The organism is Neorhizobium sp. R1-B (genome assembly GCF_004368875.1).
GTDB classification, from domain to species: Bacteria; Pseudomonadota; Alphaproteobacteria; order Rhizobiales; family Rhizobiaceae; genus Neorhizobium; species Neorhizobium huautlense.
In genome coordinates, this window is record NZ_SOEM01000003.1 from 1 (window position 1) to 111430 (window position 111430).

Sequence of the window (111430 nt, forward strand, 5' to 3'; positions counted from 1 at the left end):
GTCACCCTCACGCAGTTGCGCTTCTCTTCGCTTGCTGTGACCAGCTCACGGTGGGACTTGCACCCACAAGAATGCGCCCATGCTGGGCGCACAACAAAAAAGGCGCTGCCATTCTGAAATGGCAGCGCCTCCGATTCATGAATTGAGACAGGTTATTCGGCAGCAGCGACCTTGGCGCTCTCGCCGCGCTTTGGGAGCTTCCAGTTCGGACGCGGGAAATGGCAGGTATAGCCATTCGGATAGCGCTCCAGATAGTCCTGATGCTCCGGTTCAGCCTGCCAGAAATCACCGACCGGCTCCACTTCCGTCACCACCTTGCCCGGCCACAAGCCCGATGCGTTGACATCGGCGATCGTGTCTTCGGCGACACGCTTCTGTTCGTCGTTTTCGTAGTAGATGGCTGAGCGATAGCTCATGCCGATATCGTTGCCCTGGCGGTTCTTCGTCGACGGATCATGGATCTGGAAGAAGAATTCCAGGATATCGCGGTAGCTGGTCTTGGCCGGATCGAAGATGATCTCGATCGCTTCGGCATGGGTGCCGTGATTGCGGTAGGTCGCGTTCGGCACGTCGCCGCCGCTATAGCCGACACGAGTGGAGATTACCCCCGGCAGACGCCGGATGAGATCCTGCATGCCCCAGAAGCAACCGCCTGCCAGGACGGCCCGTTCGGTAGTCGTCGCCATGCTTTCCTCCTTCGGTTTGGATTTGCACCTAAAATGGCGATGCGGCCGAGAAATTCAATGATGCGTTGCCGCACATGGCCAACGGATCGATCATTCGGCTACGGCTTGCAATTATCATACTAATTCCAGATCACCCCTCGACAGGACGCCGGGCGGCGGGCTATCGAAAAGGCCGAAAATCCATCCGGAGGAACGACATAACCATGCCCCAACCGACCTCGATCATCCTGGACTGGGGCACGAGTTCGCTGCGTGCCATGCTTGTCTCGGAAGCCGGCGAGACCCTTGATATCCGTGAAAGTTCCGAAGGCGGAATTCAGTTCGTCAAGGACGGTGCCTTCGAAGCGGCTCTCATGCGCACCGTCGGTGAATGGTTTTCCGCCCATGGACCTCTCCCGGTCCTTGCGACCGGCATGATCACCAGCCGCAACGGCTGGATCGAAGTGCCATATGTCGATACGCCGGCCGGCATCGCAGAACTCGCGGCCGGAACTCGCAAGAAGGTGCTCGAAAACGGCGCCGTCATTACCTTCCTGCCAGGCATGCGCAACCCGGCCGCACAGCCTTTCCCGGATGTCATGCGCGGTGAAGAAACCCAGATTGTCGGGTTCGGCCTGGAGAAGGACAGGACGCTGGTCCTGCCAGGCACCCATAGCAAATGGGCGCGCATCGCGTCCGGCCGGATCGCCAGCTTTCAGACCTATGCAACGGGCGAGATCTTTGCGCTTCTCACGAAACATTCGTTCATCGCCAAGGCCCTTGAGCCGCAGCCCGGCAGCGACACCAATTGGAGCGCCTTCGACAAAGGCGCCGAATTTGCCGCAAGTGCCGCGGCCGGTGCCGACGCATTCCTCTCGGTAATCTTCAGCGCCCGCACCGGCATACTCGACGGAAAGCTGAAGCCGGAGGATATTCTCGACTACGTTTCCGGCCTCGTCATCGGCTCCGAGTTCCGCCAGGCCCGGGCCACCGGATGGTTTCGAACCGGCGATACAATCGGCATCGTTGGCAACAATATCCTGAACAACCGTTATGGCCGTGTCGCACCGCTCTTTGATCTGACTGTCGAGCCCGGCCCGGAAAACGCGGCCAAACGCGGCATTCTCTTGATTGCTGCCGAAGCGGCAAAGCACCAAAGCATTTAAGGAGTTTCGACATGAAATTTGAAGAAGCACTCAAGGCCTGCAACCTCGTCGCCATCCTGCGCGGCATCACGCCTGCGGAAGTCGAGGCGGTGGGCGAAACGTTGATCGCCGCAGGCTGGCGTATCATCGAAGTGCCGCTCAACTCGCCGGAACCGTTGAAAAGCATAGAGAAACTGGTGAAACGTTTCGGAGATCAGGCAATCATCGGCGCAGGCACGGTGCTGACGCCTTCCCAGGTCGCCGATGTGGCCGCTACCGGATCCAGGGTCATTATCTCGCCGAATGCCAATCCAGAAGTCATCAGGGCGACGCGCGCAGCGGACATGGTGAGCCTGCCGGGTGTTGCCACTCCGACCGAAGCCTTCGCAGCGATCGAGGCGGGTGCAACGGGTGTCAAAGCCTTTCCCGCCGAAGCGATACCACCCTTTGTCATCAAGGCCTGGAAGGCTGTCCTCCCCAAGGAAATTCCTGTCCTTGCCGTCGGGGGCGTGACGCGTGAAAACATGACGGCTTACAGCCAGGCCGGTGCGGCTGGCTTCGGCATCGGCTCCTCTCTTTACAAGCCCGGAATGGATCTCGCGACCATCGGCGAAAGAGCGAGGAAGTTTGTCGAAGCCATGCGCGCAGCGTGAGCGTCGCGCCGTCGTAAAACAGCGATCTGCGGGAACTATCATCCCCATCGAGAGTTCACGGAACGTGACGAGCTATCGACGGGGGCGCTCTTGCCAGAGATTCAGAACAATGTGGAGCACCAGCGAAAGGTCTATGAACGCTGGGCTCCGGTTTACGATCGCGTCTATCGCGGGCTCCTGCGCGACAGCCATCGGACGGTTGCGAAACTGGCAGCCGAAGCGGGGCGCGATATTCTGGAAGTCGGCGTCGGCACCGGCCTCATGTTGCCCTACTACCCCAAGCAGTGTCGGGTGACAGGCGTTGATCTTTCCGAACACATGATTGCCAAAGCCCGAGAGAAAGTCGCTCACGATCGGCTGGAGCATGTGATCGCACTGCATGTGATGGATGCCCATCGGCTCGACTTCGCCGATCGCTCCTTCGACGCCGTCTGCCTCCCCTTCGTCGTCACCCTTATTCCAGATCCCGAGCGGGCGATGGATGAGTGCGCTCGCGTGTTGAGGCCAGGCGGTGAGATCATCATTGCCAGCAAGCTGGGCGATGGGCGCGGCATCCAGGGCGCAATAGAGGAGGCCGTAGCGCCGCTCGTTCACAAGGTCGGCTGGAGTTCGGCTTTCCGGATTTCGCGGATCTCCGAATGGGCCGAACGGCGAGGCAATTTCGAGGTCGCGGATATCCGCCGCACCTTTCCGAACGGTTTCTTCAAGGTCATGCGGCTGAAGCACCGCGTGAACGACTGACTGAACGAAGATTTCTACCTAGCCTTCAAGACCGAAACGGCGGTCTCGCTGTTGTGGACATAATCGTTGGCATCCGGCTGGCGCTGCATGAGGAGAATGAAAAGAAGGTCCGTCAGCATCAGCTGGGCATCGCGGGCCGTGATGGACGACGAACGCACTCTCTCCTCGTCGGCGACGGTGTAAAGCCGGATATTGGCGACCTGCGTTAGCGGCCCGCCGTTAAGGCCGGTGACCGCAATGACGGTGGCGCCCCGCTCGCGCGCCAGTTCGGCAATCCTCAGTGTCTCAATGCTCGCACCGGAATAAGAAAGCGCGAAAAGGACGTCAGCGGTGTTCAGCGTGGAGGCATTCGCCATCTGCACGTGGCTGTCGCTGTCATGCAACACGTTGCGGCCGAGCTTCATCAGCTTATAGGAGAAGTCGCGGGCAACCAGCGACGAGGCTCCAACGCCAGCCATGTGAATACGGCGCGCGTCGTTTAAAGCCGTCAAAGCCCTCTCGATCTCCTGCTCACCATTGACCGCGAGCGTCTGCTGCATGGCGAGCATCTTGCTGCTGATCAGCTTCTGCAGGATCGTGAGATAGCCGTCTCCAACCTCGATCGAACCGTGAATCATGCCGGGAGGTGCATGCCACTCTTGGGCCTTCGCCTTGCTGACGGCAAGTTTCAGCTCCTGATAGCCCGCAAAACCAAGTTTCTGGCTGAATTTGACGACGCTGGATTGGCTGCGGCCCGTTTCCGCTGCCAGCGCCGCCGATGACAGCTTCAGCATCTGGTCCGGGTTATCCAGAATGAATTGTCCGATCTGGCGATCCGCTGGCGCCATATCCTCGAGCTGTGCGTTGATCTTTCGTAGGACTGACATTGGCCTTTCCGTCGCGTCTCTGTGCCCGCATATCACACTACCAGAGAAAAGTCGGAATAAAAAATTCCAGAGCGTTGACTCGGAGGACAGGGCGTTTACTTTTATTGGAGGGAAGAGTCCCTAGCACTCCTTCGGCAGTTTCATCATGGACAGATTGCGAATTATCGGCGGCCATAAGCTTCAGGGCGCCGTCACCATTGCCGGTGCCAAGAATGCCGCACTTCCCCAGATCGCAGCAGCACTGTTGAGCCACCACCCGGTCGAGCTCACCAATCTGCCTCAGGTCAGCGACGTGGAGAATATGCTGGGCGTCATCGGTTTGCATGGCGCCGAGGTGACGCGATCGTCTCATTCCACAGTGATCGATGCCAAGTCCATCGTCTCGAAAGAAACCTCCTACGATACCGTTCGCAGGATGCGGGCTACTGTTCTCGTGCTGGCGCCGCTCCTTGCCCGCTTCGGCCATGCGCGCGTGTCACTGCCCGGTGGCTGCGCCATCGGCGCTCGCCCCGTCGATATGCATATCAAGGTTCTGGCCGCACTCGGCGCCGAGATCCGCATCGAAGGTGGGCTTATCGTCGCCTCCGCTCCCAATGGCCTCAAAGGCGGGCGCGTCGTTTTGCCTTCACCGTCCGTCGGCGCGACCGAGACGGCGATGATGGCCGCAACATCGGCAAAGGGCGAGACGGAGATCCTCAATGCCGCTCGCGAGCCCGAGGTTGCCGATCTTGCCGCCTGCCTCGGCGCGATGGGCGCACGCATCGAAGGGGCAGGCACCCATCGGGTGCTCATCGAAGGGCCGACGACTTGGCTGCCGGCGAAACATCACGGCATTCCAGATCGCATCGAGGCGGGAACTTATGCGGTGGCAGCAGCCATTACCGGCGGTTCGCTGGAACTGATCAATGCAAGGCTGGAAAACATGGCTTCGGTCGTTCAGGTACTGGAGGCCATGGGCGTCAGTGTCTGGCCGAGCGACCGTGGCCTTGTCGTGTCGCGCGACGGACCGCTGGAAGCCGCTGACATCACCACGGAGCCCTATCCCGGTTTCCCGACCGACCTGCAGGCCCAATTCATGGCGCTTGCCGCCTGCGCCGACGGCGCGTCCCTGATCCGCGAAACGGTTTTTGAAAGCCGGTTCATGCACGTTCCGGAACTGATGCGGCTCGGAGCCAATATTTCGCTTCAGGGCACCACGGCACTGGTACGGGGCGGCGCCCCCTTAAAGGGCGCCCAAGTAATGGCGACCGATCTTCGCGCATCGGTTTCGCTCGTCTTGGCAGGACTTGTGTCGGCGGGCGAAACCATCGTCAACCGGGTCTACCATCTCGATCGCGGTTATGAGCAGCTCGACCGGAAACTGCGCCTTTGCGGCGCGGATATCGAACGGTTCAGCGAATGACGGCATCTGGCGAACACTATTTCCTGGGCGTCGACGGCGGCGGCACGGGTTGCCGGGCGCGCATCGAGGACGGATCCGGCGCGGTGCTGGGACAGGGGCTTTCAGGCCCCGCCACCACCCGCCTCGGCATCGAGGAGGCGTGGGCCTCCATATCGCGCGCCTTCAATGCTGCGTTCGACGAGGCCGGACTTGGTCCGGATGAAGTCGCCCGCACCCATGTCGGCATCGGCCTTGCCGGCATAGGCCGCAAGGGCGCGCTGGAGGCCCTGAAGGCAATCCCGCATCCGTTTGCAAGCCTGGAATTTACCAGCGACGGCATGGGCGCCTGCCTCGGCGCACATTCCGGCCGCGACGGCGCAATCGTCATTGCCGGCACCGGCTCGATCGGGTTGGGTGTCGTGGAGGGAAGGAACCTTCGCGTCGGCGGCTACGGCTTTCCCATCTCCGATGAGGGCAGCGGTGCCGACCTCGGGCTGAAGGCGATCCAGCTCGCATTGCGCGCCCATGACGGGCGGCTTGAGAAAACTGCCCTGCTCGGGGAAGTCATGCAGCGCTTCAAGGGCGACCCCATGGAGGCGGTCGCCTGGATGGATCGTGCAACCGCCACCGACTATGCCGCACTGGCGCCAATGGTCATGCGCCATGCCGATCAGGGCGATTCAGCCGGCCGCCGAATAGTCCAGGCGGCGGCAGAGCAGATCGACACGCTGGTCCGCACCCTTTTCGAACTCGGCGCGCCGCGCGTCACGCTGCTTGGTGGCCTGTCGAGCCCGCTTGAGGCGTGGCTTGCCCCGGACGTCCGCCGTCGGCTGAAGCCGGCAGATGGCGATGCCGTGTCGGGCGCAATCATTCTCTCGCGCAGGGCCGCCCACAGCGGTTGAACAAGGGCCGGCGGGAGAGGCAGATTGGGATCAAATTAGGAATATTATATTCCATTTTTGATTGACAGAGAGAATGAACAATCCTACTCCTTAACCAAGGTTAACGGTGGACAGAGACAAGTCATCCGCCGATGTCGAAGGCAGCAACATGACGGACGCTGAGCTGATATCCGAGTTGGAAGGGCTGGTCTCGGAAGACCGCAATCCCCGCTCCATGGAGATCGATCTGTTCCCGACCGTGGAGGTTCTCCGGTCCATCAACGAGGAGGACAAGGGTGTTCCCTCGGCTGTCGAAAAGGTCATCCCGCAAATCGCCGAGGCGGTGGACGACATCGTCAGGGCTTTCCGAAAGGGCGCCCGCCTTGTCTATATCGGCGCCGGCACCAGCGGCCGATTGGGCGTACTTGACGCATCCGAATGCCCGCCGACCTTCAGCGTGCCGGATGGCATGGTGGTGGGACTGATAGCCGGCGGTACCGAGGCGCTGATGCATGCGATCGAGGGGGCCGAGGATGATCCGGACCAAGGCCGCCAGGCTCTCGCGGATATCGGGCTGACGGCAGATGATGTGGTCGTCGGCATCGCCGTCAGCGGCCGCACGCCTTATGTGATCGGCGCGCTGACCTATGCGAAGACGCTTGGAGCCAGGACCGTCGCCCTATCCTGCAATCCCAATTCGGCAATTGCGGCCATTGCCGATATCGCCATTTCGCCGGTCGTCGGCCCTGAAATCCTGACCGGCTCGACGAGGCTGAAATCAGGCACGGCGCAAAAACTGATCCTCAACATGCTGACCACCGCCAGCATGATCCGGATCGGCAAGACCTATCAGAACCTTATGGTCGATCTGCACGCCAGCAACCAGAAGCTCGTGGCGCGCGCCGCCCGCATCGTCATGCAGGCGACGGGCTGTTCGCCGGACGAGGCAAGAGAGGTGCTCGACCTGACGGAGAACGACGTGAAGCTCGCAATCCTCATCCAGCTCACGGGAATGGATGTCGGTAGCGCACGGGCGGCGCTTGAGGGTGCCGGAGGCTTCCTTCGCAAGGCTATAAGTGGAAAGACAGCGTGAAGCTGCGGAAGAACGGTTTTGCCGCTTGCTACGGTCGGGCCGGCAAGGCAAACCAAATCTCAGAGGGAGAATGAAATGGGAAGACATTTTTCAATGCGGTTGATATCCGGTCTCGCAATCGCTGCAACGCTCGGTGTCGCCTCGCCCGCGTCGTCCGCGACGCTCCGGATGGCATGGTCCCAGGACGCGACCGGCCTCGATCCCCACAAACAGACCGCCTTTTCGTCGATCCGGCTGCTCGAACTGATCTACGAACCGCTTGTGCGCCTGGACAAGGACCTGAAGATCGTTCCGGCAATCGCGTCCTCCTGGGAATTCTCCGACGGCGGCAAGCAACTGACATTCAAGCTCAATCCGAACGCCAAGTTCCAGGACGGCAAGCCCGTCACACCGGCGGATGTGAAGGCTTCCTTCGAGCGCGTCCTGGACGAAAAGACCGCCGCCGCGGCGCGGGCCAATTTCCGTTCCATCGCGTCGATCGAAACCCCGGACCAGACGACCGTCGTCTTTAAATTGTCGCAACCCGACGTGCCTCTTTTGACGGCGATGGCAAGCATCAACGCTGCGATCGTTCCGGCAAGCGAGATCGCCGCTGGATCGGTCGGTACGAAGGCGCTCGGTTCCGGGCCATTCAAATTGGAGAAATGGGATCCTAACTCGAAGGAGGTGCTGAGCGCCAACAAGGATTGGGCGGGCGGCAGGGTCGGCGTCGACGTGATCGACATCAGCGTGCTTCCCGACGAAACGGCGATCCTCGCATCGCTGCGGACGAAGCAGATCGACTTCGCGCTCCTGAACGACCCGCTGGTGGCAACGCTGGTTCCGAAGGAAACCAACCTGACGCTCAACCGCACGCCGGTGCTGGCCTACCACGTTCTGCAATTGAACGCCTCACGCAAGCCGATGAACGAACTCGGCGTTCGTCAGGCCATCTCCTGCGCGATAGACCGGCAGGACGTCCTCGATACCGCTTCGGTCGGCGAAGGCAAGGTGACGGGTCCGCTCACCATGCCCGGCTATACCAGCGATGCCAGCCAGCTCTTCTGCTATAAGCGCGATGTGGAAAAGGCCAAGAAACTGATGGCCGACGCCGGCTATCCTGACGGCTTTTCCGCAACCGTGATCGCCGCCAACGGCGAACCGGCCACAGCTGCCTCCGAAGCGCAGGTGATCCAGTCGCAACTCGCCGAAATCGGCGTCAAGCTCGACATCAAGATGATGGAGCTGAACGTCTATGTCGATGCCTGGCTCAAGGGCGACTTCGACATGGCCGTTGCACTGAATGGCGGGCGCGCCGATCCTTACTCCATGTACAACAGGTATTGGACGAAAGCGGGCAACCTGCAGAAGGTCGCGAACTACATCGACGACACCCTGGACGGTCAGATGCAGAAGGGGCGCGAAGAAACCGACCCCGCCAAACGCAAGGCGATTTTTGCCGATTTCGAAAAACATCTGGTCGAAATGTCGCCGTGGGTCTGGCTCTATACGTCTTACAGCTACACCGCCCAGCAGAAGAACGTTCAAGGGTTTATTCCGACGCCGGAGGGTTCCCTGTTCGGCCTGAGCAAGGTCACGGTTCAGCAATGACGCTGAACTGAACGGACGGAGGCTGGCTAGCTCATGAGTTACCTGACGCGACGGCTATCGACCTTCCCGCTCGTTATGCTCGGGGTTTCCGTTCTCGTCTTCGTGGCGATCCGCATGGTGCCGGGTGATGCGATCACCGCAATGCTCGGCACCGAAGCGGGCCTTCTGACGCCGGCCCAGAGAGAGGCGCTGGCAAACTATTTCGGTATCGACCAGCCGATTGCCGTGCAGTACTGGCACTGGCTGCTCGGCGTTTTCCGCGGCGATCTCGGCATCTCGGTTACCTATGGAAAGCCGGTGCTCGGCGTCATTCTGGAACGTTTTCCGCTCACCCTGCAACTCGCCCTAATGTCGATGTGCGTGGCACTTCTCGTCGGCTTGCCGGCCGGCGTTTTTGCAGCCACGCGCAACGAACGGATGTCCGATCTCGGGGTGCGTATCTTTGCGATGATCGGGCAGTCAACGCCCAATTTCGTCGTCGGATTGCTGATCATCTACACCTTGTCGGCCGGCTTCGGCATTCTGCCGACCATGGGCGAATTCACGCCGCTGCTGGCCGATCCCTTGCGTAATCTCGGACAGATGATCCTGCCGGCGCTGACGCTCGGCTTTGCCTTTGCGGCCTCCGTCACCCGTATCTCGCGCTCTGCCATGCTGGACGTGCTCTCCGACGACTATGTCCGCACCGCCCGCAGCAAGGGTGTTCCGAAACGCAGCGTCATCTGGCGGCATGCGCTGCCGAACGCCTTGATCCCGGTCGTCACGCTGAGCGGTGTCGAATTCGGTTACCTGCTCGGCGGCGCCGTGCTGGTGGAGCAGATCTACGCCCTCCCCGGCCTCGGCCGGCTGGTGCTCGATGCGATCCTGCAGCGCGACTATGCGCTGGTGCAGGGTTGCGTGCTCTTCATTGCCTTCAACTTCATGGTGGTCAACCTGATCGTCGATCTCGTTTATGTCGCGCTCGACCCACGCATCCGTCTTGGAGAAGGCGGCTGATGTTGCGTGCAATCTTTTCCCATCCGAGCGGCAGGATCGGCGGCACGATCGTCGTGATCTATGTCGTCGTCGCGTTGCTCGGCATGTTAGACATCACCCCGCACAATCCGCTGCAGCAGTACCGCATCGACCGGCTGCATGCCCCGAATACGATCTACTGGATGGGCACCGATCTGTTCGGGCGCGATGTCGCGAGCCGCCTGATGAAGGGGGTGGGCCAATCCTTCTTCGTCGGGTTCTGTTCGGTGACGCTCGCGACGTTCGCCGGCACGGTTCTTGGTTTGACTGCCGCCTGGTTCGGCAAGGCCTGGGACGGCCTCGTCATGCGGATCATGGATGTGCTGCTCGCCTTCCCGGCTATCCTGCTTGCGCTGCTCATTATCGCGATTGCCGGTCCGGGCACCTGGACAAGCATTGCGGCAATCGCGATCGTCTATACGCCAATTTTTACTCGCGTGGTCCGCGGCCCGGCGCTTTCCATCAAGGGCCGAGAATTCGTGGACGCCGCCCGTACCTTCGGCAGCAGCCGCAGCTATATCCTGACCCGCCACCTGCTGCTTAATCTCATCGCGCCGCTGACGGTGCAGGTCACCCTGGCGCTCGCATGGTCGCTGCTGACGGAAGCGGGCCTGTCCTTTCTCGGCCTCGGAACCCAGCCGCCCGCCTCGTCGCTCGGCCTCATGCTTGCTGACAGCCGCAATCTGATGGAAACTGCGCCATGGCTGCTGATCTTCCCAGCGCTGGCGATCATGATCAGCATCCTGGGCTTCAACCTGCTCGGCGATGCGTTGCGCGACATTCTCGATCCCAGGACACGCAGGTCCGCCGCATGACACCCCTTCTTTCCGTCTCGAACTTACGCGTCGGCTTTGGCCGGAACCCTCTGGAAAACGAGGTCGTGCGGGGCGTGAGCTTCGACCTTCAGGCCGGAGAGACCCTGGCGGTCGTGGGCGAAAGCGGATCCGGAAAGTCGGTCACTGCGCTCTCCATCAATCGCCTGGTCGATTTCGGCGGCGGCAAGATCATCAGCGGCGCCGTCAATCTTACCCGAACCGACGACAGCGTCCTCGACCTCGCCGAGGCGGCCGAACCCGTACTCGAGAAAATCCGAGGGTCGGAAATCGGCATGATTTTTCAGGAGCCGATGACCTCGCTCAATCCGGTGCTCACGATCGGCCGCCAAATCGAGGAATCCTTCCGGCTCCATCGCGGCCTGACCGGCAGGCAGGCAACTGCAGCGGCAAAAGACGCGCTCGACCGCGTGCGCATTCCCGATGCCGCACGGCGGCTCAAATATACGCCGAACCAGCTCTCCGGCGGCATGCTTCAGCGGGTGATGATCGCGACGGCGCTTGCCTGCAATCCGCGTCTGCTGATCGCCGATGAGCCGACCACCGCACTCGACGTGACCGTTCAGGCGCAGATCATGGCGCTGCTTGGAGAGTTGAAACGCGAAACCGGGACGGCGATGATCTTCATCACCCACGATATCGGGCTCGTTGCAGGTATCGCGGACAAGGTTATGGTGATGCAGGCCGGAGAAGCGGTCGAACAGGGTGTGCTGGGCGATGTCCTCGACCGGCCGCAGCATCCTTATACCCGGCACCTGCTCAGCGCGGTGCCGCATTTTGAATCCGGCAGGGCTGCACGCTCGGATTATGTTCGAGGCCAGATCGAAGAAGCAAAGCCCGCCCTCAAGGTCGATGGCTTGACTGTACGTTTCAAGGTGGCCGGCAGCGTGTTCCGGCGCTCTCCCGGCGCCGTCCACGCCGTGGAAAATGTCGATTTCGATCTGATGCCCCGCGAAACGCTGGCGATCGTCGGCGAAAGCGGTTCGGGCAAGTCCACCACGGCACGCGCCATCCTCGGCCTCGTCCGCCCGACCCACGGCGGCTTCTCGACACATTCCGGCAGGATTGCCGACGCGACCGATCCGAGCGTGCAGATGGTATTCCAGAACCCCTACGCCTCGCTCAATCCCCGGCTTCGCATCGACAGCATCCTCGCCGAACCGGTCATCGCCGCCGGTGAACGGGTAACCGGGGAGACACGCGCCCGGATGGCCGCGTTGCTGAAGCGCGTCGGCCTGCCGGAAAACTGTCTTGAACGCTATCCGCACCAGTTCTCGGGCGGCCAGCGGCAGCGCCTCTGCATTGCGCGCGCACTCATGCTCAATCCATCGATCGTCGTTCTTGACGAGGCGGTCTCCGCGCTCGATGTTTCCGTGCAGGCAAAGGTACTGGAACTGCTCGTGGATTTGCAGCGGGAATACGGGCTAGCCTATCTCTTCGTGTCGCACGACATGGCGGTGGTCGAGCGGATCGCCCATCGCATTGCGGTGCTCTATGCCGGGGAGATCGTCGAGATCGGTGATGCCGCTTCCGTGCTTTCCAATCCGCAGCACTCCTATACAAAGCGACTCATCTCCGCTGTGCCGAGCATCGATCGCCGCAACCAGCATTTCGAACTCGACACACGGCAGGTGCCGTCGCTTGTCCGGCCGCCTGGTTTCGAGCCACCGGCGACGCAATGGCGGAGCTTCGGGCCGGATCACCGGGCACGGGCGGAAGCTTGAGGTGGAACAATGGACGACCAAATAGGCGCCGATGCCGAACTGCGGGACACCTTCGATCGTGCCTTCGTGCCGCTCGAAAATGCCGTTGCGGATGGTCGCATTCCGGGTGGCGTACTCGGCATCGTCGACCTAAAGCGTGGCCGGGCGACACGTGCCATAGGTTCGGCGCAGATCGTTCCTGCAGCCCGCCCCATGGATCCCGAAACCTGGTTCGATCTGGCATCCCTGACCAAGGTCATATTCACCACGCCCCGCATTCTTGAGCTTGCCGAGCAAGGCATGATCAATCTCGACGCGCCGCTGGCCACGGCCCTTCCGGACCTGCGCCAGTACAATGTCGACGCCTGGGAGCGGAAGGTGACGTTCCGTCAATGCCTAGGGCACCAGACACCCTTCCCGGCGGTGGAACCGATCTATACCTATGGCAGCGATCCGGAGCTCTTGCGCGCCTTCGTCCTGCAGCGCGAATGGCGCCACGGCCCGCCCGTCTATTCCGACGTCAACTTCATTCTGCTTGGCTTTGCACTGGAGCGGCTGACCGGCAAACGCATCCGCGATCTCGACCCAGGTCAGGGTTTTGCGTTTTCTGCCAAGCCCGACATATCGGCGGCGACGGAAAACTGCACCTGGCGGCAGCGTGTACTCTCCGGCGAAGTGCATGACGAAAATTGCGCCGCTCTCCAGGGCTCCGCCCACGCGGGCCTGTTCGGCACGGTCAATTCCGTTCTCGATTTCGCCGAGGGTTTGCTTGATGGCACCGGCGCCTCGAAGCACTCGATCGCGTTGATGCGGACGCCGCTCTCGGACAAGCGGACCCACGGCTGGGAACATCCCTATCAAAACTGGTCGGGCGGCCACGCTTGCAGCCCCGGCACTATCGGGCATACGGGGTTCACCGGTACCGGGCTCTGGATCGATTTCCACCGGGGCCGCGCCTGGACATTGCTTACCAATCGCGTCCATCCGACCCGCCACGCCGACAGCGGCATCGTTCAGCTGCGGCAGACGGTGGGCGACCTTATCAACCAACCCTGAGGATCTCGATCATGGAGCCTATCTGGGCCGTCGGCCTGATGACCGGAACCGTTCTGGACGGCAATATCGACGTGGCGCTCCTAAAGACGGACGGCGAAACGATCGACACCTTCGGTGCCTACACGCTCGCCCCCTACCCTCCGGAAATCCGCGCTCTGCTCGAAGATACCCTCCGTCAGGCGCGCGCCTGGAACTTCGAGGGGCCGGAGCCGGCAATTTTCCGCGAGGCGGAGGAAGCCCTGACGCGAGCCCAGTCGAAAGCCGTGAAAGACCTCGTCGAGAGCGAAGGCCTCGGCATGGCGGATATTGGCATCATCGGCTTTCACGGACAGACGGTGCTGCATCGCGCGCCGACCAGCACGCGGCTGGGCGATACACGTCAGCTCGGCGATGGAGAGCTCATGGCTTCCATGCTCGGCACCCGGGTCGCTTACGACTTCCGCTCTGCCGACGTCCGCGCCGGCGGCCAGGGCGCGCCTCTTGCCGCCGCGTATCATGCCGCCTTGCTGCGCAGCGTAGACACGAGCGGGGATACGGCCGTACTCAATCTTGGCGGGGTCGCAAACGTCACATGGTGGGATGGCGGCGACACGGTCATCGCCTTCGACACCGGCCCGGCAAACGCCCCGCTCAACGATTTCATCAAGGGGCAGGGCTTGGGTGAAATGGATCGCGACGGTGCGCTGGGTGCATCCGGCAAGGTCGACGAAGAGCGGCTTGCCCGTCTCCTGCAACATCCCTACCTGACAGCCCCCTATCCGAAGTCTCTCGATCGGTTCGACTTTACCGCGGCCATGGCCGATGGCCTCGATCCGGCCGATGGCGCTGCAACCCTGTCCGCGTTTACGGCGTCCGCGGTGGGCAAGGCTCTCGATCTTTTGCCCCGCCGGCCGAAAAGGCTGATCGTGAGCGGCGGCGGCCGCCACAATCCGACGATCATGAGCATGATTGAGAACAGAGCTGGCGTCATTGCAGCATCCGCAGATCAGTTCGGCTGGCGTGGCGATGCGGTCGAGGCCGAATGCTTTGCATTTCTCGCCGTCCGCGTTTTGCGCGGCCTTCCGATCAGCTTTCCGACCACGACAGGCGCCCCCCGCCCCTTGCAGGGCGGCAGGCTGGCCGGGTAAGCCAAGCATAGAATACAATCCTGAGTCGGGAGCACTCGAACAACATGCAGAAAAGAGTGTCTTCGGCCCTTGCCGGCAATGCGGTGCTTCTCGGCGTCCTGCTCATGCTGCTCGGCGATTTCATGTTCTCGCTGAACGATGCCATGGGCAAATGGCTGGTTGCGAGTTTTTCCGTCGGCCAGGTTCTGGTCATCCGCTCGCTCGGCGCCTTCTTCGTCCTCGGCCCGATGATCGCCCGCCAGCCGATTTCAGCACTCTACAAGGTCGAGCGGCCGGCGCTGCAGATCATGCGCGTCCTTTTCGCCACCGGAGACCTCGCCCTTTTCTACGCAGCCGTCATCTACCTGCCGCTCGCCGACGTGATGACCTTTTATATGGCCGGTCCGATATACGTTGCTGCACTTTCTCATTTTCTGCTGGGAGAGCGGATCGGATGGCGGCGCTGGCTTGCGGTCCTGATCGGTTTTGCCGGCGTGGTGATCGCGCTGCGGCCTTCGTCCGAAATGCTGGCATGGCCATCCATCTTCGGGTTGATCGGTAGCTTCTCGTTCGCCCTGACGCTGGTGCTGAACCGCAGGCTGCGTGCCACCTCCGATGCTACACTGGTGACCTGGCAAACGCTGGCGGGCCTCATCGCCGGGATTTTTCTCAGCGTCGGCAACTGGAGCCCGTTCAACCTGGCCGAACTGCTGGCGCTGCTCCTGCTGGGCATCGTGGCCTGCATCGCGCACCTGCTCATCACCCGCTCGCTGAAGCTTGCCCCGGCGTCCGTCCTTGCGCCGCTGCAATATACGCTCCTGCTATGGGCGGTCATTCTCGGCTGGGTCTTCTTCGGCGACCTGCCGGACACCCAGACCTGGATAGGTGCCGGCATCATCGTTTTTGCGGGCCTGTTCATCTTTCACCGCGGCAACGTCAAACAGGACACCGAAGCGGTCGTTCCGACGGATTCTAGCCATGGCTAGGTTTTACAGATAACCGCATCTCGACATCATCGAACACCGGCCCGGCGCGCCAGCACGGCTTCCACGGCCGACAAACCGTCATAAATCAGGACGGCCAAAGCTCCGACGATCAGGCCCCCCTGCAATATGAACGCCAGGTTATTGGACTGCAGTCCGGCGATGATGACCTCGCCGAGTGTTTTTGCCGCGACCGTCGAGCCGATCGTCGCGGTCGACAGGCTGATGACGACCGAGAGGCGGATGCCGCCGACAATCACCGGCAAGGACAGCGGCAATTCGATCTGCAGCAGCCGCTGGAAACCCGTCATGCCGGAGCCGCGTGCCGCCTCCATTACCGACCGGGGCAGATTGGTGAGCGCCGTAAGCGTGTTCTCGAAAATCGGCAGGAGACCATACAGAAAAAGTGCGATCAGGGTCGGCTTTTCCCCGAAACCCACCGCCGGCACGGCCAGCGCCAGCACCGCAACCGGCGGAAACGTCTGACCGATATTCACGAGGCTTCGGGACAAAGGCAGAAACTCGCTTCCGAAAGGCCGGGTAACAAGGATCGCCAAAAGCACGGCGATGATCGTGGCAATCAGCGTGGCGAAAAATACGATCTCCAGGTGCAAGAGCGTCAGGTTGAGCAGGCTGCCCTGGTTGTAAATGGCCGGCGCATTCGGCTGCACCAGAGACTTGAACAATGGCTCGAAGCTTTCCGGGAAGAGCAGAAAGGCGATCAGCAGGAGAAGCAGCATTGCCCGCAATGCGGTCGGCAGCCAAGCCTTCATAGCGGCCTCGCTGCCCGCTTGAGAAGCGCGTCCAGGGTCACCCGTCCCATCGGCATGCCGGTGACAGAAACCACCGGCAACGCCGTTCTTCCGCTCCAGAGAAGGTCGGCCAGCGCCTCCTGCTGTGTCCTGTCTTCCCGAATTGGCTCGCCAGCCGCCTCACCCGGCTCTACGGCCATTCCGGCCCTTGATATCGAAAGCAGACGGAATGGCCGCTCCGTCTCGCCGATCAGGGTTTCCACGAAAGATGTCGCCGGTGTCTGCACAAGCTCGGCCGGCGGTCCGTATTGAACGACCTTTCCCTGATCCATCACGGCGATCTTGTCGGCGAGGTGGAAGGCCTCGTTCATGTCATGGGTCACGAGCACGATAGTCGTGCCAAAATGCTTCTGGATCGCCAGCAGATCCTCCTGCGCCTTGGCGCGGATGATCGGATCGAGGGCGCCGAATGGTTCGTCCATCAGGAGCACATTGGGTTCTGCCGCCAAGGCCCGCGCCACTCCCACCCGCTGCTGTTGGCCGCCGGAAAGTTCATGCGGGTAACGCGGCCCATAGATTTCCGGTTCAAGCTGAAAGAGGGTGAGCAGTTCCGCGACCTTCAGATCGATCCGCCGCCTTTCCCAACCCAGCAGAATTGGCACAGTCGCAATGTTCTGCGCTACGGTGCGATGGGGAAACAGCCCATGCCCCTGGATGGCGTAGCCGATCCGCCTGCGAAGTTCGTAACCGGCGATGGACCGGTTGTCTTCGCCATCCAGCCTGATCGCTCCCGAACTCGGCTCCACCAGCCGATTGATCATGCGCAGCAGCGTCGTTTTTCCCGAACCGGACGTACCGACGACGACCGTGATCGTGCGCGGTTCGATCACCATGGAAACGTCGTCGACAACGGCAACGCCGTCATATTGTTTGGTGATGGCGTCGATTTCGATCATGCCGACCTCGCTCCGTTTACGGCCCGCGAATTGAGCTCGATAAGTGCATCCAGTATTACGGCGGCTGCAAAGGAGAGCGCCACGGTCGGCACGGCACCGAGCAACACGAGATCCATCGCCGTCTGACCGATGCCCTGAAAGACGAAAACGCCAAAACCCCCGCCGCCGATCAAGGCCGCGATCGTTGCAAGACCGATATTCTGGACGAGCACGATGCGGATCCCGGTGAGAATCACCGGCAGCGCAAGCGGAAACTCGATCTTGAAGAGCCGTTGCCGGTTCGTCATCCCAATCCCGCGCGCCGCATCGACCGCGTCTTTCGGAACGCCTGAAAGTCCGATGACCGTGTTGGCGACAACCGGTAACAACGAATAGAGGAAGAGCGCAACGAATGCGGGCGCTGCCCCGATGCCCCGGATGCCGAGCGCCGCAGCACCCGGAACCGTCGCGGCGACCCATCCAAGCGGCGCGATGAGAATGCCGAAAAGCGCAATGGATGGGATTGTCTGTATGATATTCAACGCGTTCAGAACGCTTGACCGCAGCGGCTCGACCCGGTGACAGAGGATGCCCAGCGGCAGGCCGACCGCCACAGCCGCCAAAAGCGACCCGAGCGCCAGAGTCACATGTTTGCCTGCTTCGACCCAAAAGACATCGGCCCTGCCTGCGTATTCCTTCATGATCGAAAGCCCGTCCCAGCTTCCCGAAAACAGGAGACCTCCGACACCGGCACCTGCCAATATCAGAAACAGCACCCGCATCCATGGCGGCGGCTTCAGCCGCGTGATCGCATCGGCGGCCAGCAGCGCGAAGGCGAAAAGAAGGATCCAGAAACCTGAGGCGGGAGACACGCGAGCGTAGGTGTTGCCCGCTGGTGTGAGGAAGTGCCCTGTCAAACCCATGGCAAGCGCAAGCGCTAGAAGCATTGCGGCCGCCGCGACCAGTTTGACCCAGGCGGATGTCCGCAGCAGTGCCACGACCGCGGCGGCAAACAACAGCACCAACAGAACCCAGGCCGCCCAGGCCGGAAGCGCATCCAGGATCGGTTTCGCCTGCCCCTGCACGATGCGGTTCGGCTTCGACACGGCGAAGGAAGCCCCAAGCGTCCCATAAGCCGCAAGAAGAGCAATGACGATGCCGAGTTTGTCGAGCTGAATTCTCAAACCGCCCCCGCCCCTGATCCGATGAAAAAGCCGGACACTCGGGAAGCGTCCGGCTTATGTCCCATGAAAACCTGTGGACGAAACTATTTCAAGAAGCCGTTCTTCTTCAGGAAATCCTCGGCGACCGCCTTGGCCGGCTCGCCGCCCACCTGCACGCGACCATTGAGATCCTGCAGCGTGACGAGATCGAGCTTCTCGAAAACCGGCTTCAGCAGCGCTTCGATGTTCGGGTTTTTCTTCAACACCTCCTCGCGGATGATAGGTGCTGGCTGATAGACGGGCTGCACGCCCTTGTCGTCTTCGAGAACCACAAGTCCGGAGGGCGCAATACCGCCATCGGTTCCGTAGACCATTGCCGCGTTTGCGCCGCTCGTCTGATTGGCCGCCGCCGCAATCGTAGCGGCCGTGTCGCCACCGGATAGGGTAATGAGCTGGTCGGACTTCAGCTTGAAGCCGTAAGTCGTCTGGAACGAGGGCAGCGCCGCAGCCGAGTTCACGAATTCGGAAGAGGCCGCCAATACGATCTTGCCGCCACCGGCAACGTACTTGCCGAAATCGCTGAGCGTCTTCAGCTTGTTTGCGTCGGCCACGTCCTTGCGGACTGCAATGGCCCATGTGTTGTTTGCCGGCGACGGTGCAAGCCAGACGATCTTGTTGGCGTCGTAATCGAGCTTCTTGACCGTTTCATAAGCTTTTTTCGGGTCCTTCCAGGCAGGATCCTCGGCCTTTTCGAAGAAGAAGGCACCATTGCCGGTATATTCCGGATAGATGTCGATCTCGCCGGCGGCGATCGCCTTGCGGACGACCGGGGTCGCACCTAGCTGAATGCGATCGGTGGCCTCGATTTTGTTGGTTTTCAACACGGCGAGGATAATATTGCCGAGCACTCCGCCTTCGGTGTCGATCTTCGAGGAAACCACGACCTGGGAATGCGCCATAGTAGCCGAAACGCCCAGCGCGAACGCGATACCCAGCAACTGCTTTTTCAGGGACATGACTGAATTTCCTCCGAACAGCGGGGCATCCCCGCGAAAGTTAGAGCCGAAACAAGTGAGAGCTTCCCCTATGTAGGGTGAGCTTTGCACTCTACGAGTTCCGAATCCAGCCGGATCGCTAATTTTTCCGTCCTTCGCCGAAAAGCATAACGACAAAGGGCGCAGCACCATATCCAAGACGTGCAAAAACCCCGCCATTCCTGACGGGGCTCGACGAAGACCAACAGAGACTTATTGGTGAATGGTATAGGAGCCCATCGCGCAGAGGTCCTGAGTATCCTCAAGATCTTCGAAGCCGGAGTCTTCGGTGAACTCGAAGCGCATGTCATACTTGCAGACATCGCGGCCGTCGCCGATGGTCACTTTTATGCTCTCGCCTGGTCCGAGCACGTCCTCACCGAACACATCCTCTTCCCAATCTCCGACGCCAACCGGCGACGTATAGAAGCGCTCCAGTGTACCCTTCGTCTTGTTCGTCAGCGTGAAAATCAGATCCTCGGCGCTGGATGCACCAGCCGAAACGAAAATGGCCACGAAAGCTCCCGCGGCGGCGTAGATAAACTTAGTCAAATGAATATCCCCTCTACCCAGAATCGGGCAGAAATACTTCTATCATAGGTATTAAAACCCGCAATATCACTTGATATTAACTATTAATGTTAAACCCCCAAGTTCCTCCGTTGTTGAAGCTCCTGATTTTCTGCGGTTTGGCATTGCAGCTATGAATCTTGAGGACCGAGCCAAGCGGAGGCGCGGGTGAGAAGAAAGAAATACCCGCCACCATTGCCCTGTATTTCCATCACCCCCATCAGTCGATCGTCGTCGATCCCGCGAAGATGATCAACAATCGGCTGTCGATCATAAACCATTGCCGCACTTGTCTTGCCTCTGTAATGCAGAGACTTCAAAGACGCGACAGGGCCTCGCGCCCGCAGTGCTCGTTGCAGGTGGGTAAACCCGTTACGGGCCATCCGTGTGCGGCCGAAATGCGCAGCGAGTTGAAGAACGAGCCTCATAGGAAGCGCTCCGGGGTCGAGCGGCGCCAGTCTTCGATGACCACTCGCAAACAGCAACGGGTCGGCACGCAAGTCGGCGTTGAAACGCTTTCCATACCAGCCCAGATTGTCCAGAACTCCATCCAGCCGGTGCCCCGTCGGAAGCGATTGTCCGCGCCATAACCCGACAAGCGCCTCCGGCGACACGGGGTCGAGCTGGTCGAAAAAGGCAAAAGCGGCTTCTGACGACGCCTGAGGAAGTGCCAGGTCCCGATGCATGATCGGCGGTGGGATCAACCCGCGCCTCCGACCGCAGTAAGAACTTTCCCTGTTCCGCCGCATTCCGGGCACTGCCCTGCTGCTATCCTACCGGTGCCGGAGCATCGCCGACAGATGTTTTCCGCTGCGTTGGGCGTGCCTTCAGGCACAGCATCCGGGTTCGCCGGTGTGTTCGCTTTCGGGCGCTTGTTCTCCATCGAAATCTCTCCATCCCTGATCGCGGCCTATGCCGCCATGCGCTTCCAACCCTTCAGGCGGAGCGATGTTCCTGATGGAGGCGGAGAGGAAGGACTATAGCGGAGGATCGCCGCCAGCTAAGCGGCATAGAAAAGGCCCGTCTCTGCGTTAGAGGCGGGCCGGATTTCGCGGCGGTTAGAAGTCCATTCCACCAGCCGGCATTGCTGGCGCAGCGGCTTCCTTTTTGGGCTTTTCGGCGATCATGGCTTCGGTCGTCACCAGAAGACCGGCAACGGACGCGGCATCCTGGAGGGCGGCTCGAACGACCTTGGCGGGATCGATCACGCCCATGGAATAGAGATCGCCGAATTCGTTCGTCTGCGCGTTCCAGCCGTAGGAGAATTCGGAGTTCTCCCGCAGCTTGCCGACGATGATCGACCCTTCGGCGCCGGCATTTTCGGCGATCTGGCGGACCGGAGCCTCGATCGCACGACGGACGATATCGACCCCGACGCGCTGATCTGCGTTGGAGGTCTGAACATTGTCCAAGGTCTTGATAGCGCGCAGCAGTGCGACGCCACCGCCCGGAAGGATACCTTCCTCGACGGCCGCCCGGGTGGCATGCAGAGCGTCGTCAACGCGGTCCTTCTTTTCCTTCACTTCGACTTCGGTCGAACCGCCGACGCGGATAACCGCAACGCCGCCGGCGAGCTTGGCGAGGCGCTCCTGGAGCTTCTCGCGGTCGTAATCCGAAGTGGTTTCCTCGATCTGCGCGCGGATCTGGGCCGTCCGGCCGTCGATTTCAGCCTTGGAGCCGGCACCATCGATGATAGTCGTGTTCTCCTTTTCGATCGAGACCTTCTTGGAGCGGCCGAGCATGTTGAGGGTAACATTCTCGAGCTTGATGCCGAGGTCTTCAGAGATGACAGTGCCGCCCGTGAGGATGGCGATGTCTTCGAGCATGGCCTTGCGACGGTCGCCGAAGCCCGGGGCCTTGACGGCCGCGACCTTGAGGCCACCGCGCAGCTTGTTGACAACGAGCGTTGCCAGCGCCTCACCTTCCACGTCTTCGGCAATAATGAGAAGCGGCTTGCCGGACTGCACGACGGCTTCGAGAACCGGCAGCATCGACTGCAGGTTGGAGAGCTTCTTTTCGTGGATCAGAATATAGGGGTCTTCGAGTTCGACCCGCATCTTGTCCTGGTTGGTCACGAAATAGGGCGAGAGATAACCTCGGTCGAACTGCATGCCTTCGACCACTTCGAGTTCGGTCTCGGCGGTCTTGGCTTCTTCAACCGTGATCACGCCCTCATTGCCGACTTTATCCATCGCTTCTGCGAGATAGCGGCCGATTTCGGTGTCGCCGTTGGCGGAAATAGTGCCGACCTGGGCGATTTCCGAATTGTTGGAGATTTTGCGGGCGTTGGCCTTCAATTCTTTCACGACAGCGTCGACAGCAAGGTCGATGCCGCGCTTCAGATCCATCGGGTTCATGCCGGACGCAACCGCCTTGGCACCTTCTTTGACGATGGCCTGGGCGAGAACCGTTGCGGTCGTGGTGCCGTCGCCGGCAAGGTCGTTGGTCTTCGATGCCACCTCGCGCAGCATCTGCGCACCCATATTCTCGAACTTGTCCTCCAGTTCAATTTCCTTGGCGACGGAGACGCCGTCCTTGGTAATGCGCGGCGCACCGAAGGACTTGTCGATGACGACATTGCGCCCTTTCGGGCCGAGCGTCACCTTGACCGCATTGGCGAGAACATCGACGCCGCGCAACATCCGCTCACGGGCATCGGTATGGAATTTGACTTCTTTTGCAGCCATTTTTTCACTCCTCAATTAGGCAGCTACATTGACTGATGGACAAAGCGCTTCAGGCAGCCTGTCTCTGCTCGGCCTGGGCTTCGATGATGCCCATGACATCGCTTTCCTTCATGATCAGAAGGTCCTCGCCGTTGATCTTGATCTCGGTGCCGGACCATTTGCCGAACAGGATGCGGTCACCCACCTTTACGTCGAGTGGCTGAAGCTGCCCCTGGTCGTTGCGCGCGCCGGGACCAACGGCGATCACTTCGCCTTCCTGCGGCTTTTCCTTAGCGGTGTCGGGAATGATAATGCCGCCTTTGGTCTTTTCTTCAGACTCCACGCGGCGAACGAGAATGCGATCATGAAGCGGTCGGAACGCCATGTTTTCCTCCTGGACAAACAATGATGATCAAGCTCCCCACCGGACCGGATGACCGGTCTGGACGAGCGCCGATCCTCTTCTTCGAGCAATCGGCGAAATCGATTTGGTTAGCGCAAATTGCAGTTTCAAGGGCCGTCTGCGAAAAAATTAGCACTCTCGATCACTGGCTGCTAAAGGTCTAAAAAGGAACAACAATTCGCCCACTCGCGTTGCAATGATCAGCCGCTTCCCGCGAGGCGGCTCGTCAAATATTGCAATGGAGCAAAGCATGCGTTTTTCGTCTGATTTGGAATATCAGCTCAAGGGTTACGGCCTGACGACTGCTCATATCCTCTATCGCATCCCGGATTTCGAATCCGTGCTGCAGACCTATGTCTGGCAGGACTACGACATCGCCCCCGATTTCCCGGAAATGCACCGGTTTCTGGATTTCTGGCAGGACAATCTCGACGGTCCGCTGCATTCCATCCGCTTTACCCACAAACGCCTGATCGGACCGCACGAATGGAAACAGATCGACGGAGAGTTCACCATCAACTGACGTCTGCCTAACGATCCGGAAGATAGTCTTTTCCGAACAGCTTCAGGAGCTATTCCTCCCAGTCCTCGTCTTCCGCCGAGAGAAGATCGACGAGTTCAGCAACCCTTCCCTTCGGAAGACGACGACCCTCGCCAATCAGCGCTTCGTCGCTGTTGACCCAGGCCCATGCTTCGGCGAGCTCCCCAGCCTCGGCGCCGGTTGCAACAATCTCGGCAATCAGCGCCCGGTCAACGGGCCCAAGTACGGCGATGACGTCTTGTGAAGTCATTGTCATATCTTCCTCCGTTCCTGTGTCATCATCCCAGTCTGGATGAGACTCGATATAGGAGGTCGGATGAGGAAGTCGAACCCGGCCCTTATGGACGAGAAGCTCGGCAACCGGGCCTGACTGCTGGGGCAATGCCAAAGCCGGCGAGCTGCGCCATGCCGAACGGCTATTGCTGCCAGAACAGAACGCCCGCTATCGCCACGGAGAACACGACGGCGGCGAATGAGCTATAGCCCTGGAGGACGCCCATCCGCTTCAAGGCGATGGCGAATATGATGATGATGGGAGCGGCGAGCAGAAGGCCGAGCTGTGCGTCAGACATGACAGATCCTTGGTTTTGACCCCATTCTAGGCGGTCGATCTGCCGTTTCTTTGCGAAATGACAAAGAACGGCGGCGGAATTGCCTTCATTTTCCGGCCTGCAGAACATCGGAGACATGCGAATGGCGGCAATTCCGACGACCGAGGAGTCGGATGAAGGTGGCGACCTTCTTCTTTGGGTACTGGTCTGGGGCGAACTGGCGGCTTTCGGCTTCCTGCTGCTTGGCTATCTGGTGATGTCGATATTGCATCCGGAAAGCTTTGGGCTCACCAAGCTGCATCTCGCTCCCCGCCTCGCGGGGTTCAATACGATCGTGCTTTTGGCAAGCAGCTGGCAGGCCGCTTTGGCAGTCCGATATCAGGACAAACCCCAGCTGCAGCGTTTATTCCTGCTTTTGGCCGCGGCTCTGGGTATCCTCTTCGTGGCGCTGAAGGGCGTAGAGTACAGCTTCGAATGGGGCGCTGCGAGCGATCCGAATCTGCAGACATTCTTCGAACTCTATTTCCTCATCACCGGCTTTCACCTCGCCCATGTGGCCTTCGTGGCGCTCCTTTTCGTGTTCGCGTCGATCCGGCTGGAACGTTCGACGATCGTCATCCTGACCACCATATGGCATGTCATCGATATCGTCTGGCTGGTGATGTTCCCCATGATCTACCTGACCTAGGAGCACCGCAATGAACAGCTCGAAACTCTTCAGCAGCGCCAACTGGATCATCATGCTGGGTGTCGTCGCTGCGTTGATTGCAGCGCAATGGAAACATCAGGCGATTCCGATCGTGGCGCTTACAATCATCCTTGTTTTCACCATCGCCAAGGTCCGCCTCATCGTGCTCGATTTCATGAGCCTTCGCGGCACCCGGCCCAATCTTGCCCGGGCGCTGGTGATCTGGCCGACCTTCTTTGCCGCCGCGGGGCTCGCAAAAGCTCTTGCTCCTGCCGTCTGGCATTGACGGCCGACGCACAAAGGGCGCTGCTGCCCCTTCCCCTCCACGACCGGGATATCAATCCGTCCCTACCAATTAGCCACCGTTACAGCCCTGGTCGGCGCGGAGTGGTCCGATTGCCGTCGCCAATGCGTCGCGCCAGCCGGTTCGGACGCACCGTTACCCTGCTCCAATTTTCCGACAATTCTGCCGCAGACCCCTTGGTCCCGCCCGCATGGCCTGTTTCCATACCCGATCCGGCGGGACTGTCTTTTGTTTGGTAAAACGCAAAGAACCCTTCCCGGAATCCCCGCATAGAAGCTGCACGGGGTCCACGTCCGCACTTGGCGACGCAGCCCCTGCATTTGCCGAAAGGCTTCCGTACATAGGGGACATGAGGATGTCAGAACGCCTCACAAAGACCGGGGCACGCAACGTCTTTTATGGCGGCTCCGCGTTCTTCTTCGCAATCTTCCTGGGCCTTACCGCCCACAGCCACTACTACATGCGCACCACTTCCACCGACGAGACCACGCTGACCGATGGGGTCGCGCGCGGCAAACACGTCTGGGAGAGGAACTCCTGTATCAACTGCCACACGCTGCTCGGCGAAGGCGCTTATTTCGCGCCGGAAGTCGGCAACGTCTGGAAGCGCTGGGGCGGAGATACCGACCCGGAAACCGCCCGCTCCACGCTGAAGGCCTGGATGGCCGCCCAGCCGACGGGAATCGAAGGCAGACGACAGATGCCGCAATTCAATCTGACCGAACAGGAACTCGACGATCTGGCGGACTTCCTCGAATGGACCAGCAAGATCAAGACCCAGAACTGGCCGCCGAATGACGCCGGTTGATCTCAGGGGAAGGAAATCATCATGAAATATCAAACCCAGAAGGTCGCGATGCTGTATTTCTACGGCGCGCTCGGCCTCTTCGTCGCCCAGGTTCTGTTCGGCGTACTTGCAGGCACCATCTACGTCCTGCCGAATACGCTCTCCGAACTTCTTCCGTTCAACGTCGTACGCATGGTGCACACCAATGCGCTGATCGTCTGGCTGCTCATCGGCTTCATGGGCGCCACCTTCTATCTCCTGCCGGAAGAGGCCGAGACGGAGCTCTATAGCCCGAAACTCGCCATCGCCCAGTTCTGGATCTTCTTGGGCGCGGCGGCAGTCGCCGTCGTTGGATACCTCTTCAAGATCCACGAGGGCCGCGAATTCCTGGAGCAGCCCTTCATCATCAAGGTCGGCATCGTCGTCGTCTGCCTGATGTTCCTGTTCAATATCACCATGACGGTATTGAAGGGGCGCAAGACCGTCGTCACGAACATCCTGATCTTCGGCCTGTGGGGCGTTGCGATCTTCTTCCTGTTCGCCTTCTACAACCCCGCCAACCTGGCACTCGACAAGATGTACTGGTGGTATGTCGTTCACCTGTGGGTGGAAGGCGTCTGGGAACTCATCATGGCGTCCGTACTTGCCTTCCTGATGATCAAGCTGAACGGCATCGACCGCGAAGTCGTCGAGAAGTGGCTCTATGTCATCGTCGGCCTTGCCCTATTCTCTGGCATTCTCGGCACCGGCCATCACTTCTACTGGATCGGCGCTCCGGGCTACTGGCAGTGGATCGGCTCGCTCTTCTCGACGCTGGAAGTCGCCCCCTTCTTCACCATGGTGATCTTCACCTTCGTGATGACCTGGAAGGCTGGCCGCAAGCATCCGAACCGCGCAGCCCTCCTGTGGTCGATCGGCTGCTCGGTGATGGCCTTCTTCGGAGCCGGCGTCTGGGGCTTCCTGCACACGCTCTCTTCCGTCAACTACTACACGCACGGAACACAGGTCACCGCGGCCCATGGCCACCTCGCCTTCTTCGGCGCCTATGTGATGCTGAACCTCGCTGTCATGGCCTATGCCATACCGGAAATCCGTGGCCGCGCCCCGTATAACCAGATGCTTTCGATGGTCAGCTTCTGGATGATGTGCACGGCGATGTCGGTCATGACCTTCGCACTGACCTTCGCGGGTGTCCTCCAAGTTCATCTGCAGCGCGTTCTGGGTGAAGGCTACATGGACGTGCAGGACCAGCTGGCGATGTTCTACTGGATCCGCCTGGGTTCGGGTGTCTTCGTGCTCCTCTCCGCGCTGATGTTCCTGTGGGCGCTCTTCGTTCCTGGTCGGGAACGCCAGCCTGCCGGTCGTGCAGCCATCCAGCCTGCCGAATGATGCGATGCGGCTCCATCCTCGTGGTGGAGCCGCTCATCCCCCTAAAAGATCAAGGACACTCCGATGAACGCGATCCCCCAGATCAAGACCGCAAGTGCCGAAGCGGCGCCTCTTTATGTCCCAGCCGGCAACGAATGCGAACTGTTCGAAACTGCCTGGAAGCGGCAGCTCCCGTTGCTTCTGAAAGGTCCGACCGGCTGTGGCAAGACCCGCTTCGTCAGCCACATGGCAAAGCGTCTTGGCCTGCCGCTTGCGACCGTCTCCTGCCATGACGACCTGGCGGCTGCCGATTTGACCGGCCGGTTCCTCCTCAAGGGTGGCGATACCGTCTGGGTCGACGGTCCTCTGACACGCGCGGTCCGCGAAGGCGGCATCTGCTATCTCGACGAGATCGTCGAAGCCCGCAAGGACGTTGCCGTCGTCATCCATCCGCTGACGGACGACCGGCGCATTCTGCCGCTCGAAAGGACCGCCGAAGTGCTGGAAGCCCCGGCCGAATTCATGCTGGTCGTCTCCTACAACCCCGGCTACCAGAACATCCTCAAGACTTTGAAGCCGTCGACAAAACAGCGTTTCGTCGCGATCGAATTCGACTTCCTGCCGAAGGAACAGGAGATTGCCATCGTTGCCGCCGAAAGCGGCCTCGAAGAGCGTCGCGTCGCTCCGCTGGTGGCACTCGCCCACCGTCTGCGCGCCCTCAAGGGGCACGACCTCGAGGAAGGCGTTTCTACCCGTCTGCTGATCTATTGCGCCTCTCTGATCGAAAGCGGTCTGCCGCCGCGTGACGCGATCCGGGCCGCCTTGATCGAACCGCTAACCGACGATGCGGATGTCCGCGCCGCGCTATTCGAACTGGCGAAAGCCGTCGTCGCTTAAAGGATATCGGCCATGTTGGACTTCCTCGAGCTGGAAGAAACTGTCGGCAAGGCCTGGCATCGGCTGGTCGGCCGGACACGGAGCATGCCGCGCTATCCCGAGCACGCGGTTCCTCTGGACGAGGTCAAGACGGTCCTCGCCTCCTGCTTTCGCGGCTTTGGCGGCGATCACGCCGTCCAGCTCGTCGCAGCCCATCAGCGCACCTCCAAGCATCGCCTCAAGCTTCGCCAGCTGGTTGGCCTCGGGGAAGAACGGATCGCCCGCTCCGGCAGGGATTTCGCGCGAGCGATGCTGCCGGAGGCGATCGATTTCTTTCCGGACAGCGGCCTGAACCGGGACCTGTTCATCTGGCTCACCGCCTCAATTGCCATGCTGCCCGATACCCTTCCCACCTCCGGCGATCCTCTCGTCAAGGATCTGGAGAGGTTGCATCTTTCGGCTGCCAATGTGGACAGAACGCTGGTCGCCTTCCCCGGTCTCCGGCCTGTTTATCGAAAGCTATGCGAAGCAACGCTTGCGGAGCGTCGGCGCGGATCGCTTCCCGCTGTCGAACAACTTCTGGAAAGCAGGATCATCCGCATGCTCCGCACTGGTGCAGGCTTGCCGGACGATACGCCGAAGGCGATTTTCCCGCACCATGCGCCGCCCGGCTATCAGCCGATGATGGACGTTCCCCTCTGGCCGGAATTCTTTCCGCAGCAGGAAAGCGGATCGTCCGCACCGGATTCCGACCTGGCTCTCGATGACCCGCAAGGTGGCGGCGGGAAAAAACGCTTTGCCGCCGAACGCGAACGTGACGACGATAAAAGGTCCGAGAGAAGCCCGTTCATACTGAATCGCTTCGAAAAAATCCTTTCGATAGCGGAAATGGTCAATGTCGACCGTCCGACCGACGACTCGCCGGAGGAAAACGGCAAAGCCGCCGAAGATCTTGACGAAATGATCCTCGGCCGGCGCCGCGAACGCCCCTCCTCGCGCTTCCGCTTCGATCTGGACCTCCCTCCGGAAATGGTCGATCTGGCGGAGATTGCGTCGGACCTGAGCTATCCCGAATGGGATTATCGCAAGGGTACCTACCTCAAGAACCACTGCCGTGTACTTGCCGTTCCCGCCTCCGCTATGGGCGAGCATGCCGAGATCAGCCAGGACACCAAGGCGCTGATCAGGAAGGTACGCAAACAGTTCGAGCTGCTACGGCCGCGTCACGAGCTCCTCAAGGCGCAGCTCGACGGTGTCGAGCTCGATCTCGACGCCGTCGTCCGCTGCCGGACCGATCTTGTGGCCGGCGGCCAGGGAACGGACCGGATCCATCTCACCACGCAGCCCCGGACGCCGGATCTGGCCGTCAGCATCCTGGTGGACGTCTCGCTCTCCACAGATGCATGGATCGACAACAGGCGGGTGCTCGACGTCGAGAAGGAGGCGCTGATGGTGCTTTCCCAGGGGTTGTCGGCCTGCGGCACGGATCACTCCATAGTGACATTCACGTCGCGGCGGCGCTCGTGGGTCAAAATGGAAACGGTGAAAGGATTCGACGAGCGGACATCGCCTCTCGTCGAAGACCGGATCGCCGCCCTCAAGCCCGGTTATTACACCCGTCTGGGCACCGCCGTTCGGCATGCCACTTCAGAACTAACGAAACGTCCCAATCGGACCCGCCTGCTGCTCGTGCTGACCGACGGCAAGCCGAACGACATCGACCACTACGAAGGCCGGTTTGCGCTCGAAGACAGCCGCAAGGCAGTTCAGGAAGCGCGCCGTCTGGGGGTCAATGTGTTTGCGGTAACGGTGGACAAGGAAGCGAAATCCTACCTCCCGACCATGTTCGGTCGAAATGGATACGCCATGGTGGGAGACATCGCCAGGCTCCCCGCCGCCCTGCCCGCCATCTATCGGGGTCTGACCGCATAACGAGGGCAGCCAGGAAGAGAAAATGCGGCAGTCCCCTGCCGCATTTTCCTTTCTATCTGTAGTACTTAAGCCGCCGGCGACAGCGTTGTGCTGCTCAGGCCGCTTTGCTGAAGGTGCGGCCTGTCTTGTTGAGATAGGCGTCGAACGCGGATGCCACGGCGCGGACGATGAACCGATGCTCGTCCGAGACCTTGATGGCGCCGCCTTCAACCGTGATGAGATTGTCCCGCTGAAGCGCATCAAGCCGCTCGTTGCCGGTCAGCAGAGCGGCGGAGTCAAATCCGTGAGCTGCTGCAAGTGCGGCGACATCGACGGAAAAGTCGCACATCACGCGCTCGATGATTTCGGCCCGCAGGCGGTCCTCCGCTGTCAGCCGATAGCCCTTCGAGGTAGGCAGCTCGCCGCCCGCTACCCGGGAAGCATAGACGCCTGGCGGCACCTCGTTCTGGACATAGCCCTGCGGCAGCTTGCCGATCGAAGATGCACCGAGGCCGATCAGCGCTTCGCAGGCGTCGGTGGTATACCCCTGGAAGTTCCTGTGAAGACGGCCTTCCCGCTGCGCGAGCGTCAGGTCGTCGGCCGGCAGGGCAAAGTGATCGAGGCCGATCCGCTCATATCCGGCACTGATCAAGGTCGCAGCGATCGCTTCCGCCTGCAGTGCGCGTTCGCGGACATCCGGAAGCGTTGCCTCGTCGATAAGTCTCTGGTGCTTCTTGAATGTCGGAATATGGGCATACCCGAAGACCGCGAGACGATCGGGACGCAGCTGGATGGCTGCCTCGACGGTTTCGACGCAGGATTGAACCGTCTGATATGGCAGGCCATAGATGAGGTCGAAGTTGATCGCCTGGATGCCGTTTGCGCGAAGCCGCTCCACCGCCGTCATCGTCGTTTCGACGCTCTGTATCCGGTTGATGGCCTTTTGCACCTTGGGATCGAAGCTCTGGACGCCGAGGCTTGCGCGGGTGACGCCCGAGGCGCCCAGTGCATCCGCCATTTCGCCGGTCAACGTCCGGGGATCGATCTCAACGGCGGTGTTAACGCCCGCGGCAAAACCGAGACGATCCCGGAGGGCCTCCATCAACTGCACGAACTCTTCCGGCTTGATGATGGTCGGCGTGCCGCCGCCAAAATGGATTTCACCCACATGAAAGCTGTCGCCCCTGACCGCGGCCAGCAGCTCGACCTCCCGGTGGAGCACCTCCAGATAGTCCAGGATCGGCCTGTCCCGCTCGGTGATCGTGGTGTGACAGCCGCAATACCAGCACATGGACCGACAGAAGGGGATGTGAAGATAAAGGGACGTGGCGCGCCCGTCCGGCAAGGCCTTCAGCCAATCGTGATAATCGGCAGGGTCGAAGTCGCTCGAAAAATTCGGCGCTGTCGGGTAGCTCGTGTAACGCGGCAATCGCGCATCGCCATATTTTTCGATGATGGCTTCGGACATATCGGATACCTCGTTCAATTCAGTCTTGAAAAGGCTTTAACCGCCAAGGCGCGTTTCATCTTTGTGCGAAATCAAGGACTGCCTTCCGTTTCGATGAAATGTTTGCTCAGCCACAAATTTCTCGGGCGACGCCGCTGCTAAGGCATGGAAAGTGGCCCGGGATCGCCAGGCCGCCTCGTCATTCTGAAAGGCAAGGACAAATATGCCGGATACGCAGATACCCTCCATCGATGTCAGAACTCTAGCGCCTGCCGAGCGTCATCCGAAGATCTTCGGCGTGCTCACCTCGCTCGCTCCGGGCGGCATCATGCATGTGACCAGCGATCACGATCCGCGGCCGCTGCATTATCAGATCGAGAGCCGTTACCCGGAACAGTTCGACTGGCAGTATCTCGAGCAGGGCCCGGCGGTCTGGCGCGTCGAGATCCAGCGCGCCGAGAGTTCCGGTTGCGACTGCTGCTGCGGTCACTGAAAGAGAAGGTCATGCCCGGTGCCACCTTATCCCGTTGGACAATGTCGTATTTCGCTGCCGCATTGTCCTGTCTGGTCGCCGGGCTGATCCTGACTGCCTCGGGCTTCGGTTATCCCTCGACCGCCATCGAGGCGCCGGAGTCCCTGGTGGTTATCCACCTTCTTGCCATCGGCTGGCTGGGCCTCCTGTTTGCCGGTTCGCTCCTCCAGTTCGTGCCGGTGCTCGTTTCGCGGCCACTGGAAATGCCGCACCTCAGCCTGCCGGTTCTGCTTCTGACGATCACCGGCCTTGGACTTTTGCTGGCAGGTTTCCTGGGGCTTGCCGGTATTCTGCCGCTCTGGAGTTGGGTGCTGCCGCTCGGAGGCGCCGTTCTGGCGCTTGCATTTGCAGGACTTCTCTGGATGGTGACAAGGACGCTCGCCACAGCCCGTCCCATGCCTCTGCCCGCCAAATTTGTCGCCCTTGGCTGCGCGGCGCTTGTTGGGGTGGCCGCCAGCGGACTGCTCCTGACCCTGCCCCTCTCCGGCCTCACGGCCAACCAGTATTTGGTCGGCCTTCTGCTCGAGGCGGCTCCGTCGCACGCTTATCTCGGGCTTGTCGGCTGGATGACGATTACGGCGATCGGCGTCAGTTATAGACTTCTCACCATGTTCCTGCTCTCACCGGAAAGACCTCGGATGACGAGCCGAGCAGTCGGATGGCTGATGGCCGTCGGGTTAGCGATGGTCGCCTTTGGCACCGTCCTGGCGGGCGCCGGAACAAGCCCGACTGCAACAATCTACGTCGCGACCGCCTTCGGAGGGATTGCCGTCCTGATTTATGGCCTAGATGTCCATCTCATCTTCCGGGAACGAAAACGCAAATCCGCGGAGATGAACGTGCTTGCGAGCCTGGCAGCAGTCGCGATGCTGATTGCCTGTTTCGCCTTGTTTGGAGCGTCGACCATGAGCGATCTTCCCATAGATCTGGCACGTCCGGCCGCCTATCTATTCGTGTTCGGCTGGCTGACGGGCCTCGGGCTGGGACAGCTCTACAAGATCGTTGCCTTCATGACCTGGCTCGATTGCTACGGACCAGTTCTCGGTCGGGCCGCTGTGCCGCGGGTCCAGGAACTGGTCAACGAACGGCGCTCATCCACATGGTTCCTGCTCTACTTCGGCGCCACCGTCGCGGCCACAGTTGCGCTGATCGCCGATACACCGGCCATGTTCAGATGGTTGGCTCTAGCCCAGTTGGCGGCCGTCTGCGCGCTGGCCTTCGAATTTGCCCAGGCTCGTCGCCTTGCCATTGTCCCACAGGCGGTCAGGCTGCCCAAAGGCGCCATACACCCGCGACTGTTCCTACCCAGCTTCAAGGGAAGTTCACAATGACCACGGAATTCAAAGAACTTGACGTCAGACCGATCCTGCGGGACGGCGGCGAACCATTCGAAGAGATCATGAAAGCGGTTGCCACGCTGCAGGAAGGCCAGGGACTTAGACTCCTGGCACCCTTCCGGCCGCAACCGCTCTTTAGGGTGATGGATTCCAAAGGCTTCGACCACGAGGTGTTCGAGCTGGAGGGCGGCCACTTCGAGGTGCGCTTCACCCCCAGAATGGAAGAGACGGTGGCCGTCTCCGACAACGCGATTTCGCCGGCACTTTGGCCCGAGCCTTCGGTGCAGCTGGATCTCTCCGACCTGCCGCCCCCCGAACCGATGCAGCAGATCCTTGCAGAGGCGGAAGGGCTTGAACCCGGCAAGGTAATATTCGCCGTACTTTCCCGCGAGCCGCTCTTCCTCTTTCCCGAGCTTACCCGCCGGGGCCATCAGTGGGTCGGCAACTACGATCAGGCCGGCACCGCCTACCGGATCATGATCCGCGTCGGCTCGGGGGGCAGCAATGCTTGATCCGCTTGAGCAGCAGGACATCACGGAGAAAGCAAGGCAACAGCTGTCCACGATCATCGACCCCGAGATCGGCCGCAGCATCGTGGAAATGGGGCTGATCTATCTTGTCGAAATCGATTTCGAAGGAAACGTCAGCATCATCATGACCACGACGACGAAGGGCTGCCCCGCGGCTGGTTTCCTCACCGAGGCAGTGAAAGCCTGTCTGGCTTGCGTGCCTGGCGTCCGCAATGTCGATGTCACCCTCACCTATGAACCCATGTGGCGCCCGGAGATGATGGAAGCATGAGCATCGCGCGCGCGACCCGGGAAGTGCGCCCGGCTCCGTTGCAGGCAGAGCCGGTATCCCATGTGGATCGTCATTGGCGCGAGCGCAATATGCGGGCAGCGGCCGCAGAGGTTCTATCGATCGGAGCAGCCGGCGAAGTCGCGGCTTTTCTTCTGTCGGAAGTCGAGCGATTGGGCGAGCCGGTCACCTGGGAATAGACCCGAGCCGCAGATTGCGCCCCAAAAGGGATCGCCTGACGGATGGCGGAAGCATGCAATGAATTTGAGTGGGAATTCGTTAAAGAAAAATGCCCGGACCGATCAGCCGTGTCATGCTCTGAAAGCATGACACGGCTGATCGGTCCGGGCATCTTGGAAAAATCGGCGGCAGCCGGGAGAGGGTAAGCGGCGGCCGCCGATAGGAACGGTCGGCTTAGACGCCGGCAGCAGCGATGTCCGCGTCGAGGCGTTCACGAGCCTTCTTCGGCAGCTTCGCTGCCTTGATCGCATCAAGATTCTTCGGAGCGTCGCCGACGACGATGAGACCGATCATCCCCATGCCCACATGCGGCGCGCATTTCACGGCATAAGCGCCTTCAACGTCGAAGGTGATCTTCACGCTTTCATTCATCTTGCCCTTGAAGGCAGTGGCGCCATCCGGAATGAGCCCATCGATGGTTTCGGCATTGTGGGACTTGTCCGTCGGAACGAAGGTCACGGTGTCACCCTTGGCGATCTTGAGCGAGCTCGGCTCGAACACCATCGCGCCGTCCTTGCCCTTGTTGAGCATCTGGACTTCGAAGTCCGCTGCCGCGGCAACGGTTCCGAAAGCTGCGGCAAGAACGGCGGCGCCAATAAGGGATGCGAAAGTCTTTTTCATCGTCTACTCCTGTTCAAGAGACCTCGTGCCTCTGTTGATAGGCACCTTATCTCAGGGGCAGACTCGTTCTTTGACAAATCGCAAACATGTGATGATTTGCGGCTGACTATCCTTTTACGGTCTCGGCCAGCGCTGAAAGCCCATCGATATCCTTGACCGTCAGCTTCTGGCGGCCACCCTCCACAAGCCCCTTGGCCTCCCATGCGCTCATGATCCTGGAGACCGTGTGAAGTGTCGTGCCGGTCATTTCGGCGATGTCCTGGCGGGAAATCGGAAAGTCGATGCGTACGGCAGCTCCTTCCTTCCTGCCGGCATGCTTGGCTAGCCGCAGCACCGCATGCGCAACACGCCGCTCGACTTCCTGTGTGGACATTTCCCGGATGCGGGCGTGAGCCTCCTCCAGGCGCTGCCCGATCGTCTGCATGGCTGTCACAGCCAAGCGAGGATTCTTGTCTACGAACTGAGGCCAGAGTTCTGTCGGCCATGACAGCGCTATGCTTTCGGCGACCGCCGTTGCCGTGCCGGGGTAGTCGCTGCGCATCAGCGCCTTGGCGAAGCCGAAGAGGTCGCCGGGATGAACGACCCGGACGATAATCTGTTGACCGTCTTCCGTCACCTGCGTGACCTTCAGCCTGCCGTGCAGAAGAAGGAAAAAATGCGTCGCGGCCGCACCCTGCTCGAAAACAGCATCGCCGATCGGCACTCGACGCGAGGTCGAATGCCCCAGAAGGGCTTCCGTGTCGGCGTCATCCATTTTCTCGAACAGCGGGAAAGTCCGGACGAGGCTTTTGTCGATCTTCAAGGCAATGCGCTCCGATGATTTGAGCGCGACCATAACACGGCTCGCGATCAGATCGAAGGCATGGGAATGCCGCACCTGGGGATTTACGCAATCCAGCCTTTTTCGCGGAACTTCACCAGGAACGGCGCATACCATTTTGTGGACTTCACAAGGCGGAAGCCTAGATTGTCGGGAGGAGTTCCGACCGAGCATCCGCCGCCTTTAGGATCGCGGATGAAGGCGCTGACCGGAGAGCGATGACCCGCCACGGTGACATAGACTCCGCATATAGGCTCCGCATTGCGGACAGATCCGTTCTCGTAGAGATGCACCCGCCGATGACAGGTCGAGGTCCATTCCCAGACGTTCCCGCCGAAATCGGCAAGCCCGTATTCGTTTTCGCCGAAGCTTCCGATCGGTCGGGGAACCGGGTCACGCTTCGACCGCTCGCGTGCCTCGCGCTCGTAATCCGCTAGCCAGCGAAGGGCCGGGTTCTTGCTGTCGGGATCAAGCCCCAGCGCATCGTCGGGAAAAAGCTTGCCCGCGGCCTGCGCGAGTTGCTGGTCGGACGGAAGCGTCCAGTATTCGCCGGTCTTTCTCGAAAGCCAGCGGGCATAGTCCGTCGCATCATCGAAACTGACGCCGGTGACCGGCACATTCGCGCTCCCGGTAGGTGTCGCATCGGCCGCCGCGCACGCGCCATCAAGGACGCAGGCGGCATATTCGGATGCCGTGATCTGGTATTTCGTAATGGTGAGGCCTTCCGAAGCGATCACCGTCTTCATCGGCGGATCGACTGCCGCCGTGCCCTTCACGAACTCGCCGTCGCTCCGGTATTTATATGTCCGCGGCGGCACCACGACGCTTTTCGGTTCGTAGGCCGCGCTCTGCGGTGCCGACACATCGAAAAAACCGGCCTGCTGAAAGATGCCTGCCGACAGGGCAGCGATCAGGGTGATCGGAAGCGCGGTGTGAAAGAGGGAGAGACTTGGTTTTGTCCACGGCATGTTCGCCTCCCGGCGAAACCGCATCCTCGAGTGAGGCGGGCCTGTTGAAGTAGCCGGCGGGGCAAGGATCACCCTGCCCCGCCGCGCGTCATCAGCTTCCGGTCGGAGCGACGATCGATGTCATCAGATCGTCGTTCCATTCGCCGGTAACCTTGAAGTGCGCGGCTGCACCGAGCTCGAAGGCTTCGATGAGGTTGTGGTTCACATAGGCGTAGATGCCCGGCTGCTCGAAGGTGTAGAACGCTGCACCGGCCGTGCCGCCCGGGATGAACCAGGTTTCCTGATCGCGGTCGGGAACGTTGTTGAACTTGCCGGTCTGCCAGACATAGTCGCCATGTCCGCCGATGAGGTGGGGGCGAGTGTCGCGGTTGGCCTGCGAGTGGACGATCAGCACCTTCTCGCCGACGGCGGCCGTCAGTGCGTTTTCACCGGTCAGGGCGCCGACCGCACCGTTGAACACGATGTGGCTCGGTGTCAGCGTCCGCATGACCTTCAGCGTGTCTTCATAGGCATCGCCGACACTGGCGTATTTCTTGAAGTTACCGGCCTCGTCGCGCGGCACGTAGAAGTCCTGTTCGCCGACATAGTAGACCTTGTCGTAGACCAGTTCCTTGCCGTGGCCATCCGTCAGGCCTTCGCGCGGCAGCACCATGATCGCGCCGTTCATGCCCGAGGTGACATGCCATGGAACCATGCCGGGAGGTGCGCAATGGTAGACGAAGACGCCGGCTTTCGTGGCCTTGAAGCGCAGGACTGCTTTCTCGCCCGGGTTGACGATGGTCAGTGCGCCGCCGCCCAGCGCGCCGGTGGCCGAATGGAAATCGATGTTATGCTGCAGTTCGTTGGTATCGGGATTGATCAGCGTCAGTTCGACGTAGTCGCCCTGGTGCACGACCATCATCGGGCCCGGAACCGAGCCGTCGAAGGTCATGGCATTGATTTCCGTACCTTCCTTGTCGATCACCAGCTTCTTTTCCTGGATCGTCAGGGTGAATTCGACGATCTTCGGAGGACCGTCCGCCTTCTGGGTATGGGCATGGACAAAGGGCGGCTTGACGAGGTCGACCTTGACGCGGCGTAAAGCCGAAAGATCGGTTGGCTTCATCTTGGCCGGAGGCGCTTCTTCGGCATGGGCGAACGACGCCTGGACGATAGGCGCCACCGCCCCGACGATCGCTGCCCCCGCCAGGATCGAACGTCTGCTTATCTGAAATTTGTCAGTCATGATCTTGTCCTTCGGAACAAAGGGCGGAGTGGATCGCCGTCCTGTCGAAGGAGAAGCTACGACCGGTCCCCCATGTCTTCTTTGACCTGAAACAAACTTTCCCTTGTTTGCTTGCGACTTCGCAAAGATCAAAAATAACGCCGGGATATAGATCAAGTTATCGATCGAAGGAATTTTCTGATGACTGATCTCTCCTCCCCAACAACCCGCCGTGGCGGCATCCCCCGCGGCCTATCGCCGACCGCTCCGATAATATTCTCCTATGGCTTCCGACCCTTCTTTCTCGGCGCAGCGGTCTGGGCTGCAGTCGCCATGCTGCTGTGGATCGCAAGTCTTATGGGCGTGATCGAAGTTGCAGCAGACTATGGCGTGGTCCATTGGCACGCGCATGAGATGCTGTTCGGTTACGCAAGTGCCGTGCTTGCCGGCTTTCTCCTGACGGCTGTCCCCAACTGGACGGGCCGGCTTCCAGTCTCCGGATGGCCGCTCGTCTTTCTATTCCTCGTCTGGGCCTCCGGCAGGCTGGCGCTTCTCCTGTCGGACGGGCTTGGAACCATAGCAGCTATCCTGCTCGATTCGGCCTTTCTTCCAGTCCTCTTGCTGATCTGCGTGCGGGAAGTCGTTGCCGGCAAGAAGTGGAAGGATCTGAAGGTCATAGCCGGCCTTCTCGCGCTTTCGGCCGCCAATATCCTCTACCACCTCCAGGTTATCGGGGGTCAGCATCCAGCGCCGGCGATCAAGCTTGCCATATCGGCCTATGTCGGAATGATCCTGATCGTCGGCGGCCGGATCATTCCGAGCTTCACCCGCAACTGGATCAACAAGGCAGGCCGCACCGACTTCCCTACGCCTTACAACCACTTCGATACAGCCGCGATTGTCCTGGGAGTTGCAGCTCTTGCCGCTTGGGTCATATTGGACGAAGGGCCGATTGTAGCGACCGCCGCAGGCACTGCCGCACTGGCGCACCTGATCCGGCTCCATCGGTGGCGCGGCTGGACGACGGCCGCGGAAATGCTGGTGGCGGTCCTTCACATCGCTTATTTGTTCGTGCCGCTTGGTTACCTAGCGATCGCGCTTGCAGCTATCGACCTGTTCGACACGACCGCCACCCTTCACATGCTGAGCGTCGGCACGGTCACGACGATGATGCTGGCCGTCATGACCAGGGCAAGCCGCGGCCATACCGGCAGGATCCTGACGGCCTCCCGCATCACGACGATATCCTACGGAGCGATCGTGCTCTGTGCGGTGGTCAGACCTGGTACCAGCCTGTTCCCGGAGTTTTCGAGCACCATCTATACCGTGTCCGGATTATTATGGCTCCTCGCCTTCGGCCTCTTTCTTTTTGAATACGGACCGATGCTGGCGACCGTGAGGCGCGCCAAACTCGGCTGATCAAGACAATCCCGTCCAAGTAAAAAACGAAACTCCAGCTGCAAATTCAGGAGAGGTGCTTTCGCGTCAACAGATCGAACGCGATCCATCGGCCCCAAGAATCGTACGGACGGAGCCGGGCGTGGGTACCGGTTCGTCGCCAACGAAAATTGGCGACAGCTCATCAAACGCCTTTGAGCGCTGCCTGACATGGTGGCGCTTCCGTCGCCGTCAATCCGGTTCCAGCGGATCACCGCGGACCAACGGGGTGCCGATCGCGGCGCTGCAGCCGGGAGTGCAGATGATCTCGCCTTGCCCTTTCTTGGCCGGAAATGGACGATATGTGACAGTTCCGTGACAGATTTGTGTAAGGAGCGCACATGGCCGTTATCCGAGAGGAAAACAGTGTCGAGGTCGGGATCGGCGCTGCAGCTTTTTCCCCGCTTTTCCTTCAATCGAGAAACCAAACCCGTTGGGCGATTGTCGCCCTGGCTTCCATAGGGATCTGCACGCTCACCGCAACGTTGGCTGCCGTCTTCGCGCCGGGTGTGCGGCCCCTGCTGCTGCAGGAAGACGGCATTATCGAAATGGCAAGCGTAGCCTGCCTTGCCGCCGCCGTGCTTGGGGCCGTAGTCGTATCCGTCACATGGGGAGGCCCGCGCCTTCCGCTCCTGGTGGCGGGTTTGATCGGTTTCGCCGAGTTGATGGACGAAACCAGCTTCGGTTCCCGCCTTTTCGGCTTTCAGCCTCCTGCGCTCTATGGCGGAGGTGAACTGGACGGCTTTCACGACCTGCTGATTCTGGCTTATCGAGTGCTGCGCGATATCCATCCGACCCTCGCATGGATTTTGGCAGGCCTGCTGCTGGCCGCGTCTCTCGGCATGATGATGTTTGCACTGAGCCAACTGGGGCGCGGGGTTGGGGAAAAGAGCTCGTGGCTGGCCGATCACATGCTGATCTTCCTGCACATCGGCTTCATTGGCCTCGCACAAGTAATCGACGTTGCCGCGGAATCCAAAGTGCTCTCGGCAGTCGAAGAAATGTTGGAGTTCAACGCCAGCCTGCCCCTGCTATTTTACGTTGCCAGCAGACCATCGTCTCGGCCGATAAACAACGCAGGATAACGGATACGCATCCATCCGGCAGTGCCTTGGATCGCCGAAATCCCGGATTGAGTCTCAAAGTTCCGGAAGCGCAGCATCCGACTGCAGACAGCTTGGAGATGAAAAATTGTGGTGGGCCCGGAGGGACTCGAACCCCCAACCAAGCGGTTATGAGCCGCCGGCTCTAACCATTGAGCTACAGGCCCGCCGTTTAAGCGCGGGCAAGGCGCAATGGCACGCCTTGCCTCGGAGGTCCGTCTAGCGCAATTCCCCCAAAGCTACAAGCCGTTGCCGCAATAGCTTCACAATCCATCGTCACGTAATGCGTGGATGTGCGTCAAAGTAGAATCGCCGCCTGCGACGCCATATCCGCCCGCCATTGCGGCAGCCCGCTGCAGCCGCGCCAACAGATCAGGAGATATCCATGCGCTTTGCGCTTTCGCCGTCACGTCTTGTCCTGGCATCGTTTCTTGCAGGTGTTGCTCTCGCCTCCACGACCCTGCAGGTCGCTGCCCAGGATGTCCGGCCTCGCGAACCGGTCATCAATGTCTCCGGTGAAGGAGAGGCCTCAGTGGCGCCCGATATGGCGATCCTGACGCTGTCGGTTGTCCGCAACGGCAAGACTGCCGAAGCTGCCCTTTCGGCCAACAGCGCGGCGATGAAGGAAGTCCTTGCCGCGTTGAAGGCCGAAGGCATCGCCGACCGCGACATCCAGACGAGCAATTTCTCGATCTATCCGCAATACCGCCATCCAGAGCCGAAGAATGGCAACGCTCCGGCGCCGGAAATCACCGGCTACGAGGTCGCCAACGCGCTGACGCTCAAGGTTCGTGAACTTGCCAAGCTCGGCGGGTTGATCGACAAATCGGTAAAGCTCGGCGTCAATCAGGGCGGCCAGATCAGCTTTACCAATGACGATCCGGAAAAGGCCTTGACGGAGGCCCGCAAGCAGGCCGTCGCCGAGGCGATCGCAAAGGCCAGAACCCTGACGGATGCAGCCAGTGTCAAGCTTGGGCGCATCTTGGAAATCAGCGAAAATTCGGCGAGACCCATGCCGCAGGCGATGATGCGCATGTCGATGGCGAAGGATATGGCCGCCGAGGCAGTACCGGTCGCGGCCGGCGAGAATACCTACACCGTCAACGTCAACGTCACCTTTGCCCTCGACTGACGGTAAAGCAAAAGCCCTCGCCGGACCGGAGTCTGGCGAGGGCGTTCATCCGTCAACGGGCGATGGAGACGGAAGAATTTGCCGGCAGCTAGCGGCGGATGACCGGGCAGCCGCGGACATTGGCGAAGACGACGCGATCGCGGCCGCCGCGATCGAAGCCGACGACTGTGACCGTGCGGCGCGATACGTCCACGACGCGGGTACGGCGAAGGCCCATCCGGTCGGCCTTGGCCTCGGCCAGCCAGGGGGCGCAACCCCGCGGGCGGCGATCCGGGCGCCATCCGCGATCATCTCTCCAACCCCGATCATGGCGCCAGTCGCGGTCGTAGTGCTGCACATAGATACCAAATTCGGGTCCGCCTGCGGCTGCCATCGGCGCTGTCGCGGACATGCCGGTGAACGCGACGAGAGCGGCGATACCGGCTTTGACGAGCATGCTGGTCATGGGTGTTTCTCCGGAAATTCGGGCTATGCCCGAGGTTCTTGTCTCCCGCCTTTTCGAAGCGATTGGCGCAACACTATTCCGGCGCGCCTGAACCCATTCCGAATCCGTCATTAAGCTGTCGTTCATATCCGCTCAGACGGAGAGATGCAGGATCACCTGACGGACATGCGGCTGATCGCGATGTTCGAATAGGTAGATGCCCTGCCAGGTGCCGAGTGCCAGCCGTCCGTCTCTCACCGGAATGCCCAGCGAGACGGCAGTCAGCGCCGACTTGATATGCGCCGGCATATCGTCCGGGCCTTCGGTGGTGTGCGTGACCCAGCGCATCTCCGGGTCGTTGGCGGGGGGCACCAGGCGGGAGAAAAAAGTCTTCAGATCGCGCCGCACATCCGGATCCGCATTTTCCTGGATGATCAGCGAACAGGAGGTATGGCGCACGAAGACCGTCAGCAGCCCCTCCTCCCGAGGGTGGCTGCTGACGAAATCCTGCGCAGCCCCAGTGAATTCGTAGAGGCCCTGCCCTCGGGTGGAAACGGAGATCACGGACTGGGGCATGGATATCCTTTCGAAGGTCGCTGGTGGCTCAAAGCGTCAGGAAGCTCTCGAAACCGCCATAGATCATCCGCTTGCCGTCGAAAACCTCCTTCCACTCGTCTCCGGAAAATCGCGGGTCGGCGATAACCTTTTTGTTGATCTCGTCCCGTTGTGCACGGCTCTCGTAGGTGATCCAGGCAAAGATGACGGTCTCGTCTTCCCTTGCCTGCACGGCTCGCGGAAATGACGTGAGTTCTCCGTAGGGCACGTCGTCCCCTATGCATTCCACATAGGTCAAGGCCCCGTGCTCCTTCCAGACATCACCGGCGAAGCGTGCCATCGCCTTGTAACGCTCCAGATTGGCCGTGGGCACAGCGAGAATAAATCCGTCGACATAGGGCATGGTCAGTCCTCCGTTATTGTTCGAACCACCCAAGGACGATCGAGCCGCAGCGCAGCCGACACGGCTCGCCAAATTTCGCCGGGCATCAGAACTGCCCGGCCTCCGGAGACGGAAACTCTTCCACCGAATCGACGCGGTCCGGATAGAAGGCAAGATATTCCCTGATGGCAGAAACCGCCTCGTACGGCTTCTCGTAGGACCAGACCGCGTTGCGGGATCGCTCGCCGCCTTGCGGAATACTGAAATAGGACGCTTCGCCCTTGTAGGGACAGTAGCTCTCGTGGTCGCTCTTTTCGAGAAGCGACATATCGACGTCCCTGCGCGGGATATAGTGGACCGGCGGATAGGAAGCCTCCTGCAGCGTCAGGGAATTGACGCTGTCGGCGACGACTTTTCCGCCGAGCCTCACCACCACGCGCGAAGGATTATGCTCAACGGTGATCGGATGATCGGGACCTGGAATTTTCTGCGCCCTGGCATTCATGGCTCGCCCTTCCGGTTTCGAAACATGGGAAGGAATCTAGAGCGCCGATCGCGGCTACCAAGCGGGGCTGCCGGAATACTTTGCCCCATTTGGGCGAACAATCGCAGGCGTTAAAAGGTGGTGATCACGCTGATCCCCGGCGTCTCCGACTTATCCATGCCCATCAGAGCCGGCACCGCCTCTTCCAGGCTGATCCTCTTGGATATCAGCTGCTGCGGCCTCATTTTGCCGGCCGTCAGCATCGCCAGCATCGCATCGTATCGCCAGGCCTGCATGCCGTGGCTGCCGTAGATTTCGAGTTCATGGCCTATCACCTGCGCCATCGGAATGCTGGCCGTCGCATGTTCGCCGAGCATCAGTCCGACCTGCACATGCCGGCCCCGGCGGCGGAGATTCTTGATCGAGTTGAAGCAGGTGACAGGATGGCCGAGCGCGTCGATCGAGACATGCGCACCGTCCTTGGTGATCTCGCGAACCGCCTCGACGACATCCGCCACGGTGCTGGCATTGATGGTTGCGACCGCGCCGCATTGGCGGGCAAGGGCAAGTTTTTCCTCCGAAAGATCAATGCCGATGGCATTGGCGCCGAGCGCGGTGGCGATCATGATCGCCGACAAACCAACGCCGCCGCAGCCGTGCACCGCCACCCAATCGCCAGGTCCGGTGCGGGCCTGATCGGCGACGGCACGGAAGGAGGTCGCAAACCGGCAGCCGAGGCTCGCGGCCGTCGCGTCGTCGATTTCGTCAGGCAGATGCACGAGGTTCGTGTCGGCGTAATCGATCGCGACATATTCCGCGAACGAGCCCCAATGAGTGAAGCCCGGCTGGAACTGGTTCGGACAGACCTGCTGGTTGCCGGAATGGCATTCCGAGCAATGTCCGCAGCCGGAAACGAACGGCACCGTCACCCGGTCGCCGATCTTGAAGCGCATCACGCCCTTGCCGCTCGCCACGATCTTTCCGGCCAGTTCGTGGCCCGGCACATGCGGCAGACGGATATCCGGATCGTGCCCCATCCAGCCATGCCAATCGCTGCGGCAGAGCCCGGTCGCGCCGATCTTGATCACCACGCCGCCAAACGTCGGCTCCGGATCAGGTAGGTTGCGAATTTCCGGCACCTTTTCAAAGGCTTCGTAAAACATGGCTTTCATTGGAGGGTCCTTCGATGACGTAGCGGCAGCATAGTCAAAAGCCTCACCCGGTCAATCAACCGCGTGTCCACCCCTATCGGTGGTGCGCCCGGATGACCGTCAGGAAGGCATCGCCATAGCGCTCCAGCTTCGACTGTCCGACACCGGAAATGCCAAGCAATGCATTGCGGCTCGTAGGCCGCTCGGTCGCGAATGCGACCAGCGTCGTGTCCGGAAAGACGACATAGGGTGGCACCGAAAGCTCTTTGGCGATAGCGAGGCGAGCGACGCGAAGCGCCTCGAAGAGCTCGGCATCGGCCCCTTCCAGTGCGGACCGGGCGCTTGCCGAAGCGGGCGACGCATTTCGTGACGCCTTGCCGGTGGTGGGGCGGTCCTTGCGGAAGCGCACCTCGCGTTCGCGCTTGAACACGGCGCGCGCCTCCGGCTCCAGCTTCAATGCACCGAAGGCGTTGTGATCGACGCTGACGAGGCCGGCCGCCAGCAATTGGCGGTAGACCGATTGCCAGGTTTTCGATGAAATGTCCTTGCCGACCCCGAAAACCGGCATGTCGACGTGACCGAAGCGGCTGGTTTTCTCGTTCACGGTTCCGAGCAGCACGTCGATCAGGTGGCCGGTCCCAAAACGTTCGCCGGTCCGGTAGACTGCCGCCAGCGCTTTTATGGCGGCCTCCGTTCCGTCCCAGGTTTCCACCGGCTTGAGGCAGGTATCGCAATTGCCGCATTGCCCGGCATGCGCCTCCCCGAAATGCGCGAGGATCGCCTGCCGGCGGCAGCCGGGGGTTTCGCAGATGCCGAGCAGCGCATTAAGCTTGGCCCGTTCGACCCGCTTGATATCGTCGCCCGAATTGCCCTCATCGATCATCCGGCCGCGCTGGATGACATCCGCCATGCCATAGGCCATCCAGACATCGGATGGCAGGCCGTCGCGGCCGGCGCGGCCGGTTTCCTGGTAATAGGCCTCCATGGAGCCAGGCAGGTCAAGATGTGCGACATACCGCACATTCGGCTTGTCGATCCCCATGCCGAAGGCGACGGTCGCGACCAGGCAGAGATCTTCTTCCTTCAGAAACGCATCCTGGTTGGCGTCGCGGACGCTGCGCTCCATGCCGGCATGATAGGCAAGCGCGCGGACACCTTGCCCGTTCAGCCATTCGGCCGTGTCTTCGACCTTGGCGCGCGACAGGCAATAGACGATGCCGCTCGAGCCTTTGTGGCGCGACAGGAAGCGCAGGAGTTGCTGGCGCGGCTGGTCCCGTTCGACAATCTCATAGGCGATATTCGGACGATCGAACGAGGTGGTGAAAACTTCAGCCGAGTGCAGAGCGAGCTTGTCGATAATGTCTTCGCGGGTATGCGGATCGGCCGTCGCCGTCAGCGCGATGCGCGGCACGCCTGGATATTGTTCGGCAAGCTGCCCGAGTTCCCGATATTCCGGCCGAAAATCATGTCCCCACTGGGAAACGCAATGCGCCTCGTCGATCGCAAAAAGCGCGATCTGTGCATTGCCGATCAACTCCCTGAAGCCGGCGGTGACGACGCGCTCGGGTGTGACGTAGAGAAGATCGAGATCGCCGGCAGCAATCGCCCGCCGCACGTCCGCGAACTCTTCGCGAGAGAGCGACGAATTGAGTGCCGCGGCCCGCACGCCGAGCTGCTTCAGTGCCTCAACCTGATCGCGCATCAGCGCGATCAGCGGCGAAACGACGATGCCGACACCATCCCGGCAGAGCGCGGGTATCTGGAAGCACAGCGATTTGCCCGCCCCCGTCGGAAACAGCACCACCGCATCGCCGCCCGACACGAGCCGGTCGACAACGGCGGCCTGCTTGCCCCGAAAAGCGGAATAACCATAGATCTGCTTCAAGATGGAAAGCGGATCTTTCGCACCATTGCCTTCAAACAGGGGATCGGTGCTGCTCTGGGTTCGGGCCATGGAATCGCTTTCGTGGGAAGAGCCACACTATCGCACAGGTAGGACGGTGACGGCGAGTGTTGTAAGCGGGGCCAATCGGCCCGAAGCGACCGACCATGACACCATCGGTTCATGCCCGGTCAAAACGGCGGAAAGCCCCGCTTCTGCCACTCGCTCCGAGGCACCGGCGCTCCGATATCAAAAGCAAAGGACAGGATCTTGGTAGCTTCCTCATTCACTTCGCAACGGAAGCTAAGATCGTACCACTGGGAACTCGTGCGAAAGGCCCCACGCCTGACTTCCAGCAGGGTGCCGTTAGGAAGCCGATAGGCGGGCAGCAGTTCGGGCACGTAGGAGGGCGACACGTGCCGCAACTGTTCGCGCAATTCCGTAATGCAGAGTTGCCCCCCGCGCACCGCTCTCGGCACATTACCCATCGCTGTCACGGCGTTGGCGTCACCTGTCTCACTTTGAGAAAAAAGCCTTTTGGCTTCCGTCAGTTCCACTGGCTTTTCGGTCGGCGGCGTCTGGGCCGGCTCTGCTTTCGGCTTCACCGGCTGCGCGGCGACGATCTCAGTTTTCGTATCGGCAGGCGCAACCTGTGAGTTCGGGCCGTTCTGTTCCGAATTGGTCCCAATCACGCCCACCTCCGGAAGTTGGATATCGTCAGGAACCGGATTGGCAGGTTGGGTTTCGGGAAGGTCCTGCTGTTCAGTCTGAGGCTTCGGCACCTCCGCGGCTTCTGCTTCGGATGGCTCTGCGGGCATTTGTTTCGGCAATTCCGCAGGCTCTACATCCGGGTTCGTCTCGGGAGGCAACACGGTCGCTTCCTGCGATGAGTTGCCGTCCTGCGCCTTTCGCGGTCCGGTATCCTTTTCTCCGAACTCGAACACCGGCCGAAGAGGGGGAATCGGCTGTCCCCTCGCCTGTTCGCTTGCTGGTGGCGGCTCCTGCTTTGCCTCCTCCTGTGGCGGGGGTGGAGGCGGTTCCTCCTTCTTGGCCTCTTCCTGCTTTGGTGGTTCGGGCGGCGGAGGCGGCTCTTCCTTCTTGGCCTCTTCGGGTTGCGGTTCCTCCGCTGCTTTCGGCTTTTCCTCCGCCTTCTTTTCCGGCTCTTCCGGCGGCGGCACGATCTCCACGCTCACGCTCTCCTCTTTCTGCGGCTCGGAAAGATCGAGAGGGAGATGAAAGAAAAGGAGGACGGCGAAAATGACATGCAGCAGGATCGAGGCAGGAATGCCCCAGCCCATATCGTTGCGCCGTTTCTCGATCTCATCCGTCATGGCAGTCGATGTAAGACGGAAAACCGCCAGGATCGAGTCCCGGCTGATCAAAACAGAATAAATTGCAGATCTTGCCCTTCCGTTCTCCCGGTCCTTCCTGCACTTCGATTGAAAAATCGCGCCTTGCAAAGAAACCTACCATACGGTATCTTTATCTATGTCAGAAGCTCATCGACGTGAAAAACAACCGGAACAGGTGCGGCGCTCCCTCCTGGATCAGGCAGCGCGATGCGCTGTGGATCAGGGGCTCGGCAGCCTGACGCTTCAGGCGGTGGCAGATGCGGCGTCCGTGACGAAAGGCGGATTGCTGCACCACTTTCCAAGCAAGCAGGCGCTGATCGGCGCCGTCTTCCGGGACCTGCTCCAGAAACTCGACGCGCAGATCGACCGCTTGATGAGCGAAGACGACAGCAAAAGAGGCGGTTTCACCCGTGCTTATATCGACGCCTTTTTCCAGGTCACTCTCGAGGGTAGCGAAAGCCCTTGGGCCGCGCTCTCGATCTCCTGCATGACCGATCCGCATCTGCGCACGCTTTGGTCGGATTGGATGCAAAAACGGCTCAAGCGTCATGCGGAAACCGATGACCATCCCGATCTGAAGATTGCCCGTTACGCCGCCGACGGCATCTGGCTCGCAAACCTGACCGAGACGAACGGGCTGTCGGCGAAGGAGCTTGACGCACTCCGCGAGCAACTGAAAAACCTTACGAAATAAGAGCGACTACCATGAGCCCCGCAATCCTGACCTACGGCTCCCTCGCCGCCGCAATCGTGCTCGAAGTCATCGGCACGACCTTCCTGCAGCAGAGCCACCAGTTCACGCGGGTCCTGCCCACCATCCTGATGGGGATTTGCTATCTGGCCGCCTTCTACCTTTTGTCGATCGCGCTGCGCACGCTGCCGGTCGGCATCGCCTATGCTATCTGGAGCGGCCTCGGCATCGTGCTGATCTCCGCCGTCGGCCTGATCCTGTTTCGCCAGACGCTTGATGCCGCCGCCATCATCGGCCTCGGTTTGATTATCGCCGGTGTCGTGGTCGTGAATGTCTTTTCAAATTCGATTTCGCATTAAAAAACCGGCCTGTTTTCGCAGGCCGGTTTCTGATGTGAGTTCCGAAGCTGCTTAGCTGTCCAGGAACGAGCGCAGCTTGCGGCTGCGGCTCGGGTGCTTGAGCTTGCGCAGCGCCTTGGCCTCGATCTGACGGATACGTTCGCGAGTGACCGAGAACTGCTGGCCGACTTCTTCGAGCGTGTGGTCGGTGTTCATGCCGATGCCGAAGCGCATGCGCAATACGCGCTCTTCACGCGGCGTGAGTGATGCGAGAACGCGGGTCGTCGTTTCGCGCAGGTTCGCCTGGATGGCTGCATCGATCGGCAGAAGCGCGTTCTTGTCCTCGATGAAGTCGCCGAGATGCGAATCCTCTTCGTCGCCCACCGGGGTTTCGAGCGAGATCGGCTCCTTGGCGATCTTCAGGACCTTGCGGACCTTTTCGAGTGGCATGGCGAGCTTTTCGGCCAGTTCTTCCGGCGTCGGCTCGCGGCCAATCTCGTGCAGCATCTGGCGCGACGTGCGGACGATCTTGTTGATCGTCTCGATCATGTGCACCGGAATGCGGATCGTGCGGGCTTGGTCGGCGATCGAGCGGGTGATCGCCTGCCGGATCCACCAGGTGGCATAGGTCGAGAACTTGTAACCGCGGCGGTATTCGAACTTGTCGACCGCCTTCATCAGGCCGATATTGCCTTCCTGGATGAGGTCGAGGAACTGCAGGCCGCGGTTCGTGTACTTCTTGGCGATCGAGATGACGAGGCGAAGGTTCGCTTCGACCATTTCCTTCTTGGCGATACGCGCTTCGCGTTCGCCCTTCTGCACCATCGAAACGATACGTCGGAATTCGGCGATCGAAATGCCTGTTTCGGTCGCAAGATTCTGAATCTCCTGCCGGATATCGCGGATCGTCGTGTTCTCGGCGCGCGCGAATTCCTTCCAGCCCCGGGCGGCCAGATTGGCGATCGATTTCATCCAGTTCGGATCGAGCTCGGCACCCTGGTACTGTTCCAGGAACGAGTCACGCTTGACGCCGTAGGATTCGGCGAGACGCAACAGGCGGCCCTCGTTCTGCATCAGGCGCTTGGAAATGTCGTAAAGCTGCTCGACCAGGCTGTCGACGCGGTTCTGGTTGAGCGACAGCGATTTGACCGCGGTGATCAACTCGTCCTTGAGCTCCTTGTAACGGCGCTCCTGAGCGGACGAGAGCGTACCGGTCGCGGCAAGACGCTGCTCGACCTGCTGGTCCTGCAGCTTCCTGAGCTTCTTGTACGTGTCGGCGATCGTGTCGAGGGTTTCCATGACCTGCGGACGCAGCTCGGCTTCCATCGCGGCGAGAGAAAGGCTCGACTCATCATCGTCCTCCTCCTCTTCCTCGAGGATCATGCCTTCGCCGCCGACCGACGTAATGTCGTCGTCGTTGGCGGCAGTCATGCGCGCCTTGCGGGTCTTTTCCTTCTCTTCAGCCGCCTTGCGATCGGCCTCGATCTTTTCCGGGCTCTGGAACTGCGGCGCAGCCTTTGCTTCCGGGCCTGAATAGGTCGTCTCGAGATCGATGATCTCGCGGAGCAGCGTCGTGCCTTCGTTCAGCTCGTCGCGCCAGATGATCAGCGCCTGGAACGTGAGCGGGCTCTCACAGAGCCCGGCGATCATCGTTTCGCGGCCGGCTTCGATCCGCTTGGCGATGGCGATTTCGCCTTCGCGCGACAGAAGCTCGACGGAACCCATTTCGCGCAGATACATGCGAACCGGGTCGTCGGTCCGGTCGGTCGGCTCTTTCTTTTTCGCCGTAGCGAGCGCAGTGCCGGAGGTCGGGGCAAGTTCGCCGCCTTCGCTCTCCTCACCATCGCTGTCGCTCTCGCCGTCGTCATCGCCACCGGCGGCGTCTTCCGCCTCTTCGTCCTCGACGACATTGATGCCCATGTCGGAGAGCATCGCCATCGTGTCCTCGATCTGCTCAGAGGTAACTTCCTCCGACGGCAGGACCGAGTTCAATTCGTCCATCGTGACATAGCCGCGCTTCTTGGCGGCCTTGATCATCTTCTTGACTGCGTCGTCAGAAAGATCGAGAAGCGGACCATCCTGCGTGCCTTCGCGTTCGTTTTCTGCTTCTTCGTTTTCTTTGACTTTTGTTGCCATGTATTTCGTCACTTTCCCTGAACGCCACTTTCGCCGCGCTTCGTGGACACCGGCTTAAGACGACCGCTCGCCTTGCCGCGAATCACTGTTCAACACGTAACGGAATGACCTTTAATTCCCGATTACCATGGCGGTCGCATTTGACACAGGACCGTCCTGCCAGGAGATCACCGGTCATGTTCGGTGCTATTGACCCACTCCGCCTATTCTGCCTTGAAATGGTGATTCCCACAAATTAACGCTCCGTCAAGCTTTTCCATAAGTCATGCCCAGGAAAATTGGGAAAACCCGCTCAAAACGGGTCTTTTGTGGGTATACTCACCAAATATAGCCGCTATGTAGGCGGTGCCCCCTGAAAGACAAGGGTTTGGGTCGACAGAAAAGGCCCGCGCGTCGCTCCGCCGCATTCCTCAGCGAGACGCCCCGTCATACTGGGTTACCGTCAGGGCCGCAAGGTCGATTTCCGGAATGCATCTGAGATTGATCGCTGCCATCTCGGCGCCGTTTGGCAGAACCGCTTCGCTGAAGGGAGCTATACCGCAACTGGCGCAGAAATGATGGGCGATCACCTCTTTGTTGAAGTGATAGGTCGACAGGTTCTCCCGTGGCGTCGTCAGTTCCAGCTTGTCGCGCGGTACGAAGGCAAGCAATACGCCCCTCCGGCGACAGAAGGAACAATTGCATTCCATCGCCTTGTCGAATTCGCCTTCCGCCTCGAAGGCGATATTTCCGCAATGGCAGCTTCCCGAAATTCTCATCCATCTCCCCGAGACATAAGAATCACTGGGCAAAGGGTAGGATCGAGATCTCGTCCAGCAAGAGCAAGGGTGAAGCCGGAGCATTGCATCAGCCATGGCTGACGGCTGCCCCCTTCACCCGTCCTGACAAGACCCCGAAGCCGTCGATAATGGCTTCCTGGTTTTCCATGCGGAGTATTTCGAGCTGGACTTCCGAAAGCGCCCTGAGCAGCGGCTCGATTTCCGCCGCATCGCCCGCTTCGGTCGTCTCGGCAATTTCGCGTTCCAGCTCGATCTTCTGGACGCGAAGCGCCTTCGTCCGTTTGTGAAGCGACAGAGCCTGGCGATAACCTTCGCGAGCATCCTCGGGCGCTGCCTGCTGCGTTGCCGTCCACAGCCGCGCATTGCGTATCTGCTGATCGAGCAATTTCAGGATGGCATCGAACCCTTCAGCGGAAAGCCGCTGCGTCAGATATTCGCGTGAAAGGTTCGCACCCGCCGTTGCCGCGGCCGGCAGCATGGCAGCCCAGAAACGCTGCAAGTCCCGGTTCTCGAAATCGATGGCGGCTATCTCGTCATATTCCTCGAGCAGAAGCTGCGGATGATTGACGATGGTCAGCGCCAGTACGCTCTCGCGAAGGGCCGGCAAGTCTCGATGGCCGCGGACCAGGCCGGAACGTGCAAGACGATCGGAAATGCCGACGCCGCGGCTGGCTCCCCCTCCTGCCTGTGGCGCAGCGCCGCCGCGCCCTGTCCGAGTTCCACCGCGCTGGAACCCCTCGCGGCGTCCGTTGCCGCTACGTTGCACCGGCGAAAAGAAACTGTTCAGGCGGTCGCGGATTTCCTGCTGGTAATGACGTCGGACATTCTCATCTGCTATGACCGAGACAATCTGCTTCAGCCGCGCCTCAAGCTCCGCGCGCTGTTCCGGCGTTTCAAAGTTGCCTGAAGCGGCTTCGCGTTGCCAGATCATGCCGACAAGCGGCCTCGCATCCGAAATCACCTTGTCGAACGGCGCCCTGCCCTCCTGCTTGACCAGATCGTCCGGATCCTTGCCGTCCGGCAGCAGCGCGAAACGCACCGAGCGCCCCGGCTTCAGGGAGGGCAAAGCGAGATCTGCGGCACGGCTCGCGGCGCGCAGCCCCGCCCCGTCGCCGTCGAAGCAGAGGATTGGCAGCGGCGAAATCTTCCAGAGCAGATCGAGCTGGTTTTCCGTCAAGGCGGTGCCAAGCGGCGCGACCGCATTTTCCACGCCGGCCTGATGCAGCGCGATCACGTCCATATAGCCTTCGACCGCGATGATCGTGGCGCCCTCGGTCTTGCCGCCGGTGGCCTGTGCCGCCCGCCTGGCGCGGGCGAAATTGTAGAGCACCTGCCCCTTGTGGAAGAGTTCGGTGTCGGGCGAATTCATGTATTTCGCCGGCGCATCCGGCGCCATGGCGCGGCCGCCGAAGGCGATCACCTTCTCCCGCGACGAAAGGATCGGGAACATGATGCGGTCGCGGAAATAATCATAGGAGACCGGGATGTCGTCGCCATGCCGCACCAAACCGCAGGCCTCGATCTGTTCCTTCGGCACGCCCTTGCCCGCAAGAAACTCCTTGAGCGCATTGCGGCTTTCCGGCGCATAACCCAGCCGAAACGTCTCGATCGTCCGGCTCGTCAGCCCCCGGTCGCGCAGATAGGCTCGCGCCTTTGCGCCACCGGCGCTCTGGAGCTGATCTTGAAAGAAGCGGGCCGCCATCTCCATGACGTCGAGCAGCGACGTCCGCTCCTTTTCGCGCTTCTCGGCCTGCGGATCGGGCTGAGGCAGAGCGATGCCGGCCATGTCGGCAACCTGCTGCACTGCCTCCGGAAAACTCAACCCTTCGAGGTCGGTCAGGAACCGGAAATGATCGCCGGACACGCCGCAGCCAAAGCAGTGGTACCGGCCCTTGCGGTCCTCGCAGTGGAAACTCGGGCTCTTTTCCCCATGGAACGGGCAGCAGGCCCAATAGTCGCCGCGCGAGACGTTGGTCTTCCTGCGATCCCAGGTCACCCGACGGCCGACCACGGCCGATATCGGCACGCGATCACGGATTTCGTCGAGAAAACTGTTGGAAAAGCGCATCTTCACCTCTGAGCCAAACTTCATATAAGCGCCGGCTCGACCGAATGCCACCAGGAAGAAAAATGGTGCCCGCTATTCACAGGTTCCAACTATCCGCCATGCGGTCAGGGCGGTACGCGCAAATCCGCAGTCGCTGCAAGCGATCAGTAAAAGCAAGAAGGCGGGAATCCGAAATCGGGTTCCCGCCTTCTGATTTTCCAACTGGTGCAGTGAACTTACTTCAGAAGTTCCTTCACGACGCCCGAAGCCTTGGCGAAATCCATCTGGCCCGGATATTTTTCCTTCAGGACGGCCATGACCTTGCCCATGTCCCGCAGGCCCTGTGCGCCAGTTTCCGTGACCGCCGATTGAATGAGGCCGCGCACCTTTTCATCTGAAAGCTGCTCCGGCATGAAGCCCTTGATGACCCCGATTTCCTCGCGCTCCTGCGTTGCAAGTTCGGCGCGGCCGGCATCGTCGTAAATCTTGGCGGATTCCTCCCGCTGCTTCACCATCTTCTGCAGAATCTGCAGGATATCGTCATCGCTGACCGGATCCTTGCCCACACCGCGGTTGGCAATGTCACGGTCCTTGATGGCCGTCTGAATCAGCCGCACGGTGGAAAGCCGGCGCGTATCCTTGGCCTTCATCGCATTCTTGAGCGCTTCGGAAAGCTTGTCGCGCATCATCATTTTTCTCCTTGGGAAAAGCCGAGCGCAGGCCTCGGGAATTGTGGCTTTTCCTTGTCATCCAAGCCGGTGTCATAGACGACGGGCCGAGGGCAATCAATTCAATTCACTTAAGACCTTGAATTCAGACGAGGATAATCGTCAGGGATTCTTCGGTTCGCGTGATTGACCATCCCGCCCGCTTTGTTTATTTTCCGGCACCTGCACGAGATTTAGAATGTCAGGGCTAGCGCCGGTATCCTGCGCGCCCGTTCCTGCGACCATAGATGGCCTTTACAGCCTGTCCCTTCAAGGGATGGGGCCGGTGAGGCAGAAGGATGAACATGACTGCGACCGCTCCAGCCACCGCCCCTTGGACCACGAAAAAACCCACCGCCGTACTCGTTCTTGCCGACGGAACGGTGATCGAAGGAACGGGAATCGGAGCGACCGGCAAGGTGCCCGCCGAAGTGGTCTTCAATACGGCACTGACGGGTTACGAAGAAATCCTCACCGACCCTTCCTATCTCGGCCAGATCGTCACCTTCACCTTCCCCCATATCGGCAATGTCGGCACCAATGAAGAAGACATCGAGGACCTGACGCCCGCCGCCCGGCGCGGCGCGGTCGGCGTCATCTTCAAGGCCGACATCACCGAGCCCTCCAACTACCGTGCCGCCAAGCATCTCGACGCCTGGTTGAGGGCCCGCGGCATCGTTGGGCTTTCGGGCATAGATACCCGCGCGCTGACCGCCTGGATCCGCCAGAACGGCGCGCCGAATGCGGTGATCGCCCACGATCAGAATGGTGTCTTCGACATTGAGGCGCTGAAGGCCGAAGCCAAGGCATGGAGCGGCTTGGAAGGCCTTGACCTCGCCAAGGAAGCCACCTCCGGCCAGTCCTCGCAGTGGACGCAAACGCCTTGGGTATGGAACGAGAGCTACAGCGACCTCCAGCCGGAAGACGCAAAGTACCATATTGTTTGCGTCGATTACGGCGTGAAGCGCAATATCCTGCGCCTCTTCGCCGGCCTTGATTGCAAGGTCACCGTCGTCCCGGCGCAGACCTCGGCTGAAGACATTCTGGCCCTGAAGCCGGACGGCATCTTCCTCTCGAATGGCCCGGGCGATCCGGCTGCAACCGGCCAGTATGCGGTGCCGGTCATCCAGGACGTCATCAAGACCGATATCCCGACCTTCGGCATCTGCCTCGGCCACCAGATCCTCGGCCTTGCGCTGGGGGCAAAGACCGAAAAGATGCACCAGGGTCATCACGGCGCCAATCACCCGGTCAAGGATCACACGACCGGCAAGGTGGAAATTGTCTCGATGAACCACGGCTTCGCAGTCGATTCGAAGTCTCTGCCGGAAGGCGTTGAAGAGACTCACATTTCGCTCTTCGACGGCACCAATTGCGGCCTGCGTCTTTCCGGCAAGCCGGTCTTTTCCGTACAGCATCATCCGGAAGCTTCGCCGGGACCGCAGGACAGCCACTATCTCTTCCGCCGCTTTATCAACCTCGTTCGCGAGCGCAAGGGCGAACCGGCTCTCGCCGAACGCTGACCTGAAGCTGTAAAAAAGTCGCTGACGACCTATTGACCTCAACCATACTTGAGGCTGCACAAGACCCCTGTTCAACACGAGCAGGGGTTTTTCCATGAGCGAAATACACAAGGCAGGCGTCGTGCGCGTCAACAGGTTCTCGGTGCCGGAGGATGCCCGCGACGAGTTCATGCGCCTCATCAGGAGGACGCACGAGGTCATCCGGTCGCAGCCCGGTTTTGTCGACGATCTGGTCCTCGAGCAGCATTCTGGCCCGGGGGAGTTCAACCTCCTCACCATCATAAAATTCGAAGGAGAACACGTCCTTCAACCGGTTATTGCTGCAGTCGCAAAATCGGATGCCGAGGCCGGCATCGACCGCCAGGCCCTCACCAGGCGACTCGGCATCGAAGCTCATGTGGGATTCTATCAGCCTGTGACGCTTCGCGAACTTCTTCCAGCCTGAAGCGTCATGGCCAGCCGCTTCAGCGAGCCGTTTTCGGGGCGCGGACGAGAAGCCAGAACCGCCCGCAGAGAAAGACGGCGGCTGCGGCGAGGCCGAGGACGAAGCCGAACCAGACGCCCTCGCCCCCGAAACCAAGCGGGAAGGCAAAAGTCCAGGCGCAGGCAAAACCGATCGGCCAATAGGCGATGAGAGCGAGAATCATCGGCACCTTGGTATCCTTGACGCCGCGCAGCAGCCCGGCTCCCACCGCCTGCAGGCCGTCGACGAGCTGGAACGCGCCGGCAATTGCGATCAACGGCACGGCAAGGGCCAGCACGGTTTCCGCATCTGCCTGCCGGGTATCGAGGAACAGGGCGCCGAGAGCGCGTGGCACTGCCGCGTAAAGCACGCTGCCGATCGCGGTGAAGAAGATACCGACGCCCAGCACGGCGACCGCCGCGCGCCTGATGCCCACCGAATCGTTCCGGCCATTGGCAAGCCCCACCCGCACCGTCGCCACCTGGGCAAGACCGAGCGGGATCATGAAGGCGATCGAGGCAAGCTGCAGCGCGATACCGTGCGCGGCAAGCTCCAGTTTGCCGATCATGCCCATCAGCAGTGAGGCTGCAGAAAACAGGCTGGTTTCCGCCAGAATGGTGAAGCTGATCGGCAAACCAAGCGCTACGATCTCGCGGACCATGGCCCAGTCGGGGCGCCAGAACCGCACGAAGACCTCGTAGGCTCGCATCCGCGGCTGGCTTTCCACATAGACGACGGCAATCAGGAAGCCGCAGAGATTGGCGCTCACCGCCGCGATCGCTGCCCCGTGCAGCCCTAGCGCCGGCGCGCCGAAATGCCCGAAAATCAGCGTATAGGCCACCGCTGCGTTCATCAGGAACATGCCGATCGTGACATAAAGCACGATGCTACCTTTCTCGAGGCCCGTGACGAAGCTGCGAAGCGCCATCAATCCGAGCGCGGGAAAGATGCCCCATTGAGCGATCCTGAGATAGCTCTGCGCGAGAGCTGCGACATCGGGCGCTTGGCCGAGCCTGAGCAGGATCGGTTCTGAGAACCAGAGGAGCGGCGCGGTGAGAACGCCGTAGGCGAAAACGATCCAGAAGCCCATACGCACGGAGCGGCGAACACGGACCGCATCCCTATGCCCGAGAGCTTGTGCGACAAGCGGCACGACGGCGCTGGTAAAACCGGTGCCGAAGATGAAGACGATGAAGAACATCTGCGTTGCAAGCACGACGGACGCGAGTTCCGTCGTGCCGAGCCATCCGACCAGGATGACGTCGGTCGTGTGGATCGCCATCTGCGCAAGCTGCGCCCCCACCAGCGGCACGCCGAGGGCAACGGTCGCGCGCATATGCGAAGACCAGGAGTTGTCCGTGGCCGCATGGAACGTCATGGCTTGGCTCGAGCTCGACATGGGCACCTCCGCAGACGAAAAACGCCGCTTCCAGGAACTGGCGAGCGGCGGAAGCTTCGCGTATAAAGAAGCATTCGTCAGGCGGCAACACTTTGCCGCGATTCAGCAAAATTTTTGGCCGTCTCTTCAAGAAATCTGATGGCTGAGCTCATTATCGACTACAGCGACCGGAGTTTTCCTGGAAATCTTGCTCAAAAACACTAAAACGGCCACCAGCATGAAGATTGCTGCCATCAGATAGGGTGCGCCCGCGAACTCGACCGCCGCCCTCGGACCGGTAAAGGCACTGAAGAGTTGCGTAAAAATCGCGGGGCCGAGGATCGTCGTCAGGCTCGTGAGGCTGGCCATCGCACCCTGCAATTCGCCTTGCGCCGACGGGGGAACCTTGCCGGCTGCAATGCTTCTCAGCGGCGGGTCGGCGATATTTTCGATCGTGGTCGCAAGGATGATCGCATAGACCATCCAGCCTTCCCAGGCGAAGGCATATCCCGTCAATCCAAGGCACGAGAAGACAAGGCCAAGAACCGCCGTCTTCCACTCGCCGAGAACCGGCACGAGCTTCGGCAGGACAAATGCCATGACGAGCGCCGCGCAGATCCCGAAAAGGCCGAGCGACAGACCGATCTGGCCTTCGCTCCAGCCGTAGCGATAGGCGGAGACAAACGACCAGACGGAAGGATAGACAGCATGCGCCTGCCAGTAGAGAAACATCACCAGCATGACCCAGCCGATGCCCGGATAATGGCGCATCTGGCGCAATGCTCCGAGCGGATTTGCCCGCCGCCATTCAAACGTCCTGCGGTTGGCCCTGTCGAGCGTCTCCGGCAGCAGAAACCAGGCAGCGATGAAATTGGCAAGCGACAGGAGACCGGCGCCTAGAAATGGCACGCGTGGCCCCAGTTCCCCCAGCAAGCCGCCGATGACAGGTCCGACCGTAAAGCCGACCCCGAATGCGATGCCGATCAGGCCGAAATTCTTGGCGCGGTTCTCATCATTGCTGATGTCGGCGATATAGGCCGAGCAGGTCGCGAAACTTCCGCCGGAAATGCCGGCCAGCACGCGCCCCACGAACAGCATCCAGAAGCTCGTCGCAGCCGCGCAGATCAGATTGTCGAGCGCGAAGGTGAGGACGGAGGCCAAGAGGATCGGTCGCCGCCCGAAACGGTCGCTCAGGTTTCCGAGGAGCGGTGCGAACAGGAACTGCATGGCAGAATAGATCAGGAGAAGCCAGCCGCCGTCGACGGCGGCAGCGCTCATGTCGTCCCCCGTCAACTCCCGCAGGAACGTCGGCAACACGGGCATGATGATCGCGATCCCGATGACGTCCAGGAACAGGATCATGAAGACGAGAAAAAGACCGCGGCGAACGAATTTCGGATCGAGCATCGGATGTCTCTCTAGGATCTTGTGGTTTCTGGAAAGACGACCGGGTCGCCGGGCAGCCTACATACCGGCAAACTGAAAGGGAAACAATCCGTGAACATTTCAAAGTTTTTGATGGGAGGATGAGCAGATTGAATAGGGATCACGGCGTCCGCCGCTGTCCCGCCTTGAAGCAAGGGAGCGGCACACCGTTTCCGGTCAAGTCGCTTGACGACGGCGGAGCGACGCCCGCCACGGCAACCACGGATATCCCCTGTCCGCAGAACCCGGCTCGACATTTACGGCCGGAGACCATAGAGAGGAATTCCTCTTCTATGGCGGCTTTCCCATGTTCGAACTCCTCTGGCGCGGCATTTTGATCGGCATCGGCGCCACCATCCTCATGGACCTCTGGGCCATCCTGCTGCACCGGTTTTTCGGCCAGCCCAATGCCAACTGGGCGCCGGGCGGACGCTGGTTCTGGCATCTCTCCCGCGGAACCGTGTTTCATGAAAACATCGCCGCAGCAGAACCCTATGCCCACGAACTGGCGCTCGGCTGGGCCGGCCATTATGCGGTCGGCATCCTCTATGGAGCGGTTTTCGCCTTCATCGTCGGGCCCGGCCGGTTCTCTGCTCCGACCTTCGTGCCCGCATGGATTTTCGGCATCGTCACGGTCGCCGCCGGCTGGTTCCTCATGCAACCCGGCATGGGGATCGGCTGGGCCGCATCGAAGACGCCGAAGCCGAACAAGGTCCGCTTTCTCAATCTTGCCGCTCACACGGTTTTCGCGCTCGGGCTCTATGGGTCTGCGTTCCTGATCCGTTGATCCGGCGGATCCAGCCTCGCCCGGCCGAGGCTGTAATCACCATCCATCCTGAATCGTCCCGCAAACCAGCAGAAAGTCCGTTACTTCTTTCGTGGCTTGACATGTTATTTTTTTATAACATTATTTCATCAAAAACCAGGGAGAAGAGCGATGGAACTGAAATTCAAGGTATCGGGCCGGATTGCGAAGCCGGTCGAGGACGTGTTCGAGGCCGTCGCCGACCCGAAGAGACTGTCAGGGTATTTCACAACCGGCGGCGCTCAGGGCCGGCTGGAAACAGGTGCAACCGTCACATGGGATTTCCACGACTTTCCCGGCGCCTTCCCCGTTCAAGTCGTCAAAGTCGAAAAGAACAGGGAAATCGTGCTGCGATGGGCGGCTCACGAAGGCAACGCTGCGGAAGAGGGTCCGGAAAACGTAAAGCCCTCGGACTATTTCACGACGGTGACCATGACTTTCGAACCGCTCGAGGACAACCGTACGCTGGTCACCATCGCCGAAGAAGGCTGGAGGGAAACACCCGGCGGGCTGGCGGCATCCTACGGCAATTGCCAGGGCTGGTCTCAGATGCTCTGCGCGATGAAGGCCTATGTGGAATACGGCATCAACCTGCGCGAGGGCATGTACAAGTAGGCTTCGTGGAGGGGGAGTCGATGGACATGCCAGAAGGGCACGCGGCGAACCCGCCCGTGGTTTCAAAGATCGGAGAGCCCACACGAATGCGGAACCTCATTGGAATTGTATAGTATGGCTCCGCATTCGCGTGGCCTTCGGCGTTCTCTCGGGGTGTCCTGCCCCTACAGGTGATCACCTCGCCTCGCTGCGTGGCTTCATTCGCGGTCTCCTTTCGGGAAACCTTGCCACTTGCACGGCTATACCGAACCTGGCCCTGCGGCCAGGGGGAGGCTTGATAGGAGGAAGTCCGGCTGCCCGGTCTCCTTCCATGGCTTTCACCTCTTCCACCTTTCCCGCACGTTACGGGTCCGATGGAAGCGCCGGCTCCCGCCTGCCCGCGAACGTCTCGCGAAACACTCCGGCGACGGAAGCGGTGCAATTGTAGGCATGGATGCGGGGGGTGGGGATGAGAAAGGGGTTAAGTTACTGATCTGGCTAAGCGGATTCGAATTTTTCTACACCGATCGCCGCCGATGCGGGCTGCCGCCTCCTCTGACCTGCCGGCCATCCCTCCCCGCAAGGAGAGGGTTGGAGATGCCGCACCGCCGGCTCACAAGGTGTATCCTGGGCTGAAACCAAAACCGGAAACTTAGTCTTCACACATCCCCGGAGAACGTGTCGCAGGCCTTCATGTCGCCGGTATCGAAACCGCGCTTGAACCAGCGCATGCGCTGTTCTGAGGTTCCGTGGTTAAAGCTTTCCGGCACCACATAGCCCTGGCTGCGCTTCTGCAGCGTGTCGTCGCCGATCTGCTGCGCGGCATTCAGTGCCTCTTCCAGATCGCCGCGTTCCAGAATGCCCCTTTGCTCCGTGAACTTGCCCCAGACGCCGGCAAAGCAATCCGCCTGCAATTCGACCCGGACCGACATCTGGTTTGCCTCCGTCTCGCTCATCCGCTGACGGGCCTGATTGAAGCGCGGCAGGATGCCGAGAAGGTTCTGCACGTGATGTCCGACCTCATGCGCCACCACATAGGCTTCCGCGAAGTCACCGGCCGCGTCGAACCGCTGCTCGAGCTCCCCGAAGAATTCCGTGTCCAGATAGACCTTGCGATCGGTGGGGCAGTAGAAGGGGCCTGTCGCGGACGAGGCAAAGCCGCAGGCGGAATTCACCTGTCCGGAAAACAGCACCAGGCTGGGTTCCTGGTAGTTCTGGCCGTTTGCCTGGAAAATGCCGTTCCAAGTATCCTCGGTTTCGGCAAGAACCGTCCGAACAAAGGCGGTTGTATCGTCGTTTGCGGGCGCTCTGGTTGTCTGCTGCTGCGTGCCGGAGCCATCGAGACCAATGTCGCCGCCGGAAAGCAGCGTCAGGGGATTGATACCGAGAATCCAGCTGATGATCAGGATGAGAACGATGCCGCCGATCCCGATCCCGCCGCCGCGGCGCCCGCCGCCGCCGATCGGAATTCGGAATCCGCCTCGCCCCAGGGAACCACCCGCGGAGGCACCGCGTCGGTCCTCGACATTGTCCGATTGACGGCGGCCTCTCCATTCCATCTGGCGCTCTCCTGTTCGGCGACACTGCGCCATTACGCGATATAATGCGGATGACCGCAAAGGCGATCCATCCCATTACCTATAATGGAGATTTTTCCTCTCTCAAGCGACCCTCAAGGCCCTCTTGCCGGGCAGGAAAACCGTCAGCAGGCCGAGCGCCGGAAGGAACGCACAGAGGGTGTAGACGAAACTGATCCCGTAGAGGTCGGCAAAAACGCCGAGCACAGCTGCCGCGATACCAGCGATGCCGAAGGCGAGCCCGAAAAAGATGCCGGCGATCATGCCGACGCGCCCGGGCACCAGTTCCTGCGCCATGACGACAATGGCCGGAAAGGACGAGGCCATGATGAAGCCGACAATCGCCGAAAGTGCGATGGTGACGGGCAGGTTCGCAAACGGCATGGCGAGCGTGAAGGGCAACGCGCCGAGGATCGAGAACCAGATCACCACCTTCGTGCCGAACCGGTCGCCGATCGGGCCACCGATGACCGTTCCGAGCGCCACGGCACCGAGGAAGATGAAGAGCATGATCTGCGACTGCTGCACCGTAACGCCGAAACGCTCGATCACGAAGAACGTGTAATAGCTGCTGATGCTCGCCATATAGATGTTCTTGGAAAAGGTCAGCAACGCCAGCACCACGAGTGCCGTCGCCACCGTCCGCTTCGACAGGCTGTGCGCGTTCAAAATCCTTTTCCGGCCCTTGTTCGCCGCCATATGCGCCTTGTACCAGCGCGCGACCCAGGCCAGGATGAATATCCCCAGCATGGCAATGACCGAGAACCAGGCAACACTCCCCTGCCCGTTCGGGACGATGATGAAGGCGGCAAGCAGCGGACCGATCGACTGGCCGAAATTGCCGCCGACCTGGAATGTCGCCTGCGCAAAACCGTAACGCCCCCCGGAGGCAAGCCGCGCGACGCGGGAAGATTCCGGATGGAAGACGGCCGAGCCGATGCCGATCAGCGACGCGGCGACCACCAGCATCAGATAGGATTGCGACCAGGCCAGGATGAAAAGGCCGATAAAGGTCGACCCCATGCCAAACGGCAGCGAATAGGGAAAAGGCTTCTTGTCGGTGACGATGCCGATCACCGGCTGCAGCAGCGATGCGGTGCATTGGAACGCAAGCGTCAGGATGCCGATCTGCCAGAAATCGAGCGCAAAGTCGGCCTTCAGCATCGGATAGATTGCCGAAATCATCGACTGCATGATGTCGTTCAGCATATGGCAGAAGCTGACCGCCAGGATGATCGGCAGTACCGTCACCTCCGCTGCGGCAGCGGCGACAGGTTTCGAAGTTGCATCGGCCATCTGGGTTCCTCCGCGCAAGCGGTCCTCATCGATGGCCGTTGCGGCAAGTTTCCTTATTGGCCGGTGTTTATGCCCGCAGGCCGCGGCTGTCCATGACAGCAAGGCTGATATCGGTACGGTTCGCGAAATTTTGTCCGATCAGGCGCCACCGGATGCAAGCCGCCGATGCAAGATGAACATCGCGGCGATAGCGGCAAAGGTAAGCATCATGACCCAGTTCGGTCCGCCCGAGAAAACGACGGCATTCATGATGCGGCCGGGCAGCAGCGTGAAGAGGCCGGCGATCACGATGCCGCCGAAATACATGCCGATGACCGCCGCCTTGTGCGCCCGGATATTTTTGGCGCGCGCGGCAGTGATGGCCCGCCACGCCCCAACGAGCACGGAAATCGACAGGAGATGGATCGGGCTGAAACCGTGGAAAAGATTGATCTCGTGGATGAAGAAGCTGGAGAGCGAGGTCATCACCATCAGCATCATCCAGATCTTTCCGAGCAGCCGATGCCGCGGCGTGCCCTTGCGGTTGAGGAGGATGTAAGCGCCAAGCACGGCTGCCGGCAGTACCGCCGCGACATGGATCTGCACGGCAATCGGAGCGTCGAGAAGCGGTTGAAAATTCATGGCGACCTTTTCCAAGTTATCCGGCGATTGAACTCGGCGTCTGTTTCCGCCATGACTGACCCGTCCTCAAACGGAATGGCGCAGACGGCGGATCAACTTCGTGAGTCACCTGTTTTTCAGCTCCACGCTTCGTGAATTGCAGCTTTTCATCCGGTCCCGGCGCTTTTGGGCGACCTTTGCGCTGGTGGTCCTCATCTTCGCCGTCAGCGGTCCGTACGGCACGTTCGAACGCATGACGTTCGGTGTCCGGCTCGGCTACTGGTTGATCGTACATGCCGCTACCTGGGCGATCGCGATTACCTTTTCCCTGGCCGCCGAGGTCCTCCTGCGCGAACGGCTCGGCAATACGCTGCTGCGCATGATGATCGGCTCGCTGGTTGCAGCCTTGCCGATCGGCTTTGCGCTCGGCCTCATCGACTTCGCGTTCACGGGGGATTGGGCGGAAACCGGCAACGGTTTGCGCCGCGCCCTTGTCGCCCTTCCGCTCTGCGCCCTCTTCTGTCTGCTCACCTATACGGCCATGCATCGTCAGATCGCCGCAGCGGCCACCTACCCCGCCTCGTCAGAGCCGCCGGCCGCCCTCGCTCCTCCTGCTGCCAGACAGCCGTCCGGCCCGGAAATCCTTGGACGGCTGAAACCGCAGAACCGCGGGCCGCTCGTGCGCCTATCCGTCGAGGATCATTATACCGAGGTGATCACCCTCCGCGGCCGGGAACTCATCCTCCTGCGCTTTGCCGACGCGCTGAAAGAGCTCGGGGACACGCCGGGCCTGCAGGTACACCGCTCGCATTGGGTGGCGGAAGCGCAGGTCGAAAAACTGATGCGGGACAACGGCAAGCTGCTTGTCATCATGTCGGACGGTTCCGAGATCCCGGTCAGCCGGCCCAATCTGGAAGCGGTGCGCCAGCGCTTCAAGCGGTTTCCGGGGTAAAGCGGCTGTCGGCACGGGCATCCGTCCCGCCCCGTAAGGTCATCACGAAGTCGTGTTCCTTCTGGGTGTAACCTCACTCTCCTCCTGACGAATAAGCCGATGTGCGCTGAGACGCACACCCACACTCGCTCTCTGGAGGAGACGATATGTCAACAGGTACATCAGTAACAACGGCCATGCTCGCGGCGGCCGTCGCATCGGCCCTGTCATCGATCGCTTATGCCGCCCCCCTGTCGCAGGCGGAAGTCAAGTCGGCGATGGATGCCGGCAAGGAGAAATGCTTCGGCGTCGCAATGAAGGGGCAGAACGATTGCGCCGCAGGCCCGGGAACCACCTGCCAGGGCACCTCGACGGTCGACTATCAGGGCAATGCCTGGAAATTCGTCAACGGGGGAACCTGCGAGACCATGCAACTGCCGGGAAACCGCATGGGATCGAAGCAGGCTCTCACTCGCGACATTCCTTCGTGATTGCCGACCTTCCTGATTGCTGATTTTCGGAAAGCGGAGGGATACAATGAATCCGAACGCGCATGACATCGGGCACGGTGCCCTTCGCTTTCCGCCTTTCCGGGCCGACGGGCAGGCAGGAACAAGCTTCAAACCAGAGCATCTTCCCGCGATTTTGGAGCAATTTCCGAAACGCGGCTTCTTCGAAGTCCATGCCGAGAACTATATGGGATCGGGAGGTCCGCCACATCAGGCGCTGTCCCGCATCCGCCAGGACTATCCGCTTTCCGTCCACGGCGTATGCATGTCGATCGGCGGCCCCCGCCCGCTCGACCGGGAGCACCTGGCGCGCTTCAAGGCCCTGGTTGATCGCTACGAGCCCGCGCTGGTTTCCGAACACCTGGCCTGGTCGACACACGAGACCACCTATTTCAACGATCTCCTGCCGTTGCCATACAACGACCAGACATTGCGGCATGTGGCTGACCACATCGATGAAGTCCAGCAGACGATCGGCCGCCCGATCCTCCTGGAAAACCCGTCCAGCTATCTCTCCTTCAAGGAGTCGACGATGGCGGAAACGGAATTCATCCGGGCTCTGACGAAACGGACCGGCTGCGGCCTGCTTCTGGACGTCAACAATGTCTTCGTTTCGGCGGCGAACTTGAGCTCGTCGCCGCTCGACTATCTGGCGGACTATCCGCTCGATCTCGTCGAGGAAATCCATCTTGCAGGCCACAAGGCGCAAAGCGACGAGGACGGCGGAACGCTGCTGATCGACAGCCATGACGGGCCCGTATGCGATGCCGTCTGGCAATTGTTCGAAACCGTCATATGCCGAACCGGCCCGATCCCCACCCTTGTCGAATGGGACAGTGCAATTCCGGCCTGGATCACGCTTGAAAAGGAAGCGGCCGCCGCGCAGGCGATCCTCGATCGGCATTCGTCCAGCCATGGAAGGGAAGCCCGCCATGCAGCCTTCTGATGCCGGCATCGCCGGATCCGACGCCTATTCGCAGGCATTTTCATCATGCCTGCTCGACCCCCGTCGATCGCCACCGCCTGACGTTCAGGCGCCTGGAGGGAAAGATGTGGAGCGGCGGTTCAATATCTACCGCAACAATGTCGTGGTCAGCTTGATCGAGGCGCTTGCCGCGGTCTTCCCGGCGACCCAGCGCATAACCGGTCCGGACTTTTTCCGGGCAATGGCCCGCTTCCATATCCGCGAAACTCCGCCCGCATCACCGCTGCTTTTTGAGTACGGGCGAGAATTTCCTGATTTCATTGCGCAATACGAATACGCCCGCTCGATGCCGTGGCTGGCGGATGTCGCGCGCATCGAGCGCGCCTGGCTCGACGCCTATCACGCTGCCGATGAAGCCGTGCTTGCCGCGGAAGCGCTGATTTTGCCGGCGCCGGCGAGTATCGGCGATCTCCGTTTCGTCGCCCATCCGGCGACCCGCCTTCTCCGCTCGCAATATCCCGCATTCACCATCTTTTCGGCAAATCGAAGTGATGATCCGGTCGGGCCCATCACGGCGACGGAGCCCGAATGGACGCTGATAACCCGGCCCGCATTGGACGTGGAAGTCCGTAAGCTCTCGCCTGGCGCGGCACTCATGCTCGCGCGGCTGATTGCGGGAGGCACTCTCGCCGAGGCGGCGGGCGACGCGTTTGCCGTCTGCCCCGATTTCGACCTTGCGTCCGCCATATCCGGCATTATCGAGGTCGGCGCCTTTTCCGATGTTTCCAGGATAGGAGTGGGAAGATGAAGACGAAACAGAGCCCCGCCCTCACAACCGGCTCCGGCTTCCGGCCCTCGGTAAGTGCTGCCTACGCATTCATCACAAGGCTCGTGCCCATGCCCTTGACGCAGTTCGCCCTGAGGGTCGCCCTTGCGGTACCGTTCTGGCGTTCCGGAATAAACAAATGGGACGGCTTCCTGCAGCTGAACGATGTCGCCGTCCTGCTCTTCTCCTCCGAGTTCCAGTTGCATCTGCCGGGAGGCCCATATCCGTATCCCTTCCCCGGTACCGTCGCCTTCATGTCCGCCTCGGCTGAAATCCTGCTGCCGCTCCTTCTCGTGCTTGGTTTGGTCACGCGTGGAGCCGCGCTCGCTGTTCTCCTGATGACGCTCGTCATTCAGTTGACTGTTCCCGACGGCTGGCCCATCCATCTGACATGGGCAGCGATGGCATTGGGCATCATGGCTTTAGGCCCCGGCCGGTGGTCGCTCGATTCGTTTATCGGCATCGACCGCAACCCCTCCCGCGCATGATTGCCGATTGAAGGTCCCAGGCTCCGGCGGTCCGCACGGACGGAACCGACATCCGGCACGGGTGAGCTTTCTGTCGATTTGGCGATTTATGGGGTTCCGTTCGCCAAAACATTTGCCTATAAGCCGCGTCTAGCCTGAAAAGACATGCTCGCGCGACCCGACCGGTGGTATTCCACACCGTGCCGGTTTTTCGCGCAGGAAAAAGCGGAAAGATACCCATGCCCAAGCGCCAAGATTTGAAATCGATCCTCATCATCGGCGCGGGTCCGATCGTCATCGGTCAGGCATGCGAGTTCGACTATTCTGGCACCCAGGCCTGCAAGGCGCTGAAGGAGGAAGGTTACCGGGTCATCCTGGTGAACTCCAACCCGGCGACCATCATGACCGATCCCGGTCTCGCGGATGCGACTTATGTCGAGCCGATCACCCCGGAAGTCGTCGCCAAGATCATCGCCAAGGAGCGTCCTGACGCGCTCCTGCCGACCATGGGCGGCCAGACGGCGCTGAACACCGCGCTCTCGCTCAAGCGCATGGGCGTGCTGGACCGCTACAATGTCGAAATGATCGGCGCCAAGCCAGCCGCCATCGACAAGGCGGAGGACCGCGCCCTCTTCCGCGAAGCCATGGCCAAGATCGGTTTGGAGACGCCGAAGTCCATGCTGGCGAATGCCACCGACATCAAGGACACCGATCGCAAGACCCATGAGGCCGAGCGCGCCAAGCTGCGCGAGCGCCTTTCGGGCGGTGATCTGGACAAGGCGCTCGACGACCTCGAAAACCATTGGAATCTCGGCGAGAGCGACCGCAAGCAGCGCTATATGAGCCACGCCATGGCGATCGCCGCGCAGGCGCTCGATCATGTCGGCCTGCCGGCGATCATCCGCCCCTCCTTCACGCTCGGCGGCACCGGCGGCGGCATTGCCTACAACCGCTCGGAATTTTTCGAGATCGTCTCGGGCGGCCTCGATGCTTCGCCAACCACCGAGGTGCTGATCGAAGAGTCGGTGCTCGGCTGGAAAGAGTATGAGATGGAAGTCATCCGCGACAAGGCGGACAACTGCATCATCATCTGCTCGATCGAGAACATCGATCCGATGGGCGTCCACACGGGCGATTCCATTACCGTCGCGCCGGCGCTGACGCTGACCGACAAGGAATACCAGATGATGCGCAACGCCTCGATTGCGGTTCTGCGCGAGATCGGCGTCGAGACCGGCGGCTCCAACGTGCAGTTCGCGGTCAACCCGGCCGACGGCCGCCTCGTCGTCATCGAAATGAACCCGCGCGTCTCGCGCTCCTCCGCGCTCGCCTCCAAGGCGACCGGCTTCCCGATTGCCAAGGTCGCGGCAAAGCTCGCCGTCGGTTACACGCTGGACGAACTGGAAAACGACATCACCGGCGGTGCGACGCCCGCCTCGTTCGAACCGTCGATCGACTATGTGGTCACCAAGATCCCGCGTTTCGCCTTCGAGAAGTTCCCGGGCGCTGAGCCGACGCTCACCACCGCGATGAAGTCGGTCGGCGAAGTGATGGCGATCGGCCGCACATTCGCGGAGTCGCTGCAGAAGGCTTTGCGCGGCCTTGAAACCGGGCTCACCGGTCTCGACGAGATCGAGATTCCCGGTCTCGAAGACGGCGAAAACTCCAAGAACGCCATTCGCGCCGCGATCGGCACGCCGACCCCCGATCGCCTGCGCATGGTGGCCCAGGCGCTCCGCCTCGGCCTGACCGAAGCGGAAGTGCACGAAGCCTGCAAGATCGATCCCTGGTTCATCGCCCAGCTCAAGGCGATCATCGACATGGAAGAGCGCATCCGGGAACATGGCCTGCCGACGGACGCCGAAAACCTTCGCATGCTGAAGGCCATGGGCTTCTCCGACGCCCGCCTTGCGAGCCTTACCGGCAAGCGCCCCAAGGAAGTGGCCGAACTGCGCAACTCGCTGAATGTCCGCCCGGTTTTCAAGCGGATCGACACCTGCGCTGCCGAATTCGCCTCCCCGACCGCCTATATGTATTCGACCTACGAAGTGCCCTTCGTCGGTGCGCTCCGCTCCGAAGCGGAAGTCTCCGCTGCAAAGAAGGTCGTTATCCTCGGCGGCGGTCCGAACCGCATCGGCCAGGGCATCGAGTTCGACTATTGCTGCTGCCACGCCGCCTTCGCATTGAAGGACGCGGGTTATGAAGCGATCATGATCAACTGCAACCCGGAAACCGTCTCGACCGACTACGACACCTCCGACCGCCTCTATTTCGAGCCGCTGACGGCGGAAGACGTCATCGAGATCCTGCGCGCTGAACAGGAAAAAGGCGAAGTGGTCGGCGTCATCGTCCAGTTCGGCGGCCAGACGCCGCTGAAGCTTGCGGAGGCGCTCGAAAAGAACGGCATCCCGATCCTCGGCACGGCACCCGACATGATCGACCTCGCCGAAGACCGCGACCGCTTCCAGAAGCTGCTGATGAAGCTCGATCTCAACCAGCCGAACAACGGTATCGCCTACTCCGTCGAGCAGGCCCGGCTGGTCGCGGCCGAAATCGGCTTCCCTCTGGTTGTCCGCCCGTCCTACGTCCTCGGCGGCCGCGCCATGCAGATCATCCATTCGGAATCGATGCTGCAGACCTACCTGCTCGACACCGTTCCGGGCCTCGTGCCGGAAGACATCAAGCAGCGTTACCCGAATGACAAGACCGGCCAGATCAACACCCTGCTCGGCAAGAATCCGCTGTTGTTCGACAGCTATCTCACCCATGCGATCGAGGTGGACGTCGACTGCCTCTGCGACGGCACCGACGTCTATGTCGCCGGTATCATGGAGCATATCGAGGAAGCAGGCATCCATTCGGGCGATAGCGCCTGCTCGCTGCCGCCGCGCACTCTCTCGCCGGAGCTCATCGATGAACTGGAACGCCAGTCGAAAGCGATGGCCAAGGCTCTGAACGTTGTTGGCCTGATGAACGTCCAGTTCGCCATCAAGGACGGCACCGTCTACGTGCTGGAAGTCAACCCGCGCGCCTCGCGCACCGTGCCCTTCGTCGCCAAGACCATCGGTGCACCGATCGCCAAGCTCGCCGCTCGCGTCATGGCGGGCGAGAAGCTCGATCCGACATTTGCCGCCTATGGCAAAAAGCCAGACCCGCGCAACCTGAAGCACATCGCGGTCAAGGAAGCTGTCTTCCCGTTCGCCAAATTCCCGGGCGTGGATACCCTGCTCGGGCCGGAAATGCGCTCGACGGGGGAAGTTATCGGCTTGGACACCGATTTTGCGCTTGCGTTTGCCAAGTCGCAGCTCGGCGCCGGCGTGGAACTGCCGCGCACCGGCACGGTCTTCGTCTCCGTACGCGATGAGGACAAGGCCCGCGTCCTGCCGGCGATCCGCATTCTGACCGAAATCGGCTTCAAGGTCCTGGCAACCGGCGGCACGGCGCGCTTCCTGGGTGAAAACGGCATCGAGGCCACGAAGATCAACAAGGTTCTCGAAGGCCGGCCGCATATCGAAGACGCGATCCGCAACCGTCAGGTCCAGCTGGTCATCAACACCACGGACGGCAACAAGGCGATCTCGGATTCCAAATCGCTGCGCCGCGCCACGCTGATGCAGAAGGTACCGTACTACACCACCATGGCCGGCGCCGAAGCCGCAGCCATGGCCATCAGGGCGTTGAAGGCAGGCAATCTCGAAGTCCGCCCGCTGCAGAGCTATTTCGCCTGAACGCCTCTGTTTCCACCATCTCCGATGGACGCCCTTCCATAAGGGGCGTCCGCTCGGGGGCCCGGCAAAGGGCTGCTTAAAAAGCCGCGGCGTTCGCCCGCGGTCGGCGCCGCATCTCGCTTCAAAAATAGTCTCGGATCAGTCGCCACACCAATAGCGCGATGGCGACGATGGTCGCCCACATCACAAGCGATATCAGTATCGAGACAATCAGATATCTCAGCCGCCTCGTCATCGGCGAGCCCTCCAGGATCGACGCTGAAGGCATTTAAGAACAAGTGGGCACCATGTCTCTGGCAGCCGATCATCGCGGTTGATGGCTTTTAGCCAGACCTGAGCCCGTGTCGCCGCGCCTGCGCCAGTCGCATACATTTGTGATCCGGGAAATGACAATACGCCCATTTCGGCTGGTGGATAATCGCCCGGAAGATCGACTTGCCGAACCTTTCAGGAGGCATTCGGCGGCCCGGAACGATAAGGGGCACGGGCTCTGACAAGGCGTTGGACGGCATTCATATCTTTTCCGAAACGGTCCAGCTCTCTCATCCTCTGGGCCTCATCCGGAATCCGGAGAAGATAGGCTGGATGCACGGTCACGAAGAGTATGCGCCCATCAGCCAATGCCATGGGCTCTCCGCGCACATCCTCGAGCTTCTGGCGCATATCGGTCAACGCAAAAAGGGCTGTTGCGCCCATCGCCACCACGACCTCCGGCTTCACCAGTTCAAGCTCCTGCATCAGCCACCAGCGGCATTGCCTGATCTCGCCCATGTTCGGCTTCTGATGGATCCGCCGTTTGCCCCGCGGCACGTATTTGAAGTGCTTAACGGCGTTGGTAATATAGAGAGAACGCCGGTCGATGCCGGCTTCGGCAAGCGTGTCGTTGAAGAGCTTTCCGGCCGGCCCCACGAACGGCTTGCCCGCAAGATCCTCCTGATCGCCGGGTTGTTCGCCAACGACCATCACCCTGGCGTCGGCTGGGCCATCCCCGAAAACCGTCTGGGTTGCCAGACAATGGATATCGCAGCGCGTGCAGTGCCGTGCTTCCTGCTTGAGGGCCGAAAGAGTGCCGGCAGCAGGGGCCGACGGCACCGGCGCCCTGGCTGCCGCCTCCTGGATGCGGTGGTGGAAGGGCAACGGCTCACTCGCCGCTCTTTTCCCCATCTCGATCACGCTCGCTTCGGCATTCGCGATCAGATCCGGAATGAGCGTAGCTTCCGGCAGGTTCTTCCAGTATTTCTTCGGCATCTCCTTTGTCATCATCTTCACCTTGAGCCGGGCCGGATTGAAGATGGATGCATAATAGGTGCGCCAGAGATCCTCGGTCTCATCCTTCAGATCAGGTTTTTCCGCAGGCTCGTCGCAGGTCCTCAAAGTCTCCCCGTCCCAAGAGGCCGAGCCTTTCGGCGTCGCAATCAGCCAATCCATGTCCGTGAAGCGGCGCTGGAAGAAAGGCGCTACGCGCGCAAGGATGAAATGGTCTGGTTCGAACCAGGAGAAGAATCGCCGGCGTCCTGCAGTCCCCGCCGGCAACGGCAACTCCTTGAAGCGAACGAAAGCGGTCATCTTGTGGTAGTCCCGCCCGACAGCCTTGGCCATGCGCTGCGCCGCGACGACGTCGGTATCGGATGCCATCTGCAGGAGATGCCGCCCATGCATCAACCGAAAGAGCAAGCGGTAGAGCAGAGCAAAACGTGTCGGATCGGAATGACAGATCACTGCCCCCGCCAGCCGGATGAAGGACGGCGGCACGGAGAGCGGCGGATGCGCCTCATGAGGCGGCGGCAGGTTGTTGTCGTCAAACCCGAACAGACCATCGGCATCGTCCATGGTCCGCCATTCGATGACATCAGGGACGATACCCGCCATCAGATATGCTCGGGCCGCGTCGCGCCACTCGGTAAGGTCTCCCCTGCCTCTCAGCGAATAGCGGTACATCATAGAAGCGAGAGCTGTTCCGGTTTAGGCTGGAACATGGCAGCAAGATCAGGCCGGTCGACAAGCCGATGCGGCGTCCAGCCCTCGCAGGTAATAAACGGCTGGACCTTCTTCAGCGACACGCCGAGCCGCTTGAGATCATCAAGCCTCAGCCGCCGGAAGCGGCGGGCCGAAAGAATGCCCTTGACGGTCTTGGTGCCGAAACCCGGCACCCGTAGCAGCCGCTCTTTGTCTGCCCTGTTCACGTCGACGGGAAACTGCTCCCGGTGTCCCAATGCCCAGGCAAGCTTGGGATCGAGATCAAGATCCAGCATGCCGTCTGGCTGGCTTGCGGTGATCTCGCCGATCTCGAACCCGTAGAAGCGGTAAAGCCAGTCCGCCTGATAGAGTCGATGCTCGCGCATCAGCGGCGGCTTGATCAGCGGCAGGTTCCTGGACGAATCAGGAATGGGACTGAATGCAGAATAATAGACCCGCTTCAGACCATAGCTTCCGTAGAGCCTGGCGCTGGTGCCAAGGATGGTCGCATCGCTGGCGCCATCGGCGCCCACGATCATCTGCGTGCTCTGTCCGGCCGGCGCAAATTTCTTCCGTCGTTTGGATTGCAGCGTCGGCTCCGCCATTTCCTCGATCTTGAGACGGAGCTTGCCCATCGACTGCCGGATGCCATCCGGCCGCTTTTCCGGCGCGAACTTGGCAATTCCATTGTCGGTGGGCAGCTCGATATTGATCGACAACCGGTCGGCGTAAAGTCCGGCTTCCTCGATAAGAGGTGCCGACGCCTCCGGGATGGTTTTCAGGTGGATATAGCCCCTGAAATTGTGCGTGGTTCGCAATTCTCGGGCGATCAGCACCATCTCTTCCATCGTGTGATCGGAGGAGCGGATGATTCCCGAAGACAGGAACAGGCCTTCGATATAATTTCGCCGGTAGAACTCCAGCGTCAGCCAGATCACCTCCTGCGGTGTAAATCGAGCCCTTTCTACATTGCTGGAGGAGCGATTGACGCAATAGGCGCAGTCATAGATGCAGAAATTCGTAAGCAGGATCTTGAGAAGGGAAATGCAGCGGCCATCGGGTGCATAGGCATGACAGATCCCCGAACCTTCCGTAGAACCAAGCCCTCCCGAAGAGGAGGAGTCCCGCCTCACCGTTCCGCTCGAAGCGCAGGAAGCGTCGTATTTTGCGGCGTCGGAAAGTATTGCCAACCGTTCTTTGAGCGACTTCTTCATCGTTATGTTCACTATTTGTTCTATTTTAGAAAGTCAAGACATTGACAAACCGATGAGCTTGGAATCTCATGAGCGGACTTGCGTTCGCCTCGACAGGGTTCGAAAATCCTAGCTTTGGTTGTCGAAGTTCTGTTATAGTGAGCAAAATTTTGATCTTACGATGGTTCCGAAGTTTTACTCCGGAACCTGTTTCTTTTTGTGTCCGCGGCATCCGCGGACATGAGTCTGAAGGACAGTGAAATGGTTGATAAGGTACCGATGACGCCGAATGGTTTTGCCAAGCTGCAGGAAGAACTGCGCTGGCGCCAGCAGGAGGAGCGTCCCCGTATCATCGAGGCGATTGCGGAAGCCCGCGCCCACGGCGACCTCTCGGAAAATGCCGAATATCACGCCGCCAAGGAGGCCCAAAGCCACAACGAAGGCCGGATCACCGAGCTTGAGGACCTGACGGCGCGCGCCGAGATCATAGACCTCACCAAGATGTCCGGCTCGAAGATCAAGTTCGGCGCCACCGTCAAGCTCGTCGACGAAGATACCGACGAGGAAAAGACCTACCAGATCGTCGGCGACCAGGAAGCCGATGTGAAGGCTGGGCGCATCTCCATCTCTTCCCCCATTGCCCGCGCGATGATCGGCAAGGAAGCCGGCGAGTCGATCGAAGTTGTCGCGCCCGGCGGTTCCAAGGCCTACGAGATTCTGTCCGTCTCCTGGGGCTGATTGTCCGTGGGGAAAAATGGCGATCCCGCCATCGTGGATATTCGTGACGTCGAAGTCGTTGCGCCGAATTTCAAGCGGCGGCTCTCCGGCGTCACCTCGACGATCATCCAGCTCGTGCCCGTACAGAGATCGCTCGGTCAGAAGGTTGCAACGCTCGGTCCGGGATTGCCTGCCGATCTGCCGCATATCCGCTACCGCGATCTCTGGGCGTTCTGGATTCCCCCGCGCGGCAAGCGATGCCGCGTCTGGCATGCGCGCCGCAATATCGAAATGCTGCCGGCCATCCTGATGCGGGATGTGCTGCGCATGCCGCTGAAGATCGTCTTCACATCCGCCTCGCAGCGACGCCATACCGGCTGGACCAAATGGCTGATCTCGAAGATGGACGCCGTGATCGCGACCAGCAGCAAGACGGCCGACTATCTTGCCGTACCGAATACGGTGATCCTGCATGGCATCGATACCGATCGTTTCTCGCCGCCCGCCGACAAGGCGGAGGCGAAACGCGCCCGAGGACTGGACCCGACCAAAAAATTCGTCGGCTGCTTCGGACGTGTGCGGCACCAGAAGGGCACGGATGTTTTCGTCGATTCGATGATCCGCCTCTTGCCGGACCGGCCCGACTGGGCGGCGATCGTCGCAGGACGCGCCACCGGCCCTCATGTGGAGTTCGAAAGCGGCCTGAAGGCGAAAGTGGCCGCAGCGGGCCTTGCCGACCGCATCCTTTTCGTTGGCGAACATACCAACATCAACGAATGGTACCGGGCGCTCGACCTCTTCATCGCGCCGCAGCGCTGGGAAGGGTTCGGGCTCACGCCCCTCGAAGCCATGGCGACCGCCCTGCCCGTCATCGCCACCGATGTCGGCGCTTTTCCGGAGCTTCTGGTGACGGGAGACCGGGAGACCGGCGTGATCGTTGAAAGCGGCAGTGTCGATGCGATGACCGAAGCCGCAGTCTCCTTCATGGATGACGAAAGCCGCAGACATGCAGCCTCCGCCTGCTCGCGGGCTCATGCATTGGAAAATTTCAGCATCGAGGGCGAGGCAAAACGCCTCGGCAACACCTACCGGATCACGGCTTCTGCTTGAAAAGCTCGATATAGGTGTTGGTGATCGCTTCTTCGCTGAAGCGCTCAACCAGCGTCCTGGAGGCGCCCTCAACCAGGCTGGCCGCAAGCTTCTCGTCGCTGAGAACCTGGGAAATGGCACCAGCCAGGCCATCTGCGTCGCCGATGTCGACCAGCAGACCGCTTTCGCGGTCGCGGATGCACCAGCTCGGTCCTTCCGCCCGTGTGGCAACGATCGGCCGCCTCTGCGCCCAGACCTCGAATATGACATTGCCGAGCGGTTCATGGCTGGACGGCATTGCAAAGACATCCGCCGCAGCGACATAGGGCCGCGTATCGGTCTGCCAGCCGAGGAAACGCACCCGCTCGGTCATTCCCCGCTCGCGCACGAGCACCTGGAGCGCCTCACCTTCCTCGCCCTCGCCCGCTAGCCATAACCAGACATCCGGCAAGGTCGCCAGCGCCTCGATCAGCGTATGAAAACCCTTCCGCTTCACAAAACGCCCCATGGCCATGACAAGCGGAACGCCTTCCGGCGTATTCACCGCGGACCGCGCGATCGGGGCAACGGCTTGGGTACTGGTGAAGTTGGCGATCACCTCGATGCGACGCGTCCAGCCGAGGCCTCGCACGTGGTCGGCCATTGCCGGCGTCAGGCAGACGATCACATCCGTATTGCGGAAATAGCTGAGCCTCTTCGGATAATCCCCAAGACGCGAAATCTTGATGCAGCCGGGATAGGCCGGCAGGAGTTCGCTGCCGCGGGTGCCCCAGGCCATCAGCGCATCGGGTTTCTCACGCTCGGCAAGCCGCTTTGCCTTCAAGGGCAGCAGATAGCGGTCGAGGGAGATGTTGCGGAAATTGCTCTCCGTGATCGTGACGACGTTTTCGATATCCTTGCGCCAGCTGCGCCCGGGCCGGATGATCGCCCGCTGCTCCACGCCCCGGCGGGCCAGCGCGTTGGCGAGGTGCGTGAAGAAACGCTCGAGGCCGCCTTCCTTGCCGAAATGGTAGTGGTGGATCCTCATGGCTTGCTGGTGCCCGTTTCAAACAGGCGCAGATAAGCGTCGGTGACCGCCTCTTCGGAAAACCGCTCCCGCATGGTCTGCCGCCCGCCTTCCACCAGACGCTGCCTGAGCGCAGGATCGTCCCTGATGCGCCGGATCGCCGCTGCCAGCGCTTCGAAATCCTCGCAATCCACCAAAAGGCCGTCCTTTTCGTCGCTCATCATCCAGGAAGGACCTTCCGACCGCGTGGAGACGATCGGTTTCTCAGCACACCAGCCCTCCAGGCACACATTGCCCAGCGGCTCGTGCGTCGACGGCACGGCAAGCACATCGGCGGCGGCCAGGAAGGAATAGACATTCGTCTGCCAGCCCGCGAAGCGGACGCGATCCCTGATGCCGAGCTCATCCACCTGACGTTCCAGGTTCTCCCGCTCTACGCCTTCGCCAAGGAGCCAGAGATAGGCGTTTTCCACCTTCGCCATGGCCTGAACGAGCGTGTGAAACCCTTTTCGGCGAACAAACCGTCCCATGCCGACCACCACAAAGGCGTCGTCTGGCGTCTGGAGCGCCTCACGGGAGACCACCGGGCCAGGAAGCGAATAGGTGAAGTTGGTGATTACCTCCAACCCGCGTTGCCAGCCGAGTTCGCCGACCTTACGGGCAATGTCCGGCGTGTTGCAGACAAGGATCTCGGCGTTGCGGTAGTAGTTCAGATGGTGCGGGTAGTCGCCGAGGCGGGATATCCGCCTGGCTTTCTTGTAGTTCGGCAAGGCACGGCTCGCACGCATCTGCCATGCCAGGATGACATCCGGCTGGAAATCCCTGAGGATCAGCCTAAGCCGGGCAGCAAAGAGGAAACGGGACGGCGAATACCGCCGGAAGATGCCCTCGTAGACCTGTCCGTACCGGCCGATTTCTTCTTTCCAGGTCCGGTCGGGTCGGATCAGCATCCGCTGTTCGACGCCGCGCCCGTGAAGCGAATGGGCGAGATTGACCAGGAACCGTTCCGCACCGCCTTCTTTCCCGAAATGGATGTGCAGGACCTTCATAGAATTCTCCATCAACGCGTCGGCGCGTCGTCCCTGTTCGGCCGCTCCTTGAGCGCCTGACGCTGGTATAGTTTGGCTTCGGTGAGAAACGCATAGACGGCGACCGTCATCGCCTCGATGAACCCGGGCGCCCCGCAGCGCCAGAGCCCGTTTCTCAGATACAGCCGGTAGAAGTAAAGCAACGGCGAGACGAGCAGCTTGATCGGCTTCGGTTTCTTGCCCGCTGCAAACTTCTGGTCCGCCTTGAGCGTGGAATATTTGTTTTCCTTGAGAATTTGTTCGTCGATGACGATCGGCCGGTAGTGCAGCAGGCTGCCCGCCTTCGTTTTCTCCACCCGCCCCTCAGGAACGATACCTTCGTGCACCGCCTGCGTCAGGTCGAACGCTCCCTTGCCCTTTCGGATCAACCTCAGGATCTTGCGTTCTCTCACCCGCTCCGGCGTATAACCGTAGCCGATCAGATAGGGGCGCCGCGCCATCCTCCAGCCGACAATCTCCTCGTCCGCCGCGATCAGTTCGGGAAGCAATTTCCGCAATGGCTGATCGAGCCGCTCGTCGGCATCGATGCTGAAGCACCATTTCTCCCGGCAAAGCTCCAGGGCAAACTGCTTCTGGGCCGCGTAACCGCGCCATCGCTCGTGAAAGAGCCTGATCGGCCACCCGCTGTCGATATAGGACTGGACGAGACGGATCGTGCCGTCGGACGACCCTGAATCGACGATGACGATGTCGGAAAAGTCGGCAAGGCTCTCGATGCAGTTGCCGAGATAGCGTTCCTCGTCCTGGCAGATGATGAAAGCCGATATCGGAAGCTTAGACATGACCGCCGCCACCGGACCCGTCGAAGGGAGACGCCGCAAACCCCTGCTCGACAAATTGGCCGGGGTCGCGGAAGTGCGCGCTTCCCGGATAGCCGAACTCGATTTCGCGATCGGCAGAAATCTTCTGCATGATCTTCACGTATTCCTGGGCGCCACCGAAGTGCTGCCCGCTCGAGATCGCCTCCTGCACGCGCTCCTGATAGTCGGAAAAAAACTTGAAATGCAGCAGGACACCGAAGATAGGGGAAAAATTGCGCTGGTAGGGCAAAGGCTGATGGATGTTCTCCCCGAGCGAACATTCCTTGTCCCAGAACATCAGCGGATATTTCATCAGGTCCACATTGGAACCGAACAGGCGTTTTCGCGCCCCGCCGCGGATGCGCTGGAAACGGGCGTTCCTGACGACCGTATATCCGTCGCGGTCGTAGCAATCCGCGACCTGCCATGGCATCTGCCCCTCCTCGCCGGTAAATTCAGCGGCCGCAATGTCGCTTGAGGGATACATGTCGATCATCGGCGCCGCGAGCCGCCGGATGGAGCGCTCTTCCAGGCGTGCAATCAGCCTGGGCAGCGGCATCTCGAAACAGCGGTCGTAGATCAGGAATTCGTCCGAATCGACGTTCAGGTACCAGCGGTCGAAGCCGTAGATTGAAAACAGTTCCTCCCGCCAGCTTTTCCCGCGCCTGGCATCCTTGTAGCGAAGCGGAGAAGCCCAGAGATCGGTATCGGCCTGCGCGGCCAGATATTCGGCGGTCCCGTCGGTGGATTGGTCGTCCACACATATGAAGCGCGTGACGCCGAGCCGGCGGTAATGGGCGAAGAATGACGGCAGCAGGCGGCGATCGTTGCGGCACAGGAAAACCAGCGGCATGTCGTCCGCGGCCAGCGCTCTCAACCGCTGCGGCGACGCCAGACCCAGAGAACCGGCCTTGCTCAGGGCAAAGATGCGCTTTCGCGACCTCCTCGTCCCGTTCCACGTCAACAGCCGCTCGAGCGGGGAACGCCGCCAAAGCGGGCCCTTCATGCCCGGCGCTGGATAGACCGTCTCAGGCATTCGACTCTCTTTCATAGATCCGGACAGCCAGGGCCAGCACCCGCTAGATCTCCACCAGGCCGAGCTGCTTCACCTGCCGGATCGTCAGCATGGTCCGAACCGTGTCCACATGCTCGTCGGCAGTCAGGACTTCGATGACGAAATCCTGGAATACGGTCAGATTCTGTGCCGCGCAACGCAGCAGGAAATCGCTGTCCCCGTTGACCATCCAGGCCTCACGCACCAGCGGCCATTGCTGCACCTTGGAAGCAAAGCCCTTCAAATCCGCGTCCGACTGGCGCTTAAGGCCGACCATGCAGAAGGCGACCAGATCGAAGCCGAGTTTCGGGCCGTTGAGGAGCGCGTGATAACCCTCGATGATTCCCGCTTCCTCGAGTTTGCGCACACGTCGCAGACAGGGCGGCGCCGAAATGCCGACGCGTTCGGCGAGATCGACATTCGTCATTCTCCCGTCACGCTGGAGCTCCCTGAGGATCTTGATGTCGATGGCGTCCAGATCGGCGCGGAACACGGCTTTCCCCTTTTGTCGGCAAGGCTTTTAGCGGAAACGGGATTTAACGCAAGGAGCATGCCGCAATGCGAACTGATCTGTTATTAACGCAAGGCTGCCCTTGCATTGCTGCATGGATCGACCTTACATGGCATTTTGAAAGCGGCAGACCGGAAATCGACCCCCTATATGAGGGGCAATAAAATACGAGTCGATCGGTCTTTGAAAGGAAGCACATATGTCCGCCCGTCACACCGAGGTCCTGATCATCGGTTCCGGCCCGGCCGGCTACACCGCCGCAATCTACGCCGCCCGCGCCATGCTGAAGCCGGTGCTGATCGCCGGCATGGAACAGGGTGGCCAGTTGATGATCACCACCGATGTGGAAAATTATCCCGGTTTCGGTGATCCGATCCAGGGGCCCTGGCTCATGGAGCAGATGCTGAAACAGGCGACCCATGTGGGCGCCGAAATCGTCAACGATTTGGTGACCGAGGTCGATCTCGACCGTCGCCCCTTCACCGTGCGCACCGATTCCGGTGCCGTCTGGACGGCGGAGACGATCATCATTTCCACTGGTGCCAAAGCCAAATGGCTGGGCATCGAAAGCGAGCAGCATTTCCAGGGCTTCGGCGTGTCCGCCTGCGCCACCTGCGACGGCTTCTTCTATCGCAACAGGGACGTGATCGTGGTCGGCGGCGGCAATTCCGCCGTGGAAGAGGCACTGTATCTCTCCAACATCGCCAAGTCCGTCACCGTGGTTCATCGCCGCGACTCGTTCCGCTCGGAGAAGATCCTGCAGGAACGCCTGTTCCAGCGCCCGAATGTCAGCGTGCTCTGGAACACGGAAATCGCCGAGATCACCGGCAAGCCGGCCAAGCCTCCGATGCCTCCGTCTGTCGAAGGGGTGAAGCTGCGCAGTACCCTGACCGGCGCCATCACAGACTTTCCGATCCACGGTGTCTTCGTGGCGATCGGCCATGCGCCCGCGACCGAACTTTTCAAGGGCAAGCTGAAGATGAAGCCGAACGGCTACCTTTGGACCGCACCGGACTCGACGGCAACCGACGTGCCGGGGGTCTTCGCCGCCGGCGACGTGACCGACGACACCTTCCGCCAGGCGATCACCGCCGCGGGCATGGGCTGCATGGCCGCACTCGAGGCCGAACGTTACCTTGCCGGCATTCAGCCGGTGGCCGTGGCCGCGGAGTGACATTGAAACATGGGTGTGCCGCTCGACTGGGACAAGTTGCGAATTTTTCATGCGGCGGCGGAGGCAGGCTCCTTCACCCATGCGGCGGACAAACTCCACCTTTCCCAGTCGGCCATCAGCCGCCAGGTCAGCGCGCTTGAGCAGGATGTCGGTGTCAAGCTGTTTCACCGGCATGCGCGCGGCCTGATCCTCACCGAACAGGGCGAACTCCTCTACCGCACCGCCCATGACGTTCTCCTGAAGCTCGAAACGGTGAAGATGCAGCTGACCGAGACGACGGAAAAACCGTCCGGCAAGCTGCGCGTCACGACGACGGTCGGCCTTGGCCAGGGCTGGCTCACCGACAAGGTGCAGGAGTTTCTGCAGCTTTATCCCGAAATGTCGATCCAGCTCATCCTCGACAACGAGGAAGTGGACGTGAACATGCGCCACGCGGACTGCGCCATTCGCCTGCGCCAGCCGCAACAGTCCGACCTGATCCAGCGCAAGCTGTTCACAGTCCATATGCACGTCTACGCGGCCCCCTCCTATATCAACCGCTATGGCGAACCGCAGTCGGTTGAGGACCTCGACACGCATCGGATCATCACGTTTGGCGAACCGGCGCCGAGCTACCTGCTCGACGTGAACTGGCTGGAATATGCCGGTCGCTCGTCCGACAACAGCCGCACGCCGCATCTTCAGATCAACAGCCAGACTTCGATCAAGCGCGCCTGTCTGCTCGGCATCGGTATAGCTTGCCTTCCCGACTACATCGTCGGGCGCGATCCCGGCCTCATTCAACTCGCGATCAACGCCGACATCCCCTCTTTCGACACCTACTTCTGCTATCCCGACGAAATGAAGAACGCTGCGAAGCTCAAAGTCTTCCGCGATTTCATCGTAGGCAAGGCGCGAAACTGGAATTTCTGATTTCGTCGCACTTCCGTGCGAGGCGGTAAAGCGGCTTATCCCCCAGGGATTTCAGGTATATACGGCAGCCAGATATGTGGAGGTTGCTCCATGTCGCCGTAAGTGATGCGCATCACGCATGGCTGACCTGCACAAAAGAGCATTGTTCACTGCACAAAAAACCACCATATCGCACACAGCTGATGCACATGGTGGCTTTTCCTCCCAGTTCCACCGCAGCAGCTGTTCCCCTCTGGAGGTTTTTGACCTTCACACTTATAGGGCCCTGGAGCGATCCGGTGGCCCTCTTTTTTTTGCCCGGCAGCGCAGTGAGCTCGGCAAGACGCCACCGACAAAAACTTCTCTCCAAAACCGAAGATTGCATCTTGTCGAGCCGATATCACCTCCCCATATAGCTGACAGCTGACGCCATCGGCGACCTCCCCGTCGTCCGCGCCAGCTGTTCCCCTCTGGAGGTTTTGACCTTCACAACTGACGGGCCCTGGAGAAATCCGGCGGCCCATTTTTTTTAAAAAATCCCACTCCTTTGAAACGCTCATCCTTTATATCGTCGTCTGACGATCTATATATCGTTAATGACCGATACGAGATCGACAATGGACAAGACGGAAATCCTCAAAGCCCTCGCGCATCCGACCCGGATCGAATTTCTGGAATGGATGAAGGAGCCGGAGCTTAATTTCTGCGACCAGGCGCACCCGCTGAGTATGGGGATCTGCGCCAACCAGTTCGAAAAACGCTGCGGCCTCTCCCAGTCCACGGTCTCGGCGCATCTTTCGACGCTCGAAAGGGCCGGATTGCTCAAGATCAATCGCGTCGGCCAATGGGCGTTCTATCACCGCAATGAGGATACCATTGCAGCCTTCCTCAACGAGCTCCGGTCGACGCTCTGACCCGGCTCACTTCTCCCAACTGCAGACAAAGGAATTTCTGATGGCCAAGCTTTTTGATCCGACCGCCTTCGGCGATATTCAACTTGCCAACCGCATCGTGATGGCGCCCCTGACCCGCAACCGTTCACCCAAGGCGGTTCCGAACGACCTCAATGTTACCTATTACGAACAACGCGCCGCAGCGGGTCTGATCATCACCGAGGGCACCCCGGTAAGTCAGCAGGGTCAGGGTTACGCGGATGTGCCCGGCCTTTACCTGTCGCAGGCGATCGATGGATGGAAGAAGGTCACCGATGCAGTGCATCGCAAGGGCGGCAAGATCATTACCCAGATCTGGCATGTGGGCCGCGTCTCGCACACCTCGCTTCAGCCAAACGGCGGCGCTCCGGTCGCCCCGTCCGCCGTCCCTGCCGGAAGCAAGACCTATATCATCAATCCGGACGGCAGCGGCGCATTCGTCGACACGTCCGATCCCCGGGCGCTCGAACTGTCCGAAATCCCCGGCATCGTTGAAGACTTCCGCAAAGGGGCACGCGCCGCGATCGACGCCGGCTTCGACGGCGTCGAAATCCACGGTGCCAACGGCTACCTGATCGACCAATTCCTGAAGTCCGGCGCCAATCGACGCACCGACGAATACGGCGGGTCGATCGAAAACCGTGCCCGCTTCCTCCTTGAGGTGGTCGACGCGGTTGCCAAGGAAATCGGCGCCGGCCGCGTCGGCATCCGCCTGTCGCCGGTCACCCCCGCCAACGGCATTGTCGAAACGGACCCGCAGCCGCTCTTCAACTATGTGGCCAGGCAGCTGGGCTCCCGCGGCCTTTCCTTCATTCATGTGATCGAAGGTGCGACCGGCGGAGACCGGAATTTCTTCCAGGGTGACAAGCCCTTCGACTATCAGGAGATGAAGGCCGCCTATCGCAACGCCGGCGGTACCGGCGGCTGGCTGGTCAACAATGGCTATGATCGCGAAAGCGCCAAGACGGTTGTCGAGAGCGGTTATGCCGATGCGGTGGCCTTCGGCAAGCTCTTCATCGCCAATCCCGATCTCGTGCAGCGCTTCAAGGACAATGCGCCGCTGAACGAAGCCGACAAGTCCACCTTCTACGGCGGCGGCGCCAAGGGCTACACGGACTACCCGGCACTCGAAGCAGTCGCCTGACATTGGGAGAAAGGGCTGATAAGCATCACAACCCCTGACCGCCGTTAAACACCTCCCCGCCCCGAAATCGGTCGCAGAGTTTCATAGCTCTACGGCCGATTTTCTTTGCTGCGTGCGAATTTAAGAGTGGGAAGACTTGCCTTGAGATCCGGGCTCCTGCGGCTCCCCGATCTCGACCGCATGCCCGTCCGGATCGTAAAAACGGAAGACGCGCTGTCCCCATGCCTGCCGCACTATGGGATGTATCAGCTCCACGTGCGGCGCGACGTTTTCGAAGGCCGCTTCAATATCCTCGTGCTCGAAATACAGCAGCAAATTCCCGCGGCCATAGGGTTCCTTGGTGACGGATGCTTGTCCCCAGATCGTCTGCTCGAGCGAACGCCCCTCGTGGATGGCAAAGCCCGCCTCGAACAGGACAAAGTTTCCGAAATCCTCCAGGATCTCCAGGCCCAGTATCTTCCGGTAGAATTCCCTGGAGCGATCGATGTCGCGGACGAAGGGGATGGGATTGACGAAACGCATCGAATTCCTGCCATGACATTCAAGAGCGTACTGCGCTCGATACCTGGGTCGCGATGCACGAGAACTTGAAATAATCCCCGCGCTGGCGCGTCGCATTCGACGCGCTTGACCGCGGCTTGTTGGAATACGTCCGCGGCTCTGAGATCTAGCGGGCGTCGGCGCCTTCGTCGCCATCCACCACTTCCGCCTCGGGGCGGTCGCCCCCATCGCTATATTCGGTATGCCAGACGCCTTTTTCGTCCTGCCAGCTGATCTCTTCCGGCTCGCCTCCTATCTGCTGCTCGGCCGCGACGATGCGCGCCGCCTGCAGGGCATCGGAATGAGTAGGAAAAGTTTCCGAATAGACGTCACCCAGACGGTAGGCCCAGCCACCATCGTGCTGCACGACTTTGTAGACAACCTTGGTCATACTCCCTCCGTGTTCCTCGTGGCCGCATTGTTCCTTCCGGAACCAGGTCCGGCCGCGGCATCGGGGTGGGAAAGCGAAAAGGGTGCCGCGAAGTTCCAGGCCACGACGAAATTATGTCATCAAAACGCGCCTGCCGCAAACCGTGGATGGAGAACGGCGCCCTTGATGCGGCTCCCGGCGGCATTAAGTTCGCCAAAACCAACAGCAGGAGCCTCCAGTGGCATTGCCCTCTCTCGTGAAGCAGGAAAAATTTCTTGTCATTGCTCTCGCGGCAGTCGGGATAAGCTTTTTGACCGAACACGCCATCCTGGAGGCTGGCGAGACGGCGTCCGTGATTACAGCGGCCGCACTGATCTGCGTCATCATACTCGCCTCCACACGTGTCGCTCATCACGCGGAAATCCTTGCCCGTAAGGTCGGCGACCCCTACGGCACGATGATCCTGACCCTTTCGGCAGTCGCCGTGGAGGTTCTGATCCTCGCCATCATGATGAGGAGCACCACATCTCCCACGCTGGTCAGGGACACGATCTATTCGGCCGTCATGCTCGACATCAACGGCATCTTGGGGCTCGCTGCTTTGCTTGGAGGGCTGCGGCACGGAGAACAGCCCTATAACGACGATTCCAGCCGCACCTACAGCGTCATGATCCTGACGGCCATGGGCATATCCATGATGGTGCCGGAATTCATTCCGGCAGCCAAATGGCATTATTACTCAGCCTTCACCATCGGCGCGATGATCGCCCTCTACACCCTTTTCCTGCGCATGCAGGTCGGCACGCACAGCTATTTCTTCAGTTACAGCTATCCCCGATCCGGCCAGCCATCTGGCAAACCGACGCCCCACGAAGAAGCCGAAAAGGAATCCTCGGCGCTCTCGATCGCCGTCATCCTCGCGGGCGTCCTGATCATCGGTTTCCTCGCCGAGTTCATGTCGGCCTTCCTCAATACCGGTCTAGAAGGCAGTGGCGCGCCGCCGGCGCTGATGGCGGTCACCGTGGCGGTCATCTCGGCCGCCCCCGAAATCCTGACTGCCTTGCGGGCGGCACTGAAAAACCGCATGCAATCGGTCGTCAACATCGCCATGGGCGCTTCGCTGTCCACCGTGATCCTGACCGTGCCGGTCATGGAGGGTATTGCATTGTATACAGGACAGCCCTTCGTTATGGCGATGACGCCGGTTCAGACCGTGATGGTGGTGATCACGCTGGTCGTGGCAGCCATCAACCTGAACGACGGCCAGACCAATGCCATCGAAGGCATGACCCACTTCGTTCTGTTCGCCACGTTCATCATGCTGACCCTTCTGGGCCTGTAGAAAAGCCATTTCCGCCAAATACTTGCCACCCAGTCCGGAATCACATTGAAAACCTCTTCAACCCGTTTCTCCATTTGCCTCGGAGGGTGGGCGGCGAGTATAAAGTCAAGGCATTCGGAAGGATTCTTCGAGCCTTCCTTCTATTCCAGTGGAGGAACCTCATGTCGACACCACCCTACAGAGCCGATCACGTCGGGTCGCTGTTGCGCCCCGCTTCCGTCAAGGAAGCCCGCAAGAAGTTCTACGAGGAAAAAAGCATTCCGGCATCCGAACTCCAGGCGGTCGAGGACGAGGCGATCAAGGACCTGGTCAAGCTGCAGGAGAACGTCGGCCTCAAGGTCGTGACCGACGGCGAAGCGCGCCGCCACTTCTGGCACTACGATTTTCTGGGTGAGCTGGATGGCATGGAATTCGTCACCCGCGAAGCCCACAAGGGCGTCACCTTCCACGGAGTCAAACTTCCCCCAACCTTCCCGACCATCACCGGTCGGCTCGACTTCCCGGACGATCATCCGCATCTCGAACACTTCAAATACCTGGCTTCGGTCACCAATGTGACGCCGAAGATCTCCATTCCCGGCCCGAGTGTCGCGCATTACCGTACGGCGAAGGCCGATATCTATCCGGCCGAATATCAGGACGTCGAGGCGCTGTTTGCCGATCTCGCGAGGACCTACGCCAAGGCGGTGCAGAAATTCTATGAGGCCGGCTGCCGTTACCTGCAGATGGACGACATCTATTTCGCCTATCTCGGCGACGAAAAGCAGCGCGCCATGAAACGCGAGGAAGGTTTTGATCCGGATTGGCTGATCAGGAAATACGCCTGGATGATGCACGAGGCCATCAAGGACCGCCCGAAGGACATGCTAATCGGCATGCATATGTGCCGCGGCAACTTCCGCTCCACCTGGGCTGCCGAAGGCGGCTATGATGCGGCAGCCAATGCGATCTTCAACCACACCGGCGTCGACATGTTCTTCATGGAATACGATACCGAACGCGCCGGCGGGCTCCAACCGTTGAGCCTCCTTCAAAAGGGCAAGCAGCGCGTTTATCCGGGCTTCATCACCACCAAGACCGGTGAACTGGAAAGCCTGGATTCGCTGCGCCGCCACTTCGACGAAGCCGCGAAATATGCCGATATCGACCAGCTCGGCATCGCGCCGCAATGCGGCTTCGCTTCCACGGAAGAAGGCAACTCGATCACCGAAGACGACCAGAAGCGCAAGCTGGAACTGGTGGTTAAGACCGCAGAGGCTATCTGGGGCACGGCCTGATCCAGTCGCCGGCCGCAGGAAATTTGCTTTGCCTGCGGCCGCGCTCTTGAGAATTGCCGATCGCGCCCGATGTCCTTCCGGCAAACGCATTTGCAGGGAGACGACTATGGGTATCTTCGACAAGATCAAGAACGCGATTTTCGGTAGCGGACAGGCTCAGGCCGCCACCCCGAAACCTGCCGTGGCCACCCAGGCCTCGGCGGCACCAACGGCAACCTCCGCCCCCTCAGCGGCAACGCCTTCGGCCAACCCCTCGCCCACAACCACCCCGGCACCAAACGCTGCCCCATCCGCCGGTCCCGTGGACATCACGCCGATCCTGGACGCCGCCGTCAAGAAGAGCGGCCAGAAGCTCGACTGGCGCAAATCCATCGTCGACTTGATGAAGGCGCTCGATCTGGATTCGAGCCTTTCTGCCCGCAAGGAACTGGCTGACGAGCTCGGCTATACCGGTGAAAAAGACGGCTCGGCCGAAATGAACATGTGGCTGCACAAGGCACTGATGAAGAGGCTGAGCGAAAACGGCGGCAAGGTTCCCGCTGAACTGATGGACTGAGTGTTCGACAGGCGACGCGGCAGGTGAAAGCCGCAAGCGTTGAGCGCCCCGGGTGCCTCTTGGGACGCTCTGCAGCGTCGATAAAGTAATCTTGAATGCCGCGTGTAAGGCCATTCGCAACGAACGCCCTAGATTGAAGCGATCACGACGATGCCGCGAGTAGCACGCAGCACCGAGATGAGAAGCTTTCGCGGCTCTCAGGCCGCGCATCCAGGAGTTCTGAAATGAAGCGCCTTGCCCTACTTGTGACCGGGTCCATGCTCTCCGTTGCCTTGATGGCCAGCCCGTTGCTCGCTCAGACACAAGGCCGCCCGGCAGAGACCAAGCGTCCGAATGCGCCCGGTCAGAAGCCGGCCTTTGCCGGACAGACACGCGCGCCTCAGCCGGACAGGGTGCCGGAGATCAAGGCCGAAGCCATCGCTGAAGACTTGCCGCACCTCTGGGCGATGGAATTCTTGCCCGATGGCCGCATGCTGGTGACGGCAAAGGCCGGCGCCATGCATATCGTCTCTGCTGAAGGTGAAGCGGGACCTGAAATCGAGGGCGTTCCCGATGTCCTCGCCCGCGGGCAAGGTGGACTGTTGGATGTCGCTCTTGCCCCCGATTTCGCGACCTCGAGCCTGATCTTCTTTTCCTTCTCCGAGCAGCGAGACCAGGGCAACGGCACTTCCGTCGCCTCCGCCAAGCTCGTCCCGGACGACCGCGGCGGCGGAAAGCTGGAGAACGTCAAGGTCATCTTCCGCCAGATGCCGAGCTATGACGGCAACAATCATTTCGGCTCCCGTTTGACGTTCGGCCCCAGGAACGAACTCTACGTGACCGTCGGCGAACGCTCCGACCCCGAGCCCCGCGTGCAGGCCCAGGATCTGAACAGCGGCCTGGGAAAGATCTTCCGCATCGACGCCAATGGGAAGGCGCTGCCCGACAACCCCTTTGTCGATCGGCAAGGGGCCCAACCGGAGATCTGGAGCCTCGGACACCGCAACCTGCAGGCGGCGACCCTCGACGGTCAGGGTCGTTTGTGGACCGTGGAGCACGGCCCCCGCGGCGGTGATGAACTGAACCGGCCCGAAGCGGGCAAAAACTACGGTTGGCCGGAAGTGACCTACGGGATCGAATATAGCGGCGATCCGGTCGGCAAAGGGATTACGCAGAACGCCGAGACCGAACAGCCCGTCTACTACTGGGATCCGGTCATCGCACCCTCCGGCATGGCCTATTACGATGCCGACGCCATACCGGAATGGAAAGGCTCATTCCTGGTCGGCGGCCTTGTCTCGCAAGGGATCGTCGTTCTCCACATGGACGGCGACAAGGTGGCTTACGAGGAGCGCGTGCCCCTGAAAGCACGTATCCGCGATGTGAAGGTCGGACCCGACGGCGCCGTCTATGCCGTCACCGAACAGCGCGGTGGCGGGAAGTCGACCATTCTGCGACTGACGAAAGGTTGAGGCGCCGAAAGCAAAAAGCCCGCCGTCACCAGCGGGCCTTTTGTTAAATCACCCCGAAACGCTTACTTGCAGTTGGCGCAGAAGCGCTGGATACGCTTGCACGCTTCCTCGAGCAAATCCTCCGAGGTCGCATAGGAGATACGGAAGTTCGGGCCAAGACCGAAGGCGGAGCCGTGAACCACCGCGACGCCTTCCGTTTCCAGAAGCTCGGTCACGAAATCCTCGTCCGTCTCGATGACCTTGCCGGACGGCGCGGTCTTGCCGATCAGGCCGGCGCAGGACGGATAGACATAGAAGGCGCCTTCCGGCGACGGGCAAGAGATGCCCTTGGCCTGATTCAGCATCGACACGACGAGGTCGCGACGGCCTTCGAAGATTTTCTTGTTCGCCGGGATGAAGTCCTGCGGGCCGTTGAGTGCCTCGACGGCCGCCCATTGGGCGATCGTGCAGGCGCCCGACGTCTGCTGGCCCTGGATCATGTCCATCGCCTTGATGAGTTCAACCGGACCGGCCGCATAACCGATACGCCACCCGGTCATCGCATAGGCCTTGGAGACGCCATTCATCGTCAGCGTGCGGTTATAGAGCTTCGGCTCCACTTCTACCGGAGTCACGAACTTGAAATCGCCATAGGTAAGGTGCTCGTACATGTCGTCGGTCAGCACCCAGACATGCTCATGCTTCAAAAGAACGTCGGTCAGCGCCTTGAGTTCGTCATGACTATAAGCGGCACCCGAAGGGTTGGACGGCGAATTGAACAGGAACCACTTCGTCTTGGGAGTGAGCGACTTTTCGAGATCTTCGGCGGTTACCTTGAAATTGTTTGCCTGCTTGGTTTCGATGAAGACCGACGTGCCGCTGCAGATCGCCACCATCTCAGGATACGACACCCAGTATGGCGCGGGAATGACGACCTCGTCACCCGGATTCAAGGTTGCCATGAAAGCATTGAAAAGAATCTGCTTTCCACCCGTGCCGACGATCGTCTGGGCGGGCGTGTAGTCGAGATTGTTCTCGCGCTTGAACTTCCTTGCGATCGCTTCGCGAAGCTGGGGAATGCCGGAGACGGGCGGATATTTTGTTTCGCCGCGATTGATCGCGTCGATGGCAGCTTTCTTGATGTTGTCCGGCGTATCGAAATCCGGCTCGCCCGCACCGAGCCCGATCACGTCGCGGCCTTTCGCTTTGAGGTCGCGGGCTTTCTGGGAAACGGCGATGGTGGCGGAGGGCTTTACGCGGGAAAGAGCGTCGGCAAGAAAGGCCATAATCTTCGTCCTGAAGAGCTGTTGAACAAGGGCGGCATCGCGCGCCGAAACCGCCCCACGCTCTATGTCTAAACTATGACGGGGTTTCAAGCGGAAAGCTTGAATGCGACCGATCAAAGAAGCTGATTAAAACCTTCGAAACCTTCTTTACAACCACGTAACCCTTGCCTGCTACAACCAGAAGGACAAGCAAGGAAAGTCCGATGGCATGACGCAGAGAAGCATCTTTGCCAATCTGGTGCGTAGCGAAGACGGCGCCTTCTCCACCGCCTATGGTCCCTTTGTGCTGCAGTCGGCGCTGCAGCCGATCTTCCGCCTGACATCTGAGAACAAGCTGGAGATCGATGCGCTGGAAGGGCTTGTGCGCGTCTCGCGCGACAACGAGCCTGTATCCCCGGCCGAATTTTTCCGGCTGGTCTCGCCAGCCGACATCGCCGACGTCGACAGCATCTCGCGAACGATCCACATTCTCAACACCGGACGGCTCAATCGTGCCCGCGCCAGGATCTTCGTAAAATTCCATCCCGGTCTCTTCCGCACCTCCTCCGAGATGCGCCAGGAAGTCGAACGCATCAAGCTCGCGGCACACGAGGCGGGCTTTGGAACGGAGCGCATCGTCTGCGAGATTTCGGAAAAATCCGGTGCCTCGGACGATATCGTCGTGGCTTTTACCGAGCAGATGCGGGCGATCGGCTTCCAGGTGGCGGTCGACGACTATGGTGCGGGGGATTCCGATCTTGCCCGCCTCAAGCGCATCCGGCCGCATTATGCCAAGTTCGACGCCTCCTGGGTGCGCGACTTTCTCGACAATTCCGCCGGCTTTGCGCTTCTGCGCGTCATCGTCCGGCAGATGCTGGATGATGCGATCGAGCCCATATTTGAAGGGCTTGAGGAAGTCTGGCAGGTTGATCTTTGCAAGGAGCTCGGTGTTCCGCTGGTGCAGGGATTTGCGCTTGCGCGACCGGAACTGGCGCCGACCACCTTCAATGAGAGCTTTCCCGAAAGCCTCCCGGACACCGTGGGAGAAGCCCGATTTGAACCCTTGACCTCCACCCCATATGCGGCCCCTTCGCACCCCCACAATGTCAGGCATTCGTCGGCAAGACCAGCACGGGCCTTCGGGCGGCGGCAATCGACAAATGATTGATGACCCTGGCGGGCGACGGACCGATGGCTCGGAGCTTGTCCTGTTCTTTCCGAAAGTAGCCCAGCACCGACAGAAGTCTTTCTCTTACCGCCGTTTGCTTCGAAATGGCACGGAAGAGGGTTAAGGAAACATTGCCGGCGATGAATCGCCCCTCCGGCTGCGGCTGAAAGGACGCAACCCCCTCATTCCCAGGGGTTTCAGCGATTTCAAATTTTAGCTCGGCGTCAGGTTTCGAAAAACTTTTTCTTGCCAATTTTCCATAAACACAGCACTCTGTCCAAGTTCGGGCAATTTACGAGCATGGGAAGACCTATAATGACGCGCTCCGAAGGCGCCAAGACTTCGGGCGGGGGCTGGGGGCAGAGATTTTCAAAGCTATTCCTGCCGGTCGCCGCGGTAAACACAGGGACCCTTTCTTAAAGCTGCCTGCCGCCGCCCTTCGGGGCAATACCATGATGCTGTCCGCCGCTGAACACGGACAGAAAGAAAAGGACCTGCTGCATGGCCGAGACTGGCACTGTAAAATTCTTCAATACCGACAAAGGCTTCGGCTTTATCAAGCCTGATAGTGGTGGCGCCGACATCTTTGTCCATATCTCTGCCGTACAGGCTTCCGGCCTGTCCGGTCTCTCAGAAAATCAGAAGGTAAGCTTCGACACGGAACCGGATCGTCGCGGCAAGGGCCCCAAGGCCGTCAACCTGCAGATCGCTGGTTAAGCCTTAAAGGCTTCTATTCGAGTTGAGGCCCGGCAGATATGCCGGGTTTTCTTTTTGTCTATGCATCCCATGGCCTCTGTCAGAGCCCGCGAAGGAAGGGATTGGATCTACGTTCGTCGCCGATCCGGCTTCCCGGCCCGTGACCGCAGATAAAGCCGACGTCATCTCCAAGAGGCAGGACCTTGTCGCGGATCGATGCCAGAAGCGTCTCGTGATCGCCGCCAGGCAAGTCGGTCCGGCCGATCGAGCCGTTGAACAGCACATCGCCGAGATGGGCGAAACCCTGATCGCGATTGTAGTAGATCACGTGGCCCGGTGCGTGACCGGGGCAATGAAAGACTTCGAAAACGTGATCGCCGAATGAAACCCGGTCTCCCTCGTTGAGCCAGCGATCCGGCGTGAGATTCCGTACCGTCATCTTCACTCCGAACTTTTCCGCCTGGGTCTCCAGGTTCTGCAGCAACGGAAGATCTGCCTTGTGCGGCCCGATCACCTCAATGCCCAGCGCCTCGCGCAACTCATCCGCGCCCCCGGCATGGTCGATATGCCCGTGCGTCAGCCATATCTCCTTGAGCGTAATGCCGTTTTCCTTGACGACCTCAAGGATGGCCGGCACATCGCCGCCCGGATCGATGACGACACCTTCCTTGGTCTCGTCGTCGAAGAGGATCGTGCAGTTCTGCTGAAATGGCGTAACCGGGATGATGCCCGCCTGTAACTTGCCCATGATGCCTCGGCTCAATTGATAGGTCAGCCGGGGTATAACGGGAAACGACGGGCATGACAGCGGAAAAATCAATCGATGAGGGCGAGCGTCTTATAGTTCTCGTTGGCCGCGACGGGAGGAGCGAGCGATACCGTCGCGAGCAGAAATGCCGATACGATAATCTTTAGCGTGAATACGGTGACGAGAACCCCCTTCAGCGGATTTTCCGCTGCAACAGCGTCCGTCTTCATAGGAGGAAGGGCAGAAAATGTCTGGGCGATCATGGCGTTTCTCCAGCCTGTTTGGCCACATCAATGGCCGGCGCTCACAAAAGTTCCGCACGTCGTTTGCGCTGTTGCGGACACGACACAGCTTGAAGAATCTGCCCTGACAGAACGGAACCACCGAGGAGCGAAAGGGTTTCCCCGCCAGTCAACATGAGGAGAAAGTCCATGACGACTTGGTTGAAATGCCTGGCCCTGGGCTCCGTTTTTTCGGCGCTGGCTCTGCCTGCTGCGGCCCAGATGGCCACCACGACCGCGTCAGATATCGTCGTCCGTTCCGGCCCCGGTCAGAACTATCCCGAGATCGGCCTTGCCACCCGAGGCAGCCCCGCCATGATGGACGGCTGTGTCGAAGGCAGCAACTGGTGCCGTATCGAAGTCAACGGCATGCGAGGCTGGGTGTTCGCTGAATATCTGACCATACGGCATAAAGGATCGCCGGTGGTAGTTCAGGAATACCGCACCCAGTACGACGTCCCGACCGTGACCTATGAGACCACGGCCAGTGTCGTCCCTGCCGCTCCATCCCCTGCCCCCGGCGATGTCCTGCTTGGTCCGGTCGGCGCTGTGGAAGTGGTTGACCCGCCTGAGACGGTCATCAGCTATATCGAGGAGCATCCGGCGCAATCGATCCAGGTCAGCAACGAGGTTGTCGTCGGCGCAACGCTTCCTGCGGACGTCGTCGTCAGCGAAGTGCCCGACTATGATTACAACTATGTCGTGGTCAACGATCGGCGCGTCCTCGTCGATCCCGGCACCCGGCGCATCGTTCACATCTACGAATGACATTCCTCAAAGGGCGCCTCCCCGGCGCCCTTTCGCCTGTCCCCGACAGCGTGACCGCCTCTTCCAACAAATGCTGTTGATTGTTCAAACCGTTCGCGCTTTATGACGGACGGAAGGCTACAATCGATAATCGGCAAAAAGAGCTTCAGCCTTTGGCAAGGAGCCGTCAGGAAAGGGAACGCGAGTGGCGCGCACATCGACGGGAAGAGCCGTCCAGAAGGCCATGCCGCCGATGCCGGCGGTGGATGAAGCACAGATCGACTTTGAGACGATTGAGTTGCTTTTTTTCGCCTACCGCGACTTCGTGTCCGACCCCGATGCAATCCTCGCCAAGATCGGCATGGGCCGGGCTCATCACCGGGTGGTCTATTTCGTAAGCCGTCAGCCGGGCATGATGGTGGCGGATCTTCTGGATACGCTGCAAATCACCAAACAGAGCCTTGCGCGCGTGCTGAAGCAGCTTATCGAGCTGGGCTATATCCGTCAGATGGCAGGCGCCAAGGATCGCCGCCAGCGCAGGCTTTACCCGACATTGGCTGGCCGGGAGCTGGCGCTCGCCCTTTCGGAGCCGCAATCGCGCCGTATCGCTCTCGCCATGGAGGATTTGACGCCTGAAATGCGGGCTGCGGTAAAGCAGTTCCTGCGTAAAATGCGCGGACGCGATGAAAATCTCGAGCCGATCGACAGTGACCTGGATTGAGCAAATGACGAAAACGCCCCCTTCTGACGACGCCCCCCATCTCCTCGTGGTCGATGACGATACCCGTATCCGCGATCTGCTGAATCGCTACCTCATGGAACAGGGCTTTCGGGTTACTGTCGCAGGCGATGCTGCCGAAGCACGCCGCAAGCTGGAAGGCCTGCATTTCGACCTGATCATCCTCGATGTGATGATGCCCGGGGAATCCGGCCTTTCGCTCACGCAGTCGCTTTATCAGAAGAAGACCATTCCGGTGATCCTGCTGACGGCGCGCGCCGAGGCCCAGTCGCGCATCGAGGGTCTCGAAGCGGGCGCCGACGATTATCTGGCCAAGCCCTTCGACCCGCGCGAACTGGTGCTGCGCATCAACAACATCCTGCGCCGCAGTTCCTCGCCCGATACGCCGAAGATCGAGCAGATCATGTTCGGGCCGTTCACATTCTCGATCCCGCGCAAGGAGTTGCGCAGGGCGGCGGAAACCATCAGGCTGACCGACCGGGAACAGGAAATCATGCTGCTTTTCGCGCTGCGGGCGGGCGACACCATTCCCCGCCACGAGCTGATCGGCGACGATGCGGAGGTCGGCGAACGCACGATTGACGTGCAGATCAACCGTTTGCGGCGTAAGATCGAGGAAGATCCGGCCAACCCCGTTTATCTTCAGACGGTGCGCGGCATCGGATACCGACTGAGTATCGATTAGTCCGACAAAGCGGACACAGCGGAAGGCGGATGGCTTTTTTTGACACCCTCAAACGCGACATGGACCGGTTCGTCATCCCCGGCTGGCGACCGTTCGCGCGATGGCTGCGCCGCCGCCTGCCGACCGGCCTCTATACCCGTTCGCTGCTGATCGTCATCCTGCCCATGCTGCTTTTGCAGACGGTCGTTGCCGCCGTCTTCATGGAGAGGCACTGGCGCATGGTTACCGAGCGCCTTTCCGAGGGCACGGTCCGCGACATCGCCGGCATCATCGAGGTCATCAAGAGCTATCCGCAGGATGGAAATTACGATGCGATCACCCGCATCGCCGACGACGCATTGAACCTCACCGTCGCCGTCGAGGAAAACGGCCAGCTGCCGCCGCCCCGCCCGCGCCCCTTCTTCTCGATCCTCGATGATATTCTGGCCGAACAGATCACCCGCCAGATCCAGATGCCCTTCTGGATCGACACGGTGGGAGACAGCCGGCTCGTCGAGATCCGCATCAAGTTCGACGACCGGGTGTTGAGAGTATTCACCCGCCGCGGCTCGACCTATGCGTCGAACACCCATATCTTTCTTGTCTGGATGGTCGGCACGGCCTTCGTGCTGGCGGTCATTTCCATTCTCTTCCTGCGCGGCCAGATCCGGCCGATCCTGGCGCTCGCACAGGCGGCCGAAAGCTTCGGCAAGGGACAGAAGACCGAGGGATTTTCGCCGCGCGGCGCCGACGAAATTCGCCGCGCCGGCCTCGCCTTCATCCAGATGCGCGAACGCATCGAGCGCCAGATGGAGCAGCGCACTGCGATGCTCGCCGGCATCAGCCACGACCTCAGGACCATATTGACGCGCTTCAAGCTGCAACTCGCGCTGGCCGGCGACAAGCCGGAGCTTGCCGGCATGGGCCAGGATGTCGACGACATGCAGTCGATGCTGGAAGGTTATCTCGCCTTTGCCAAGGGTGAGGCGGAGGAGGATTTCGGCGAACTACGCCTTAGTGAATTGCTTGAAAAATTGCGCTGCGATTTTTCCATTCGCGGCAAGACGATGACCTACGAGATCGACGGTGAAGACGAAATCGCCGTCCGTCCGAACGCCTTTACCCGGCTTCTCAGCAATCTTGTTTCCAACGCGGAGCGGTATGCGAGCACTCTGCATATCGATGCCCGGCACAGCGCAAAATGGCTGACGCTGACGCTCGACGACGACGGCCCCGGCATCCCCGTCGAAGCGCGAGAGGATGTGTTCAAGCCGTTCTACCGGCTTGACGAGGCTCGCAATCTGAACGCGTCCGGGACAGGCCTCGGGCTCGCCATCGCCCGCGACGTCGCCCGTGCCCACGGCGGCAATGTAACGCTCGCCGACAGTCCCAGAGGCGGCCTGCGGGCCGTCGTCCGAATACCGGCCTAAAGCGAGAAAAAATGTCCTTCGACCTTTCCGAAATGCAATGGTTGAACCCACCGACCGAAAGCCGTCTCGACCGTGACCGGCTGGTCGTCCGCTCCGGCAAGGATACCGATTTCTGGCAGGGCACCTATTACGGTTTTCATCGCGACAATGGCCATTTTCTCCACCAGCGCCGGTCCGGCGACTTCACTGCCGAAACGTCCTTCGTTGGCCATTACGAAACGCTTTACGATCAGGCCGGGCTGATGATCCGCCACGACGAAACGCACTGGATGAAATGCGGCATCGAATTCACCGACGGAGCCCGCCATTTCAGCGTCGTCGTCACCAATGGTCACTCGGATTGGTCGGCGTTCCGCCTGACAGAGGATTTCAGCGAGATGTTCGTGAGGGTCACCCGCATGGGCGACGCCCTCTTCATCCAGTATCGCCCCGATACCCGGCCGGATTGGCGCATGGCGCGGCTCGCCTATTTCCCGCCGGAGTTCAGCGAGCTTTCCGTCGGCATGATGTTCTGCTCACCGCAGCGGCAAGGTTTTGAGGTGGAATTCCGATCCTTCAGCCTGACCGAAGTCAAGAGCCGCAATATCCACTGATACCGAGAAAGCCTACATCAGCTTTTTGCCGTTCGGCACCGGCTGCTCCACGGCGGCGAGCACGATCGCGCCGTTTTCGTCCTCAAAGCCGAGGGTGAGCACCTCCGAGCGGAAAGGACCGATCTGCCTCGGCGGGAAATTGACGACCCCCAGCACCTGCCGGCCGACAAGCGTCTCCGGCGTATAATGCACCGTGATCTGCGCCGAGGATTTCTTGATGCCGATTTCGGGGCCAAAGTCAATCTTCAGCTTGAATGCCGGTTTGCGCGCTTCCGGGAACGGTTCAACCTCGACAATCGTGCCGACGCGGATATCGACTCTCTCGAAATCGCCATAGGTGATCTGTTCGGCCATCGGCGTCGCTCAGCTTCCAAGCTCTTCGGCCCGCTTGCGAGCGGCGGCGATCGCCCTGTCGAACAGCGGCTGCATGCCGTCCTCAGCCATCAGCACGGAGAGCGCAGCCGCGGTCGTTCCACCTGGAGAGGTGACGTTCTGACGAAGCTTCGAGGCGTCATCGGGGGACTGGTGAAGGAGCTCACCAGCCCCCGAGACAGTTTCCCGCGCAAGCCGCATGGCGAGGTCCGCCGGCAGGCCGGCTTTCCGGCCCGCTTCCGCCATGCACTCGACGAGATAAAACACATAGGCCGGACCGCTGCCGGAAACGGCGGTGACGGCATCGATGTCGGCTTCGCTCGCCACCCATTCCACCGGGCCGCTGACCTTGAGAAGCGCCTGGACTGCTTCCCGTTGCGCCTCGGTGACCTTGGGATTGGCATAGGCGCCTGTCACCCCCCTGCCGATCATGGCGGGCGTATTCGGCATCGCCCGCACCATGGCGGCGTCGCCGAGATAACCTTGCAGATAGGAAAGCGTCTTGCCGGCAGCGACTGACACGACGACGGTGCCGGCGCCGACCATTGGCTTCAGCGGCGGCAGCACCGCATCCATCAACTGCGGCTTGACCGCGAGAAAGAGAATATCGGCTGCAAGCTCATTTGTAGGCGCCGCAAAATGACGGGCGCCGGCCTCGGCAATCGTAAGCTTCATCGCTTCCGAGGGCGACGGGTCGATGACAGTCACGGAAGATCCCGGCACGCCGTTCTTCAGCCAGCCGGAAAGCATGGCACCGCCCATATTGCCGGCGCCGATGAGGACGATCGAACCCATCTGCGCCAAGGCCATCAGGCTTCACCCACGGTTTCGAACAGAACGGCATCCATGGCCGCCTTCGCTTCCATGCCGGACCAGACGACGAACTGGAAGGCCTGATAGTAAGCCTCGCAGGCTTCGAGCGCGCTGGAAAGCAGAACTTCGACCTGCTGGTTGTTGGGCTCCGCGCCGCCGGCAAGCAGCAGTGACTGGCGGAAGATGATCACATCCTCCTGACGCCACAGATCGAAATGCCCCATCAGCACCTGTCCGTTGACATGGGAGAGCAGGCGGATCACCTCGTTGACCCGCATGTCGGGGATCTTGATGTCGAAGGCGCAGGCCAGGTGCAGCGCTTCGAACTCCTCCATCCAGGAGAAGGAAACATGGTAGTCAGTCCAGCGGCCCTCCACGGTCATGGCGATTTCGTCCTCGCCGGACCGTTCGAACGTCCAATCGTTCGAAGCTGCAACGAACTCGATCATGTCGACCGGATTCGACTGGCGTTCGATTTCCATTTCCATAAGGCTCATGCGGCACCTTCTTGACCGGAATGAATGCGGATTCGTGCGAGATACGCCAAAACACGCGAACAATGACCGGGAACAACATTTTGGACGATCGCCCGACGCCTGCCAGAATAACGCAGTCACCCTGTCTGGAGCTTACCAAGCCGTTTCGAATCATCCTTTAAAATCAGTGTACCTACACGGAGTCCGGCTGCCAGCCCCTTTCCCTCCATTTTGATCAATCAACCGTGGAAACATCTTCGTGTCGGAGATCAGAAGGGAGTCATAACTGACTCTGGACGCTGGCTTTTTTGGCAGTGTCCACAGGGCGCCATTTTTTTGGAGCGAAGCAGCTCTGCCGCCTGTGTCGTCAATCGGCCCCGCGCGGCAATCGCGACGCCAGCCGTCCCGGACCGATCCGGGAAACAGGCCGCATTTGAAGAGGAACACCCATAGCAGCGCCGACGGTTCATCGGGCACGGTTGGAAGGGAATGGGGCAGACGGAGGGTATCAGCAGGTTTTAGGCATCAGGCTTTCCGCCTGCCCCGACCATGCCCTGGATCTTAAGGGGGTTTCCCAGCCCCCTTTCGATCGTCCGGCAGCGGCCGTCACCGGAAACCAAGCTCTTGCGAACCCGAGGAGGCAGCCGGCTCGCGAACCCGGTTCCCATCCGATGACCCGGGGATTATGGCCCAGGTTCCGGAGGACGAGGATCCGAGGAGGAAAAAATGTCGGAGCGGCGTTGATGAAGCTGGAGGAATCTTTTTGACCGCAGTTGAATTATCCCCGACCGGCAGGCCGGGAGCAATTTCCTTACTGCCCTGAAAGCTTCGCTTCCAACGCTTCAATGCGGGCCCTCAGCGCTTCGTTCTCGTCGCGGGCTCTCGCGGCCATCTCGCGGACGGCTTCAAATTCCTCGCGCTTGACCACGTCCATATTGTTGAGAAACCGCTCGGCCTGAGCGTGAAACGCAGTTTCAACCTCCTTGCGCACGCCTTGCGCGGCGCCGGCGGCATCCGTCATCAGCCGGGCAAAATCGTCGAGAATGCGGTTCGTTCCGGTTGCCATGGTTCTGAACTCCCATATCGTCTGGCCGGCTGATCGCTCGGCAATGTCCTTGATCTGAAGTAGGGCCTGAACGGCCGGCTTGCAAGCATCATCCACTGTTAGCATGGGCGCCAGCTGAGATTCGCCTTGACCGCCGATGGCCGCAACGCCATGTTCCGCGGCGATACGGTTAGTAGGGAACCCTGTAGATTGCACGACGGCCTTCATCTTTTCGCCCTTATGCCGTTCCCGAACATCGATCCGGTGGCGTTCTCCGTCGGCCCTTTGGCCGTTCACTGGTATGGGCTTGCCTATGTTGCCGGCATCCTGCTCGGCTGGCTCTATGCCCGCCGGCTTGCCGCAAACGCTTCCCTCTGGAAAAACGACCGGCCGCCGATCACTGCCGCCCATCTCGACGATTTTCTGGTCTGGGTCGCCGCCGGCATCGTGCTTGGCGGGCGGATCGGCTATATTCTGTTTTACGACTTCCCGATGGTTGCGGCCAATCCGCTTCGGGCCGTCGAGATCTGGAACGGCGGAATGTCGTTCCACGGCGGCTTCCTGGGAGCCACACTGGCGATGATCCTTTTCGCGCGCAGGAACGACATCCCGGTCTGGAGCATGTTCGATACGGTCGCCGCCGTCGTTCCGTTCGGCCTGTTCTTCGGCCGTATCGCGAACTTCATCAACGGTGAGCTTTGGGGCCGCCTGAGCAATGCGCCTTGGGCGGTGGTTTTCCCGACCGGCGGACCCTTCGCGCGGCATCCGAGCCAGCTTTACGAGGCCGGCCTCGAGGGCGTAGTCCTGCTGCTCGTCCTCGTCCTGATGATCTTCCGGTTCAAGGCGCTGAAAGCGCCGGGGGTGATCGCCGGAACCTTCGTCGTCGGTTACGCGCTATGCCGCATTTTCGTGGAGTTCTTCCGCGAACCGGACGCGCAGCTCGGCTACCTGCTTGACACCGATTGGCTTACCATGGGTATGGTTCTTTCCCTGCCGATGATCGCCGTGGGTCTCTGGGCCATCCTTCGGGCCCGTGCCGCGGCGTCGGCTTCGGCATCGGCGCAGCCCTGAGCGGAGGCACGGCCACGTGAGCACCCCTCTCGCCGACAAGATCAAGAACCTGATCCGGACCAACGGCCCGATCAGCGTGACGGATTATTTCGCGCTCTGCCTTGCCGATCCCGACTACGGCTATTACCGGACGCGCGAACCGTTCGGCCGCCATGGCGATTTCATCACAGCGCCCGAGATCAGCCAGCTCTTCGGCGAGATGATCGGCATCTTCATGGTGCATGCCTGGCAACGTCACGGCACGCCCGGTGCGGTTCAGCTGGTGGAGATCGGGCCTGGCCGAGGCACGATGATGACCGACATGCTGCGGGTCATAAAGCGCATTGCGCCGCCGCTCTTCGAGGGGCTGCATGTCCATCTGGTCGAGACCAGCGAAAGGCTGCGCGGCGTTCAGCGGGTAACGCTGGAGGCCTATTCCACCAAGATCTCCTGGCATGATGCCTTCGAGGAAGTGCCGGAAGGTTTTACCCTGATTGCGGCGAACGAGCTCTTCGACGCAATTCCGATCCGCCAGTTCGTGAAGACGCCCACGGGCTTCCGGGAGCGCCTCGTGGGGCTCGGGGCGAATGACGAACTGACCTTTGCTGCAGGCGTGGCGACGCTTGATCCGAGCCTGCTGCCCTCGCCACCAGGCTCCATTCCGGACGGCACCGTCTTCGAAGTGGCGCCCGCCAGGCAGGCTGTGATGCAGACGCTGTGCGACCGGCTCAAAACCTTCGGCGGAACAGCGCTGGTTATCGACTACGGCCACACGGTCACTGGCTTCGGCGATACGCTTCAGGCGGTCCGCAACCACGACTTCGACCCGCCGCTGGCTCATCCCGGCGAGGCCGACCTGACGAGCCATGTGGATTTCGAGGACCTCGCCAAGGTCGCGGTTTCGATGGGCGTGCATCTCAACGGCGGCCTCCGCCAGGGCGACTTTCTGTTCGGCCTTGGCCTGGCAGAACGCGCAACCGCGCTCGCCAAAGACAAGGAGCCCCCCGAGCAGCGTCTGATCGCCGCTGCCGTCGACCGGCTGGCCGGCGAAGGTGCCGGCAAGATGGGCGAACTCTTCAAGGTGATTGCCGTGTCCAGCCCCGCTCTCAATTTGATGCCCTTCCGTCCGGTGGATTGACATCCGCCCTTCCCTTACGCCACTCTCGCCCTAAATCGAAGCGGCGATCAATCTTAAACGCTTGCGTAAAACTCCTTGAAAATCAATGGGATAAACAACGCCGATGCAGGACAGACCCTTGCCGACGCCGATTGAAAGCCCTTCACTGAACGAAAGAGGCGGCGCCGCCATCCAACATGGTTTTTTCACCCGCCAGGGCGGCGTTTCGGAAGGATTGTATGCCGGTCTCAACGTCGGCATCGGGTCTGGCGACGATCGCCAGAAGGTCATGGAGAACCGGGCCCGCGTGGCTTCCTGGTTCGGCCTCCCGGTCGAAAAGCTCGCGACCGTTCACCAGGTGCATTCTCCGGACGTGTTTGTCGTCGACGCAACCTATTCGGGCGAGCGCCCCCAAGCCGACGCCATGGTGACCAGCGTTTCCGGCGTGGTGCTGGGTGTCCTTTCCGCCGACTGCGGCCCGATACTCTTTGCAGATGCCGAAAACGGCGTGGTCGGGGCGGCACATGCCGGCTGGAAAGGGGCACTCGGAGGCGTTCTCGAAAACACGGTCGAAGCCATGGTTTCGCTCGGTGCAGCCCGCGAAAAGATTGCCGCCGTATTAGGACCGTCGATCGGCCCGCAAAGTTATGAGGTCGGTCCGGAATTCATCGACCGGTTTTTGGCCGTCGACCCTTCCTATGAGATCTTTTTCACCCCGTCGGCAAAACCGGAACATTTTATGTTCGACCTGCCGGCGCTGACGATGAGGCGGCTGGCCGCGGCCGGCATCCAGGCCGAAAATCTCGGACTGGATACCTATCCGGATGCCGGGAGATTCTTCTCCTATCGCCGCACCACGCACGCCCAGGAGCCGGATTACGGCCGCCAGATTTCAGCAATTGCTATTCGGGAGAATTGACATGGCCCTGCATTTCGAGAGGAGCGAATATGCCGATCGCCTCGCGCGGCTCACGGAGAGGATGAAAACCGAGAAGCTCGATGCTCTCCTGCTCTTCGCACAGGAGAGCATGTACTGGCTGACCGGCTACGACACATTCGGCTACTGCTTTTTTCAGACGCTGATCGTCAAGGCGGACGGAACCATGACGCTGCTCACGCGCTCGGCGGACCTGCGCCAGGCGCGTCACACCTCGACGATCGACAACATCGTCGTCTGGGTGGATCGTGCCAATGCCGATCCCACGCTCGACCTCAAGAACCTGTTGAGCGACATGGATCTCCTCGGCGCCCGGATCGGCGTCGAATATGACACGCATGGCATGACCGGGCGGGTCGCGCGCCTGCTCGACAATCAGCTCTCCACTTTCGGACAGATCAGTGACGCGTCCTACCTCGTGAGCGGCTTGCGTCTGGTGAAGAGCGCTGCCGAAATAGCCTATGCGAAGCGCGCGGCCGAACTGGCCGATGACGCGCTCGATGCAGCGCTGCCCTTGATCAAGGCCGGCGGCGACGAGGCGGAAATCCTGGCGGCCATGCAGGGCGCGGTCTTCCTGGGCGGCGGGGACTATCCGGCCAACGAATTCATCATCGGCTCCGGCGCCGATGCCCTGCTCTGCCGCTACAAGGCCGGACGCCGCCGTCTGGATGCCACCGACCAGTTGACGCTCGAATGGGCCGGCGCTGCAGCCCATTACCATGCGGCAATGATGCGTACGGTCCTGATCGGCGAACCTTCCATGCGCCACCAGGAACTTTTCAAGGCTTGTCACGAGACCATCCAGGCGATCGAAGGTGTGCTGCGGCCCGGTCACGTTTTCGGCGACGTCTTCGATACCCACGCGCGTATCCTGGACGAACGCGGCCTGTCGCGTCATCGTCTGAACGCCTGCGGTTATTCGCTCGGCGCCCGCTTCTCCCCTTCCTGGATGGAGCACCAGATGTTCCACGTGGGCAACCCGCAGGAAATTCTGCCCGGCATGACGCTTTTCATTCATATGATCATCATGGATTCCGACAGCGGCGCAGCAATGACGCTCGGCCATACCTATCTGACGACGGAATCAGATCCGCAGCCGCTTTCGCGCCACGATCTCGACCTTATTTTGCGCTGATTCCAGTCTCTCATCTGCGGATTGACAGTTCCCGAAGGAACCATAAGCTTCGGGCCTAGGGAATCTTTGGCAGGAGGGCGGGCATGCGGCTTTACGGAGGACTGTTTTCCGCCTTGCTTGTCGCGCTCGCCCTCTCATCCTGCAACACGACGGAAGCGTTGACGCCGCAGGCGGAGGTCGCGGGCGCAAATGCGCGGACATCAACGCCGGTGACGCAAGGCGACACCGACCGCATGGCCCGATCTTCGCAGCCGGAGACGTTCAGCGGCGGCGGCGGGCGGGGTGTCTATCAATCCGGGCCTCAGAACACGCTGGAAGCGCAGGCGCGCGCATTGGAATCTGGAAACGCCGTGTCACCCGCGTCCTCAGGCCCTCCTCCGCAATGGCAGGACCAGGGAGCGCAACCGCGGCAGACCCAGCAATCCGCGGCGACCGGACAACCTTCTCCTCAACAGGGCGCATCGCTGCCGTCATCCGGTCCCTCAACCGGGACGATCCGCTTCCTGCCGATTATCGGCGCACCGGTGCAGGCGGTCACGCCGCTGTCGCGTCAGCTGGGTGCGCAGGCCCGCGCGGGCGGGCTGACGATACGGCCGTCCGGCGATACGAGCACGGAACACATCCTGAAAGGCTATTTCTCCGCTTTCGCCGACAGCGGCAAGGTGACGATCATCTATGTGTGGGACATTCTCGATGGTTCCGGTGCGCGCCTGCACCGCATGCAGGGACAGGAGAACATTCCGGCCAAAGGTTCGGACCCGTGGGCCGCAGTCCCCGCCTCCACGATGGAGGCAATCGCCGCAAAAACCATTCAGGACTATCTGAGCTGGCGCCGGTCGCGAAGCGGATAACGGCAGCGCCCAAAAAGACACTGGTCATGGTTTCTTCACAAAAATCCATGATGAGGCGCAAAACGCTATTGCATTCGAAGGCGGCGGCGGTAAAAGGCCCGCATCCAGCTTCAAAACAGGCGGACCGCAATGAAGGTTTTCGCAGGCAATTCGAACCGGCATCTCGCCGACGCGATCTGCAGCTATCTTAATGTACCAGTCGGAAAAGCCAGCGTAAGGCGATTTGCAGACCAGGAAATCTTCGTTGAAATTCAGGAAAATGTGCGCGGGGAAGACGTGTTCGTCATCCAGTCGACGTCCTTTCCGACCAACGACAACCTGATGGAACTGCTGATCATGATCGATGCGTTCCGGCGCTCCTCCGCCCGGCGCATCACCGCAGTGCTTCCCTATTTCGGTTATGCGCGCCAGGATCGCAAGGCGGGTCCTCGAACTCCAATTTCGGCAAAGCTCGTCGCCAACCTGATCACCGAAGCCGGGGCAGACCGCGTATTGACGCTTGATCTGCATGCCGGCCAGATCCAGGGCTTTTTCGATATTCCGACCGACAATCTTTATGCGGTGCCGATCCTCGCCCGCGACGTCAAGGAGCATTACGACCTCAACAATGTGATGGTCGTTTCGCCTGATGTCGGCGGCGTCGTCCGCGCCAGGTCGCTTGCCAAACGTATCGACTGTCAGCTCGCCATCGTCGACAAGCGCCGCGAACGAGCGGGCGAATCCGAAGTCATGAACGTCATCGGCGATGTCCATGGCAAGGATTGCCTTCTCATCGACGACATCGTCGATTCCGGCGGAACGCTCTGCAACGCGGCGGAAGCGCTGCTGAAGAACGGGGCGACAAGCGTCACCGCCTACATCACCCACGGCGTCCTCTCCGGCGGCGCCGTCACGCGCATCGCGACATCCAAGCTGCGCGAACTTGTCATCACCGATTCCATCCAGCCGACCACGGCCGTGCAGTCGGCCCCCAATATCCGGGTGATCACCACCGCCAATCTGCTTGGCGAGGCCATCAACCGCACGGCGATGGAATCATCGGTCTCCAGCCTGTTCGACTGAGCTTTTCAACTGCAGGTATTTCGATAAGGTCCTCGTACCAACAACGAGGAGAGATTCGCGATGAACGGCTTTTCCGGACGATCGAAGACATGGGCTCTTGCCCTTCTTCTTCCCGTGCTTTCGAGCTGTGTCGAAGACGGGCCTGGTCCGGGCGGTTATAATCCGCCTCCACGCCCCTGGCCCGAACCGCGGCCGCAGATGTGCACGATGGAATATCGGCCGGTCTGCGGCGAGCGCGGCGGGCGACTGGAAACCTTCGGCAATGCCTGCCAGGCGCGCGAGCGCGGCTTTCGGATCGTCGGCACCGGCGAGTGCTCGCGTCGCCCGGACCGGCCCGACTGGGACGATCGTCCCGGCAGGCCCGATTGGGACAGGCCGTCTCGTCCGGATTGGGATAGGCCCGAGCGCCCCGATCAAGGCGGCGCCTGCACCCGGGAATACCGGCCCGTCTGCGGGCAGCTTGGCCCAACCCGGCAAACCTTCCCGAATGCCTGCGAGGCCTCGAATGCCGGCTTCCGATCGGTCACGCCGGGAGAATGCCGTCGCTGAGCCGGCGGGCACGACGAGGTTTCCTTGCAAAACACCAGGGCAACCGTCCTGGTGTTTTGCTTTGCCGGGCTGCTTTGACTAGGTAAGGACCAGACGCAGGAGATTCCGCATGGCAGCACGCGACCGCTATTCCCGAAAACTCGAATGTTCCCAATGTGGGAATACCGGCTTTGCCGAGGTATCCGAGACCGACGACAAGCGGCAGAACAATCGCGACTTCCGGATCGACGAACTACCGCGCGGCTTCTTCACCGAATTCCCGTCGACCGACCCTCGCAAATACATGCTGCGTTGCGGCCAGTGCGGACACAAGTTCCGCTTCGAGCAGAAAACGATCTATGCACCAGGCGGCGAGCCTCGCCGCTGACCCGCAGCCTCAGGTTAGCAAGCGCTACCAAGCCCGCCTACTGGAGTACCTGCCCGTTGACGGTGAGGCTTTTGCCATCTTCGAATTTGATGTCCCAGCGCAGGCGACCGTCGGCCTCGGTCTTTGCCATTCCCTTTGCCATCATCACCGCGAAAGAGACCTGGTTGAATTGCGGGTCAGCCTTGGCGGCCTGTTGGAAGTACTGGATGAGCTTATCCACGTCCCGGGCAAAAATCGAAGTCTCGAGCGTGTAGCGATCCTTCTGGTCCGGGTAACCGCTCATCGCTCCGGAAGCCTCGACGTCATAGAGTGGGGATTTCGCAACGACCTTCGGAAAGTCGATCTTGATCTGGCCGTCCGGAAGGAAGGCTTCGCCAAGACGTGCGCTTTGCGCCTCGGGCAAGGGGCCGGAGGTCGAGAGGTCGATTTCCATAAGGGTGTCGACAAAGCGGGTGAAGTTGAGATCGGTGATTCCCATCTGTATCTCGGCAATTTCAGGCACCAACTGCGCATAAAGCTCTGGGATGAGGCCGGGCGGAGCGGAAATGTTCTCCACCCCAATGCCGAAGCCGATTCGCGTCGCCTCGGAAGGTTCCGTCATGGCAAGCGTATAATCCAGTTTACCCAGTTCGAAATCGCCGATCTGGCTGGCCACCACGAAACGGTTGAAGGTGATTTTTTCCGACAGCGAACTGAAGAAGGGCATCGCGCCACGGATCAGTTTCTTCAGCTCAGCGAGCTCGGCCTGCGAGGGTTTTTCATTCTTGACGAGTTCAAGCCCGAACGAAACGAGATTTCGGATCTTTTCCGGCACGACGCCCTCGACACCAACGTCGAAGTCGAGGCTCTCGGCACGGATCTGTATTGGCGGGTTCTCGGCGGTGGTAACCCGCTCGTAGAATCTCGAAAATGCCCCCTTGCCCCGGAAATCGGTGGCGCCAGCTATCGCAGCCCCGGTCGACGTGAGGGAATAATTCATGGCGGCAAAGCTCGCCTCAAGCTCTTCGGCTCCGGTCTTGGATACGATACGGATCGGCCCGGATGTCATCTCGCCCGAACGAAGATAGCTGATCGCGGGATCGAAAATGCCCGAAAAGACCGCATCGGTCACCGAATAGGTGAGATCGGTGGACTTGCCGTCCGGCATCTTGCCCTGAATGGAGACGTTCAGGTCGCTGTCGCTGTTGAGCTTCCACAGCCCGCCGTTCACCGGCGCCGCAAAAACGGAGAAAGGTGTCAGGCCGGATATGGAAAAGTCTCCACTCCCGATATCGCCGAGAAGCTTGGCGAAATCGTATTTGATTTCGTAGCGCTCTCCGGAAGGGATAACTGTCAGAAACCCGCCGTTCCGCACCTCCTCGGGCAAATAATGGCTGAGGTCGTCGCGAAGTTTGCGAGCACCCTGATCGTTGATTTCTGCTGCTGCAAGCGGCTGCACAAAAGACACTGCCGCTACGCTCGCTGCAATCCATATCCGACGCATTTCCTGAGGCCCCTTCCCTCGTTGACCGAGGCGTGAATTTGGATAAGGTAGAAGAGAAGTCAAGCTCGGTATTGTTAAGCGACCGCAATACTTGCGCTTCCGGCGCCTTTGTATTATAGCCCGCCCGTCCGCGCAGACACCCTTGGAGGCAACGCGGATGAAGCGCATCGGACGATGCCCTTCGGTTTGACGCGGCGACCTCGCCGGGAAAAACTCTCCAGACAACCTCGAAAGGATATGCCATGAGCCACGCATCATACGAGCTCAAGGCCGAGGCGCGCGAACGGGTAGGTAAGGGGTCCTCCCGTGAACTTCGCCGCAACGGTTTGATTCCCGCTGTCATCTATGGTGACAAGCAGGCCCCCCTCGCGATCGCACTCTCGACCAACGAAGTGACGAAGCGCATCCACGCCGGCGGTTTCATGACCACCGTCGCAACCATCGAAGTCGAAGGCCAGAAGATCCAGGTTCTCCCGAAGGATTACCAGCTGGATCCGGTCCGTGACTTCACCATGCATGTCGATTTCCTGCGCGTTTCCGGCGACACCGAGGTTTCGGTCGAAGTTCCGGTTCACTTCGTCAACGAAGAGAAGTCGGCAGTCAAGATCGGCGGCGTCCTGAACGTCGTTCGTCACGAAGTCGAGCTTTACTGCCCGGCCAACGACATTCCGGAATTCATCACGGTCGATCTGGCTGGCGCCAAGATCGGCGACAGCCTCCACATCTCCGCGGTAAAGCTGCCGAAGGGCGTTCGTCCGGTCATCGCTGACCGCGACTTCACCATCGCCACGATCGTTGCCCCGGCTGGCGGCGTCGAAGAAGCTGCAGAAGAAGCGCCTGCTTCCGAATAACGAAGCAGACAATCCAACAAAAGAACCCGCCTTCGTCCGAAGGCGGGT

Annotated in this window: 117 protein-coding genes and 1 tRNA gene; 67 read left to right on the forward strand and 51 right to left on the reverse strand. The window is 60.6% G+C overall.

Annotated elements, in window-relative coordinates; genetic code table 11:
- Window positions 1-152: 152 nt before the first annotated feature.
- A complete protein-coding gene (msrA, locus tag EDE05_RS04940) occupies window positions 153-686 on the reverse strand; it encodes a peptide-methionine (S)-S-oxide reductase MsrA (protein ID WP_112801216.1) in 534 nt (177 codons plus the stop codon).
- Between the two features lie 203 nt (window positions 687-889).
- On the opposite strand from msrA, the gene EDE05_RS04945 reads away from it, so the two are divergent.
- The 3 genes from EDE05_RS04945 (at window position 890) to EDE05_RS04955 (ending at window position 3204) form a co-directional block, all read left to right on the forward strand.
- Window positions 890-1831: a 2-dehydro-3-deoxygalactonokinase gene (locus EDE05_RS04945; RefSeq protein ID WP_112801214.1), complete on the forward strand. Its 942-nt coding sequence runs from the start codon at window positions 890-892 to the stop codon at window positions 1829-1831.
- 11 nt (window positions 1832-1842) lie between these two features.
- Window positions 1843-2463: a 2-dehydro-3-deoxy-6-phosphogalactonate aldolase gene (locus EDE05_RS04950; RefSeq protein ID WP_132408935.1), complete on the forward strand. Its 621-nt coding sequence runs from the start codon at window positions 1843-1845 to the stop codon at window positions 2461-2463.
- Window positions 2464-2553: 90 nt separating this feature from the next.
- Window positions 2554-3204 (forward strand): class I SAM-dependent methyltransferase, encoded by a 651-nt coding sequence (locus tag EDE05_RS04955; protein WP_112801210.1) that lies wholly within the window; start codon window positions 2554-2556, stop codon window positions 3202-3204.
- Between the two features lie 14 nt (window positions 3205-3218).
- On the opposite strand, the gene EDE05_RS04960 is transcribed toward EDE05_RS04955, so the two are convergent.
- Entirely contained in the window at window positions 3219-4070 is an 852-nt protein-coding gene (locus EDE05_RS04960) for a MurR/RpiR family transcriptional regulator (RefSeq protein WP_112801208.1), read from the reverse strand.
- A gap of 145 nt (window positions 4071-4215) precedes the next feature.
- Here EDE05_RS04960 and murA point away from each other — a divergent pair, with 145 nt between their 5' ends.
- The 10 genes from murA (at window position 4216) to EDE05_RS05010 (ending at window position 15713) form a co-directional block, all read left to right on the forward strand.
- Window positions 4216-5472, forward strand: coding sequence for a UDP-N-acetylglucosamine 1-carboxyvinyltransferase (gene murA / locus EDE05_RS04965; RefSeq protein ID WP_105370176.1), 1257 nt, complete (start codon window positions 4216-4218; stop codon window positions 5470-5472).
- A complete protein-coding gene (locus EDE05_RS04970; protein ID WP_112801206.1) occupies window positions 5469-6353 on the forward strand; it encodes an N-acetylglucosamine kinase in 885 nt (294 codons plus the stop codon). The genes murA and EDE05_RS04970 overlap by 4 nt, the downstream gene beginning before the upstream one ends.
- Before the next feature lie 148 nt (window positions 6354-6501).
- On the forward strand, window positions 6502-7425 hold the full coding sequence (gene murQ / locus EDE05_RS04975; protein WP_112801311.1) for an N-acetylmuramic acid 6-phosphate etherase: 924 nt from the start codon (window positions 6502-6504) through the stop codon (window positions 7423-7425).
- A 75-nt stretch (window positions 7426-7500) separates the two neighbouring features.
- Window positions 7501-9015 (forward strand): ABC transporter substrate-binding protein, encoded by a 1515-nt coding sequence (locus tag EDE05_RS04980; RefSeq protein ID WP_112801204.1) that lies wholly within the window; start codon window positions 7501-7503, stop codon window positions 9013-9015.
- Window positions 9016-9048: 33 nt separating this feature from the next.
- Window positions 9049-10011, forward strand: a complete 963-nt coding sequence (locus EDE05_RS04985; RefSeq protein ID WP_112801202.1) for an ABC transporter permease — start codon at window positions 9049-9051, stop codon at window positions 10009-10011.
- On the forward strand, window positions 10011-10844 hold the full coding sequence (locus EDE05_RS04990) for an ABC transporter permease (RefSeq protein ID WP_112801200.1): 834 nt from the start codon (window positions 10011-10013) through the stop codon (window positions 10842-10844). The genes EDE05_RS04985 and EDE05_RS04990 overlap by 1 nt, the downstream gene beginning before the upstream one ends.
- Window positions 10841-12586 carry an ABC transporter ATP-binding protein gene (locus EDE05_RS04995; RefSeq protein WP_112801198.1) on the forward strand — a complete coding sequence of 582 codons (1746 nt, stop codon included), beginning with the start codon at window positions 10841-10843 and terminating at the stop codon, window positions 12584-12586. The genes EDE05_RS04990 and EDE05_RS04995 overlap by 4 nt, the downstream gene beginning before the upstream one ends.
- Window positions 12587-12595: 9 nt before the next feature.
- Complete coding sequence (locus tag EDE05_RS05000; protein WP_112801195.1) at window positions 12596-13621, forward strand: serine hydrolase; 1026 nt, start codon at window positions 12596-12598, stop codon at window positions 13619-13621.
- Between the two features lie 11 nt (window positions 13622-13632).
- Window positions 13633-14748 (forward strand): anhydro-N-acetylmuramic acid kinase, encoded by a 1116-nt coding sequence (locus tag EDE05_RS05005; RefSeq protein ID WP_112801193.1) that lies wholly within the window; start codon window positions 13633-13635, stop codon window positions 14746-14748.
- 44 nt (window positions 14749-14792) lie between these two features.
- Window positions 14793-15713, forward strand: coding sequence for a DMT family transporter (locus EDE05_RS05010; RefSeq protein ID WP_132408937.1), 921 nt, complete (start codon window positions 14793-14795; stop codon window positions 15711-15713).
- Between the two features lie 26 nt (window positions 15714-15739).
- Here EDE05_RS05010 and EDE05_RS05015 read toward each other — a convergent pair whose 3' ends face one another.
- The 8 genes from EDE05_RS05015 to groES all read right to left on the reverse strand — a co-directional run bounded on the left by EDE05_RS05015 (window position 15740) and on the right by groES (window position 23215).
- Window positions 15740-16483 carry an ABC transporter permease gene (locus EDE05_RS05015; RefSeq protein ID WP_132408939.1) on the reverse strand — a complete coding sequence of 248 codons (744 nt, stop codon included), beginning with the start codon at window positions 16481-16483 and terminating at the stop codon, window positions 15740-15742.
- Entirely contained in the window at window positions 16480-17418 is a 939-nt protein-coding gene (locus EDE05_RS05020) for an ABC transporter ATP-binding protein (protein WP_112801187.1), read from the reverse strand. The genes EDE05_RS05015 and EDE05_RS05020 overlap by 4 nt, the downstream gene beginning before the upstream one ends.
- Window positions 17415-18581, reverse strand: a complete 1167-nt coding sequence (locus tag EDE05_RS05025; protein WP_112801185.1) for an ABC transporter permease — start codon at window positions 18579-18581, stop codon at window positions 17415-17417. Before EDE05_RS05025 ends, EDE05_RS05020 begins: the two co-directional genes overlap by 4 nt.
- 83 nt (window positions 18582-18664) lie before the next feature.
- Entirely contained in the window at window positions 18665-19576 is a 912-nt protein-coding gene (locus tag EDE05_RS05030; protein WP_112801183.1) for an ABC transporter substrate-binding protein, read from the reverse strand.
- Window positions 19577-19807: 231 nt separating this feature from the next.
- Window positions 19808-20146: a hypothetical protein gene (locus tag EDE05_RS05035; protein ID WP_105370190.1), complete on the reverse strand. Its 339-nt coding sequence runs from the start codon at window positions 20144-20146 to the stop codon at window positions 19808-19810.
- Window positions 20147-20295: 149 nt separating this feature from the next.
- Window positions 20296-20868, reverse strand: a complete 573-nt coding sequence (locus tag EDE05_RS05040; protein ID WP_245422720.1) for a GXWXG domain-containing protein — start codon at window positions 20866-20868, stop codon at window positions 20296-20298.
- A 354-nt stretch (window positions 20869-21222) separates the two neighbouring features.
- On the reverse strand, window positions 21223-22851 hold the full coding sequence (gene groL, locus EDE05_RS05050; RefSeq protein ID WP_105370193.1) for a chaperonin GroEL: 1629 nt from the start codon (window positions 22849-22851) through the stop codon (window positions 21223-21225).
- A gap of 49 nt (window positions 22852-22900) precedes the next feature.
- Window positions 22901-23215 carry a co-chaperone GroES gene (gene groES, locus EDE05_RS05055; protein WP_105370194.1) on the reverse strand — a complete coding sequence of 105 codons (315 nt, stop codon included), beginning with the start codon at window positions 23213-23215 and terminating at the stop codon, window positions 22901-22903.
- A gap of 268 nt (window positions 23216-23483) precedes the next feature.
- On the opposite strand from groES, the gene EDE05_RS05060 reads away from it, so the two are divergent.
- Window positions 23484-23756, forward strand: coding sequence for an aspartate-semialdehyde dehydrogenase (locus EDE05_RS05060; RefSeq protein ID WP_105370358.1), 273 nt, complete (start codon window positions 23484-23486; stop codon window positions 23754-23756).
- 49 nt (window positions 23757-23805) lie between these two features.
- Here the strand turns inward: EDE05_RS05060 and EDE05_RS05065 are convergent, their stop codons facing one another.
- Both EDE05_RS05065 and EDE05_RS26720 read right to left on the reverse strand, forming a co-directional pair.
- A complete protein-coding gene (locus EDE05_RS05065) occupies window positions 23806-24030 on the reverse strand; it encodes a hypothetical protein (RefSeq protein ID WP_105370195.1) in 225 nt (74 codons plus the stop codon).
- A gap of 160 nt (window positions 24031-24190) precedes the next feature.
- Window positions 24191-24346 carry a hypothetical protein gene (locus EDE05_RS26720; protein ID WP_165924109.1) on the reverse strand — a complete coding sequence of 52 codons (156 nt, stop codon included), beginning with the start codon at window positions 24344-24346 and terminating at the stop codon, window positions 24191-24193.
- A 121-nt stretch (window positions 24347-24467) separates the two neighbouring features.
- Between EDE05_RS26720 and EDE05_RS05070 the strand changes: the two genes are divergently transcribed.
- The 6 genes from EDE05_RS05070 to EDE05_RS05095 all read left to right on the forward strand — a co-directional run bounded on the left by EDE05_RS05070 (window position 24468) and on the right by EDE05_RS05095 (window position 30280).
- Window positions 24468-25013 (forward strand): cytochrome c oxidase subunit 3, encoded by a 546-nt coding sequence (locus EDE05_RS05070; RefSeq protein ID WP_112801309.1) that lies wholly within the window; start codon window positions 24468-24470, stop codon window positions 25011-25013.
- Between the two features lie 10 nt (window positions 25014-25023).
- Entirely contained in the window at window positions 25024-25299 is a 276-nt protein-coding gene (locus tag EDE05_RS05075) for a cytochrome C oxidase subunit IV family protein (protein WP_105370198.1), read from the forward strand.
- Window positions 25300-25672: 373 nt separating this feature from the next.
- A complete protein-coding gene (locus EDE05_RS05080; protein WP_105370199.1) occupies window positions 25673-26125 on the forward strand; it encodes a cytochrome c in 453 nt (150 codons plus the stop codon).
- A 21-nt stretch (window positions 26126-26146) separates the two neighbouring features.
- Window positions 26147-27493, forward strand: coding sequence for a nitric-oxide reductase large subunit (locus EDE05_RS05085; protein WP_112801179.1), 1347 nt, complete (start codon window positions 26147-26149; stop codon window positions 27491-27493).
- Window positions 27494-27556: 63 nt separating this feature from the next.
- The gene (locus tag EDE05_RS05090) at window positions 27557-28369 is read left to right on the forward strand and encodes a CbbQ/NirQ/NorQ/GpvN family protein (RefSeq protein ID WP_112801177.1); all 813 of its coding nucleotides are present in this window, start codon (window positions 27557-27559) and stop codon (window positions 28367-28369) included.
- Between the two features lie 12 nt (window positions 28370-28381).
- Complete coding sequence (locus EDE05_RS05095; protein ID WP_112801175.1) at window positions 28382-30280, forward strand: VWA domain-containing protein; 1899 nt, start codon at window positions 28382-28384, stop codon at window positions 30278-30280.
- A 94-nt stretch (window positions 30281-30374) separates the two neighbouring features.
- On the opposite strand, the gene hemN is transcribed toward EDE05_RS05095, so the two are convergent.
- Window positions 30375-31727: an oxygen-independent coproporphyrinogen III oxidase gene (gene hemN, locus EDE05_RS05100; RefSeq protein ID WP_112801306.1), complete on the reverse strand. Its 1353-nt coding sequence runs from the start codon at window positions 31725-31727 to the stop codon at window positions 30375-30377.
- A 202-nt stretch (window positions 31728-31929) separates the two neighbouring features.
- Here hemN and EDE05_RS05105 point away from each other — a divergent pair, with 202 nt between their 5' ends.
- Genes EDE05_RS05105 through EDE05_RS05125 form a run of 5 tightly spaced genes read left to right on the forward strand, consistent with a single transcriptional unit; the run spans window position 31930 to window position 34573 of the window.
- Window positions 31930-32199, forward strand: a complete 270-nt coding sequence (locus EDE05_RS05105) for a DUF2249 domain-containing protein (RefSeq protein ID WP_112801173.1) — start codon at window positions 31930-31932, stop codon at window positions 32197-32199.
- An 11-nt stretch (window positions 32200-32210) separates the two neighbouring features.
- Window positions 32211-33569 (forward strand): hypothetical protein, encoded by a 1359-nt coding sequence (locus EDE05_RS05110; RefSeq protein ID WP_134100561.1) that lies wholly within the window; start codon window positions 32211-32213, stop codon window positions 33567-33569.
- Window positions 33566-34087: a DUF2249 domain-containing protein gene (locus EDE05_RS05115; protein WP_105370206.1), complete on the forward strand. Its 522-nt coding sequence runs from the start codon at window positions 33566-33568 to the stop codon at window positions 34085-34087. The genes EDE05_RS05110 and EDE05_RS05115 overlap by 4 nt, the downstream gene beginning before the upstream one ends.
- On the forward strand, window positions 34080-34376 hold the full coding sequence (locus EDE05_RS05120) for a metal-sulfur cluster assembly factor (RefSeq protein ID WP_112801169.1): 297 nt from the start codon (window positions 34080-34082) through the stop codon (window positions 34374-34376). Before EDE05_RS05115 ends, EDE05_RS05120 begins: the two co-directional genes overlap by 8 nt.
- A complete protein-coding gene (locus tag EDE05_RS05125) occupies window positions 34373-34573 on the forward strand; it encodes a hypothetical protein (protein WP_112801167.1) in 201 nt (66 codons plus the stop codon). Before EDE05_RS05120 ends, EDE05_RS05125 begins: the two co-directional genes overlap by 4 nt.
- A 214-nt stretch (window positions 34574-34787) precedes the next feature.
- Here the strand turns inward: EDE05_RS05125 and EDE05_RS05130 are convergent, their stop codons facing one another.
- The 4 genes from EDE05_RS05130 to nirK all read right to left on the reverse strand — a co-directional run bounded on the left by EDE05_RS05130 (window position 34788) and on the right by nirK (window position 38247).
- Window positions 34788-35234: a pseudoazurin gene (locus EDE05_RS05130; RefSeq protein WP_105370209.1), complete on the reverse strand. Its 447-nt coding sequence runs from the start codon at window positions 35232-35234 to the stop codon at window positions 34788-34790.
- Window positions 35235-35340: 106 nt separating this feature from the next.
- Window positions 35341-36036, reverse strand: a complete 696-nt coding sequence (locus tag EDE05_RS05135; protein WP_105370359.1) for a Crp/Fnr family transcriptional regulator — start codon at window positions 36034-36036, stop codon at window positions 35341-35343.
- 83 nt (window positions 36037-36119) lie between these two features.
- Window positions 36120-37022, reverse strand: a complete 903-nt coding sequence (locus EDE05_RS05140; RefSeq protein WP_132408945.1) for an SUMF1/EgtB/PvdO family nonheme iron enzyme — start codon at window positions 37020-37022, stop codon at window positions 36120-36122.
- 91 nt (window positions 37023-37113) lie between these two features.
- Window positions 37114-38247 carry a copper-containing nitrite reductase gene (gene nirK / locus EDE05_RS05145; RefSeq protein WP_132408947.1) on the reverse strand — a complete coding sequence of 378 codons (1134 nt, stop codon included), beginning with the start codon at window positions 38245-38247 and terminating at the stop codon, window positions 37114-37116.
- 180 nt (window positions 38248-38427) lie between these two features.
- Here nirK and EDE05_RS05150 point away from each other — a divergent pair, with 180 nt between their 5' ends.
- Together EDE05_RS05150 and EDE05_RS05155 are read left to right on the forward strand one after the other, a co-directional pair.
- Window positions 38428-39645, forward strand: a complete 1218-nt coding sequence (locus tag EDE05_RS05150) for an NnrS family protein (protein ID WP_132408949.1) — start codon at window positions 38428-38430, stop codon at window positions 39643-39645.
- 359 nt (window positions 39646-40004) lie between these two features.
- The gene (locus EDE05_RS05155) at window positions 40005-40748 is read left to right on the forward strand and encodes a hypothetical protein (protein WP_132408951.1); all 744 of its coding nucleotides are present in this window, start codon (window positions 40005-40007) and stop codon (window positions 40746-40748) included.
- A gap of 109 nt (window positions 40749-40857) precedes the next feature.
- On the opposite strand, the gene EDE05_RS05160 is transcribed toward EDE05_RS05155, so the two are convergent.
- Window positions 40858-40933 (reverse strand) — tRNA-Ile (locus EDE05_RS05160).
- Window positions 40934-41151: 218 nt separating this feature from the next.
- Here EDE05_RS05160 and EDE05_RS05165 point away from each other — a divergent pair.
- Complete coding sequence (locus EDE05_RS05165; RefSeq protein WP_132408953.1) at window positions 41152-41898, forward strand: SIMPL domain-containing protein; 747 nt, start codon at window positions 41152-41154, stop codon at window positions 41896-41898.
- Window positions 41899-41986: 88 nt separating this feature from the next.
- Here EDE05_RS05165 and EDE05_RS05170 read toward each other — a convergent pair whose 3' ends face one another.
- The 7 genes from EDE05_RS05170 to EDE05_RS05200 all read right to left on the reverse strand — a co-directional run bounded on the left by EDE05_RS05170 (window position 41987) and on the right by EDE05_RS05200 (window position 48107).
- Entirely contained in the window at window positions 41987-42343 is a 357-nt protein-coding gene (locus tag EDE05_RS05170; protein ID WP_105370215.1) for a hypothetical protein, read from the reverse strand.
- A 132-nt stretch (window positions 42344-42475) separates the two neighbouring features.
- Complete coding sequence (locus tag EDE05_RS05175) at window positions 42476-42898, reverse strand: secondary thiamine-phosphate synthase enzyme YjbQ (RefSeq protein ID WP_132408955.1); 423 nt, start codon at window positions 42896-42898, stop codon at window positions 42476-42478.
- Window positions 42899-42926: 28 nt separating this feature from the next.
- On the reverse strand, window positions 42927-43280 hold the full coding sequence (locus tag EDE05_RS05180) for a DUF1428 family protein (RefSeq protein WP_105370217.1): 354 nt from the start codon (window positions 43278-43280) through the stop codon (window positions 42927-42929).
- A gap of 85 nt (window positions 43281-43365) precedes the next feature.
- Entirely contained in the window at window positions 43366-43764 is a 399-nt protein-coding gene (locus tag EDE05_RS05185) for a DUF427 domain-containing protein (RefSeq protein WP_132408957.1), read from the reverse strand.
- A 110-nt stretch (window positions 43765-43874) separates the two neighbouring features.
- Window positions 43875-44915: a zinc-dependent alcohol dehydrogenase family protein gene (locus EDE05_RS05190; protein ID WP_132408959.1), complete on the reverse strand. Its 1041-nt coding sequence runs from the start codon at window positions 44913-44915 to the stop codon at window positions 43875-43877.
- Window positions 44916-44988: 73 nt separating this feature from the next.
- Window positions 44989-46848 carry a DNA helicase RecQ gene (gene recQ / locus EDE05_RS05195; protein ID WP_132408961.1) on the reverse strand — a complete coding sequence of 620 codons (1860 nt, stop codon included), beginning with the start codon at window positions 46846-46848 and terminating at the stop codon, window positions 44989-44991.
- A 119-nt stretch (window positions 46849-46967) separates the two neighbouring features.
- A complete protein-coding gene (locus EDE05_RS05200) occupies window positions 46968-48107 on the reverse strand; it encodes a DUF930 domain-containing protein (protein ID WP_132408963.1) in 1140 nt (379 codons plus the stop codon).
- Window positions 48108-48303: 196 nt separating this feature from the next.
- On the opposite strand from EDE05_RS05200, the gene EDE05_RS05205 reads away from it, so the two are divergent.
- Both EDE05_RS05205 and EDE05_RS05210 read left to right on the forward strand, forming a co-directional pair.
- Entirely contained in the window at window positions 48304-48822 is a 519-nt protein-coding gene (locus tag EDE05_RS05205) for a TetR/AcrR family transcriptional regulator (protein ID WP_245519872.1), read from the forward strand.
- Between the two features lie 11 nt (window positions 48823-48833).
- Window positions 48834-49178 (forward strand): multidrug efflux SMR transporter, encoded by a 345-nt coding sequence (locus EDE05_RS05210; RefSeq protein WP_132408967.1) that lies wholly within the window; start codon window positions 48834-48836, stop codon window positions 49176-49178.
- Between the two features lie 51 nt (window positions 49179-49229).
- Here the strand turns inward: EDE05_RS05210 and rpoD are convergent, their stop codons facing one another.
- The 4 genes from rpoD to EDE05_RS05230 all read right to left on the reverse strand — a co-directional run bounded on the left by rpoD (window position 49230) and on the right by EDE05_RS05230 (window position 54805).
- On the reverse strand, window positions 49230-51293 hold the full coding sequence (gene rpoD / locus EDE05_RS05215; protein WP_105370223.1) for an RNA polymerase sigma factor RpoD: 2064 nt from the start codon (window positions 51291-51293) through the stop codon (window positions 49230-49232).
- 410 nt (window positions 51294-51703) lie between these two features.
- Window positions 51704-52051, reverse strand: a complete 348-nt coding sequence (locus EDE05_RS05220) for a GFA family protein (RefSeq protein ID WP_132408969.1) — start codon at window positions 52049-52051, stop codon at window positions 51704-51706.
- A gap of 88 nt (window positions 52052-52139) precedes the next feature.
- Complete coding sequence (gene dnaG / locus EDE05_RS05225; protein ID WP_132408971.1) at window positions 52140-54140, reverse strand: DNA primase; 2001 nt, start codon at window positions 54138-54140, stop codon at window positions 52140-52142.
- Between the two features lie 215 nt (window positions 54141-54355).
- Window positions 54356-54805 carry a GatB/YqeY domain-containing protein gene (locus EDE05_RS05230; protein WP_208325201.1) on the reverse strand — a complete coding sequence of 150 codons (450 nt, stop codon included), beginning with the start codon at window positions 54803-54805 and terminating at the stop codon, window positions 54356-54358.
- Between the two features lie 320 nt (window positions 54806-55125).
- Here EDE05_RS05230 and carA point away from each other — a divergent pair, with 320 nt between their 5' ends.
- Window positions 55126-56349 carry a glutamine-hydrolyzing carbamoyl-phosphate synthase small subunit gene (carA, locus tag EDE05_RS05235; protein WP_132408973.1) on the forward strand — a complete coding sequence of 408 codons (1224 nt, stop codon included), beginning with the start codon at window positions 55126-55128 and terminating at the stop codon, window positions 56347-56349.
- A 94-nt stretch (window positions 56350-56443) separates the two neighbouring features.
- Window positions 56444-56794, forward strand: a complete 351-nt coding sequence (locus EDE05_RS05240; RefSeq protein ID WP_132408975.1) for an antibiotic biosynthesis monooxygenase — start codon at window positions 56444-56446, stop codon at window positions 56792-56794.
- A gap of 19 nt (window positions 56795-56813) precedes the next feature.
- On the opposite strand, the gene EDE05_RS05245 is transcribed toward EDE05_RS05240, so the two are convergent.
- Window positions 56814-58211 carry an MATE family efflux transporter gene (locus EDE05_RS05245; protein WP_132408977.1) on the reverse strand — a complete coding sequence of 466 codons (1398 nt, stop codon included), beginning with the start codon at window positions 58209-58211 and terminating at the stop codon, window positions 56814-56816.
- On the opposite strand from EDE05_RS05245, the gene EDE05_RS26725 reads away from it, so the two are divergent.
- Window positions 58210-58350, forward strand: coding sequence for a hypothetical protein (locus tag EDE05_RS26725; RefSeq protein WP_157948974.1), 141 nt, complete (start codon window positions 58210-58212; stop codon window positions 58348-58350). The genes EDE05_RS05245 and EDE05_RS26725 overlap by 2 nt on opposite strands.
- Here EDE05_RS26725 and EDE05_RS05250 read toward each other — a convergent pair.
- On the reverse strand, window positions 58338-59597 hold the full coding sequence (locus EDE05_RS05250; protein ID WP_132408979.1) for a TCR/Tet family MFS transporter: 1260 nt from the start codon (window positions 59595-59597) through the stop codon (window positions 58338-58340). The two genes, EDE05_RS26725 and EDE05_RS05250, sit on opposite strands and share 13 nt — an antisense overlap.
- 325 nt (window positions 59598-59922) lie before the next feature.
- On the opposite strand from EDE05_RS05250, the gene EDE05_RS05255 reads away from it, so the two are divergent.
- Together EDE05_RS05255 and EDE05_RS05260 are read left to right on the forward strand one after the other, a co-directional pair.
- The gene (locus EDE05_RS05255; RefSeq protein ID WP_132408981.1) at window positions 59923-60402 is read left to right on the forward strand and encodes a DUF2938 domain-containing protein; all 480 of its coding nucleotides are present in this window, start codon (window positions 59923-59925) and stop codon (window positions 60400-60402) included.
- A gap of 150 nt (window positions 60403-60552) precedes the next feature.
- Window positions 60553-61035: an SRPBCC family protein gene (locus EDE05_RS05260; protein WP_105370230.1), complete on the forward strand. Its 483-nt coding sequence runs from the start codon at window positions 60553-60555 to the stop codon at window positions 61033-61035.
- 638 nt (window positions 61036-61673) lie between these two features.
- Here the strand turns inward: EDE05_RS05260 and EDE05_RS05265 are convergent.
- The 3 genes from EDE05_RS05265 to EDE05_RS05275 all read right to left on the reverse strand — a co-directional run bounded on the left by EDE05_RS05265 (window position 61674) and on the right by EDE05_RS05275 (window position 64508).
- On the reverse strand, window positions 61674-62573 hold the full coding sequence (locus EDE05_RS05265) for a neutral zinc metallopeptidase (RefSeq protein ID WP_112801023.1): 900 nt from the start codon (window positions 62571-62573) through the stop codon (window positions 61674-61676).
- Window positions 62574-62675: 102 nt separating this feature from the next.
- On the reverse strand, window positions 62676-63887 hold the full coding sequence (locus EDE05_RS05270; RefSeq protein ID WP_132408983.1) for an MFS transporter: 1212 nt from the start codon (window positions 63885-63887) through the stop codon (window positions 62676-62678).
- Window positions 63888-64025: 138 nt separating this feature from the next.
- Window positions 64026-64508 carry a DUF2306 domain-containing protein gene (locus EDE05_RS05275; protein ID WP_132408985.1) on the reverse strand — a complete coding sequence of 161 codons (483 nt, stop codon included), beginning with the start codon at window positions 64506-64508 and terminating at the stop codon, window positions 64026-64028.
- Between the two features lie 100 nt (window positions 64509-64608).
- Here EDE05_RS05275 and EDE05_RS05280 point away from each other — a divergent pair, with 100 nt between their 5' ends.
- From EDE05_RS05280 to carB, 6 genes are all read left to right on the forward strand, one after another.
- Window positions 64609-65439 (forward strand): LytTR family DNA-binding domain-containing protein, encoded by an 831-nt coding sequence (locus tag EDE05_RS05280; protein ID WP_132408987.1) that lies wholly within the window; start codon window positions 64609-64611, stop codon window positions 65437-65439.
- A 146-nt stretch (window positions 65440-65585) separates the two neighbouring features.
- Window positions 65586-65909: a DUF2282 domain-containing protein gene (locus EDE05_RS05285; RefSeq protein WP_132408989.1), complete on the forward strand. Its 324-nt coding sequence runs from the start codon at window positions 65586-65588 to the stop codon at window positions 65907-65909.
- A 46-nt stretch (window positions 65910-65955) separates the two neighbouring features.
- On the forward strand, window positions 65956-66873 hold the full coding sequence (locus tag EDE05_RS05290) for a DUF692 domain-containing protein (RefSeq protein WP_132408991.1): 918 nt from the start codon (window positions 65956-65958) through the stop codon (window positions 66871-66873).
- Window positions 66860-67660, forward strand: a complete 801-nt coding sequence (locus EDE05_RS05295) for a DNA-binding domain-containing protein (RefSeq protein WP_132408993.1) — start codon at window positions 66860-66862, stop codon at window positions 67658-67660. Before EDE05_RS05290 ends, EDE05_RS05295 begins: the two co-directional genes overlap by 14 nt.
- Before the next feature lie 89 nt (window positions 67661-67749).
- Window positions 67750-68166 (forward strand): DoxX family protein, encoded by a 417-nt coding sequence (locus EDE05_RS05300; protein ID WP_245422729.1) that lies wholly within the window; start codon window positions 67750-67752, stop codon window positions 68164-68166.
- 218 nt (window positions 68167-68384) lie between these two features.
- Complete coding sequence (gene carB / locus EDE05_RS05305; RefSeq protein WP_112801013.1) at window positions 68385-71873, forward strand: carbamoyl-phosphate synthase large subunit; 3489 nt, start codon at window positions 68385-68387, stop codon at window positions 71871-71873.
- Between the two features lie 447 nt (window positions 71874-72320).
- On the opposite strand, the gene EDE05_RS05310 is transcribed toward carB, so the two are convergent.
- Together EDE05_RS05310 and EDE05_RS05315 are read right to left on the reverse strand one after the other, a co-directional pair.
- Window positions 72321-73811, reverse strand: coding sequence for a UdgX family uracil-DNA binding protein (locus EDE05_RS05310; RefSeq protein ID WP_165924119.1), 1491 nt, complete (start codon window positions 73809-73811; stop codon window positions 72321-72323).
- Window positions 73811-75043: a putative DNA modification/repair radical SAM protein gene (locus tag EDE05_RS05315; RefSeq protein WP_132408999.1), complete on the reverse strand. Its 1233-nt coding sequence runs from the start codon at window positions 75041-75043 to the stop codon at window positions 73811-73813. Before EDE05_RS05315 ends, EDE05_RS05310 begins: the two co-directional genes overlap by 1 nt.
- 240 nt (window positions 75044-75283) lie before the next feature.
- Between EDE05_RS05315 and greA the strand changes: the two genes are divergently transcribed.
- Together greA and EDE05_RS05325 are read left to right on the forward strand one after the other, a co-directional pair.
- Window positions 75284-75760: a transcription elongation factor GreA gene (greA, locus tag EDE05_RS05320; RefSeq protein WP_105370242.1), complete on the forward strand. Its 477-nt coding sequence runs from the start codon at window positions 75284-75286 to the stop codon at window positions 75758-75760.
- Between the two features lie 30 nt (window positions 75761-75790).
- Entirely contained in the window at window positions 75791-76849 is a 1059-nt protein-coding gene (locus EDE05_RS05325) for a glycosyltransferase family 4 protein (RefSeq protein WP_132409315.1), read from the forward strand.
- Here EDE05_RS05325 and EDE05_RS05330 read toward each other — a convergent pair.
- Genes EDE05_RS05330 through EDE05_RS05350 form a run of 5 tightly spaced genes read right to left on the reverse strand, consistent with a single transcriptional unit; the run spans window position 76833 to window position 81269 of the window.
- Window positions 76833-77855, reverse strand: a complete 1023-nt coding sequence (locus EDE05_RS05330) for a glycosyltransferase (protein WP_132409001.1) — start codon at window positions 77853-77855, stop codon at window positions 76833-76835. The two genes, EDE05_RS05325 and EDE05_RS05330, sit on opposite strands and share 17 nt — an antisense overlap.
- Complete coding sequence (locus EDE05_RS05335) at window positions 77852-78883, reverse strand: glycosyltransferase (protein WP_132409003.1); 1032 nt, start codon at window positions 78881-78883, stop codon at window positions 77852-77854. Before EDE05_RS05335 ends, EDE05_RS05330 begins: the two co-directional genes overlap by 4 nt.
- Before the next feature lie 11 nt (window positions 78884-78894).
- Window positions 78895-79704: a glycosyltransferase family 2 protein gene (locus EDE05_RS05340; RefSeq protein ID WP_132409005.1), complete on the reverse strand. Its 810-nt coding sequence runs from the start codon at window positions 79702-79704 to the stop codon at window positions 78895-78897.
- Window positions 79697-80758 (reverse strand): glycosyltransferase family 2 protein, encoded by a 1062-nt coding sequence (locus EDE05_RS05345; RefSeq protein WP_132409007.1) that lies wholly within the window; start codon window positions 80756-80758, stop codon window positions 79697-79699. The genes EDE05_RS05340 and EDE05_RS05345 overlap by 8 nt, the downstream gene beginning before the upstream one ends.
- Before the next feature lie 43 nt (window positions 80759-80801).
- A complete protein-coding gene (locus EDE05_RS05350) occupies window positions 80802-81269 on the reverse strand; it encodes an Lrp/AsnC family transcriptional regulator (protein WP_105370246.1) in 468 nt (155 codons plus the stop codon).
- Between the two features lie 217 nt (window positions 81270-81486).
- Here EDE05_RS05350 and trxB point away from each other — a divergent pair, with 217 nt between their 5' ends.
- From trxB to EDE05_RS05370, 4 genes are all read left to right on the forward strand, one after another.
- On the forward strand, window positions 81487-82461 hold the full coding sequence (gene trxB / locus EDE05_RS05355; RefSeq protein ID WP_132409009.1) for a thioredoxin-disulfide reductase: 975 nt from the start codon (window positions 81487-81489) through the stop codon (window positions 82459-82461).
- A gap of 15 nt (window positions 82462-82476) precedes the next feature.
- Window positions 82477-83373 (forward strand): LysR family transcriptional regulator VtlR, encoded by an 897-nt coding sequence (locus tag EDE05_RS05360; protein ID WP_162711247.1) that lies wholly within the window; start codon window positions 82477-82479, stop codon window positions 83371-83373.
- Window positions 83374-83969: 596 nt separating this feature from the next.
- A complete protein-coding gene (locus EDE05_RS05365; RefSeq protein ID WP_112800999.1) occupies window positions 83970-84266 on the forward strand; it encodes a metalloregulator ArsR/SmtB family transcription factor in 297 nt (98 codons plus the stop codon).
- 40 nt (window positions 84267-84306) lie between these two features.
- Entirely contained in the window at window positions 84307-85428 is a 1122-nt protein-coding gene (locus EDE05_RS05370; protein WP_132409011.1) for an alkene reductase, read from the forward strand.
- Between the two features lie 120 nt (window positions 85429-85548).
- On the opposite strand, the gene EDE05_RS05375 is transcribed toward EDE05_RS05370, so the two are convergent.
- Window positions 85549-85950, reverse strand: coding sequence for a VOC family protein (locus EDE05_RS05375; protein WP_132409013.1), 402 nt, complete (start codon window positions 85948-85950; stop codon window positions 85549-85551).
- 145 nt (window positions 85951-86095) lie between these two features.
- Window positions 86096-86359, reverse strand: coding sequence for a DUF2188 domain-containing protein (locus tag EDE05_RS05380; RefSeq protein WP_105370252.1), 264 nt, complete (start codon window positions 86357-86359; stop codon window positions 86096-86098).
- A gap of 217 nt (window positions 86360-86576) precedes the next feature.
- On the opposite strand from EDE05_RS05380, the gene EDE05_RS05385 reads away from it, so the two are divergent.
- The 4 genes from EDE05_RS05385 (at window position 86577) to EDE05_RS05400 (ending at window position 90964) form a co-directional block, all read left to right on the forward strand.
- Entirely contained in the window at window positions 86577-87680 is a 1104-nt protein-coding gene (locus EDE05_RS05385; RefSeq protein ID WP_132409015.1) for a calcium:proton antiporter, read from the forward strand.
- 161 nt (window positions 87681-87841) lie between these two features.
- Window positions 87842-88957 carry a 5-methyltetrahydropteroyltriglutamate--homocysteine S-methyltransferase gene (locus EDE05_RS05390; protein WP_132409017.1) on the forward strand — a complete coding sequence of 372 codons (1116 nt, stop codon included), beginning with the start codon at window positions 87842-87844 and terminating at the stop codon, window positions 88955-88957.
- Window positions 88958-89063: 106 nt separating this feature from the next.
- Window positions 89064-89513 (forward strand): DUF3597 domain-containing protein, encoded by a 450-nt coding sequence (locus EDE05_RS05395; RefSeq protein WP_105370255.1) that lies wholly within the window; start codon window positions 89064-89066, stop codon window positions 89511-89513.
- Window positions 89514-89737: 224 nt separating this feature from the next.
- Window positions 89738-90964, forward strand: a complete 1227-nt coding sequence (locus tag EDE05_RS05400) for a PQQ-dependent sugar dehydrogenase (protein ID WP_132409019.1) — start codon at window positions 89738-89740, stop codon at window positions 90962-90964.
- A gap of 62 nt (window positions 90965-91026) precedes the next feature.
- Here the strand turns inward: EDE05_RS05400 and EDE05_RS05405 are convergent, their stop codons facing one another.
- Window positions 91027-92229, reverse strand: a complete 1203-nt coding sequence (locus EDE05_RS05405; RefSeq protein ID WP_132409021.1) for a pyridoxal phosphate-dependent aminotransferase — start codon at window positions 92227-92229, stop codon at window positions 91027-91029.
- Window positions 92230-92437: 208 nt separating this feature from the next.
- Between EDE05_RS05405 and EDE05_RS05410 the strand changes: the two genes are divergently transcribed.
- A complete protein-coding gene (locus EDE05_RS05410) occupies window positions 92438-93376 on the forward strand; it encodes an EAL domain-containing protein (protein WP_132409023.1) in 939 nt (312 codons plus the stop codon).
- Window positions 93377-93877: 501 nt separating this feature from the next.
- Complete coding sequence (locus tag EDE05_RS05415) at window positions 93878-94093, forward strand: cold-shock protein (protein ID WP_085424902.1); 216 nt, start codon at window positions 93878-93880, stop codon at window positions 94091-94093.
- A 79-nt stretch (window positions 94094-94172) separates the two neighbouring features.
- On the opposite strand, the gene EDE05_RS05420 is transcribed toward EDE05_RS05415, so the two are convergent.
- Together EDE05_RS05420 and EDE05_RS05425 are read right to left on the reverse strand one after the other, a co-directional pair.
- Entirely contained in the window at window positions 94173-94820 is a 648-nt protein-coding gene (locus EDE05_RS05420; protein WP_132409025.1) for an MBL fold metallo-hydrolase, read from the reverse strand.
- A gap of 68 nt (window positions 94821-94888) precedes the next feature.
- The gene (locus EDE05_RS05425; RefSeq protein ID WP_132409027.1) at window positions 94889-95083 is read right to left on the reverse strand and encodes a hypothetical protein; all 195 of its coding nucleotides are present in this window, start codon (window positions 95081-95083) and stop codon (window positions 94889-94891) included.
- A gap of 168 nt (window positions 95084-95251) precedes the next feature.
- On the opposite strand from EDE05_RS05425, the gene EDE05_RS05430 reads away from it, so the two are divergent.
- From EDE05_RS05430 to EDE05_RS05450, 5 genes are all read left to right on the forward strand, one after another.
- Window positions 95252-95869 carry a DUF1236 domain-containing protein gene (locus EDE05_RS05430; protein WP_112800975.1) on the forward strand — a complete coding sequence of 206 codons (618 nt, stop codon included), beginning with the start codon at window positions 95252-95254 and terminating at the stop codon, window positions 95867-95869.
- Window positions 95870-96092: 223 nt separating this feature from the next.
- Complete coding sequence (locus EDE05_RS05435; RefSeq protein ID WP_105370365.1) at window positions 96093-96569, forward strand: MarR family transcriptional regulator; 477 nt, start codon at window positions 96093-96095, stop codon at window positions 96567-96569.
- Between the two features lie 4 nt (window positions 96570-96573).
- Window positions 96574-97272 carry a response regulator transcription factor gene (locus EDE05_RS05440; protein WP_112801295.1) on the forward strand — a complete coding sequence of 233 codons (699 nt, stop codon included), beginning with the start codon at window positions 96574-96576 and terminating at the stop codon, window positions 97270-97272.
- Between the two features lie 29 nt (window positions 97273-97301).
- Window positions 97302-98681, forward strand: coding sequence for an ATP-binding protein (locus EDE05_RS05445; RefSeq protein ID WP_132409029.1), 1380 nt, complete (start codon window positions 97302-97304; stop codon window positions 98679-98681).
- Window positions 98682-98692: 11 nt separating this feature from the next.
- Entirely contained in the window at window positions 98693-99274 is a 582-nt protein-coding gene (locus EDE05_RS05450; protein WP_132409031.1) for a DUF1349 domain-containing protein, read from the forward strand.
- A 12-nt stretch (window positions 99275-99286) separates the two neighbouring features.
- Here the strand turns inward: EDE05_RS05450 and EDE05_RS05455 are convergent, their stop codons facing one another.
- The 4 genes from EDE05_RS05455 to EDE05_RS05470 all read right to left on the reverse strand — a co-directional run bounded on the left by EDE05_RS05455 (window position 99287) and on the right by EDE05_RS05470 (window position 102001).
- Complete coding sequence (locus EDE05_RS05455) at window positions 99287-99628, reverse strand: tRNA-binding protein (RefSeq protein WP_132409033.1); 342 nt, start codon at window positions 99626-99628, stop codon at window positions 99287-99289.
- 9 nt (window positions 99629-99637) lie between these two features.
- On the reverse strand, window positions 99638-100456 hold the full coding sequence (gene proC / locus EDE05_RS05460) for a pyrroline-5-carboxylate reductase (protein WP_132409035.1): 819 nt from the start codon (window positions 100454-100456) through the stop codon (window positions 99638-99640).
- On the reverse strand, window positions 100456-100956 hold the full coding sequence (locus EDE05_RS05465; protein WP_112800964.1) for a YbjN domain-containing protein: 501 nt from the start codon (window positions 100954-100956) through the stop codon (window positions 100456-100458). The genes proC and EDE05_RS05465 overlap by 1 nt, the downstream gene beginning before the upstream one ends.
- 790 nt (window positions 100957-101746) lie before the next feature.
- Window positions 101747-102001, reverse strand: coding sequence for an accessory factor UbiK family protein (locus tag EDE05_RS05470; protein WP_105370367.1), 255 nt, complete (start codon window positions 101999-102001; stop codon window positions 101747-101749).
- A gap of 219 nt (window positions 102002-102220) precedes the next feature.
- Here EDE05_RS05470 and lgt point away from each other — a divergent pair, with 219 nt between their 5' ends.
- From lgt to EDE05_RS05510, 8 genes are all read left to right on the forward strand, one after another.
- Window positions 102221-103051: a prolipoprotein diacylglyceryl transferase gene (gene lgt / locus EDE05_RS05475; RefSeq protein WP_105370368.1), complete on the forward strand. Its 831-nt coding sequence runs from the start codon at window positions 102221-102223 to the stop codon at window positions 103049-103051.
- A gap of 16 nt (window positions 103052-103067) precedes the next feature.
- Complete coding sequence (locus EDE05_RS05480; RefSeq protein ID WP_105370268.1) at window positions 103068-104168, forward strand: class I SAM-dependent methyltransferase; 1101 nt, start codon at window positions 103068-103070, stop codon at window positions 104166-104168.
- A 103-nt stretch (window positions 104169-104271) separates the two neighbouring features.
- A complete protein-coding gene (gene pgeF / locus EDE05_RS05485; protein ID WP_105370269.1) occupies window positions 104272-105066 on the forward strand; it encodes a peptidoglycan editing factor PgeF in 795 nt (264 codons plus the stop codon).
- Window position 105067: 1 nt separating this feature from the next.
- A complete protein-coding gene (locus EDE05_RS05490) occupies window positions 105068-106219 on the forward strand; it encodes a Xaa-Pro peptidase family protein (RefSeq protein ID WP_132409037.1) in 1152 nt (383 codons plus the stop codon).
- Window positions 106220-106302: 83 nt separating this feature from the next.
- Window positions 106303-107070, forward strand: coding sequence for a hypothetical protein (locus EDE05_RS05495; protein ID WP_132409039.1), 768 nt, complete (start codon window positions 106303-106305; stop codon window positions 107068-107070).
- Window positions 107071-107199: 129 nt separating this feature from the next.
- Window positions 107200-108132 carry a ribose-phosphate pyrophosphokinase gene (locus tag EDE05_RS05500; RefSeq protein WP_105370272.1) on the forward strand — a complete coding sequence of 311 codons (933 nt, stop codon included), beginning with the start codon at window positions 107200-107202 and terminating at the stop codon, window positions 108130-108132.
- Window positions 108133-108192: 60 nt separating this feature from the next.
- Entirely contained in the window at window positions 108193-108681 is a 489-nt protein-coding gene (locus EDE05_RS05505; RefSeq protein WP_132409041.1) for a Kazal-type serine protease inhibitor domain-containing protein, read from the forward strand.
- A gap of 109 nt (window positions 108682-108790) precedes the next feature.
- Window positions 108791-109048, forward strand: coding sequence for a hypothetical protein (locus EDE05_RS05510; RefSeq protein WP_105370274.1), 258 nt, complete (start codon window positions 108791-108793; stop codon window positions 109046-109048).
- A gap of 37 nt (window positions 109049-109085) precedes the next feature.
- Here the strand turns inward: EDE05_RS05510 and EDE05_RS05515 are convergent, their stop codons facing one another.
- Window positions 109086-110531, reverse strand: coding sequence for a hypothetical protein (locus EDE05_RS05515; RefSeq protein WP_132409043.1), 1446 nt, complete (start codon window positions 110529-110531; stop codon window positions 109086-109088).
- A 242-nt stretch (window positions 110532-110773) separates the two neighbouring features.
- On the opposite strand from EDE05_RS05515, the gene EDE05_RS05520 reads away from it, so the two are divergent.
- Complete coding sequence (locus EDE05_RS05520) at window positions 110774-111382, forward strand: 50S ribosomal protein L25/general stress protein Ctc (RefSeq protein WP_105370276.1); 609 nt, start codon at window positions 110774-110776, stop codon at window positions 111380-111382.
- Window positions 111383-111430: the final 48 nt, after the last annotated feature.

Coding starts and splice junctions, on each gene's coding strand:
- msrA (WP_112801216.1), bottom strand. CDS start 686: ATGGCGACGACTACCGAACGGGCCGTCCTGGCAGGCGGTTGCTTCTGG.
- EDE05_RS04945 (WP_112801214.1), top strand. CDS start 890: ATGCCCCAACCGACCTCGATCATCCTGGACTGGGGCACGAGTTCGCTG.
- EDE05_RS04950 (WP_132408935.1), top strand. CDS start 1,843: ATGAAATTTGAAGAAGCACTCAAGGCCTGCAACCTCGTCGCCATCCTG.
- EDE05_RS04960 (WP_112801208.1), bottom strand. CDS start 4,070: ATGTCAGTCCTACGAAAGATCAACGCACAGCTCGAGGATATGGCGCCA.
- murA (WP_105370176.1), top strand. CDS start 4,216: ATGGACAGATTGCGAATTATCGGCGGCCATAAGCTTCAGGGCGCCGTC.
- EDE05_RS04970 (WP_112801206.1), top strand. CDS start 5,469: ATGACGGCATCTGGCGAACACTATTTCCTGGGCGTCGACGGCGGCGGC.
- murQ (WP_112801311.1), top strand. CDS start 6,502: ATGACGGACGCTGAGCTGATATCCGAGTTGGAAGGGCTGGTCTCGGAA.
- EDE05_RS04980 (WP_112801204.1), top strand. CDS start 7,501: ATGGGAAGACATTTTTCAATGCGGTTGATATCCGGTCTCGCAATCGCT.
- EDE05_RS04985 (WP_112801202.1), top strand. CDS start 9,049: ATGAGTTACCTGACGCGACGGCTATCGACCTTCCCGCTCGTTATGCTC.
- EDE05_RS04990 (WP_112801200.1), top strand. CDS start 10,011: ATGTTGCGTGCAATCTTTTCCCATCCGAGCGGCAGGATCGGCGGCACG.
- EDE05_RS04995 (WP_112801198.1), top strand. CDS start 10,841: ATGACACCCCTTCTTTCCGTCTCGAACTTACGCGTCGGCTTTGGCCGG.
- EDE05_RS05000 (WP_112801195.1), top strand. CDS start 12,596: ATGGACGACCAAATAGGCGCCGATGCCGAACTGCGGGACACCTTCGAT.
- EDE05_RS05005 (WP_112801193.1), top strand. CDS start 13,633: ATGGAGCCTATCTGGGCCGTCGGCCTGATGACCGGAACCGTTCTGGAC.
- EDE05_RS05010 (WP_132408937.1), top strand. CDS start 14,793: ATGCAGAAAAGAGTGTCTTCGGCCCTTGCCGGCAATGCGGTGCTTCTC.
- EDE05_RS05015 (WP_132408939.1), bottom strand. CDS start 16,483: ATGAAGGCTTGGCTGCCGACCGCATTGCGGGCAATGCTGCTTCTCCTG.
- EDE05_RS05020 (WP_112801187.1), bottom strand. CDS start 17,418: ATGATCGAAATCGACGCCATCACCAAACAATATGACGGCGTTGCCGTT.
- EDE05_RS05030 (WP_112801183.1), bottom strand. CDS start 19,576: ATGTCCCTGAAAAAGCAGTTGCTGGGTATCGCGTTCGCGCTGGGCGTT.
- groL (WP_105370193.1), bottom strand. CDS start 22,851: ATGGCTGCAAAAGAAGTCAAATTCCATACCGATGCCCGTGAGCGGATG.
- groES (WP_105370194.1), bottom strand. CDS start 23,215: ATGGCGTTCCGACCGCTTCATGATCGCATTCTCGTTCGCCGCGTGGAG.
- EDE05_RS05060 (WP_105370358.1), top strand. CDS start 23,484: ATGCGTTTTTCGTCTGATTTGGAATATCAGCTCAAGGGTTACGGCCTG.
- EDE05_RS05065 (WP_105370195.1), bottom strand. CDS start 24,030: ATGACAATGACTTCACAAGACGTCATCGCCGTACTTGGGCCCGTTGAC.
- EDE05_RS26720 (WP_165924109.1), bottom strand. CDS start 24,346: ATGTCTGACGCACAGCTCGGCCTTCTGCTCGCCGCTCCCATCATCATC.
- EDE05_RS05070 (WP_112801309.1), top strand. CDS start 24,468: ATGGCGGCAATTCCGACGACCGAGGAGTCGGATGAAGGTGGCGACCTT.
- EDE05_RS05075 (WP_105370198.1), top strand. CDS start 25,024: ATGAACAGCTCGAAACTCTTCAGCAGCGCCAACTGGATCATCATGCTG.
- EDE05_RS05080 (WP_105370199.1), top strand. CDS start 25,673: ATGTCAGAACGCCTCACAAAGACCGGGGCACGCAACGTCTTTTATGGC.
- EDE05_RS05085 (WP_112801179.1), top strand. CDS start 26,147: ATGAAATATCAAACCCAGAAGGTCGCGATGCTGTATTTCTACGGCGCG.
- EDE05_RS05090 (WP_112801177.1), top strand. CDS start 27,557: ATGAACGCGATCCCCCAGATCAAGACCGCAAGTGCCGAAGCGGCGCCT.
- EDE05_RS05095 (WP_112801175.1), top strand. CDS start 28,382: ATGTTGGACTTCCTCGAGCTGGAAGAAACTGTCGGCAAGGCCTGGCAT.
- hemN (WP_112801306.1), bottom strand. CDS start 31,727: ATGTCCGAAGCCATCATCGAAAAATATGGCGATGCGCGATTGCCGCGT.
- EDE05_RS05105 (WP_112801173.1), top strand. CDS start 31,930: ATGCCGGATACGCAGATACCCTCCATCGATGTCAGAACTCTAGCGCCT.
- EDE05_RS05110 (WP_134100561.1), top strand. CDS start 32,211: ATGCCCGGTGCCACCTTATCCCGTTGGACAATGTCGTATTTCGCTGCC.
- EDE05_RS05115 (WP_105370206.1), top strand. CDS start 33,566: ATGACCACGGAATTCAAAGAACTTGACGTCAGACCGATCCTGCGGGAC.
- EDE05_RS05120 (WP_112801169.1), top strand. CDS start 34,080: ATGCTTGATCCGCTTGAGCAGCAGGACATCACGGAGAAAGCAAGGCAA.
- EDE05_RS05125 (WP_112801167.1), top strand. CDS start 34,373: ATGAGCATCGCGCGCGCGACCCGGGAAGTGCGCCCGGCTCCGTTGCAG.
- EDE05_RS05130 (WP_105370209.1), bottom strand. CDS start 35,234: ATGAAAAAGACTTTCGCATCCCTTATTGGCGCCGCCGTTCTTGCCGCA.
- EDE05_RS05140 (WP_132408945.1), bottom strand. CDS start 37,022: ATGCCGTGGACAAAACCAAGTCTCTCCCTCTTTCACACCGCGCTTCCG.
- nirK (WP_132408947.1), bottom strand. CDS start 38,247: ATGACTGACAAATTTCAGATAAGCAGACGTTCGATCCTGGCGGGGGCA.
- EDE05_RS05150 (WP_132408949.1), top strand. CDS start 38,428: ATGACTGATCTCTCCTCCCCAACAACCCGCCGTGGCGGCATCCCCCGC.
- EDE05_RS05155 (WP_132408951.1), top strand. CDS start 40,005: ATGGCCGTTATCCGAGAGGAAAACAGTGTCGAGGTCGGGATCGGCGCT.
- EDE05_RS05165 (WP_132408953.1), top strand. CDS start 41,152: ATGCGCTTTGCGCTTTCGCCGTCACGTCTTGTCCTGGCATCGTTTCTT.
- EDE05_RS05170 (WP_105370215.1), bottom strand. CDS start 42,343: ATGACCAGCATGCTCGTCAAAGCCGGTATCGCCGCTCTCGTCGCGTTC.
- EDE05_RS05175 (WP_132408955.1), bottom strand. CDS start 42,898: ATGCCCCAGTCCGTGATCTCCGTTTCCACCCGAGGGCAGGGCCTCTAC.
- EDE05_RS05180 (WP_105370217.1), bottom strand. CDS start 43,280: ATGCCCTATGTCGACGGATTTATTCTCGCTGTGCCCACGGCCAATCTG.
- EDE05_RS05185 (WP_132408957.1), bottom strand. CDS start 43,764: ATGAATGCCAGGGCGCAGAAAATTCCAGGTCCCGATCATCCGATCACC.
- EDE05_RS05190 (WP_132408959.1), bottom strand. CDS start 44,915: ATGAAAGCCATGTTTTACGAAGCCTTTGAAAAGGTGCCGGAAATTCGC.
- recQ (WP_132408961.1), bottom strand. CDS start 46,848: ATGGCCCGAACCCAGAGCAGCACCGATCCCCTGTTTGAAGGCAATGGT.
- EDE05_RS05200 (WP_132408963.1), bottom strand. CDS start 48,107: ATGACGGATGAGATCGAGAAACGGCGCAACGATATGGGCTGGGGCATT.
- EDE05_RS05210 (WP_132408967.1), top strand. CDS start 48,834: ATGAGCCCCGCAATCCTGACCTACGGCTCCCTCGCCGCCGCAATCGTG.
- rpoD (WP_105370223.1), bottom strand. CDS start 51,293: ATGGCAACAAAAGTCAAAGAAAACGAAGAAGCAGAAAACGAACGCGAA.
- EDE05_RS05220 (WP_132408969.1), bottom strand. CDS start 52,051: ATGAGAATTTCGGGAAGCTGCCATTGCGGAAATATCGCCTTCGAGGCG.
- dnaG (WP_132408971.1), bottom strand. CDS start 54,140: ATGCGCTTTTCCAACAGTTTTCTCGACGAAATCCGTGATCGCGTGCCG.
- EDE05_RS05230 (WP_208325201.1), bottom strand. CDS start 54,805: ATGCGCGACAAGCTTTCCGAAGCGCTCAAGAATGCGATGAAGGCCAAG.
- carA (WP_132408973.1), top strand. CDS start 55,126: ATGAACATGACTGCGACCGCTCCAGCCACCGCCCCTTGGACCACGAAA.
- EDE05_RS05240 (WP_132408975.1), top strand. CDS start 56,444: ATGAGCGAAATACACAAGGCAGGCGTCGTGCGCGTCAACAGGTTCTCG.
- EDE05_RS26725 (WP_157948974.1), top strand. CDS start 58,210: ATGGGCACCTCCGCAGACGAAAAACGCCGCTTCCAGGAACTGGCGAGC.
- EDE05_RS05245 (WP_132408977.1), bottom strand. CDS start 58,211: ATGTCGAGCTCGAGCCAAGCCATGACGTTCCATGCGGCCACGGACAAC.
- EDE05_RS05250 (WP_132408979.1), bottom strand. CDS start 59,597: ATGCTCGATCCGAAATTCGTTCGCCGCGGTCTTTTTCTCGTCTTCATG.
- EDE05_RS05255 (WP_132408981.1), top strand. CDS start 59,923: ATGTTCGAACTCCTCTGGCGCGGCATTTTGATCGGCATCGGCGCCACC.
- EDE05_RS05260 (WP_105370230.1), top strand. CDS start 60,553: ATGGAACTGAAATTCAAGGTATCGGGCCGGATTGCGAAGCCGGTCGAG.
- EDE05_RS05265 (WP_112801023.1), bottom strand. CDS start 62,573: ATGGAATGGAGAGGCCGCCGTCAATCGGACAATGTCGAGGACCGACGC.
- EDE05_RS05270 (WP_132408983.1), bottom strand. CDS start 63,887: ATGGCCGATGCAACTTCGAAACCTGTCGCCGCTGCCGCAGCGGAGGTG.
- EDE05_RS05275 (WP_132408985.1), bottom strand. CDS start 64,508: ATGAATTTTCAACCGCTTCTCGACGCTCCGATTGCCGTGCAGATCCAT.
- EDE05_RS05285 (WP_132408989.1), top strand. CDS start 65,586: ATGTCAACAGGTACATCAGTAACAACGGCCATGCTCGCGGCGGCCGTC.
- EDE05_RS05290 (WP_132408991.1), top strand. CDS start 65,956: ATGAATCCGAACGCGCATGACATCGGGCACGGTGCCCTTCGCTTTCCG.
- EDE05_RS05295 (WP_132408993.1), top strand. CDS start 66,860: ATGCAGCCTTCTGATGCCGGCATCGCCGGATCCGACGCCTATTCGCAG.
- EDE05_RS05300 (WP_245422729.1), top strand. CDS start 67,750: ATGCCCTTGACGCAGTTCGCCCTGAGGGTCGCCCTTGCGGTACCGTTC.
- carB (WP_112801013.1), top strand. CDS start 68,385: ATGCCCAAGCGCCAAGATTTGAAATCGATCCTCATCATCGGCGCGGGT.
- EDE05_RS05310 (WP_165924119.1), bottom strand. CDS start 73,811: ATGTACCGCTATTCGCTGAGAGGCAGGGGAGACCTTACCGAGTGGCGC.
- EDE05_RS05315 (WP_132408999.1), bottom strand. CDS start 75,043: ATGAAGAAGTCGCTCAAAGAACGGTTGGCAATACTTTCCGACGCCGCA.
- greA (WP_105370242.1), top strand. CDS start 75,284: ATGGTTGATAAGGTACCGATGACGCCGAATGGTTTTGCCAAGCTGCAG.
- EDE05_RS05330 (WP_132409001.1), bottom strand. CDS start 77,855: ATGAGGATCCACCACTACCATTTCGGCAAGGAAGGCGGCCTCGAGCGT.
- EDE05_RS05335 (WP_132409003.1), bottom strand. CDS start 78,883: ATGAAGGTCCTGCACATCCATTTCGGGAAAGAAGGCGGTGCGGAACGG.
- EDE05_RS05340 (WP_132409005.1), bottom strand. CDS start 79,704: ATGTCTAAGCTTCCGATATCGGCTTTCATCATCTGCCAGGACGAGGAA.
- EDE05_RS05345 (WP_132409007.1), bottom strand. CDS start 80,758: ATGCCTGAGACGGTCTATCCAGCGCCGGGCATGAAGGGCCCGCTTTGG.
- trxB (WP_132409009.1), top strand. CDS start 81,487: ATGTCCGCCCGTCACACCGAGGTCCTGATCATCGGTTCCGGCCCGGCC.
- EDE05_RS05365 (WP_112800999.1), top strand. CDS start 83,970: ATGGACAAGACGGAAATCCTCAAAGCCCTCGCGCATCCGACCCGGATC.
- EDE05_RS05370 (WP_132409011.1), top strand. CDS start 84,307: ATGGCCAAGCTTTTTGATCCGACCGCCTTCGGCGATATTCAACTTGCC.
- EDE05_RS05375 (WP_132409013.1), bottom strand. CDS start 85,950: ATGCGTTTCGTCAATCCCATCCCCTTCGTCCGCGACATCGATCGCTCC.
- EDE05_RS05380 (WP_105370252.1), bottom strand. CDS start 86,359: ATGACCAAGGTTGTCTACAAAGTCGTGCAGCACGATGGTGGCTGGGCC.
- EDE05_RS05390 (WP_132409017.1), top strand. CDS start 87,842: ATGTCGACACCACCCTACAGAGCCGATCACGTCGGGTCGCTGTTGCGC.
- EDE05_RS05395 (WP_105370255.1), top strand. CDS start 89,064: ATGGGTATCTTCGACAAGATCAAGAACGCGATTTTCGGTAGCGGACAG.
- EDE05_RS05400 (WP_132409019.1), top strand. CDS start 89,738: ATGAAGCGCCTTGCCCTACTTGTGACCGGGTCCATGCTCTCCGTTGCC.
- EDE05_RS05405 (WP_132409021.1), bottom strand. CDS start 92,229: ATGGCCTTTCTTGCCGACGCTCTTTCCCGCGTAAAGCCCTCCGCCACC.
- EDE05_RS05410 (WP_132409023.1), top strand. CDS start 92,438: ATGACGCAGAGAAGCATCTTTGCCAATCTGGTGCGTAGCGAAGACGGC.
- EDE05_RS05415 (WP_085424902.1), top strand. CDS start 93,878: ATGGCCGAGACTGGCACTGTAAAATTCTTCAATACCGACAAAGGCTTC.
- EDE05_RS05420 (WP_132409025.1), bottom strand. CDS start 94,820: ATGGGCAAGTTACAGGCGGGCATCATCCCGGTTACGCCATTTCAGCAG.
- EDE05_RS05425 (WP_132409027.1), bottom strand. CDS start 95,083: ATGATCGCCCAGACATTTTCTGCCCTTCCTCCTATGAAGACGGACGCT.
- EDE05_RS05430 (WP_112800975.1), top strand. CDS start 95,252: ATGACGACTTGGTTGAAATGCCTGGCCCTGGGCTCCGTTTTTTCGGCG.
- EDE05_RS05435 (WP_105370365.1), top strand. CDS start 96,093: ATGCCGCCGATGCCGGCGGTGGATGAAGCACAGATCGACTTTGAGACG.
- EDE05_RS05440 (WP_112801295.1), top strand. CDS start 96,574: ATGACGAAAACGCCCCCTTCTGACGACGCCCCCCATCTCCTCGTGGTC.
- EDE05_RS05445 (WP_132409029.1), top strand. CDS start 97,302: ATGGCTTTTTTTGACACCCTCAAACGCGACATGGACCGGTTCGTCATC.
- EDE05_RS05450 (WP_132409031.1), top strand. CDS start 98,693: ATGTCCTTCGACCTTTCCGAAATGCAATGGTTGAACCCACCGACCGAA.
- EDE05_RS05455 (WP_132409033.1), bottom strand. CDS start 99,628: ATGGCCGAACAGATCACCTATGGCGATTTCGAGAGAGTCGATATCCGC.
- proC (WP_132409035.1), bottom strand. CDS start 100,456: ATGGCCTTGGCGCAGATGGGTTCGATCGTCCTCATCGGCGCCGGCAAT.
- EDE05_RS05465 (WP_112800964.1), bottom strand. CDS start 100,956: ATGAGCCTTATGGAAATGGAAATCGAACGCCAGTCGAATCCGGTCGAC.
- EDE05_RS05470 (WP_105370367.1), bottom strand. CDS start 102,001: ATGGCAACCGGAACGAACCGCATTCTCGACGATTTTGCCCGGCTGATG.
- lgt (WP_105370368.1), top strand. CDS start 102,221: ATGCCGTTCCCGAACATCGATCCGGTGGCGTTCTCCGTCGGCCCTTTG.
- pgeF (WP_105370269.1), top strand. CDS start 104,272: ATGCAGGACAGACCCTTGCCGACGCCGATTGAAAGCCCTTCACTGAAC.
- EDE05_RS05490 (WP_132409037.1), top strand. CDS start 105,068: ATGGCCCTGCATTTCGAGAGGAGCGAATATGCCGATCGCCTCGCGCGG.
- EDE05_RS05495 (WP_132409039.1), top strand. CDS start 106,303: ATGCGGCTTTACGGAGGACTGTTTTCCGCCTTGCTTGTCGCGCTCGCC.
- EDE05_RS05500 (WP_105370272.1), top strand. CDS start 107,200: ATGAAGGTTTTCGCAGGCAATTCGAACCGGCATCTCGCCGACGCGATC.
- EDE05_RS05505 (WP_132409041.1), top strand. CDS start 108,193: ATGAACGGCTTTTCCGGACGATCGAAGACATGGGCTCTTGCCCTTCTT.
- EDE05_RS05510 (WP_105370274.1), top strand. CDS start 108,791: ATGGCAGCACGCGACCGCTATTCCCGAAAACTCGAATGTTCCCAATGT.
- EDE05_RS05515 (WP_132409043.1), bottom strand. CDS start 110,531: ATGCGTCGGATATGGATTGCAGCGAGCGTAGCGGCAGTGTCTTTTGTG.
- EDE05_RS05520 (WP_105370276.1), top strand. CDS start 110,774: ATGAGCCACGCATCATACGAGCTCAAGGCCGAGGCGCGCGAACGGGTA.